Origin of the sequence: Pseudomonas sp. MF6751, from assembly GCF_016613265.1 — a bacterium.
GTDB lineage: Bacteria > Pseudomonadota > Gammaproteobacteria > Pseudomonadales > Pseudomonadaceae > Aquipseudomonas > Aquipseudomonas fluorescens_BV.
The window spans coordinates 1-115,343 of the sequence record NZ_JAENSV010000014.1 but is presented as its reverse complement, the minus strand read 5'-3'; the positions used below and the strand labels follow the sequence as shown (position 1 = coordinate 115,343).

The following is a 115,343-nucleotide window of genomic DNA, read 5'->3' as shown; positions in this document are numbered from 1 at the left end:
CGCTGGCGAGTATTGTGGTCGATCACCACCACCTGGGCCTGGCGCCGCGCATCGCTTTCGCTGAAGGCAATGCCGGCTTCAAGCTTGAGGCCCTTGACCTTGAAGTAGCGGTCACTGACACCATTGACCTGTGCATCCACGTCGATGTTGCCAAAGCGCAGCATCAGGTTGCGGCCCACCACCGGCGTGGCGCTGTCGACGTAATACAGCTGGTTCAGCGCGTCCACATCCGAGGGCATCAGCGTCTGGATCGCCGAGGCTCGACTGTCGCCAAAGCTGGTGCCGGAAAAGATATCGATGGTGTTGCTGCCGATCGCCTGGATGTCCTTGAGCACATAGCGCTTGGCGCCTTCGCCGATGGCCGAAATCGACACCACCGAGGTGATGCCGATGACAATCCCGAGCATGGTCAGCAAGGTGCGCATGCGGTGGGAGATCAGCGCCACCCACGCCATGTTGAACGCTTCCTTGAACAGCCCCAGGCTCGCCACCAGGCGCCGCGCCCCGCTGCGTCGGGGCTCGACCGGCGCCTCGACGGGCAATTCCAGGCCAACGCTGTCGTTGGCCTTGTCGCTGATGATCTCGCCATCACACACCTCGACAATGCGCTGGGCGTTCGCCGCGACCTTGGGGTCGTGGGTGACGATAATCACCGTGTGCCCCGCCGCGTGCAGTTCGGCGAGGATGCGCATCACCTCCTTGCCGCTGTGGGTGTCGAGGGCGCCGGTGGGTTCGTCGGCCAGGATCACTTCACCGCCATTCATCAAGGCCCGCGCAATACTCACCCGCTGCTGTTGCCCGCCAGACAGTTGGCTGGGCCGATGGCTGGTGTGGCCCGACAGGCCCAGGCGTGCCAGCAATTCCCCGGCGCGGCTATGGCGCTGGCTTTGCGGGGTGCCGGCGTAGATCGCCGGCATCTCCACGTTGTGCAAAGCGCTCAGGTGCGCGAGCAAATGGTAACGCTGGAAGATAAACCCGAAGTAATCGCGCCGCAGCTCTGCCAGTTGCTCATCGCCCAGGGAGCGGGTTTCGATGCCATTGATCTTGTAGCTGCCGGCGGTAGCGTAATCCAGGCCACCGAGGATGTTCATCAGGGTCGATTTACCCGAACCGGAGGCGCCGATAATCGCCAGCATTTCCCCGGCATGGATGGTCAGGTCGATGCCCTTGAGCGCGATGAATTCACGCTCGCCGGCCATGAAGCTGCGGGTGATGCCCTTGAGTTCCAACAGAGGCTGGGTCATGACTCAACTCCCCGCCACGGCAGGTGTAGCATCGCCGATCACCACGGTGTCGCCCTCGGCCAGGCCGTCAAGGATCTGCACCTTGACGTTGTTATTGATACCGGTCTTCACCGTGCGGGCGACCGCCTTGCCCTTGGCATCCAGCACCCGCACTTCGTAGCGGCCATCGGCATTGCGCACGCCCAGCGCCGCCACGGGCACCATCAGCGCGGCCTGGGCGGTGTCGAGCACGATGCGCACCTGGGCGGTCATGGCGATGCGCAGGCGGTGCTCTGGGTTGGGCACGTCGAACAAAGCGTTGTAAAACACCGCGGTGTTTTGCTTCGGCGTACCGGCGGTCTGGGTTTCCAGGAAATTCTGCGGCGCCGGCTCGGTGCCGCGCAGCTTGGCGTAATAGCGCTTGTCCGCCTCGCCGAGGATGGTGAAGTACACCTGCTGGCCGGGGCTGATATGAATCACATCCGCTTCCGACACTTGGGCCTTGACGGTCATGGTGTCCAGGTCTGCCAGCTTGAGCAGCACGGGCGCCAACTGGCTGGCAATCACGGTCTGGCCTTCCTGGGTGACGATGCCCACCACGTCGCCGTCGATGGGAGCGTTGATGCGGGTATAGGCCAGGTTGACCTTGGCGGTGTCGATCTGGATGTGCGCGCTTTTGATCTGCGCGTCCAGGGACAGCAGGTTGGCCTGCTGCACCTGGTAGGTCGATTCGGCGTCTTCGAAATCCTGGCGTGACACCGACTCATCGGCCTGCAAGCCTTTGTAGCGCTCATATACAGACCTGGCCTGCTTGAGCTGCGCGGCTGTCGCCCGGCGTTGGGCCTGGAGGTTTTCTTCATCGACCTGGGCTTTGCGCAGGGTGTTCTGCAGGATCAAGGGGTCGATTTCGGCCAGCCATTGGCCCTTCTTTACCTTGTCGCCAACTTTGACTTTCAGCGACTTGAGCTGGCCAGAGACCTGGGCACCGACGTCGACTTGTTTGACGCCTTCGAGCAGGCCGGTGGCCAATACCGCGTTTTCGATATCGCCGCGTTCGGCGGTCGCGGTGAGGTATTGGGGGGCGTCGGCGGGGGCGTTTACGGTGTAGATGGCCAGGCCGATTGCGACGGCCACTGAAGCCAGAATGCCGATTTTGCGGAGTTTAGACGTTTGCATGGTTGGCTTCTTGATTGAGTACAAATATGGTTGCGCGCTGACGCTGGCCTGGGTAAAGACCTGACAGCCGACCCCTGTCTACCTGACATCCCTCGGTCCAAATGTGGGAGCTGGCTTGCCTGCGATGGCGGCCTTCTGGTCGACCATTTAGTTGGGTTGGAATGCGTACATATCCATTCCTGCGGTAACGGCCACCTAGGGTTCCGCTCTGACAGCGGCTCACTTTTGAAAAGCGCAAAAGTAAGCAAAACGCTCTTGCCCGACCACTCGGCACCTCGCCTAGGCTCGGTGTGCCCGTAATCCGCCAGTGATTTGGGGGGCCGCCGCCCCGCGCCATCCATGGCGCGGGGCGGCTAAACCGGCATCCCTGCCGGTTTACCCCCCAAATCCCTGTCGAATTCCGGCCAGCGTGGTTTAACGGGGCGCCTAAGATCAAAAGCAGATCAAGAGCAAGATCAAAAGCCGCTCGCTTCGCATCGTGGTTACCGGGGGCAGGCTTACCCCCAAATGTCTCACTGAGCTCCCCCTCAAAAACCGGTCGGCTATAAGGCCGCCGCGCTCTGCTTTTGATCTGAAATCGCCCCGTTAAACCACGCTGGCCGAACGCAGGTTTTGCAGCGTGGGTAACCCGGCAGGACGCCGGGTTAGCCGCACTGGGCCAGGGATGGCCCATTGCGGCGGCCCACGCTGCAAAACCTGCGTTCGGGCACACCGAGCCTAGGCGAGGTGCCGAGTGGTGGGGCGAAGGCCTTTTGGTTACTTTTGGGCCTTTCCAAAAGTGACCCGCTGTCAGAGCGGAACCATAGGTGGCCGTTACCGCAGGAACGGATATGTACACAGACACCCCCCTATTGCCCCCACATTTGGATCGGTGCCCCCCGCTCAAGACACCACCTCCCCAACCCCAACAACTTCCAACCACCACCTGGCCAACCCCAAAACATTCGGCGCCTTGAGCAAGGTAAAGTGATTCCCCCCGCCATACCAAACCTCCAACCCACCGCCCTGCCCTCGCCACCCCTCGATCATCACCCCCTGCTCACGCTGGTTCCCCGCCGAATCCAACGCCGGGTCCTGCGCCAACACCAGGCGCACCACCCCGTCATACCGCCCTTGCGGCTGATACACCGTGCGCAACGCCGCCGCGTAAGTGCGCGCCGGTCCATCCATCGCCTCCAGCGCCGCACGCGCCGGCAACAACCCCACACTCACCATTCCCCCATGCAACGCTTGTCGCTGCGCCACCTCATCGCGCCCGGCAAAGTCCACAGGATCAATCCCCAGTGACTTCCCAGCCGCCAACTGCATCGCCTCGATCAACCGCAACAACGCCGCCGTCGAGGTATATGCCTTGCCCGCACGCCCCGGCGACTCGCTGTCGATCACCGTCAACGACCCCACCTCACGCCCCATTGCCTGCAAGCGCAGCGCCATTTCCAGTGCCACCCAGCCGCCGAACGAATGCCCCACCAGATGCACCGGCCCTTCGGGGCATTCCTGTTCCAGCGCCGCCAGGTAACACTGGGCCGCCGCTTCCACCTGGCTATGGGGCACCGCCTCGCCATCCAGCCCCCGCGGCTGCAAGCCATACAGCGGCCAGTCACGTCCCAGCGCTTCGCTCAAACCCACAAAGCCGGTGACGCTGTCTCCCGCGCCTGGTACGCAGAACACCGGCGCATAACCGGCGCGCCCGCTCTGGATACGCAGCAAGGGTGAGTGCGCCGCGCAGCTCGCCGGAGTACTCGCCGCCAGCGCTCGGCTCATGGCCTGGCCAAGGCTCTGGATATGCGGCGCCTGCATCATGCTCTGGTGATCCCCCGGGACCTGCACCTGGCGCAGTTGCCCAGGCGCCAGGGCGGTGTCCCAACCCAGCGCGGCACTGCGCCGCGACAGTTCGGTAGGCCGCTGCTCGGCGCTGAACAGGTGCACCGGAATCGGCAGCGGGAACAGGCTGTAGTGGGCCAGGGCATGCCCATGGCCGACTTCCCGCTGCAAAAAGCTCAGCAGGTCGGCGTCCGTCGCCGCTGCCATTTGCGCGTATAGCAAACCTTGATCGCGACAGCGTTGCAGCAGAGCCGCAAAGTCCAGCTGTCCAAGGCCCGCCTCCAGTTGTTCCAGGTTCGCCAGCTCATCCACACCTCCCTGTGCCTTCCAATAGGCCGTGCACTGCAACAACAAATGCCGCTTGAGGGCATCCGGCCCGCTCCAGCGTGACTTGCCCTGGTCGGTCATGCGCGGCACGTAGCTGTCGATCAAGCCGAGAAACGCCACGGCCTCATCCTGCCCCAGCAACTGCATGGCAACTTCATAGGCCAGCACCCCCCCAAAGGACCACCCCGCCAGCCGGTAAGGACCGTGGGGCTGGATCTGGCGAATCAGCCCGACCATGCGCGCGGCCAGGCCTTCCATGCTGTCCAGATGCGCCTCGCCCAGGGCCAGGCCCGGCAGGCCATATATCGGGTAATCGCCAGGCAGGTGCTGGCCCAGCGCCGGGAAGTACACGTCCATGCCACTGAACTCGTGCACCAGGAATAACGGTGCCTGCGCCCCGCGGCTACGCACTGTGATCACTGCCGCCTCAGGCAGCACATCGTCACCGCGCAGGCGCAGCAGCGCCGCGACCGAGGCCACGCTGGCATGCTCGAACAGCTCGGCCAGCGACACTGGCAACCCGGCCTCGTCCAGCCGATTGACCAGGCGAATCGCCAACAAGGAATGCCCGCCCAGTTCGAAGAAACTGTCATGGCGCCCCACCTGCTCAAGCTTCAATACCTCGGCCCACAGCTGGGCCAAGGTCTGTTCCAGTGCATCGATCGGTGCTTCAAATGTGCCGCTGGCCGAAGCCTCCCACGTCGGTACCGGCAAGGCTTTGCGATCGACCTTGCCATTGGCCGTCAACGGCAGTTGCTCAAGGATCACAAAGGCCGACGGCACCATGTAGGCCGGCAAGTGCGCCTGCAGATAAGCCCGCACCGGCTCGATGCCGACCGGCTCGCCCGCCCAGGTGAAATAGGCCACCAGGCGTTTGTCCCCCGGCACGTCCTCGCGGGCCAGCAGCACCCCCTCGCGGATTCCGGAGAATGTCGCCAAGCGTGCTTCGATCTCACCCAGCTCAATGCGAAAGCCACGGATCTTCACTTGGTCGTCATTGCGCCCGATGCACTCCAGCAGTCCGTCTGCGGTCCAGCGTCCGAGGTCGCCGGTGCGGTACAGCAAGGCGCCTGGATTGAACGGGTTCTGCACGAACTTTTCCGCCGTCAACTCAGGGCGGTTCAGGTAGCCCTGGGCGACACCGTCGCCGCCGATGCAGATTTCGCCGGTCACCCCCAGGGGCAGCAGGTGCAACTGCGCATCCAGCACGTAGACCTGCGTGTTGGAAATGGGTCGCCCTACCGGCACGCTGTCGGCTTCAGCGGCAATGGCGCGCACTTCAAAAGTGGTGGCGTAGGTGGTGGTTTCGGTCGGCCCGTAGCAATGCACCAGACGCAGCCCCGGAGCCAGCCCCAGCAGGTTGCGGAACGCCGCCGGGTCGGCACGCTCGCCGCCGCACAGCAAAATACGCAAGCCGGCCAGGGCCTGGGGAATCAGTTGCACATACTGGTTGAACAGCGCCGTGGTAACGAACAGCACCGTCGCGCCCTTGAGTGCCGCGCCGAACGCCAGCGGGTCGAGCAAGGTGGCGTGGTCGATCACCTGCACCTGACCGCCGTTGAGCAACGGCCCCCAGACGTCCATGGTGCTGGCATCGAAGGCCGGGTTCGAGGCGAAGGCCACGCGGTCATTGGGATTGAAATCGGCGTAGCCGTTGTTGAGCACCAGACGTGTGATGCCACGGTGAGGCACCAATACGCCTTTGGGCATGCCAGTGGAGCCGGAGGTGTACATGATGTACGCCACACTCCGCGAGGATTGCGGCAGGCCCGGGTTGTGGTCGGGGTGCGAGTCAAGGCCCAGGGTGTCCAGGTCCAGACGCTGCGCCGCGCTCTCCACGCTGCAGTCGCTACCGGTCAACAGCCAGGCCGCGCCGCTGTCTTGCAGCATGAAGCTCTGGCGTTCGGCCGGCGCGCTGATGTCCAGCGGCACATAGGCGGCGGCGCATTTGAGAATCGCCAGTTGGCTGACCAGCAACGCCACCGAGCGTGGCAGCAGGATCGCCACGTTATCGCCGGGGCACACACCCAGGCCGAGCAGGTGATGGGCCAGGCGGTTGGCGCGGCGGTTGAGTTCGCCATAGCTTATCCGTTGTTCGCCGTGCAGCACCGCCACCGCGTCGGGGCGCGCCTGCGCCTGGGCTTCGAACACCTGCTGCACGCTGTGTTCACGGGGGAACGCACGAGCCGTAGCGTTGAAGCCCTCAAGCAGTTGCTGGCGTTCAGCCAGGGGCAGGATCGGCAAGCAACTGAGGGCGATGTCGCTGCGCTCTTCCAGTGCCTGCACCACCTGCACCAAGGCGTTATGCAGGTAGTCGCCCAAGCGTCGGGCCCCCTGCCCCATGGCCGTGAGGCTGAAACCTTCACCCAGGTCATCCACGCTCACCGACACGCCGTAGTGGGTGTGTTCCTCGGTCTTGAGCACCTCGATCCCCTGCCACGCCTCGGCCACGCCCCCGGCCTGGGGCGCACTGTGGCGGTAGTTGAACAGCACGCTGAACAACGGCGTGGCCATGGGTACGCCGCTGCAACGCTGGGCCAGCGCCAAAGGCGCGTGTTCATGGCTGAGCAGTTGGGTCAGGCGCCCATGGGTGGCACGCAGCGCGGTCAGTACCGGGTGTTCACCCAGATCGACTCGCAGCGGCAAGGTATTGATAAACACCCCCATGGCGCGCTCGGCACCTTCGCCGCCTTGCAGGCGACCGAGCATCACCGTGCCGAACACCACCTGTTCACGAGCGCAGACCGTGCCCAGCACATGGGCCCAGGCCAGGTGCATGAGGCTGGCGGCGCTGACTCCCGCTTGACGCGCCTGGTGGCGCAGGCGCCGACTCAACCCCAGGTCGAGACTCACCTTCACGCGCTCATCGGCACCCAGGTGCGGTACGTCGGTGGGTTCGTCGACCTCAGCGAGCATTTCGCGGAAAAACGGCTCGTGGTCCTCAGCGCCCAGACGAGTCTGGGCCACGTAGTTGCGGTACGGCACGGGTGCGGCCAAGGTGTCTTGCGTGCCCAACAGGAAGGCCTGCATTTCGTGTTGCAGGATGTCCAACGCGATGTGGTCCATCACCAGATGGTGGAACAGCAACGTCGCCACCACCCGCTGCGACTCCTCGGCATACACCAGGCGCATCAAGGGTGCCTGGGCGAGGTCCAGGCGTGGCGGCACCGAGCCGTTTTCAACAGGTAATAAGGCGGTGCGCCATACCACCTGCACCGGCTCCTCCAGCCCGTCCCAGTGGAAGGACGAACGCAGGATGTCATGGCGCTCGATCACCGCCTGCAAGGCATGGGCAAAGGCGTCCAGGCGCAGGCGGCTGTCGAAAGCAAACTGCGCCTGCAGCACATAGGCATCGTCACCTTGCACGGCGCGATGCTGATACAGGATGCCGGCCTGCAAGGGTGCCAGCGGGTAAATATCCTGCACATTCGCCGCACCGCCGGGGATGCTGGCGACGATGCGCTCGATGGCAGCGGGGTCCAGGGTGATCAGCGCAAGCATGTCCGGCGTAATCCGGGTGCAGTCGGCCGCAATGCGATTGGCCGGCACCGCCACTTCACGCCCACCGCCCAAGGCCGCAGCCAGGGCAGACAAGGTCGGTTGGCCAAACAGCACTTTCACATCCGCCGAAAAGCCCAGGCGGCGCATGCGCCCGATCAGGCTGACTGCCAGCAATGAGTGGCCACCCAATTCAAAGAAGTTGTCATGCCGACCCACGCGCTCCACGTTGAGCAATTCGGCCCACAGTGCCGCCAGGGTGATTTCTGTATCACCCACGGGCGCTTCATAGTCGCGCACGCTCGACGCGTCCAGGCCCGCCGTCGGTAGTGCCTTGCGGTCGAGCTTGCCGTTGGGGCTCAGCGGCAGCGCCTCCAAGTGCACAAAGCTTGTCGGCAGCATGAATTCCGGCAGGTATTGCAGCAGGTGGGCGCGCAGGCTTTCGACGTCGCTCGGCACGCCGGTGTAATAGGCGATCAGGCGTTGCTCGCGGGCAATCACGGCAGCTTCCTGCACCGCTGGATGCTCGGTCAGGCGCGCCTGGATTTCCCCCAGTTCGATGCGCAAGCCACGAATCTTCACCTGGTCATCATTGCGCCCCAGGTACTCGAGAGTGCCGTCGGGCAAGTAGCGACCCACGTCACCGGTGCGGTACATACGCCCCGGGGTAAACGGGTCGTCGAGGAAGCGTTCGGCGGTCAGCTCGGGACGGTTGAGGTAACCCCGCGCCACCTGCACGCCGGCGATGAACAATTCACCGACCACCCCCAACGGCACCGGCTGCAACTGCTCGTCCAGTACATACAGGCGCGTATTGGCAATCGGCTTGCCGATGGGGGTGTTATCCGGCACCACAGCGCCTGCGCAGTCCCACGCGGTGACATCCACCGCCGCTTCGGTGGGGCCATACAGGTTGTACAAGCCAACCCCCGGCAATTGCTGTTTGAAGCGCCGTACCAGGCTGCCCGGCAGGGCTTCGCCACTGCACATCACCCGCACCAGCCCGGCGGCCTGGCTGACATCGCCGTGGGCCAGGAACACGTCAAGCATCGACGGCACAAAATGCAGCGTCGTGACCCCCTCGGCCTCGATCACCTGGCACAGGTAGTCAGGGTCTTTATGCCCACCAGGACGAGCCATGACCAGGCGTGCGCCGGTGAACAGCGGCCAGAAGAACTCCCACACCGACACGTCGAAGCTGAACGGGGTTTTCTGCAAGACCGTATCGCTGGCGGTCAACGCGTATTCGTCTTGCATCCACAGCAGGCGGTTGACCACCCCAGGGTGTTCGTTGATCACACCCTTGGGCTGGCCGGTGGAACCGGAGGTGTAGATCACGTAGGCCGCCACGCTGGCCGCCTGCGGGTTATGGGTGGGCTGGTGCTGCCAGGTGGGCGAATCCAGGTTGACTACCGGCACCTCGCCCAGCAACCCAAGGGTGCTGGACTGGCCCAGCACTACCGTCGGCGCGCTGTCATGCAACATGTAGGCGATGCGCTCCAGCGGGTAGGCCGGGTCCAGCGGCACATAGGCGGCGCCGGCCTTGAGGATCGCGTACAGGCCGATGACCATGTCCAGGCCACGCTCCACGCAGATCGCCACCCGCGCCTGGGGCTGCACACCCAGGGCTTGCAGGTGATGGGCCAGCTGGTTGGCGCGCGCGTTCAGTTCGGCATAGCTCAGTTGCTGCGCGCCCGCCTTCAGGGCAATGGCATGGGGTGTACGCAGTACCTGGGCTTCAAACAGGCCGTGCAGGGTCTGGTCGAGGTTGTACTCAACGGCGGTGGCGTTGAAATCCACCAGCAGTTGCCGACGCTCGCGCGCATCCACCAGCGGCACCTGCGCCAGCACCGCCTGGTCGTTATCGACCATGGCCTGCAACACGCGGGTGAAATAGCCGACGTAACGCTGCATCGTCGATTCGTCAAACAGGGCCACGGCGTATTCCAGCGCACCGAGGATGCTGCCCTGCACTTCCCCCAGGTTCAACGACAGGTCGAACTTGGCGAAATGACTGTTCTCGACAATGCTCTCCAGGGCCAGGTCGCCCAGGGCCAGGGTCGGCGCGCTGCTGTCCTGCCAGCTCAGCAGGGTCTGAAACAGCGGGCTGTGGGCCAGGCTGCGCGGCGGCCGGGTGATTTCCACAACCTGCTCGAAGGGCAAGTCCTGATGGGCCTGGGCTTGCAGCGTCAGCGCCTTGACCCGCGCCATCAACGCCTCGGTGCTCAGCTCGCCCGAGGTGTCGATACGCAGCGCCAGGGTGTTGACGAACAGGCCAATCAGCCCTTCGACTTCGGTGCGCATGCGGTTGGCCACCGGCGTGCCGATCACCAACTCGGGCTGCCCGGACAAGCGCGCCAACAGTGAAGCCCAAGCGCTCATCAAGGTCATGTACAAGGTGGTGCCATGGCGTTGGCTCAAGGCCTTGAGCCCGGCGGTGAGGCGTTCATCCAGGCGCACTTCGACGCTGCTGCCAGCGTAGTCCTGCTGCGCCGGGCGCGGGCGGTCGGTGGGCAAGGTCAGCAATGCCGGCGCACCGGCCAACGCCTGTTGCCAGTAGCTGCTTTGGCGCTGCAGCACCTCGCCGCTCAGCCACAGGCGTTGCCACACGGCAAAGTCGGCGTACTGGATCGGCAAGGGCGGCAGCGGGTCGGCGTGGCCGTGGCTGAAAGCCTGGTACAGCGCCATCAGCTCGCGGGTCAGCACGCCCATGGACCAGCCGTCAGAGACGATATGGTGCAGGGTCAGCAACAGCACATGGTGATCATCGGCCATCACCACCAGGCGCCCGCGCAGCAACGGGCCGCGCTCAAGGTCGAACGGCGCCGAGGCTTCGCCGTGGATCAGCGCGTCCAGGGCCTGTTGCGGCTGCGGATGGCGACGCAGGTCCTGCACTTGCAGCGCCAACACCTCTTCGGCCGGCACGACCAGCACCTGGGCCTGTTCACCCTGTTGGGCGAAGCGGCTGCGCAGGGTTTCATGCCGCGCCACAATGCGCGCCAGGGCCCGTTGCAACGCTTGCACATGCAACTGCCCGCGCAACCGCAAACCGATGGGAATGTTGTAGGCGGTGTTGGCCCCTTCCATCAAGGCCAGGAACCACAGGCGTTGCTGAGCGAAGGATAGCGGCACGTCCTCATCACGGTTAGCCGGCAGGATATCCGGCAAGGTGCTGCGGCCGGCCTGGGCCAGCACCTCGGCGACCGCCGCCAGCTCGGCGTTGGCAAACAGGTCGCCCAACGCCAATTCGACGCCCAGCCGCTGGCGCACCTGGGACACCATGCGCATGGCCAGCAGCGAATGCCCTCCCAGCTCAAAGAAATGGTCATAGCGCCCCACGCGCTGCACCAGCAACACCTCGGCCCAGATCTGCGCCAGCACAGTTTCGATTTCGCCCAGGGGCGCGGCGTACTCGCGGGTAAAGACTGCGGCCATGTCCGGCGTCGGCAGGGCCTTGCGGTCAAGCTTGCCATTGGCCGTCAGTGGCAGTGCGTCGAGCTTCATGAACGCGACGGGCACCATGTAGTCCGGCAGATGCGCCACCAGGTGGGCGCGAATCTGGGCCACCGTCAGCGGGTCCAGTTGTGGGTTTTCGATGAAGTAGGCCACCAGCCGTTCTTCACTCACCACGGCCACTGCTTCGAGGATGCCGGGCAGTTGGTTGAGCTGGGTTTCGATTTCGCCCAGCTCGATGCGCACGCCACGGATTTTCACCTGGTCATCGTTGCGCCCCAGGTAATCGAGTGTGCCGTCCGGCAGCCAGCGCACCAGGTCGCCGGTGCGGTACATGCGTCCTTCGTTGAACGGGTCGCGCACGAAACGCTCGGCGGTGAGTTCCGGGCGGTTGAGGTAACCGCGTGCCACGCCCTTGCCGCCCACGTACAACTCCCCCGCCACTCCCAGCGGGACTGGGCGCAGGTGTTGGTCGAGCACGTAGACCTTGGCATTGGCCATGGGCTTGCCGATATGCAACGGCTGGCCCGCCTCGACCTTGCCGGAAGTGGCCACCACCGTGGCTTCGGTGGGCCCGTAGTTGTTGACCAGCTCAAAGCGCTGCGCCCGCCCGAACTGGCGCAGGCGGTCGCCACCGACCAGCAAGGTGCGCAAGGTCGGGTGCTCGATGTTCTGACTGAAGGCGTATTCCGCCACCGGCGTCGGCAGAAAGCTCACGTCCAGTGGCTGCGCGCACCACCAGGCCAGCAGTGCGTCGATATCTTCGCCGCCCTCATGGGCCGGAGGCAGGTGCAAGGTGGCGCCCACACACAGCGCCGGCCACACTTCCCAGGCCATCGCGTCAAAGCCGAAGCCGGCAACACTGGCGGTATGCCGCCCGGCGCGCAGGTCGAAGGCGCTGCAATGCCAGTCCACCAGGTTGGCGACGCTGTGGTGTTCCACCATCACCCCCTTGGGCAAGCCAGTGGAGCCGGAGGTGTAGATCACATAGGCGAGATTCGTCGGGCCGACGGCGATTGTGGGGTTGCTCGCCGAATGGTGCTGCCAGGTGAAGCGGTCCAGGTTGATCACCGGCACTTCCAGCACCGGCAGGCGCGTCAGCAACGCATGCTGGGTGAGTACCGCCACCGGCGCGCTGTCGCTTAGCAAATAGTGGAGACGCTCGGCCGGGTGGGACGGGTCCACCGGCACATAACCGGCGCCGGCCTTGAGAATCGCCAGCAACCCGGCCAGGGTGTCGAGGCCGCGCCGCGCGACAATGGCCACGCGGTCGTCGGGCTTGACCCCCAGTGCCAACAGATGATGCGCCAGCAGGTTGGCTTGCTGGTTCAATTCGGCGTAAGTCAGTTGCCGGCCCTGATGCACAGCGGCAATCGCGTCCGGCGTGAGCCTAGCCTGGGCTTCGACGCGGCCATGCAGGGTGGTGCCTTGGGGGAAAACGGTCTGGGTGGTGTTGAACTGTTCCAGCAGCAAGCGCTGTTCGGCAGCGGGCACCACCGAGAGTTGATCAAGCGCGGTATGGGGGGCCTGCTCCAGTGCGCTCACCAGGTTTTCCAGCGCGGTGTGCAGGTAGGCGCAGACGCGCTGAGGGTCAACCAGGGTGCTGGCCAGCAAACTCAGGCCGAAGCCCTCACCCAGGTCGTCCACGCTCAGGGTCAGCGGGTAGTTGGTGCGCTCCTCGGCGCGCAGTGCGGTGATGCCGTGCCAGGCCGACACCGCCTCGGCACTGGCGGCGGGCGCGCTGTGGCGATAGTTGAGCAGCGCGCTGAACAGCGGCGTCGGCGCGAGCACGCCACTGCAACGCTGGGCCAGGGCCAACGCCGCGTGCTCATGGCGCAGCAAGGTGGTCAGGCGTGCGTGGGTGGCCTTGACTGCGGTGCGTACGTCCTGGGCCTCTACGTCCACGCGAAACGGCAAGGTATTGATGAAAATGCCCAGGGCGCGGTCGGTGTCATGGCCGCCCTGCATGCGCCCCATCAATACGGTGCCGAACACCACCTGGGCTTTGCCGGCCAACACCCCCAGCACCTGGGCCCAACCCAGGTGAAACAGACTGGCGGCGCTCACGCCCAGTTGGCGCGCCTGCCCGCGCAAGCGCTGGGCCAGTGCCGGCGCCAATGGCAGGCTGACTTCAGCGATACCCCGCGCATCACCTTGCACGTCCTGCAAACCGAACGGCAAGGTGGGCTCGCTGATATCGCCGAGCATCTGCCGGAAGAAACTTTCGTGCTCCTGCTCACTGATCCCCAACCGCGCCTGCGCCACATAGTTGCGAAACGGTACGGCCTGGCCCAGGGCCGCGCCGTGGCCCAACAGGCACGCCTGCATTTCGTGGCACACCACGTCCAGGGCGCTGTGGTCGAGCGCCATGTGATGGAACAACAGGGTGGCGACGATGCGCTGGTTGGCCGGGTCTTCAGCGCGCACCAGGCGCAGCAACGGCGCCTGGGTGACGTCGAGGCGATAGTGGCGGGCATCAAACAGGTCATGCAGTTGCGCGGCGATATCGCCATCGGCCGGGTCCAGCATCAAGGCTTGCACCGGCAGGCGTGCCTGGCGCCACACCACTTGCGAGGGTTGCGTCAGGCCATCCCAGACCACCCCGGTACGCAGGATGTCGTGACGGTCCATCACCCGTTGCAGCGCCTGGGCAAACGCATCGAAACGCGCAAGGTTGTCAAAGGCGAACTGCGACTGCATCACATAGGGGTCACCCTGCTCGGCACTGACATGGTGGAACAGGATGCCTTCCTGTAACGGCGCCAGCGGGTAAATGTCCTGGATATTCGCCACGCCACCCTGCACCGTGGCGACAACGCGCTCGATCTCGTCCTGGCTCAGGGTCGACAGGGTCAGCATCTGGGGAGTGATACGCTCGGCGTTGGCCGGGATGCCATTGGCCGGTACCTGCACCTCACCGGCCTTGGTCGCGGTGTATTCACCGGTCTTGATCAGTTCGATCAGCGCCGGCTTGTGTTCACGCAAGGCGGCCAATATCTCCGGGTCGCTCAAGGCTTGCTTGTTGCCGTTCACCGACAACTGCTCGCCCTTGAGCGCCAGTTGCACATCCTTGGTTTTCAGGGTTGCCAGCAGCTCGAGGATGTTCACAGGACGATCTCCATTCGTTCGGTCATTGCGGCGTAGCCGGCCAGGGTCGGTTGTTCGAACAAGCCCCGCACATCGGCTTCCATGCCTTCCTGGCGCAGGCGCCCGATCAAGCTCACGGCCAGCAGCGAGTGCCCGCCCAGTTCAAAGAAGTTGTCGTGGCGCCCTACCCGCTCCACCTTGAGCAGCTCGGCCCAGAGTTGTGCCAGGAGGATCTCGGTGTCGCCTTCGGGCGCCGCGTACTCACGTACCTGCAACGCGTCCATCCCCGGTGCAGGCAAGGCCTTGCGGTCGAGCTTGCCGTTGGGGCTCAGGGGCAAGGCGTCCAGGTGCATGAACAGCGCCGGCACCATAAAGTCAGGCAGGTGCTGCAACAGTTGGGCGCGCAGGCTTTCGATATCGGTGGGCGCGCCGGTGTAATACGCGACCAGGCGCTGGTCACGGGCGACGACCACGGCGTCCTTGACCGCCGGATGCTCGATCAGGCGCGCCTGGATTTCTCCCAGTTCGATGCGCAGGCCACGGATCTTCACCTGATCGTCGTTGCGCCCCAGGTACTCGAGCGTGCCGTCGGGCAAGTAGCGGCCCAGGTCACCGGTGCGGTACATGCGCCCAGGGGTGAACGGGTCGTCGAGGAAGCGCTCGGCGGTCAGCTCAGGGCGGTTCAGGTAACCCCGCGCCACTTGCACGCCGGCGATGAACAGCTCACCGACCACGCCCAACGGCACCGGCTGTAACTGCCCATCGAGTACATACAGGCGGGTGTTGGCAATCGGCTTGCCGATCGGGGTGTTGTCCGGCACCTCAGGCCGTGCGCAGTTCCAGGCCGTCACGTCCACTGCCGCTTCAGTGGGGCCATACAGGTTGTACAAACCAATCCCCGGCAACTGCTGCTTGAAGCGCCGCACCAGGCCGCCCGGCAAGGCCTCGCCGCTGCACATTACCCGCACCAACCCCGCCGCCTGGCTGACATCGCCGTGGGCCAGGAATACATCGAGCATCGACGGCACAAAGTGCAGGGTCGTGATCTGCTCCGCCGCGATCACCTCGCACAGGTACGCCGGGTCCTTGTGCCCTTCAGGGCGCGCCATCACCAGACGCGCGCCGGTGAACAGCGGCCAGAAGAACTCCCACACCGACACGTCGAAGCTGAACGGGGTTTTCTGCAACACCGCATCGTGGGCCTTGAGGCTATAGGCGTCCTGCATCCACAACAGGCGGTTGACCACCCCGGCATGTTCGTTGATCACGCCCTTGGGTTGGCCGGTGGAACCGGAGGTGTAGATCACATAGGCCGCGTGTTGGGCAAGGAGGCCCGGTACTTGCGGGTTGGTGGCGGGTTGGTGTTGCCAGGTGCTGTGGTCGAGGTCGACTACCGCCACGTCCCCCAGCAGGGTGCGGGTGGCGCTTTGGGCCAGCACCACCACCGGCGCGCTGTCGTGCAGCATGTAGGCGATGCGCTCTGGCGGGTAGGCCGGGTCCAGCGGCACGTAGGCACCGCCGGCCTTGAGGATGGCGAACAGGCCGACGACCATGTCCAGGCCGCGCTCGACGCAGATGCCCACCCGTGCATCCGGGCGCACACCGCTGTCACGCAAGTGATGGGCCAGGCGGTTGGCGCGTTCATTGAGTTGCTGGTAGCTCAAGGTGTGCTCGCCGGCCTTCACCGCCACGGCCTGCGGGGTACGTACAACCTGGGCTTCAAACAACCCGTGCAGGGTCTGGTCGAGGTTGTAGTTCACCTCGGTGGCGTTGAACTGCACCAGCAGTTGTTGCCGCTCTTGCAGCCCCAGCACCGGCAGGCGGTTCAGCGCCTGGTGCGGCGCCTGCTCAAGAGCCTCGACCAGGCCGCTCAACGCGTTATGCATATACCCGCACACCCGTTGTGCATCCACCTGGGCCAGGGCGGTGAACGCGTAGCCGTCGCCCAGGTCGTCCACGTTCAAGGTCAGCGGGTAATTGGTGCGCCCGTCATTGACCAAGGTCTGCATGCCTTCCCATGCCAATTGCGCATCCGCCGAACGGGTGGCGGCGCCGCGATGGCGATAGTTGAGCATCGAGCTGAACAAGGGCGCCGGGGCCGCTACGCCACTGCAACGCTGGGCCAAGGCCAGGGAGGCGTGTTCATGGCCGAGCAATTCGGTCAGCCGCGCATGGGTGGCCCGCACGGCGGCGCGGGCGCCCTGGTCGTCGATATCCAGGCGCAGCGGCAAGGTGTTGATAAACACACCCAGGGCGCGGTCGGCGCCCTCGCCACCTTGCAAACGGCCTACCAGCACCGTTCCGAACACCACCGTGTGGCGCGCCGATACCGCGGCCAACACCTGCGCCCAGGCCAGATGGAACAGGCTGGCAGCACTGACCCCCAGCAGCCGTGCCTGGCTGCGCAGGCGGCGGTTGAGCTGGCTGTCCAGTTGCAGGGTGTGTTCGTCGATGGCATTGCCGTCGCCGCGCACGTCCTGCCAGCCGAACGGCAACGTCGGTTCGTCAACATCGCCCAACATCTGGCGGAAGAACTGTTCATGCTCCTGTTCGCTGACACCCAAACGGGCCTGGGCCACATAGTTGCGATACGGCATTGGCGCGGCGGTAGGCGCTGCGTGGCCCAACAGGTGGCCCTGCATTTCGCGCAACACCACGTCGAAGGCGGTGTGGTCCAACACGATATGGTGATAGAGCAGCACCGCCACCACACGCTGGTTGGCCGGGTCCTGGGCGTACATCAAGCGGATCAGCGGCGCCTGGCTGATCTCCAGGCGATACCGCCGCGCATCAAACCGCTCGTGCAGGCCGGCGAGTACGTCGCCTTGCAGATTGAGTTCCTGTACGCACAACTGCGCCTGGCGCCACACCACTTGCAGCGGTTGCGCCAGGCCCTCCCACACCACCCCGGTGCGCAGGATGTCGTGGCGGTCGATCACCTGTTGCAGTGCGCGCATAAAGGCCTGCAGGCGCTCGACACCGTCAAACGCCAGGTGTGATTGCAGCAGGTAAGGATCGCCCTGCGCCGCCGTGAGGTAGTGATAGAAAATCCCTTCCTGCAACGGCGCCAGCGGGTAAATGTCCTGTATGTTGGCGGCGCCGCCGGGCACCTGGGCCACCACCTGGTCGATCGCCGACTGATCGAGGCTCACCAAGGCGAGCATGTCCGGGGTGATGCGCTGGCAACCGGCACTGATGCGATTGGCCGGCACCTGCACTTCGCGGCCACTGCCGACAGCGGCGGCCAGCGCGGCCAGGGTTGGCTGGCTGAATAGCACGCGCACATCAGCGCTGAGGCCGGCCTGGCGCATGCGCTCGATGAGGCTGACGGCCAGCAATGAATGGCCGCCCAGTTCGAAGAAGTGGTCATGGCGACCCACGTGCTCCACCTGCAACACCTCGGCCCACAGCCGCGCCAGGGTGGTTTCGACGTCACCCTGAGGGGCTTGGTATTCACGGCTGAGCAAGGCGCACTGGTCTGGCTCTGGCAATGCCTTGCGGTCCAGTTTGCCGTTGGCGGTCAGGGGCAACTGATCAAGCCGCATGTAGGCGACCGGCACCAGCGCCTCGGGAAGTTGGGCTTGCAGGTGCGCACGCAAGGTCTCGATCTGCAGCGGGCGCTGTTCGGTGAACCAGGCCAACAGGCGGCCTTCGCGCACCAGCACCACGGCCTCGCGGATGCCGTCCAGTGCCGCCAGGCGGCTTTCGATTTCACCCAGTTCAACCCGCACGCCGCGCAGTTTTACCTGGTCGTCGTTACGGCCCAGGTATTCAAGGTTGCCATCGGGCAGCCAACGCACCAGGTCACCGGTGCGGTACATGCGCCCTGGGTTGAACGGGTCTTGCAGGAAGCGTTCGGCCGTCAGCTCGGGACGGTTCAGGTAACCCCGCGCCACGCCGCTGCCGCCCACATAGAGTTCACCGGCCACGCCCACCGGTACCGGGCGCAGGTGCGCATCCAGCACGTAGCTGGTGGTATTGGCGATGGGCCGGCCGATATGCAACACCTGCCCGGCCCGCACGCGGCCGGAGGTGGCAACCACCGTGGCTTCGGTGGGGCCGTAGTTGTTGACCACCGCAAAGCGCCGCTCCTGGGTGAACTGACGCAGGCGGTCACCGCCGATCAGCAGGATGCGCAAGGTGGGGTGCTGCTGGGGCAGGCTGAACGCGTACTCGGCCACCGGGGTGGGCAGGAAACTCACGTCCAACGGCTGTGCCAGCCACCAGGCCAGCAGTTCATCGATGTTTTCGTTGCCGATGTCGGCGGGTGGCAGGTGCAGGGTCGCGCCGACGCACAGGGCCGGCCAGACTTCCCAGGCCATGGCATCAAACCCCATGCCGGCCAGGCTGCTGGTGTGGCTTACCGCTGTCAGACCAAAGGCCTCACAGTGCCAATGCACCAGGTTTTCCACGGTGCGGTGTTCCACCATCACGCCCTTGGGCTGGCCGGTGGAACCGGAGGTGTAGATCACATACGCCAGGTGCGCGGGCGTCAGGGCGGGCAGTTGCGGATTGCTGACGGCGTGGCGCTGCCAACCGGGGTCCTGCAGATCGACCACGGCGACGGGCCCCAGCAGCTCCCGGGTGCTGGTCTCGGCCAGCACCGCCACGGGCGCGCTGTCTTGCAACAAGTAGGCGATACGCTCGGCGGGGTACGCCGGGTCGATCGGCACATAGCCCGCGCCAGCCTTGAGAATGCCCAACAGCCCCACCAGCATCTGCGGGCCGCGACGGCAACACAGTGCCACGCGGTCATCGGCTTGCACGCCGAGTTCCAGCAAGTGATGAGCCAACTGGTTGGCCCGTTGATTGAGCTGCTGATACGTCAGCGCCTCGCTGCCTTGCTGCACGGCAATGCGATGGGGTTGGCGCTCGGCCTGTACCTCAAACGCACCGTGCACCGTCTGGCCATGGGGGAAGTCGTGGGCAGTGGCGTTGAACTCGCGCAGCACCGTGTCGCGCTCTGCGGCGGGCAGAATCGGTAACTGGCGCAGCGCGCGGTGGGGTGCCGTCTCAAGGGTGGCAACCAATTGCTCCACGGCGCTGAGCATGTAGTCGCACAGGCGTTGCGCGCCGATTTGCGGCACGGCCAGCACGCTCAGGCCAAAGCCTGCGCCCAGGTCATCCACGCTCAGGGTCAGCGGGTAGTTGCTGCGTTCTTCACCGCCCAGCAGTTGCACGCCTTCCCAGATGCCGTGGCCGTCGCGGGCCATTTCGCCTGGGTTGCTGTGGCGGTAATTGAGCAAGGCGCTGAACAGCGGCGTGCTGGTCGGCACGCCGCTGCAACGCTGGGCCAGGGCCAGTGACGCATGCTCATGCCCGAGCAAGGCGCTCAAGCGTGCATGGGTGGCTTTGACCGCCTGCGCTGCGCCGGCTGCAATATCGACCCGCAGCGGCAAGGTGTTGATAAACATCCCCAGCGCACGGTCTGCGCCCTCGCCGGCTTGCATACGGCCCATCAGCACCGTGCCGAATACCACCTCGTCGCGGCCCGAGACCAGGCCCAACACCTGGGCCCAGGCCAGGTGCATCAGGCTGGCGGCGCTGACGCCCAGTTGGCGCGCCTGCTGGCGTACGCGCTGGGCCAGGCCCGCTTCCAGGTGCACCTCGGCTTCTTCGATTGCACGACCATCGCCCTGCACATCCTGCAGGCCAAACGGCAAGGTGGGCTCGTCGACCTCGGCGAGCATGTCGCGGAAAAACTGCTCATGCTGCGCCACACTGACGCCCAGTCGCGCCTGGGCCACATAGTTGCGAAACGGCGCGGCGGCGGGCAAATCCTGGGCCTGGTTGAACATAAAGGCACGCATTTCCTGGCCGACCACTTCCATGGCGGTGTGGTCCAGCGCCAGGTGATGGAACAGCAGGATCGCCGCGACCCGGTTGTGCGCCGGGTCCTGGGCATAGACCATGCGCAGCAAGGGCGCCTGGGTAATATCCAGGCGGTAGTGACGCGCATCGAAACGCTCATGCAGTTGCGCCATCACGTCGCCGTGTGCCGGGTCGAGCATCACCTCGTGCACCCCCAACTGGGCGGTGCGCCACACCACTTGCACCGGGCTTTCGAGCCCTTCCCACACCACAGCGGTACGCAGAATGTCGTGGCGCGCCACCACTTGTTGCAGCGTGCCCATAAAGCCGTGCAGACGCTCGGCAGTGTCAAAGGCCATGCGCGATTGCAGCAGGTACGGGTCGCCCTGCTCGGCGCTGATGTGGTGGTAGAGAATGCCTTCCTGTAGCGGCGCCAGCGGGTAGATATCCTGGATATTCGCTGCACCACCCGGCACGCTGGCGACAATGTGCGCGATGGCCTGCGGGGTGAGTTGCACCAGGCTCAGCATCGACGGTGTGATCTTTATGCAGCCGGCGGGGATGCCATTGGCGGGCACCACGATTTCTCTGCCGCTGCCCACGGCTGCCGCCAGCGCGGCCAGGCTTGGCTGGCTGAACAACACGCGCACATCGGCGCTCAGGCCCACCTGGCGCATGCGTTCGATCAGGCTGACCGCCAGCAACGAATGCCCGCCCAATTCGAAGAAGTGATTATGGCGCCCCACGCGTTCAAGCTTGAGCACGTCCTGCCAGATCTGCGCCAGCAGGCTTTCCACCTCGCCTTGTGGGGCTTCGTAGCCACGGCTGATCAAGGCGGCCTGGTCGGGTACCGGCAATGCCTTGCGGTCGAGCTTGCCGTTGGCGGTGAGCGGCAACTGCGCCAGCCACACATAAGCCGAAGGCACCATGTAATCGGGCAACCGGCCTTGCACATGAGCTCGCAGGGTTGCGATATCCAACGTTGCGTCGGCGGTGTAATAGGCCACTAACCGTTTGTGGCCAGGCTCGTCTTCGCGAACCGATACCACAACGTCCCTGATCCCAGCACAGGCACACAGGCACGCTTCGATTTCACCGGGTTCGATACGAAAGCCACGAATCTTCACCTGCAGGTCATTGCGCCCCAGATACATCAAATTGCCGTCGGCTCGCCAGCAGGCCAGATCACCGCTGCGGTAGAGTTGGCCATCGCCGAATGGGTTCGGGACAAATTTTTCCGCGCTCAGTTGAGGCAGGTTCAAGTAGCCTTTCGCAACGCCCGCACCGCCGATATAGAGCTCGCCGGTCACACCCACGGGCAGCGGTTGCTGGCGCGCGTCCAGTACATAGGCCTGAGCGTTGGCAATCGGTCGACCAATCGGAATAGCGCCCTCGCCAAGCGTGGTGATCTCAAACGTGGTGGAGAACGTGGTGGCTTCGGTCGGGCCATACCCATTCAGCAGGTGCTGGGGTTTGCCGAGCTTGAGTACCCGGCCAATCACCTGAGGGTCAAGCACGTCGCCGCCGACGATCAGGTAGCGCAATTGGCGGAACACCGGCATCAACGCATCGGCGTACTGATGAAATAGCCCGGCGGTCATCCATAACACGCTGACCGTCTGTTCCCGCAACAGCTCGGCGAACGCGGCTTGGGATAACAACTGCACCTGCTCGACCACCACCACACAACCGCCATTGAGCAACGGTGCCCACACTTCGAGGGTGCTGGCGTCAAATGCCGGGTTAGAAGCAAAGGCCACCCGGTCGTGGGCATTGAATTCGGCAAAACCGTTGTTCAGCACCAGCCGCGAGATGGCGAGATGGGGCACTTGCACGCCCTTGGGTGTCCCGGTGGAACCGGAGGTGTAGAGGATGTAGGCAACGCTCTGCGCGGATTGGGCCAGGTCGGGATTAGCGGGCGACTGCGTCTCCAGATCCAACTGCGCCAGGTCGTCCAGCACATGGCGTGCGCCGCTGTCTTTGACGATGAAAGCCTGGCGTTCGACAGGCGCGTTGACGTCCAGCGGCACATACACCGCAGCGCACTTGAGGATCGCCAGTTGGCAGACCAGCAGATCCAGGCAACGCGGCAAGGCAATTGCCACGCTTTCGCCCGGCTGCACCCCCTGGCTGATCAGATGATGGGCCAGGCGGTTGGCACGGCGATTGAGGTCACGGTAGCTCAGTGACAGCTCGCCCTGCACCGCCGCCGACGCTTCAGGGCGAGCCAGCGCCTGGGCTTCAAACAGTTGCGAGACAGTAAGTTGCGAGGGGTATTGCCGGGCGGTGGCGTTGAAACCCACCAGCACTTGATGACGCTCGGAAGGCGGCAGGATCGACACCGCCTGCAGCGGCGTGGTCGGCGCATGTTGCAGCGCCTTCACCACATGGCGCAACGCGGTGAGCATGTACTCACCCACGCGTTGCACATCCAGGTGCGCGACGCCTTGCACCGTCAGGGCAAAGCCACTCCCCAGGTCATCAACGTTGAGCACCAGCGGATAGTTGCTACGTTCTTCGGAGCTGAGAATCTCGATACCGGAAGCGGCAAAGGGGTTGTCCCCCGGCGCTTCATCGGCTGCGCTGTGCCGGTAGTTGAGCAAGGTGCTGAACAGCGGCAACGAGCCCGGCACGCCACTGCAACGCTGGGCCAGGGACAACGAGGCATGTTCGTGCCCGAGCAGTTGCGCCAGGCGCGCATGGGTGGCGCGCACGCCGGCCTGCACGCCGACGCTGCCAACGCTGACCCGCAGCGGCAAGGTATTGATAAACATCCCCAGCGCCCGGTCCGCGCCCTCACCGCCCTGCATACGGCCCAGCAACACGGTGCCGAATACCACCTCCTGCTGGCCAGACACCTGGCCCAGCACCTGGGCCCAGGCCAGGTGTACCAGGCTCGCGGTGCTCACGCCCAGTTGCCGCGCCTGTTCGCGCAAGCCCAGGTTGAGCGCAGGCTCCAGCGGCAGGCGCGCTTCATGGATGCCGCTGCCGTCACCATTCACGTCCTGCAAACCGAAGGCCAGGGTCGGCTCGTCGATGTCGCCCAGCATCTGGCTGAAGAAGGCTTCATGCTGGGCCTGGGTGACACCGAGGCGGGCCTGGGCCACGTAGTTGCGATACTGCACCGCGTCAGGCAGTTGCGCGCTGTGGCCATGCAGGCTGGCACTCATCTCTTTGACCAGCACGTGCAGGGCCGTGTGGTCGAGGAGGATATGGTGCAGCAGCAAAATGCCGACCAAGCCGTGGCTGTCCTGCGCATACGCCAGGCGCATCAGCGAGGCGCGTGACAGGTCCAGGCGATAGTGGCGTGGGTCGAAACGCTGTTGCAGATGCTCCAGTGCATCACTGCCCAGCGCATCCAGGCGTTCGATCACCAAGGGTGCCTGGCGTAACACCACTTGCACCGGCTCTTCCAGGCCCTCCCAGAGGATGGCGGTGCGCAGGATATCGTTGCGCTCGATCACCGTGTGCAGCGCGTTGACAAACCCGTCGACGGCGCCCTGGTCGTGAAACCGCAACTGCACCTGCAACACGTAGGGGTCGCCCTCGGTGGCCGCCAGGTGATGGTAGAGAATGCCGGCCTGCAACGGCGCCAGGCCATAAATGTCCTGCACGTTGGCAACGCCACCGGGCACGGCCTCAAGGATATGGTCGATAGCGGCCTGATCCAGCTCGACCAGGGGCAGCATGTCCGGGGTGATGGCCTGGGTGTCTGCTTGAATAGGGTTGGCCGGCACCTGCACGGTCTGCTGGCCGCCCACCGCCGCAGCGAGCGCCGTCAAGGTCGGTTGGCCGAACAGCACGCGCACATCGGCGCTGAGGTCGACCTGGCGCATGCGTTCGATCAGTTTGACCGCCAGCAGCGAATGGCCGCCGAGTTCGAAGAAATTGTCCTCACGACCGACACGGTCGACGTTGAGCAGGTCTTGCCAGAGCATGGCGAGGGTGGTTTCCACCGCCCCCTGGGGCGCCGCATACTCGCGCCGGGCCACTGCGTCGGCATCGGGTGCGGGCAAGGCCCTGCGGTCGAGTTTGCCGTTGGTGGTCAGCGGCAGCGTGTCCAGGCGCACGAAGGCGCTGGGCACCATGTGTTCGGCCAGGCTCAGCAGCAGATGGTCACGCAGGGCGGCCACGTTGAGTTCGCCATCGCTGATCACATAGGCCACCAGGCGTTTATCGCCCGGCTGATCTTCACGGGCGATCACCACCGCATCGCGCACGCCGCTGGCAGTGGCCAGGTGCGCCTGGATTTCACCCAGTTCGATACGGAAACCACGGATCTTGACCTGGTCATCGTTACGCCCCAGGTACTCGACACTGCCGTCGGCCAGCAGGCGGCCGAGGTCGCCGGTCTTGTACATGCGCAAGCCGGTGGCCGGGTCGGCAAGGAAGCGTTCGGCATTCAGCGCCTGGCGGTTCAGGTAACCCCGCGCCACCCCGGCACCGCCCACGTACAACTCGCCCACCACACCCAGGGGCAAGGGCTCATGGCGCTCATCCAGCACATACAACTGCAAATCGGGAATACGCACGCCAATCGGGCTCACGCCGACCAAGTGCGCGTCGGCCGCTTCCAGCGCACGGTAGGTCACATGCACGGTGGTTTCAGTGATGCCGTACATGTTCACCAGTTGCGTACCGGCATTCACTGCCCGTGCGTACCACGGCTTGAGCATGCCCGGTTCCAGGGCTTCGCCGCCGAAAATCACTTGGCGCAAGGAATGGGACTGGGCACTGTTGCCCTGGGCCGCGATCAACTGACGGAACGCGCTCGGCGTCTGGTTGAGGATGCTCACCTGGGCGTCGCACAACAGCGCGTAGCACTCATCCGGCGAGCGGCTGACCAGTTGCGGCACGATCAGCAACTGGCCGCCGTGCATCAGCGCGCCCCAGATTTCCCACACGGAAAAGTCGAACGCAAAGGAATGGAACAGCGCCCACACATCGTGCGGGTTGAACCCGAACCAGTGGTGGGTGGCGCTGAACAGGCGTGCGACCTGGCGATGCTCGATCATCACGCCCTTGGGCTGGCCAGTGGAGCCGGAGGTGTAGATGACGTAGGCCAGGTTGGCCGGGCTCAGGTGCAGCCCAGGGTTGGTGATGGGCAACGGGCCCAGGTGGTCCAGGTCGATCCGGGCCAGTGCGCCGACCTGCTGCGCCGTGTTGGCCTGCACCAGTACTGCCACCGGCTGGCTGTCGGCCAGGGTGTAGGCGATGCGCTCCTGGGGATAGGCCGGGTCGATGGGCACATAGCCCGCACCGGCCTTGAGAATGCCAAGCAGGCCGATGATCATCTGCGGGCCACGCTCCACGCAAATCGCCACACGCGCGTCGGGGCACACGCCGTGGGCCAGGAGCGCGTGGGCGACCTGGTTGGCGCGTTCGTTGAGTTGGCGGTAGGTCAGGACGTGGTGCTCGAAGCGCAACGCAATGGCATCGGGCTGGGCAGCGGCGTGGGTTTCGACTTGCTGGTGGATCAGTTGGGTGTCGGCGTAATGCGTGGGGCAATGATTCAAGGTGTGCAGCAAATGGTGGCGTTCAGCGTCAGGCAGGATGTTCAGGCCGCAGAGCGGCATATCCGGTCGTTGTTCAAGGGCGTCGGCCAGGCTTTGCAAGGCCGTATGCAGATAACCCGCAACCCGCTGCGCGCCAATGGACGCATCGACCATCACGGTCAGGGCGAAGTCTTCACCCAGGTCATCGACGTTCAGCGTCAGCGGGTAATTGGTGCGCTCCTCGGCGCCCAACACCCGGATGCCGTCGGCGACTTCGATCACCGCCGCCATGTCGGTGGCGGCGCTGTGACGGTAGTTGAGTATCGCGCTGAACAGCGGCGTAGGCGCCGCCACGCCGCTGCACCGTTGTGCCAGCGCCAGGGACGCATGTTCGTGATCGAGCAAGCGCGTGAGGCGCTCATGGGTGATCTTGACCGCAGCGCGCACGCCCTGCTCACCCACATCCACCCGCAGTGGCAAGGTGTTGATGAACATGCCCAAGGCCCGCTCACCGCCCTCACCTGCGCCCATGCGCCCGAGCATCACAGTGCCAAATACCACCGCCTCCTGACCGGAGACTGCACCCAGCACTCGCGCCAAAGCCAGGTGCATCAGGCTCGCCACACTCACCCCCAGCGGGCGCGCCATGCTGCGCAGGCGGCGACTCAGAGCGCTGTCGACGGGAATGCGCACTTCGTCGATCCCCTGGCCGCCGCCCTGCACATCTTGCAGACCGAACGGCAGCGTCGGTTCATCGATATCCGCCAGCATGTCGCGGAAGAACGCCTCATGGGCCTGCTCGCTGACGCCATGGCGCACTTGGGCGATATAGCTGCGAAACGCTATCGGTGCACGGGCCTGGGCTTGCTGCCCGGCCAGGTACAGCTGGATTTCATGCCGAACGCCATCCAGGGCCGTGTGATCAAGGATGGTGTGGTGGAACAGCAGCATCGCCACCACCCGCTGGTTGGCCGGGTCGTCAGCGAATACCAGGCGCAGCAGCGGCGCCTGGCCCAGGTCCATGCGATAAGCGCGGGCATCATAGCGAGCGAGCAATTGAGCGAGGCGGTCAGCACCGTCCAGAGGCACCTCTTCGCAGGCCAGCACAGCCTTGCGCCACACCACTTGCAGCGGCTCGTCCAGGCGCTCCCAGACCATCGAGGTACGCAGGATGTCGTGACGGTCGATGACCCATTGCAACGCCTCGGCAAAGGCCTCAAGGCGTGCGCGGCTGTCGAACACGAACTGCGCGTGCAGCACGTAAGGGTCACCCTTCTGCGCCGAAAGATGGTGATAAAGCATGCCTTCCTGGAGCGGCGCCAGGGGGTAGATATCCTGCACATTCGCCGCCCCGCCTGGGACCGCCGCGACGATGCGGTCGATGGCCGGCTGGTCGAGGTTGACCAGGGCCAGCATGTCCGGTGTGATGCGGTAGGCCGGGCTCAGCCAGTCACCGCCATGTTCGGCGACCAACTGCAACAGTTGGGGTTTGTGCGCGATCAATTGATCCCAGAGCGCGTCGTCCAACGCTTCGTCATCGCCCAGGACGATCAGGTCGCCCTCTTCGGTCTGCAGACGGATCGCATGGGTGGAGATCGCTGCCAGTAAGTCGCTGAACTGCATGGGTAACCTGCCTGATAATTCACGGTTGACGAGAATGTCCGTATTCAGTTTTGCCGCTTGGATCGGCAGTGCCGGGCGCCCAGGAAAAAATAGCGGGCGCAGCCGAGGGCCTGGAGTGGCTTCCGGCAGGCTTGGAAAATTAAGGTATCTGTGGGCTGGGGGGTGACATGGGAAGCGGGGACAAGTGCCCGGCTGAAGGGTTCCGCCGGACTCTGGCGGTTACCCCTCTCTGTGGATGCCAGGGCGGCCCGGACCTGACAGCCTCAGGGTAAACAAGGTGCGCGGGACATGGTAAAACAGCGCCGTGCCCTTTTCCGGAGAACGCGGCGATGACGTCCAAACTTGAACAACTCAAGCCATTCACCACTGTGGTCTGCGACACCGGCAATCTGGAAGCCATCAGCCGCCTGCGGCCCGTGGGCGCCACCACCAACCCGTCGCTGCTGCTCAAGGCCTGCGCCATCCCGGAATACGCCGAGCGATTGCGTGCCGAAGGGATCCGACAGTTTGCGCGGGATCAGGAAAAACTGGAAAAGCTGCTGGCCTGCGCATGACTGCACTCTCTGCTTTGGCCCAACCACGCACGTTGGTGTTCCTGACCTACCCGCACATGGGCTTGCTCGACCTGACTGGCGCCCAGACGGTGTTCTGGGCCGCGACCAAGGCCATGGCCGAGCGCGGTTTGCAAGGTTATGTGTTGCACAACGCCAGCCTGGCGGGCGGGCTGATGCCGACCGCCGAGGGCTTGAGCGTCGACACCGTCGCCTTGGCACAGTTTGACCCCGCTGCCATCGACACCCTGGTGGTACCCGGCGCGCCGGCCATTGAGCAAGCCATGCTGGAAAATACCGCGCTGGTGGACTGGTTGCGCAACGCCTCCGGCCAGGCGCGACGGACCGCCTCGGTGTGCAGCGGCACGTTTTTGCTGGCGCTGGCGGGCTTGCTGGAGGGGCGCCGCGCGGCAACGCATTGGGCCATGTGCGAGCTGCTCAAGCAACGTTTCCCGAGCATCGAGGTGGACGTGGACGCGATCTTCGTGCAGCAAGGCCAGGTGTGGACCTCGGCGGGCGTCAGCGCCGGGATCGACCTGGCGCTCGCGCTGGTGGAGGCTGACTGCGGGCGCGAAGTGGCGCTGCAAGTGGCACGCGAATTGGTGGTGTTCCTCAAGCGCCCCGGTGGCCAGGCGCAGTTCAGCCAGGTGCTGCAAGCGCAAACCGCCGACAGCGCCAGCTTTGATGCGCTGCATGCCTGGATCAGCGACAACCTGCGCGACAGCGACCTCAGTGTCGAGCGCCTGGCCGCGCAGAGCCATATGAGCCCACGCAACTTTGCCCGGGTCTATAAGCAAAAAACCGGTCGCACCCCGGCCAAGGCCATCGAACTGTTTCGCATGGAAGCGGCGCGCCGCATGCTCGAAGACTCCCAGCGCAGCATCGACCAGATCGCCGGGCTTTGCGGGTTTGGCGATGAGGAACGCATGCGCTGCACCTTCCACCGCCACCTGGCCATCTCACCCCGGGACTACCGCGAGCGCTTTTCCCGCTAGGCCGGCAGAGGTGGCAGTCATCCAGGGTTATATGTCCTTTCGGACAGGCCCTGCTGCTTTTACAGTGATCCGGCAATGCCTTGCGGCTTATCTGGTCTCTGGAGCAACCCCATGAAACAACACATTCTGATCATTGGCGCCGGGTTCGGTGGCGTGTGGAGCGCCTTGAGCGCGGCTCGGCTACTGGATAAACACGACCGCAACGATGTGCGCATCAGCCTGCTCGCCCCCCAAGCGGAGCTGCGTATCCGCCCGCGGTTCTACGAGCCCGATGTGCATACCATGCTGGCCCCGCTTGATGCGCTGTTCGACGCTGTGGGCGTGACCTTTGTGCAAGGCGCCGCCGACAGCATCGACGCCACTAATAAGCAAGTGACCTACCGCAACGCGGCCGGCATCCCGGCCACCCTCGCCTACGATCGCCTGGTAGTGGCCGCCGGTAGCCGCCTGAACCGCCCCGGCATGGACGGCATCGAGCATGTGTTCGATGTGGATCAGATCGAAGACGCGGCGCGCCTTGAGGCCCATATCAACGCCCTCAAAAATCTGCCAGACACCCCGGCCCGCAATACCGTGGTGGTGGCCGGCGGCGGCTTCACCGGTATCGAGACCGCCACCGAAATGCCGGCGCGCCTGCGTGCGGCACTGGGTGAAACGGCCAACATCCGTGTGATCGTGGTCGACCGCGGGCCGCAGATTGCCGCGTCCATGGGCGATGGCATACGCCCATCGATCATCGAAGCCAGCCAGGCACTGGGGCTTGAATGGGTACTGAACACCTCGGTCGCCTCGGTGGATGCCGCTGGCGTGACCCTGGCGGATGGACAGCGGATTGAATCGAGCACCGTGATCTGGACCATCGGCTTTCGCGCCAACCCGCTGACCGAACAGATTGAGGGCACCCGCGATCCCCAGGGCCGCCTGCACGTGGACGCCCACCTCAAGGTCAAGGGCCAGGCTGCCATCTTCGCCGCTGGCGACGTGGCCTACGCCGCCACAGACGCGCTGGGCAACTTCGCTGCCATGTCCTGCCAGCACGCCATCGCCCTGGGCCGCTACGCCGGCAACAACGTTGCCGCCGATCTGATCGGCGTGGCCCCCATGGCCTACAGCCAACCCAAATACGTGACCTGCCTCGACCTCGGCGCCTGGGGCGCGGTGTACACCGAAGGCTGGGACCGTCAGCTCAAGCTGGTGGGCCAGGAAGCCAAGGAACTCAAAGAGCAGATCAATAGCGTGTGGATCTACCCACCGATGGCGGATAGAGCAGTGGCACTGGCAGCGGCCGATCCGTTGATTCCGGTGGCGTAGGACAGTCAGTCAAGCGAACGCATTGCTCAAGGCAGTGAAGATCAAATGTGGGAGCTGGCTTGCCTGCAAAAGCGGTCGTGCAGCAACAGATGCAGTGGCTGACACACCGCCATCGCAGGCAAGCCAGCTCCCACACTTAGTCTGCAGTTATCCGGTGGATACGCGGCGATCAGCTTGGCATCGGGGCACCACCCTGCCCAAACCGCCGAATCGCCAGGCAATACCCCACCAACGCCAGCCCAGCCAGCAAACCGCCCGCCGCGCCGATCCAGGCGAAGCCGAAGTGGCTGCCCACCCAACTGCCCATCAACGCGCCGCCGCCGATGCCAATGTTGTAGATCCCGGAAAACATCGCCATGGCCACATCCGTGGCATCCGGTGCCAGCACCAGCACCTTGGACTGCATGGCCAGGCCAAACCCCATGATCGCCATGCCCCAGAAAATACTCAGCCCCACCAGATAAGACTCGGCACCGCTCAACGGCAGCATCAGCGCCAGGCACGCGGCGAGGATAGACACTGCGCCGATCACGAACAGGTGGGGGTTGAAGCGATGCACCAGGCTGAACAACAACGAGCCGATGATGCCAGCACCACCGAACACCAGCAGGATCAAGGTCACGGCACTGCCGCCCAGGCCGGCGACGCCTTCGACGAAGGGTTCGATGTAGCTGTAGGCGGTGAATTGCGCGGTGACGGTCATTGCGGTCAGCACGTAGAGCGCCACCAGCGCCGGGCGCTTGAACAGCAACGGCAGGCTGCGCAGGGAGCCGGAGTTCTGGCTGGGCAGCAGCGGCAAGGTGCGCCCCAGCCAGAACACCAGGGCGGCGGCGAAGGCGGCGATCACCAGAAAGGTGGTACGCCAGCCCATGGCCTCGCCCAACAGACGGCCCAACGGAATGCCCAACACCATCGCCAGGGACGTGCCGGTGGCCAGCAAACCAAGGGCCTGCACCTGCTTGCCCTCTGGCGCCAGGCGCACAGCCAGTGAAGCCGTGATCGACCAGAACAACGCATGGGCCAGGGCGATGCCGACCCGACTGACCATCAGCAAGCCGAAGCTGGTGGCCACGCTGGAGAGGATATGGCTGGCGATAAACAGACCGAACAGCACGATCAGCAGCTTGCGCCGTTCGACGTTGCGGGTCAGCAGCATCACCGGCAGCGAGGTCAGCGACACGATCCACGCGTAAATGGTGAGCATCAGGCCGACGCTGGCTACGGGCATGTCAAAGCTGGCACCAATGGCGCTGAGCAGCCCGACGGGGACGAATTCGGTGGTATTGAACACAAACGCGGCCAGCGCGAGGGCGATGACCGGTTGCCAATTGGCTTGGGGGGTTGCGGCTGAAAGGCTCATTGACGGGCGCGGTACTCTGACGATGATCAAACGGCCCGCGGAACACGCGAAGCCGTTGAGCATTCTATAGGTTTCTCGCTGCGCTGTTTGCGTCGATCAGGCCCAGTTATCGCCCGACGGTTCAGGGCGAGGTCAGGGTAATCACATAGGCCCCCGATTGGATCGGTTTGCCCAGGTTATCGATGAGCACATACTGCTGGTCGTAATAGCGCCCGTTGCGGACCTGCGACACCAGACGTGCGCTGGCTGCATCGACACCCGCCGCCGTGGCGACGTTGCGCACGTGGATGGATGTGTCGCGTGCGGCGGTCGTACATCCGGTCAAGGCCATCGCCGAACTACTGCGCGCATTTGTCGCACAGGGTGCCTCAACAATGCTGCCGGTGAACTGGATCACACCCTGGGATGCCGCCATGCACGCCCCCGTCCAAAGCGCAACGAATCCTGTAACCAGTGATAAACGTTTTACGTTCATGTCGACGCTCCTTCTGGGTTAGTTAGAAGGAAATCGTCATCTGCACTGGGAACTTGAGATATTTCTGCGCTCTTTTAAGAAACTTCTGATAGGCGCGACTGATTAAACATGCTAAGCAATGCTCTGGCCGGCCCGCCTTCAGGCCACTGCAATGGGCTGCAAACGATGCGCCCCCAAGTCTCGGCACGCCACATCGCCAGGCGACACGCAGGCACGTCATAGATCAATACGTGCACACTTGAGGGAAGGTGCTGCAAAAAGTTGCGCGCATCGAAAGACGCCTCAATCAACAACCGAGCGTTGATCAACAGCAGATCGAAGCCACGCTCGCCATACCTGATCAGGTCCAGCGTCTGTTCCAGGCTCGGTACTGGCGCAATGGCGTAATAACCTTGATGATTGAAATCCCGCTCCAGACGCAGCCGGCGAATATGCTGGGCGTCGGCGATCATGATGCGCAGCGCTTTATTGATCACAGGTGGTCACCATTGGACTGCCCCCAAGGTGCGCCGCGCTGCAGCCAGTGCAGTAAATCAGCCCCTTTCATCGGTCGCGCATACCAATAACCCTGGCCTTGGCTGCATCCCAAGTCCAGCAGCGCCCGGTATTGCTCATGCGTTTCGATACCTTCAACCACCACGGACATGCCCAACGTCTTTCCCAGGGCCAGGGTGCTGCCGATGACCGCGCGGCAGCGCGGCTCGTGCAGCAAGCCACGGACAAATTCGCCGTCAAGCTTGATCTCGTTGAAAGGCAGTTGGCACAGGCGCTGCAACGATGAGAATCCAGCACCGAAGTCATCAATGGACAGACGACATCCCATCATGCGCAGACGCACCAGGTTTTCCAGAGACACGGCAGGCACCTCCAGCAAGCCGCTTTCAGTGAGTTCGAAAGTAATGCCAAAACCCAAAGCCTGATAAGCCGACAAGATATCTTTGATCAGAACGGTTAAACCCGCATCGGCTAATTGGCCCGCTTGCAGGTTGAACGCCAGGTCCAGACTCACCCCCATCCCTTTGACCTGCCGCTGCAGTGTCAACGCCTGCTGCATCAGGGCCAGCAGTAACGCGTCCATCAGGCCGGCACGCTCGATCGCCGGCAGAAATAACCCAGGCGATAGAACCCCTTTGAAGGGATGGTTCCACCGCGCAAGCACTTCCACGCCTTGAAGAGCGCCGGTTTGCAAGTCGAATTTGGGCTGGTAATACGCCTCCATTTGCTGGTCAGTGATGGCGCTGCGCATCTGTCGTTCGGTGGCGATATCCTGGCCCGTCGCGGGTTCGCCTGGCACTGGGCCCTCTCTCAAGGCGAGCTCAAGCAACGGTTGCAGCGTTTGCTTGAGCAGCGGTTTACCGACGTCTCCCAGCATGTTTACGCCCAGCAACTCCCCCATCTGTCGTACCGCGAGGCGCACATCGCCAGGCAAGCCACTGCTGATGATGATCGCACCCACCTGCCCGGCGGCACTGATGCGCTGGATGAACGCCAACCCGTCCATGCCCTCCATCTGCAGATCGCATACCACGACGTCCATGTAACCCACACGCTGAAGGACGGCCAGGGCCTCGCTTCCATTGGAAGCTTCCAGCACCTCCCGACACCCCAACTGCTTGAGCAGGCTGACGGCCATGGAGCGTTGAAAAAGGTGATCTTCAAGCACCAGTACCCGAAGCGGCAAAACGGTCATGGCAGGTTCTCAGTAATAATCAATGGTGAACGTGGCCGTGGCGTTTGCCGGGCCGGCGCTGACGCTGTCTTCGGTCTGGATATAACGCGCCTTGAGCGGGATGGCATAACTGGCGCCCTCCTCGGGTCGAGGGCTAATGCCGCTGGCGCGCAGGGTGGCCAATGGCAAAGGGGTGCCATGACTGTCGGCAATTTGGACACCCACGCCGGTCGCAGACGGTGCATCGCCCACTGCACTGGCATTGAGTTTGAAAATGCCCTGCGCTGGATTGATGGCCGCCACGGTCGGGTCTACGCGCACGCGCAAAGTGTTGTTCCTGCGCGACTCCAGGTTGTTCGAAGTCCCGTCACTCAGCCAGCGCGGCCCAGTGCCCTGGTAATAGCCGTTGAAAGCCGGGCAGTTATTCAGAGCGATGGAAAAATCCTTCCAGGGCGTAAAGGTGTTCTTGCCGCTGAACGCGCTCGTCAGATGCGTTCCCATGGGCACAGTGACGTCCGGCGTCGAACAGGTGCGCGACACAATGTTGATGTTGCCGGAATAATTGACCTGCTGAAATTCAACGGTGTTGGTGGTAATGAAGCTCTGCACCATGGTCGGTAATAAAGCGCCCTGGATCGTGCCCGCACTCACCTCGCCGATCTTGATGAATGAAAGGTCAAACACCAATGTGCTTTGAAGGGTCCATCTACAGGGGTTAGTCCCATTGCCACAGTTGGTTCCGAAGCCTGAAAACGGCAGGGTATTGCCGGCATACCAGAGCGCAACGCCAATGCCCTTGACGCCGGTCTCATAGACCTTCCCGCCATAGGGGTTGCCGGTCCAATTGGCCAGGGGCAACGGCGTGGACGACAGCGAGCGCTTGGTCTCAATGGTGTAATTGCCTCCCGAGCACAACACTTCCAGCCCACTGACAGGGGTGAAGGTCTGCCGATAGATCTCCGCCCCCAATGGTACATCGCGCCCCACGGTCAGATTGCCGCCCAACAACGGTTGGGTACGCACCATTTTCATCGAGCCGGTATTGATATTGCAGTCAGCAAACGCTGCCCCCGCCGCCAGCCATAACCCGGCTACCAGCGCACCTGTTTTCAACCGTTGCATGGTTTTCATCACAATGTCTCCTGTGCGCTGTTCACAGAAGCAACGCGTTTATCGAATGGAACCTTCGAGCACACCACATCCACCTGTCGCAGCTGTTTGCCGTCGCTTTTGCCAGGCGGTAACGCTAATGCACATTGCTGCCCAACCTGGGTACCCCAACTGATCAACAGCCGACGTGCGTCGTCTTTGACCCGCGCATAGAGCTGGCCGCCCTGCCCGACCACTCCTACCGATACGCCACGATCATCATCGACCGTGGCCCCGAACGGCAGTGCACCGCCGTCGGCCAGGGTCACGTTGAGCAACACGGCCTGGCCGTTACTGGTGCCGTACTTGAGCGCCACCACTGCCCCGGCGCGTGGTGCGACTTGCTGGCTGGTTTCAGTCAGTTCGACATCCAGCGAAGTGCCCAGTGGATCGATCGCCACCTCGTTCAACTCATAAGGGCGCAAATAAGGCACGACAGCATTACCGCGACCGTCGAGTTTGAGGCCAGGAAAGCCGACCACCTTGGCTCCCTCGGCACCCGGCGCACTGACGACCGCCAGGGTTTCGCCGCGATAAGGCGTAAAGGTCACGCCCGCCGGATGGGCAACCACGCTGCCGCTGGCATTCACAGACAGGCTGTCATAGCCTTCTCCGCGACTGAGCGTGGCGCCGACGACGGCCTTGGGCCCGATGTACTGGCCATTGACCGAGCTGCTGTTGGACCCACTGGCGCCCTCATGGCCACCGGTCAGGCTGTATTGATACTGACGGTCTTCGCCGGCGGTACCGCTGAGAGTGGCTTGCTGGCTGTATTGCCCTTGGGTATCGCGCATGACACGCGCCGACAACTGTGGCTGGTTGGACGATTTACCGAACGCCAGCGGCATACTCACCGTGAACAACAAGCTGTTGTCCATTTCGCCCAGGCCTACGCGACTGCGATTGGCACTGATGCCGTAACTGACCTGGCGCACTTGTTTGTTGTAGCTGAACTGGTACTGCACATCCCGCCCGGGTTGGTTCCAGTAGTTTTGGGTAAAGCCGCTGAACGCCACCTGCCCCCAATCGCCAAGGCTCTGGTTGGCAGTCAGCGACAGGCGACTGCGCGGGCGTGCATACAACGCGGTGTCGAGCCCGCTGCGTTCGGCATCGAGCAGTTGCATGGCATTGCTGAAATCAAGGTAGTCCTGGGTGGAAAAGCGAGTGGCAGCCACGGCAAAGTTGCTGCCGGTGCTGAGGATGTTTTTGCTGTAGGTGACCCGAGCACTCTGACCGTTGGCCTGGCCACTCTTGAGCTGGGTCTGGGCTTGAGTCAGGTCAACGGCTACCGCACCCAAAGGGGTGCTGAAAGCCAGGCCACCGAGCAAAGCACGGTAATCGTCGCTGCCCTGGACACCGCCGTAACCGGTAAAAATATTGGTCAGGCCCAACTGGTAGGTGCCTTGCACAAGCCTGGCCTGACGGTCGAGGTAGTTATTGCGGGTTTCGCCCGCCGTCACGCTGAAACGCGAAGTCCCCGGTCGCAAGAGTTGCGCGGTGGCCGCGTAAGGCACGATAAAGCGCTGCTCACTGCCGTCTGCTTCGTACACGGTGATCTCAAGGTCACCGCCATAACCGGTGGAATACAAGTCGTCGATCACAAAAGCGCCCGGCGCCACCGTGGTTTCATACAACAAATTACCGGCCTGGCGCACCGCAACCCTGGCCCCGGTTCGGGCGATGCCGCGGATCACCGGCGCGTAACCACGCTGGGATTGCGGCAACATGCGGTCGTCGGTACCCAGTTGCACACCCCGGTAGGCCAAGGTGTCAAAGATTTCGCCACTGGTGTTCGCTTCGCCCACGGTCAGCTGACTTTTCAGGCTGGTCACATCGCGCTGGGCATAGGTATTGAGCGTTTGGTAAGCCTGGCCCGTGTCTTTCTGCCAGTTCAGCGAACCGTTATGGCGCAAGCGCCAGTCGCCCAGGTTCAAGCCGGCGTTGAGGCCCAGGTAGGCCGAGTCGTAATTGCCGAAATCGGTTTTGTTGTGGTTGGCATTGAAGGTGTAGCTCAGCGTTGCGGCAGTCACGCCTCGGTCCCACAGCTCGGGGCTGACATAGCCCCTGGCATCACGACGCAAGGCGATCTGCGGGAGGCTGATGTCCAGCTGTTGGTTGGCCGGAGAAAATGTCGCCGTAGCCCCTTCGATCAGTTGGTCAAGCGACAGGCAGGTAGCGTCGTTTTCCAATGCCGACGTGGCTTGAGCCTTGAGTTTGTGCATGTCCACACCGACCAACTCAAGCAAGCCACGGGTGATACACACCACAGGATGGCTGCCGTCCGACTCGGCGTTGATGCGAATGTCCTGACGACTGACCAGCGTGCCATTGACCGCCACGTCCGCACGATATTGGCCCGGCAATACCGGGTTGCCCTTCTCGTATTGGGTCAGATCAAGGCTGCGCGAGCCCTCTGGCAGGAAGGCGTCGTTAAACTGCACGTCTTCAGCCCATGCCGAGGGCCCCGTCAATACAACAGGCAGCAAAGTCAGAGCCTTTAGCATCAGCGCCGTTACAGAATTCAAGGCAAAGCGAGGGCTAGCCTGGCAGCCGTGGCCCAGGATGTGGAAAGTCGTCATAGGTTACTCGTGCGCAGGCGCGTTCGCGTGAAGGTCAGGGCTTGAGCGGTTGCTTGATAGGCATCAAAGCGCCGTAATCATTGATGGCGTTGAACTCCACCTGGGCAGAAGCGGACGGCGGCGACTGAAGTGTCGGCAGAGCAAACACTTTGGTTTCACCCGGGCCGACCATGCCGTTTTCACTGTCGTAACGCTGGTTGCCGCTCGCCAGTGCCAGCTCAACCTGGGAAACGTGGTAGGCCGTCGGGTTGAACGCTTGCAACGCGTAGCCCTGGCCTTGCTTGATCACCGTCCACTGCACCAGGGCCGGGGCGTCAATCGGCGCACCGGGCAAGCCGTCGGCGCGGTAAAAAATCTTGATGCGCGAGCGAAATGCCATCTGCAACACATTAAGGTCCGACGCGCCTTCGGCCTTGGGCGGGATTTCCAGCACGTTGAGCCAGTACACCGATTCTTTGTTACCCGGCAGCGGCGCCCCGGTAAACATCAGACGCAGGCTCTGCCCCTTGCTCGGGTCGATCCGCGACACCGGCGGCGAAAGCACAAAAGGCGCTTTGGAGCTGGTCGGGCTGGATTTCAGGTCACCGGTATCGACCCAGGCTTGTACGAGTGCGGGCTTCATGCCGTTGTTATTGAGCTTGACGGTGATTTCTTTCTGGCTCGCCGGGTACACCAAACGGGTGCCGGTAATTACCACCCCGGCCATTGCCTGGGAACAAGCCAATGCAGCAAGCCCCAGGCAGACACCGCGACGAAGGTTTTTCAAACGAAACATAATTCACCTCATCAGCCGAATATCGGCGCGCCTGAACGCGGCGCGCAGATAGGCGAACGGCTTACTGATAGTCGACGTTGTAGGTCACGGAACTGACCACGGTGCCTGGCGTGGTAGCGCCCGTGGCCAGGTACTGCACGGCATACGGCATGTTGGCTGCGCCCGTACCGTCAATGGTGTTGCGGGTAGTCTGGGTACGCTGGTTGGTGTTGCCGGCCTGAATCACCGCGCCGCCCTGTGCATCGACCAATTGCAACTGCACGTTGGTGGCGGTGCCGGTCATGTTGTTCAGGTTGCCGGTCACTGGGTCTACGGTGGCGCCGGAGTTGAAGAACGCGGCGGCGGTGGCGGCGGTGCCCACGCAGTTGCTCAGTTGGATATTGAAGCCCGTGCGGCCTTCAGCCTGGCCCGCCGCGGTCAGCAGACCGGTAGAGATAGTCGGCAGTGTCACGGTGGCCACGGCCGGGGTAACCACGCCGTCCACAGCGATGGTGCAGGTCTGGTTGACCAGTTCACCGTTGAAGTTGATGGTGCCGTCGGCGGCGCTGGCAAACTGGGCAGCGGTTGCGCTGAACAGGGCGATGAGGGTGAGTGCTTGAACTTTCATGGTGCTGCTCCAAAGGATAGGTGATGAACACTGTCGCCAAGCCTCGTTGGACTGCCAGACGCCGCAGCGCCTGTGCAACAAACTCAACGGTTGTCTTGTTCGACAGGACGCATCTTCCGCCTATCAGCACGCCTAACCTGTAGTACCCATCCCTCCAAAATGTAGGAAATTTCCCACGAAAATTTCGTGCTCGGCGCCTGCCGCCCCATAAAAAAACCGCATCGTAGATGCGGTTTTTTCGTCCGTGCCAGTGCTATCAGCCGAGGTAGTTATCCAGGCGTTGTTCCAACTGCTCCATGGCCTGCTGCAAGGCATCCACCGCCTCCGTCAGCACGGCAGAATTCAAGCCCTTGCACGCCACCTCCAGTTCCTCGCAGCAGTCGACCAACCATTGCGCCTGGATAATCCTTGCGCCCCCCTTGACCCGATGGGCCAAGTCGCTCAGGCCGGTCACGTCATGCTGAGTGAACATCTGAAGCAATCGCGCCATATCCTGAGCGTTACTGGTTGCCAGATCCTGAAGCAGGCTGCGCACGGCGCCAGCGTCGCCACGGCTCAGTTGTTCGAGGCTGGTCAAGTCAACGCCCTCGATAACCGTGGAAAAATCCTGCTCTACCGGCCCCCCCGCGACAGGCACCAGCGACATTAATCGTGCGTTAAGGTCATCCAGGCTGATCGGTTTGAACAGGCAATCATCCATGCCGGCGGCCAGGCAGCGATCCTTTTCTTCAGGTTGAGCGTTGGCGGTCAACCCGAGAATCATCGCCGGGGCAATCCCCCTGCTACGCTCCTCATCACGAATCGCGCGGGCCAGTTCATAGCCATTCATGATCGGCATGCTGCAATCGGTAATCACCACATCAAAATGCTGGTGACGCCAGGCTCTGAGGCCATGAGCACCGTCCTGCGCATCGCTGACGCGATGCCCCAGGTAGTTCAACTGCTGGGACAGCAGCAACCGATTAGCGGGGTAATCATCAATCACCAATACGTTCAACACCTGGGTGGCCTGGGATAACAACGCGACGGGGGATGCAGGCTCTTGCAGGGGCTCCAGGGTCGGCAGACCGACACGCATCTCAACTTGGGTACCTTGGGTCAGCTCACTGTTCAAGGTCAGGCTGCCGCCCATCATCTCGCAAAGTGTACGGCTGATCACCAGGCCCAGGCCCGAGCCACTGCGGGCTGACTGTCCCTGGTTCGAGGCCTGGCTGAACGGATTGAACAAGCGCTGCTGGTCTTCAATGGAAATGCCGCTGCCAGTGTCCTCCACCCGCAAGCACAACGAGACACGCTCAGCATTGGGCCCAGGTTCGGCACTGACCTGTAAACGCACATACCCCTGTGCAGTAAACTTGATCGCGTTGCTCAACAGGTTCGAGACGATTTGCTTGAACCGCAGCGGGTCTATCAGTACCTGACGGTTAAGTGTGGCGTCCAGATCGAGGATCAGGCGCAGTTGCTTTTGCCGCGCCAACCCCTCAAAGATGCGTGCTACCGACTCCACCAGCTCCAGCAGGTTGGCGCGCTCCGGGGCCAGCGACAGGCGCCCTGACTCGATACGGGCAATGTCGAGGATATCGCCGATCAGGTCCAGCAACCCACGCGCGGCGCCGGAGGCGACATCGATGGAGACACGGTCCATATAGCCTTGATCGGCTTTTTTCTGTGCCAGTTCCAACATACCGATGATAGCGTTCATCGGCGTGCGGATCTCATGGCTCATGGTCGCAAGGAACGTCGTCTTGGCGCGGCTTGCATCGTCCGCGTGTTCCTTGGCTTCGCGCAGGGCCTGCAGCAACTGCTGGCGCTCGCTGATATCGATCCAGCCACCGATCATGCCGCTGACCGCGCCATCGCTGCCGCGGTAGGGCAGCATCCAATGGTAGATAGTCAGCACTTGATCGGTGCCCATGGTCAGGCTTCGGTCCTGTACCCGGGGCGTGCCCTCTTCCATCACCTGCAAGTACTCTGCCTGGTAAGCCGCCGCTTCATTGGGGTCGCTGAGGACGCCTTCTTCTACGGTCTTGCCGATGACAGCCTCGCGTTCTACATCAAACGCACTCAGATAGCCGCTGTTACACGCTATCAACCGTCCCTGGCGATCACGCACATAAATAGCATGGGGGGTGCCGTCAATCAGCACGCGCATGAATTCCATCTGGTCATTGAGCGCTATCTCAGCCTGCCTGCGCTTGCGCATCAGCCAGCGTAGATAAACGATCCAACCCACCGCCGCCAGCAACAACAGAGTGGCCACCGCAAATGCCTGCAATATCACGGTGCGGTTACGCAGCCAATAACTGTCATCTACGGCGATTTCACTGCGCCATCGGTTGGTAATCTCATCCATCTCTTCAGGCGGGATACTGAGCATGGCCTTCTCCAGTATCGAGTAAAGCTCCAGCGCATCGCGAGGGGTGGCGAACGCGGTACGTGCCAGTTGCGTACCCACGGTACTGGTGATGCGCAGTTGATCGCGATATTGGCGGGAAATCATGTAGCGGGAGATGATCAGCGAGTTGACCGCAGCCTCGGCTTTTCCTTCGGCCACCAGTGCCATTGCATCCTGGGCATTGCGCGCCTCCACCAGCACCACCTTGGGGTATTGCTCGATGAGCATGTCGCGAACAGGGTTGCCGTGGATCACCGCCAGCCGTTTGCCCGCCATGTCATCCAGGGTGCCGGGGCTTGAGGGGTTATCGGCACTGACCAGCACGTAAGGTGTATTCAGATACGGTCGGGTAAAACGCAGCAGGCCCTCACGCTCGGTACTCGGGGTCAGGGTGATCAGCAGGTCCGCGTCACGCTCACGGATGCTGTTGAGCATGTTCTCCACCGAATACGCCCGTTGTACTTCAAACTTCAAACCCGTGCGCAGCGAGACCTTGGCCAGTACATCTGCACTGATTCCGCGAAACTCGCCCTCTTCATTGAAAAACGACAGCGGTAAATAGCTGTCGTCCACCACCACGCGCAACACCGGGTGCGCGCCCATCCAACGTTGCTCGCTGGCACTGAAATGCAGTGCCGTACGCCCTGGCATACTGGCGCCACCGGCGCTCCAGCGGCGCAGAATATTCATGCGTTCACTGACCGGAATCGCCGCCAGTGCGCGATTGAGGATGTGCAGCAAGCGTGTACCTTCCTGGGGCACGGCAAACGCAAAGTTGCTGGCCTCTATCTGGGAAAAGTCCGCCAACTGCACATTGTTGAGATAGTTCTTGTTGATCAGGAAATCAGCACTGATGGCGTCGCCCAGATACACATCGGCGTTTCCGAAGGCCACTGCACCAATGGCGCTCAAGGTGGAAGGAAACAACTGCAAAGTAGCCTTGGGGTAAAACGCTTTGACCGCCGCGGGCGACAGGTAGTGATAGAACATGGCGATCTTCTTGCCCGCAAGGTCTGGGGCCAGTGTGCTGCTGTCGCCCAGGCGCGTGACCAACGCCGGCATATCCTCGGCATAGGCGGTCGACAACAACAGCCCGGCATCGGCGGCTTCATAACCGTTGGCCACCCCCAGGAAATCCACTTCGCCACGCTTGAGCGCATCGATCACCTCAACGCGCGAGGCAAACCGGCGCACCTGCACCCGAACGCGCAACAGTTCGCTCAACAACTGCGCGTAGTCGGCCGTCATGCCTTCATAATCGCGATCATTGTTGGCCATGCCCAGAGGCGCATAGTCGGGCGCGGAGTCACCCAGCACCAGCACATCCTTGCTGCGCAGCCAACTCCACTCAGCTTCGGTAAGCACGGCGCTATAACCATCGACATGGGAGCGCCCCAATACCTGGAAAGTAGTTGCTTGCGAGTCCGCCAGCGCACTACCGTTGAGGGTCATGCCAAAGGCCAGTGCCGTGATCCATGTACGCAAGTCAGTGCTCATCAAACCAAATTATTACGTTTGGCAAAATCAGCGAGGTACACCACCGATTTCACGTTGAGCTTTTCGATCAAGCGTGTTTTGTAAGTGCTGACAGTCTTGTTACTGAGCAGCATCGAATCGCCGATTTCCTTGTTGCTCAAACCCTGGGACAGGCGCTGCAGAATGGTCAGCTCGCGGTCAGAGAGGCTTTGGATCAGCTCCAGATCAGTGGCTTCGACGTCACTGCGCCGCACTGAGCTACCTGCCAGGTTCGGAAAGAATGTGTACCCGCCCATCACTGCCTTGATCGCTTTGATCAATTCATCCAGGTCGTTGGTCTTGGAGATGTATCCAGCGGCGCCAGCTTTCATACACCGCATCGAGTAGAACAGCGGCGACTGTGAGGTCAACACCAGGATTTTGCACTTGAGCCCCAGCGCGCAGAGCCGGGTGATGACTTCCAACCCATCCAGCTTGGGCATGGCAATATCCAGCACAATCAGATCCGGCTCAAACTCACGCGCCATCTGTACCGCATCCGCCCCATTGTCCGCCTCTGCTACGACGTCGAAATGTTCCTGCTTCAGCAACATTTTGACCGATGAGCGAATGAACGGATGATCGTCCACAACTAACGCTTTAAACATATCCACCTCTGGAAGACACACCGGCGAAGCCGATGACTCATATGTCAGTCGCGTAAGACTGTGGGGACACAGTTCGGGAATACGCTGCTCAAAATACACGAGCGTGACACAAGTGTAGGAAGTATCTGCGGAATATCAGGACAATTCGTGGCTATTTTTCTGCCCGGCGAAATGTGCTTCAAGCCACGGTATCAGCCGATACCCTGCCATCGGTCGTGCCAGGTAAAACCCTTGCCCGATCTCGCACCCTAACGCCAGCACCCCTTCATGGCTGCGCTGAGTGCCGATACCCTCGATCACCAGGCTCATGCCCAGTGAACGAGCGAGCGCCAAGGTGCTGGCAACCATGGCCTGATTCTGCGGGTCGTCGACATGGCGTACGAACGCTCCGTCAAGCTTGAGCTGGTTGAAAGGCAGCTGACACAGCAATTTGAGTGATGAAAAACCCGTACCAAAATCGTCGATGGACAAACCGCAGCCCAACAAGCGCAAACGCAGCAAGTTCTCCTGTATGCGCGGTGAGAGATCCAGCAAGCCGTTTTCCGCCAGTTCGAACAACAATGTGGTGCCGGGTAACCCATGGCGCAGCAAGGCTTGCTGAATATGTAACAGTAATTCGTCGTCGAGCAATTGCGATGCATGCAGGTTGAACGCCAATTCGAGCTGGATGTGCTGACGCCGTAACATGCCGAGAAGATTAAGGCCTTGCTCCAAGAGCTGCTTGAATATCGGGTCAATCAGATCGTACGCCAGTACCGCAGCCAGAAACTGCGCCGGTAACAGCACGCCCCTTGTAGGATGTTCCCAGCGCACCAATGCTTCCACGCCGGCCAAGCGCCCGGTGCCTAACATGAATTTGGGTTGGTACCAGGCACGAAACTCCCCCAATGCCAGGCCCTGATGAATCTCGTGCTCATGGGGCAAGGCTGCCGGCGCTGGGGCCCGTGCCGACGGCAGGCGTCGCCGCCAATAACTGTGCAGTAAATGCCGCAGGGCACGCAATTGCAGGGGTTGGCTCAACACACCGAGCATTTGCAGCCCAGAGAGCGAGCGCATCTGAGCCAACGCCCTTCGTAATTCAGGGCGCAGTTCGCTGCACAGGGCGACCGCCTGCACGAGCCCAGCCTGGCTGGCACCTCGCAGGAACTCCAGGCAGTCCAGACTCCTGTCGGCCAGGTCACAGAGCACAATGTCCACACCCCCGCAGGCATGCAGTTGCGCCATGGCTTGTTTGGTGCTACTGGCCTGGCGTACTTCCTGCAATCCCAGCCGATCAAGCATCTTGATCAATACGCTGCGTTGAAACCGTTGGTTTTCCAGAACCAGCACGCGGGGATGAGCCATTTTTAATCAACCACCTGGCAGAAGCGAAGGTGGTCATAGTCGCGTTGAACTGTCTGAATCAGTAATGGAAGCGTCCTTGCGATTTGTAGGAAATTTCCTAGCGAAATACTTAGCGCTGACTCAAGGATCCACCTGCCCCATCAATTCAGGAATGCTCTCCGGCCGCTGGGCATAGCGTTGGGCCAACGCCGCGCAGACCATCAACTGGATCTGGTGAAACAACATCAACGGCAAAATCAACACGCCCATGCTCGCCCCGGCAAACAGCACCTGCGCCATCGGCACGCCGGTCGCCAGGCTTTTCTTCGAGCCGCAGAACAGGATGGTGATGCGGTCTTCCTGGTTAAAACCAAACGCCTTGCCCAGCAGCGTAGACGCCACCAACACCAGGGCCAGCAGCACGCAGCAGGCCACCACCAAGCCGCCCAATTCCCACAGCGGGATCTGGTGCCAGATGCCTTCGTTGACCGCCTCGCTGAAAGCCCCGTAGACCACCAACAGAATCGAGCCCTGGTCGACGAATTTCAGCCAGGCTTTGTTACGCCCGACCCAGCCCCCAATCCAGCGGCTGGCGACTTGCCCGGCAATGAACGGCAGCAACAACTGCACGCTGATTTTGACAATCGCATCGACTGTGGAGCCGCCATCCCCATGCACGTTGAGCAGCAGCGCTACCAGCAGCGGCGTCAGGAAGATGCCGAACAGGCTGGACGCCGCCGCGCTGCAGATGGCCGCCGGGATATTGCCGCGGGCCAGGGAGGTAAAGGCAATCGCCGATTGCACAGTGGCCGGCAAGGCGCAGAGGTAGAGCATGCCCATGTACAGCTCGTTGCCGATCAACGGCGACAGCACTGGCTTGAGCGCCAGGCCCAGCAACGGAAACAGTACGAAGGTCAGGCTGAACACCAGCAAATGCAAACGCCAGTGGCCGGCACCGGCGACGATGGCCTTGCGCGACAGCTTGGCGCCGTGCATGAAAAACAGCAGCGCGATGGCCAGGTTGGTGACCCAGCCGAACGCCACGGCGGTCTGGCCGCTGGCGGGCAGCAGTGAGGCGAGGATCACGGTGCCGATCAGGGTGAGGGTGAAGTTGTCGGGGAGAAACCGGGGCCGGGTCATAAGCAATTCTTCCAGGGGTTGCCAAGAGCGTCACGACGACTCTAACGTAACCGCCCGTTACCGACTAACGCCAATGAGCCAGTAAATGCCGCCTAAAGGACATGAAAAAGCCGTTCGCCGCAGTGTACCTGGGCTTTCCAGCCTGCCGAGGCCGGTGTACGGGCGTACTGAATCCTTGCCCAACCGTGCGCTGACGCGACGCCACAGCCACCCGTGGGTGCAGTTGTCCTACGCGATTTCCGGGGTGCTGGAGATCCAGACCACAGTCGGTCGTTTTGTCGCACCACCGCAGCGCGCCGTATGGATTCCGGCCGGCATGCCCCATCGTGTGTTCAGTTCGCCCCATACGGAAATGCGCAGCTTGTACCTCGATTGCAGCGTCACCGCCTGGGCCGCCGAGCGTTGCCAGGTGCTGGAGGTGAGCAGTTTGCTACGCGAGCTGATCCGCAACTTCAGCCAATTGCCGGTGGAATATACCGAGGACGGGCCGGACGGGCGCCTGGCTCAGGTACTGCTCGATCAGCTCGCCGCCGCGCCCCAGGTGGATTTGATGTTGCCGCTGCCTCACGACCCACGGCTGCGGCAGATCTACCGCAGCCTCAACCTGCATCCCGAGCAGCAGACCACCTTGGGCGACTGGAGCCGCAAACTGGGGGTCAGCGAAAAGACCCTCAGTCGGGTGTTCCTGAGTGACACCGGGCTGACATTCCGCGCGTGGCGCCAGCGCCTGCGCCTGTTGAGCGCCCTGCCCGCCCTGGAACAAGGCGAGCGGGTGACGGATGTGGCATTGGGGTGTGGCTATGAATCGACCTCAGCGTTTATCAATGCATTTCGTCAGCAGTTCGATTCCACCCCCGGTGAATTCTTCCGCTGACCCTCCCACGACGCAAATAATCCCCAAACCCACGCTCGGCTGGTATTGTGCCGCGCTTTGAAACACAGCAACCGACTGCGAGGAAATGGACGTTGAACACTGACGAAAAAATGACCGGGGACCTGTTCGAGGTTGATAAGCGCCTGTCACTCAAGCCCGTGGTGGACTTCAACGCCTACCTGCGCAGCGCCTTCGGCGACGGCCCTTGCACCTGCGTGCGCTGCACGGCCAACGGCGGCGATGAAAGCGGTTATGAGTTCCAACACACCTTCGCCTTCGAGGGTAAGCCGGTGCACCGTCGCTTTGCTTCGACGGCGGGCAGTGATGTGTTGATGGTGTTGAAGAAGGCATGGTTGTCGTACACCAAGGCCGAGCTGCCGCTCAGTGGTGCGTTGGCGCTGGATACAGTGAAGGAGTTTGTCGAGCCACAGTTGCACAAACGCCTGGCGCCGCTGTTTGTCGCCAGTGGGTTGGTCAAGGATGTCGAAGGTGAATTGCGCATCCAGCCGCAAGCCGCAGCCTGACACCGGCCAATGTGGGAAACACCACTGTCGAAGCAAAGAAGATCCATGTGGGAGCGGGCTTGCCTGCGAAAGCAGTAGCGCAGTCACAGATGCAGTGACTGACACGCCGCCTTCGCAGGCAAGCCAGCTCCCACATTGGTCATGCATCGCCCACAAAATCAGCGTCCGGCACAGATCCCCTGTGGGAGCGGGCTTGCCTGCGAAGGCGGCGTGTCAGTCATTGAATATTCAACTGAACCACCGCTATAGCAGGCAAACCAGCTCACACATTTTTCCGGTTATTGGCCTAGAAACCGGGAACGCCTTGTACGCGCAACTCAGGGGTCAGTTCGTCCAGCGGCTCGGTCAGCGGCCGGTCGCTCCCACCCGGCAGCAGGATCACCTTGCGGCATTCCTCTTCGGCTTTATCAAACAGCTCATACCCCCGCGCCGCCTGCTCCAGGGGCAGCCTGTGAGTGATGATCGCCTCCGGATGCAGATGCCCCAGCTCGATATGCTCCAACAACTCCGGTAAGAACCGCTGCACATGGGTCTGGCCCATCTTGAAGGTCAGGCCTTTGTCGAAGGCATCGCCAAACATGAAGCCATGGATAAACCCGGCATACACCCCGGCGACGCTGACCACACCACCGCGACGTACGGCGGCGATGCATTGGCGCAGCGCCTTGCCGCTGCTGCCCTCGATCTTGAGCGCGGTGAGCAGGGTTTCCGTGGTGCTGCCCTTGGCCTCAAAACCCACCGCGTCCACCACACCATCGACGCCGCGCATACCGGCGGTCTGGCGGATAATGGTGTCCGCCGGGTCTTCGTCTTCTTCGAAGTTGATCGGGATCACGCCGTAGGTTTTCTGCGCGTAGGCCAAACGATACGGATGGTCGTCGACCATGAAGATCTGCTCGGCGCCCAGCATTTGCGCGCATGCCGCACTGAGCAGGCCCACGGGCCCGGCACCATAAATCGCCACGCTGGAGCCTTTGCCGATGCCGGCGTTGGTCACTGCCTGCCAAGCAGTGGGCAGGATATCGGAGAGGAACAGCACCTTCTCATCCGCCAGGGTGCCGGGCACCTTGAACGGCCCGGTATTGGCCTTGGGCACCCGCACCCACTCCGCCTGACCGCCGGGAATACCACCATACAGGCGGCTGTAGCCAAACAGCGCGGCACCCGGTGGGATAGCTTTTTTATTCAGGATCGCGCCGCGCCCATCGTTGGTGGTTTCGCAGGCGGCGAATTGCTGGAGCTGGCAGAAAAAGCAATTGCCACAGGCAATCACGAACGGAATCACCACACGGTCGCCGCGTTGCACGGCGGTGACGGCCGGGCCGGTTTCTTCGACGATGCCCATGAACTCATGGCCGAAGATATCACCGTGCTCCACGGTCGGGATCTTGCCTCGGTACAGGTGCAGGTCCGAGCCACAGATCGCGGTGGCGGTGACCCGCAGAATGATGTCGTCGGGTTGTTCAATGATCGGATCGGGCACGGTATCCACCTGCACCTTGTGTGCGCCCTGGTAAGTCATCGCTCGCATGCTCTGCGCTCCTGCCGTTGAGGGGTTACTGATTAAGGGCGGAGCAACACCATCAGTGTTCCATCAACCTTGATCAAGACCCGATCAATGGTCGCCGCGAGTCTGGGCCAACAGCAGGTCGACTACCTGGCGCAAGCTGGCAAGCGCATCGGCGCCGCTCGCCTGGGCCTGGGCCTGCCAGCGCAACTGCTCGGCCGCGCTGTTGCCGCGTCGCAGCAGCGCCTGCAGGGTATCGAACAGCAGCGGCTCGCCCATCGCTTCTGCAGTGGCGGCAAAGGTCTGCCGGGCGCATTGCAGCCATTGCTCAGCGCTGCCCAGGGTGCCTGCGTCGTCCAACGCGAAGGTGCCAGCGGCACCATAACGTTTGGCCTGCCAGCGATTTTCCTTGAGCAGCCAGCGCGCCTCGGCACTGAACCCGGCGCCAGGGCGCTGCATCGCGCAGGCATGGGCGACCATCACCTGAAACAGCGTGGCGAGGGCCAAGGCGTCCGTCAGCCGTGGACAGGCGTCGGTCATGCGCAGTTCCAGGGTGGGATAACGTGCCGCTGGGCGAATTCCCCACCAGCCATTGCCATCGGCCTTGATCGCGCCGATTCGCTGTAACAGGGCCAGGTAGCGCTGGTACTCGGCCCAATCGCTGAAATGTTCCGGCACGCCCATGCGGGGCCACTCGTCGCACGCGGCCTGGCGGTAGCTCATGAAGCCGCTGGGCGCGCCGTCCCAGAAGGGGGACGAGCAACTGAGCAGCAGCAACAACGGCAACCATGGCGACACCTGGTTCATCACCGCGATACGGTCCAGCGTTTGCGGCACCTGCACATGCACATGCAGCCCGCACAACACACTGCGCCGCGCTACATATTGAATATCGTCGAACAGTTGCCGGAAATGCGCCTGATCGGTTGGCCGCTGCCCACGCCAATCGGCCAGGGGGTGGCTGCCGGCGCACACCACACCGAGGCCGAACTCAGCCAGGGATTGCGCCAGGTTGCCGCGCACTGCCCGGAAGTAGTCCGCTGCTTCGGCGCTGGAGGTGAACACCGGAGAGGCCGCCTCGATCTGGCCCTGGAACATCTCAAACGAGAAGCCCGCGCCAATCGCTTCGCGACAGGCCGCCAGCACTGCCGCCGTGGGCTCGCCGACCATCTGGCGGCTGTGCAGGTCGGTGATGAAGTATTCCTCTTCAATGCCAAAGGTGAGCATCGGGTATTCAGCGCAATCGGGTGACAGTCAGTGCGACCACGGCGATGCGCTCCACCTGCTCATAGCCTGGCTTTTCCAGTTCTTCACCGAAAACGTCCGGGTCCAGTTCGCGGTAGGTCCAGCCGTAGGCGTCGCTGCCCAGCAGCGGCTTGACTGCCTCCAGGAAGGGGTCGCTGCCGGCCACCATCGCCACCCCGGTATACAGCAACAGGCTACCGCCCAGGGCCAGGCGCCCGATGGACTCACTGACGATGCGCAGCGACAACTGCTCCCCCAAGGCGCCGCCGCCATGGCGATAGGCGCGCTGGCGGTCATCTTTCATGTACGGCGGGTTGGCGACGATCAGGTCGAATTCGCCCTCCACACTGGCCAGCACGTCACTGTGGTACACGCTGACGTTATTCAGCGCGGCCAGCTCGGCATTCACCGCGGTCATGCGCAGGGCACGCGGGTTGATATCCACCGCCAGCACCTGGGCGTCATGCCGGGCTTTAGCAATCACCAGCGCGCCGACACCGGCGCCACAGCCAATGTCCACAGCGCGCTTGAGCGGCTCGAAACGCTGTTGCAGATAGGCTTCGATCACGTGGGCAAAGCGGTAGCTGTCGGGGCCGAAAAACACCGCGTCCGCCTGGTCGGTGGGATAAGGAGAATGGGCGAACAGCAGCTCGTCGAGGCTCGACCATCGCACTGAGCTGCGCCATAACGCGCCGTGCTTTTCGATCACATCCGCTTGCTGCAATTCTTCACGCAGGGCCTCGGGCAACAGGCCTTGATCGAACGGCATCGACCAACCGAACACATCGCGCAGCGTCATTGCCAGGGGCGTCGCCAGCCGCCGATAGACACGCTCATGGGTCAAGGGCGTTGGCGTGATAAAGCGATAACCACCCTCCTTCAACCCGCGGCCCAAATTCAACAAGGCACGATCAGCCAGCTGTTGCGCAGACATAGGCACATTCCTTAGCGCAGGCGCGCGCGCAGTTGGATAAAGCGGCGAGTGGCATACAGCCCGGCAGGCGTGCAGTGACGGCGTGCCGACAGCCACGGGATCAGTGCATTGAGCTGTTGCACATCGGGCAAGTTGCACAACGATTCCGCCAGGGCCTGGGTATCAGGATCCGCGGGACGATGCTGCTCGCGGGAAAACCGGCTGCCGCGTCCCGGCCGCACGGGCGGCACGCGTTCGCTGGCAACCCATTCACCCGCAATCCAGTCATGGATCAGTTGTTTTTCATAACCGCTGAACACCCCGAACATCGCGGCTCCAGCGCCCTCGACCAATTGCCAGAAGCGGCTGTTGGCGGGGTCCTGGTTGTGTTTGATCCAGCCTTTGTCTTCGAGGGCCTTGAGGAACGCGCCGATCTGCCCAGGCTGAGCCAGCCATTGGTTGACGGTCTGCCCTTCGAAGCGGCAATAGTCCGAATGCATGTGCTGGCCGAAGGCGCGCTTGCGTTCGAGCATCGCCACCACCTCGTCCTGCAGGTTGAACTGTTTGATCACAGCCGTAGTACCCGGCCCCAGATCGTTCAGGCGGTAGCCTGCGGCCACGCGACGATAAAAATCCGCCCTGCCCTCGCCTAGCGGCAACAGGTTCAGCACCGATTGCGCCGCCTTGCTCGCGTGGCCGCTGCTGGCGTTGTCGATGGTGACATGCAGCGTGAAGTAATAAGGGTCGATACCCAGCTCACTGAGTTCATAGGCGGTGATCAACAGGTGCAGCGGCAGTTGCTCGTAACCCAGGTTGAAGCCAATAACCTCCGGCAGGAACTCGTCGGCGCACACGCCAAGCGCCAGTTGCAGCGCGCCTTGCAGGTAATGGTCATCCTCCAGGCCGGCTTCGCTATCGGCATCGTGCTCGCTGAGCAACTTGCGGTAGATCACCACATGGTTCTGCGCGGCTTCACCATCGCCCAATTCTTCCAGGTAAGTGGTGAGCAGGCCGTCGAAGCGCTGGTCTTGCCAATAGCGCAGCAAGCCATAGAGCCAGGCGCCGTCGACCTGTTTGGTGGGTGCAACACGCTGCAGAAAGTACAACGCATGGGCCTTGTTCTGAAAATACCGACGTGGCCCCCCTTGCCGGCGCTGCTCAAGGTAGTCGGCATAGGCCTGGGCCACCTCGGCGCAGCGTTGCTCGACCCAGGCCATCAGCTGTTCGGGGGCCTCAGGCAAATCGCCGTCGGTTGCCTCCACCAGGGCCAATTGATCCTGCAGGTATTCACGTGCCAGCTCAGCTGCGTCCCGGGCTTCGCCATGCAGCTGTTGGTACACCCGTTGATGGCGACCCTGGGCCGAGTCGATGAGAGAGGCCGGCTGGCCTGACAGCGCTGTGAGGAGTGTCATGATGGCAGTTTCCGCAAAGTCCGTTACAACGGGCCTCCCACAAGGTGGCCCTGCAAGAGCGCTTGAAAACATGCGCTTCTAAGATGCAGAACCTTGAGATGTGCGGAAAATTCAGATTGGATTGTTAACGTGGGGACAAGCGGTCGCAGTGCTATTGAGATGGGGACATTGGGTCACTAAATCGTGCCCCACGCGATATGAGGAGAAAATCAGGGATACTCTTGCCGAGCGTGCAACACGCTGACTATCTCGATGCGCTCTGCTGTTACTCGATACACCAGGACGTAATTGGGGTGAACGACGACCTCCCGCGTACCGGGCACACGGCCGTTCGGATACAGGTAAGGATGCTCGGTCAGTGGCAGAGGCGCACCTTCAAGACGTGTCTTGATACGTCGCGCCGCCCCAGGATTCTCTTCTGCAATGAAAGTAACGATGTCAATCAGGTCGCTGATAGCCTCATCAAGCCAAACAACGCTTAACATCAGGCTTTGGCCCTCTGCTTACGTTCTGCTTCAAGGATAATCGCCTCGACCCTCGCCATGACTTCGTCATGGGGTACACCGGGTCCGGGATTGGCCAAGCTTTTTTCGACTTTGGCGCGAAACCAAAGATCATGACTATTTGCCTGCTCCTCGGTTTCAAATTCGGAAACAATTGGGGAAAGTGGAACACCCATAAGATGACCTCCTGTATGAATGCTCAGCAGTTTAGTCCCAAGCTAGCAAGCTGTCTCGGAGCACCAGATGAAATGCAGGTAGCTCACCCACAAAAAAACAACGGCACGCAAGCGTGCCGTTGTGTTCAGCTCATTCAGCGAAATTACTTACGCGCCGCCTCCCACTGCTTGAGCAGGTCGTTGTAGTTCACGGTTTCGCCCTTGGGCTTTTCGTTGGCCAGTTTCGGCTTCGGTGCACCCGGCTGGTCGAACCAGTATTGCGCGTCACGCTCGGGGTTCATTTTCGGGCCGCACACCGGTTGCACCTTGGAGCGTTCCAGGCGCGTCATGATCGCATCCTGCTCCTTGGCCAGGTTGTCCAGCGCCTGTTGCGGGGTCTTCTCGCCGCTGGCCGCTGCGGCGATATTGCTCCACCACAGTTGCGCCAGGCGCGGGTAGTCCGGCACGTTGGTGCCCGTCGGGGACCACTCGGTGCGGGCCGGGCTGCGGTAGAACTCCACCAGCCCCCCGAGTTTGGGCGCCATGTCGGTCATGGCCTGGGAGTTGATATCGGACTCACGAATCGGCGTCAGGCCAACGATGGTTTTCTTCAGCGACACCGTTTTTGAGGTCACGAATTGCGCGTAGAGCCAGGCCGCGAGTTTCTGCTTTTCGGGCGTGGACTTGAGGAAGGTCCAGGAACCTACGTCCTGATAGCCCTTCTTCATGCCCTTTTCCCAATACGGCCCGACTGGGGACGGTGCCATGCGCCATTTTGGCGTACCGTCGGCATTTACCACCGGCAGGCCCGGCTTGACCATGTCGGCGGTAAACGCGGTGTACCAGAAGATCTGCTGGGCGATGTTGCCCTGGGACGGCACCGGGCCGGATTCGGAGAAGGTCATGCCCGCCGCTTCCGGTGGCGCGTAGGCTTTCATCCAGTCCACGTACTTCTGCGTGGCGAACACCGCCGCCGGGCCGTTGGTGTCGCCGCCACGGGTGACGCTGGAGCCCACCGGGTGGCAGTCCTCTACACGGATGCCCCACTCGTCCACCGGCAAGCCGTTGGGCAAGCCTTTGTCGCCGCCGCCGGCCATGGAGAACCAGGCATCGGTGAAACGCCAGCCCAGGGACGGGTCTTTCTTGCCGTAGTCCATATGCCCATAAATGCGCTTGCCGTCGATTTCCTTGACGTCTTCGCTGAAGAACTTGGCGATGTCTTCATAAGCCGACCAGTTCACCGGCACGCCCAGGTCGTAGCCGTATTTCTCCTTGAACTTGGCCTTCAGCTCCGGCCGCTCGAACCAGTCGGCGCGGAACCAATAGAGGTTGGCGAACTGCTGGTCGGGCAACTGGTAGATCTTGCCGTCCGGCGCGGTGGTGAAAGACAGGCCGATAAAGTCCTTGAGGTCCAGGGTGGGCGAGGTGAAGTCCTTGCCTTCGTTGGCCATCAGGTCGGTGATGGATTCGGTCTTGCCGTAGCGAAAGTGCGTACCGATCAAGTCGGAATCGTTGACCCAGCCGTCATAGATATTCTTGTCGGACTGCATCTGAGTTTGCAGCTTCTCCACCACATCGCCTTCCTGCAGCAGGTCGTGGGTCAGCTTGATGCCGGTGATTTCACTGAAGGCCTTGGCCAGCACCTTGGATTCGTACTCGTGGGTGGTGAGGGTTTCCGACACCACGTTGATCTTCATCCCACGGAACGGCTCCGACGCCTTGATAAACCACTTCAACTCTTCAAGCTGTTGGGCTTCGGTAAGGGTCGAGGGTTTGAACTCGCTGCCGATCCATTTTTTCGCGGCATCTTCATACGCATCGGCCCAGGCCGAAGCGCTCAAACCACTGAGGGCCAGTACGGCGGCCAATGAAATGCTATGTCGCAGCTTATTGTTTTTATTCAACATAGAGACCTCCAGGTTAATTTCAAACGGGGGCTTGCAGGAGCGAGCTTGCTAGCCCCAACGCATCACACTCAACAGCCAAACAAGGGAGAGCGCGGACGCCACCCAGATGCTCCAGTCGGTAACGCCAATGACCAGCAAATGCAGGTAGGCGCTGCCGAGAAGACCGATAAACAAGCGATCGCCACGGGTGGTACTGATCGGCAGCAAACCGCGCCGCGGGATACTCGGCGAACGCAATTCCCAAGTGGTCATGCCCGCCAGAATCAGGGCAATGCCGCCAAAGAACAGCGCAGTGGGGGTGGTCCAGGCCATCCATTCCATCATCGACTCCTCTAGACCCGGCCCAGGGCAAAGCCCTTGGCCACGTGGTTGCGAACAAACCAGATCACCAGCATGCCCGGCAGGATGGTCAACACCCCCGCCGCTGCCAGCACGCCCCAATCAATGCCGGAAGCCGACACCGTACGGGTCATCACCGCTGCGATGGGTTTGGCGTTGACCGAGGTGAGCGTGCGCGCCAGCAGCAGTTCTACCCAGGAAAACATGAAACAGAAAAACGCCGTAACACCGATACCGGAGCCGATCAGCGGGATAAAAATCTTCACGAAGAACTTGGGAAAACTATAGCCGTCGATGTAGGCGGTTTCGTCGATTTCCTTGGGTACGCCGGACATGAAGCCTTCCAGGATCCATACCGCCAATGGCACGTTGAACAGGCAGTGAGCCAGGGCTACGGCGATGTGCGTATCGAACAGGCCGATGGAGGAATACAGCTGGAAGAATGGCAGCAGAAACACCGCCGGCGGCGCCATGCGGTTGGTCAGCAGCCAGAAGAACAGGTGCTTGTCACCCAGGAAGCGGTAGCGCGAGAACGCATACGCCGCTGGTAGCGCCACGCTCAGGGAGATCACCGTGTTCAGGCTCACGTAGTACAGCGAGTTGAGGTAGCCGGTGTACCAGCTCGGGTCGGTGAAGATCACCTTGTAGTTGGCCAGGGTGAAATCCTGCGGAAACAGGGTCAGGCCGCCGAGGATTTCGGTGTTGCTCTTGAAGGACATGTTCAACAGCCAGTAGATCGGCACCAGCAGGAACAGGATGTAGATCAGTAATGGAACCAGCTTGCGTTTGCTCATGTTGGCGGCCTCAGCGGTTGGCGTCGGAATGGGTCATGGCGGTGTAGAACAGCCAGGACACCAACAGGATGATCAGGAAGTACACCAGGGAAAACGCCGCCGCCGGGCCCAGGTCGAATTGGCCGACGGCCATTTGAGTAAGCGTCTGACTCAGGAAGGTGGTGGCATTACCCGGCCCGCCGCCGGTGAGCACGAAAGGTTCGGTATAGATCATGAAGCTGTCCATGAAGCGCAGCATCACCGCGATCAGCAGCACGCTTTTCATCTTCGGCAACTGGATATGTCGGAACACCGCCCAAGCCGATGCACGATCAATCCGCGCGGCCTGGTAGTACACATCGGGAATAGCGCGCAAGCCGGAGTAGCACAGCAGCGCCACCAATGAGGTCCAGTGCCATACGTCCATCACCAGCACGGTGACCCAGGCGTCCATGGTGTTGGCCGCATAGTTGTAGCTGATGCCCATGGCATTGAGGGTCGAGCCCAGCAGGCCGATGTCGGCGCGACCAAAAATCTGCCAGATAGTGCCGACCACGTTCCACGGAATCAGCAAGGGAATGGCGAGGATGATCAGCACCAGCGAGGACCAGCGGCCCTTGGTGGGCATGGTCAGGGCGATGGCGATGCCCAGCGGGATCTCGATCAACAGCACGCAGGCCGAGTAGATGAACTGGCGCAGCAGCGAGTCGTGCAGGCGCGGGTCGAGCAGCACCTGCTTGTACCAGTCGGCCCCGACGAAATAGCGGCTGGATTGGTCGAAAATGTCCTGCACCGAATAGTTGACCACGGTCATCATCGGGATCACCGCACTGAACGCCACCAGCAGGAACACCGGCAGCACCAGCCACCAGGCCTTGTTGTTCTGCACCTTGTTCATGGCGCCACCTCCAGCAGGTAATCGTCGGCGTAGAGCATCAGCCATTGCGCGGGGAAGCTGATGGAGGCCTTCCCTTCCGGCACCGGCTTGTCCTCGGCCAGGCGCACCTTGAGGGTGGCGCCATCGAGGTTGAGGGTCATGATCTTGTAGGTGCCGAGGTCTTCCACATGTACAACATCGGCTTGCAGGGCGTCAGGGTTGTACTCGTCCCACACGTGGATAAATTCCGGACGAATGCCGACCTGGAGCTTTTTGTAGTCGGTGGTGTCGAGACGTTGCTGCACCGCTTCGGACAGCGGCAACAGGGTATTGGCGAACCCTACACCGCCAGCCTTGGCCTGCACCTCGATCAGATTCATCCCAGGGCTGCCGATGAAGTAACCGACAAAGGTGTGGCTGGGCCGCTCGAACAATTCACGCGGCGTACCGAACTGCACAATCTGCCCGCCGTACATCACCGCGATCTTGTCGGCGAAGGTGGAGGCTTCCAGTTGATCGTGGGTAACGTAGACCATGGTGATATTGAACTGCTCGTGAATCTGCTTGAGCTTGCGCCGCAGTTTCCACTTCAGGTGCGGGTCGATCACCGTCAGCGGCTCATCGAACAGAATGGCCGACACGTCATCGCGCACCAGGCCACGGCCCATGGAGACTTTCTGTTTTTCGTCGGCCGTGAGGTTGCGGGCTTTTTTGCTCAGCAGGTTTTGCAGGTCGAGGACTTCGGCAATTTCCTGCACCTTGCTGTGAATTTTCGCTTCGGCCATGCCCTGGTTGCGCAGCGGAAACGCCAGGTTGTCGAACACCGTCATGGTGTCGTACACCACCGGGAACTGGAACACCTGGGCGATATTGCGTTTTTCCGGGGTGAGCTCGTTGACCACCTGAGTATCAAACAGCACCTGGCCTTCGGACGGGCTGAGCAGGCCGGAAATGATATTGAGCAGCGTGGACTTGCCGCAGCCTGACGGCCCGAGCAAGGCGTAGGCACCGCCCTGCTCCCACACATGGTTCATTTCCCGAATGGCGTAGTCTTCTGGCCCTGTAGGCGTAGGGCTGTAGCTATGGGCCAGGTTGCGCAAATGGATCTCGGCCATCAGGCAACCCTCGCGACACGGCGTCCGGGGGCCTGGACCAAGCGGCCCTGACCATCGAACACAAACAGTTTATGGGTGGGGATATACACGCGGATCGGCGCGTCGACATCGTATTCATGCACCCCCGGCAGGTGCAGCACCAGCAGGAAATGCTCACTGCGCACATGCAGGAAGGTTTCCGAGCCGCTGATTTCGGCGACTTCCACGGTCACCGCCAGCTCCAGGTCATCATCGTTGCTGGGCACCAGGCTGATATGGCTGGGGCGCACGCCAAAGCGGAATTCGCCTTCGCCGATAGGACGCAGGTCAACATTGAGTGGGAAATGCACGAAATTGGCGAAGCTCACTTCGTTGCCGCTGATGCGCCCTGGCATCAGGTTGATCGGCGGCTCGGAGAACAGCTCAGCGGCGAGGACCGTTTGCGGCTGGTGGTAGACCTCGGCGGCCTTGCCGCTCTGAATCACTCGCCCCTCGTGAAGAATGGTGGTGGTGCCACCCAAGGCCAGGGCCTCGTTGGGCTCGGTGGTGGCGTAAATGGCGATGGTGTGGCGCGCCTTGAACAGTTCGCGCATTTCCTGACGCAGCTCTTCGCGCAGTTTGTAGTCCAGGTTGACCAGCGGCTCATCGAACAGAATCAGTTCGGCGTCTTTCACCAGGGCGCGGGCCATGGCGGTGCGTTGCTGCTGGCCACCGGACAATTCCAGGGGGTGGCGCTGCAGGAATTTCTCGATGCGCAGCATCTTGGCGGTTTCCAGCACCTTGCTCTGGATCACCTCCTGGGACACACCGGCCTGACGCAACGGCGAGGCGATGTTCTCGAACACGGTCATGGTCGGATAGTTGATGAACTGCTGGTAGACCATCGACACATTGCGCAGGCGCACCGGCTTTTGCGTGACATCCACGCCGTTCATCAGGATGCAGCCGCTGTCGGGCTTGTCCAGGCCGGCCATCAGGCGCATCAGGCTGGTCTTGCCCGACAGGGTGCGACCGAGCAGGACGTTGAAAGAACCGGCTTCGAACCGCAGGTTGGCGTCGTCGATCCAGGTTTGGCCGTCGACAACGCGGGAGACATGTTCCAGGGTCAATGACATGACACGACCTTTTTTATTATTGGAATGAATCTGGTCCGTTGTCAGAGCGAGTTTCGTGCCAAAACCGCAAGCGCTTGATGTGTAAGGAGATGGGTGAATCATGATGTTCAGGCGTGAACAATCCGGCTGAACAACTGAACACTGCCGGGGTTGACAATGAACAGTTGTGAACAACACTTTATGCGCGACGAAGATCAAATGTGGGAGCGGGCTTGCCCGCGATGGCGGTGCATCAGTTTGTAGATGCTGTGCCTGACCCTCTGCCATCGCGGGCAAGCCCGCTCCCACATTGTTCGATGTCCGACGTTAGATGGCGCAAGACCCGACAACAATAATAAAGAAGGTCGCACGATGGCCGAACCCTTGACCCACGACACCCTTATCCAGGAATCCTGGCGCCGTTGCCGCGCCTACGGCCTGGACCACCAGAGCGCCCCCAGCTTTGACCAACTGCCCGCCGAAGGCATTCGCCAGCTCCTGGAAAGCCAGCATTCCCTGGTGCAGACCACCCACCAGGAAGTATTGCCCTACTACGAGAACATCCTCAGCAATTCCAATTGCCTGATCATGCTGGCCGACAATCAGGGCCAGGTGCTGACCTCGTGGGGCACCCAGCGGTTTATCGAACCCACGCTGGCCCGTGGCTTCAGCCCCGGCGCCAGTTGGATGGAACGCGCCAGTGGCACCAATGCCATCGGCACCGCACTGGCCTGCGCCCAGGCCGTGCATATTGAGCACGATGAACACTTCCTCAAGGCCAACCGCTTCATGACCGGTTCCGCGGCACCGATTTTCGACGCCCAGCGCGAAATCATCGCGGTGCTGGACGTGTCCAGCGACAGTTACCTGCCGCCCTCCCACACCCTGGGCATGGTCAAGATGATGAGCCAGACCGTGGAAAACCGGCTGATCCTCAACCTGTTTCGCGGCGAACATTTCCAACTGACCTTCAACACCGGCCTGAGCAACCTCGACAGCCAATGGGCCGGCCTGCTGATCTTTGATGAAAGCGGCCAGGTGCTCTCGGCCAATCGGCGTGCGGATAACTTGCTGGGCATCAGCCTGTCGCGGGTGATGATCGACAGTCTATTCAAGGTGTCGCTGCTGGAGTTGCTCAACCAGCCGGAAGGGCTGCCCTTTGCGTTGCAAGCGGCGGGACGCAATCGGTTCCAGTGCCTATTGAAGCGGCCCAAGCAGATGCCCGTGCAGGCGCGGGTGTTCAGCCAACCACCGCCGCCAACACCGACGTCGATCAACCTCCAGACCCTGCATTTTGGCGATGCGCGCGTGGAAAAAGCCGTGCGCCAGGCCGAGCGCCTGCTGGAAAAAGACATTCCGTTGTTGATTCACGGCGAGACCGGCGTGGGCAAAGAGGTGTTCGTCAAAGCCTTGCACCAGGCCAGTTCCCGCAGCCGGCAGGCGTTAATCGCAGTGAACTGTGCGGCGATTCCCGCAGAACTGGTGGAATCGGAACTGTTCGGCTACGAAAAAGGCGCCTTCACCGGTGCCAACCAAAAAGGCAGCATCGGCCTGATCCGCAAGGCGGACAAGGGCACGCTGTTTCTCGACGAAATCGGCGATATGCCGCTGCCCACCCAGGCCCGCCTGTTACGGGTATTGCAGGAGCGCTGTGTTCAGCCGGTGGGCAGTAGCGAGGTGTTCCCGGTGGACTTGCGCATCATCTCGGCGACCAACCGCGCACTGCGCGAGCTGGTGCAGGCCGGGCGCTTTCGCGAGGACTTGTACTACCGCATCGGCGGCCTGACCCTGGAATTGCCGCCGTTGCGCGAGCGTACCGACAAGCAGGCGCTGTTCCAGCAACTGTGGCAGCAACACCGCGAGCCGACGCAATGGGCCGGGCTGAGCGCCGAGGTGCTAAGGCTATTCGAGCAACACCCGTGGCCGGGAAATTTACGCCAGGTGAGCAGCGTGTTGCAGGTGGCGCTGGCAATGGCCGAGGAGCAGCCGATCCGCGCAGAGCACCTGCCCGATGATTTTTTTGTGGATATGCAAGCGACAGTGCCGCTGCCTAAACCTGAACACCTGGATGAAAGTCTCGACCTGAGCCAACGCCTGGAAGCCGTGGGCGGGAATATTTCCCACCTGGCGCGAGAGCTGGGGGTGAGTCGCAACACCCTGTACAAGCGCCTGCGCCAACACGAAGGTTGATTTAACGCCAGCTCCAGGAAACGCCGGTGTAGATACCCCGCCCGTCAGCGGGGGTGGAGCGTGCAGCGTCCATGCCTTTGTCGTCGTAGCCCGGCGTGACGGTGTTGGCGTAACGGCGGTTGGTGAGGTTGCGCAGGTCGACCCAGGCTTGCCAGTCCTGCTTGGGCGCGTCGTAGCCGAAAGTGGCGCCGAGGGTGGTGTAGGCCGCCGCGTAGTAGGAATTGGCGTAGTCCACCGCTACCCGTGATGCATGCTCGGTATTGAGGCTGGTGTAGAAACCCGTCGGGTGGCTGTAGCGCAGTTGCGCCTGGTAATAGTGCTTGGGAATGCCGGGCAAGGTGTTGTCGCCGAAACGCTCGTCGTCGCGGTAGTGGAAGTCGCTGAAGGTGTAGGCCTGGCGCAGCTCGAGCTTACCGCTGCCGCCGCCGTCCCACAGCGGGCTGAGCAGGCTCAGTTCCACGCCCTGGTGCACGGTGGGGCTGGCGTTGGATTCGGCGATGATAGCGTTGCTGGTGGCAGTCTGGGCCTGGGTCTCCACGGAAAGCAGCTCGTGGCGAACTTCCGAGCGATAGAGTGCCAGGTCCCATTGGCCGAGCCAGGCTTCACCGCGCCCGCCAATTTCCAGGGTGGTAGCGGTCTGATTGCGCAGTTTCACGCCTTCGCGCTGCAATCCCGTAGCTGCCCCACTGCCCGGGCCAAAGTATTTGTTCGAACCCCAGATCATCGACCACGCGTGCGGGGGCTCTACCGAGCGGCTCAGGTTGCCGTAAATCTGCAGCTGCGGGGTGAAGTCGTAACGCAGGCCAATGCGCGGCGCGTAGTCCCAATCATGCTGACTGAGCGGTGCCTGGCCGTCGGGGTAAGTGACCTGGGTTTCGCGGCGCGTATAGATGGCGGCAAGGCCGGTGGTCAGCCACAGATCCTCCACCAGTTCCAGCTCGTTGCCTACATGCAGCACAGTATCGGAGCCCAGGTAGCTGTAGTCGCGGGTCTTGGTGCCGGGGGCATAAATGGCAGTATTGCCCGCAGGGATGCGCACGTATTCCGACGCGCCATTGTTCGGCATCGCCTGGGTAGTACGCAGGCCGAGAGTGGTGGTGCTGGCATGGCCGAACAGGCTGTCCTGGCGGATGTAATTCAGGGTGCCGCTGATATCGGTGTAGGCAACTTTGAGGCGGTTGGTGCCTTCGCGCAGGTCCATGGGGTAATCGTGATAGGCCAGCCCGACCTCGACCCGAGCGTTATCGTCCAACCGCAAGGTGGTCTTGTTGGCAATCCAGGTAGAGCCCGGTTGCAGGCGCTTTGAATCGCGGGCGGCGTTGAGGCTGTTGGCGGCACGCGGATCATGGCTGATCTGGTCACGCGTGAGCCTGCCGGGAGAATCGTTGGTGGTTTCGCGATAACGCAAGTAGAAGCGCGTTTCCAGGTCCGGGTTAAAGCGGTAGCCGAAGTTGGCGGCGATGCCCTTGCCGGTACCAGCGCTTTGGTGCTGATAACCGTCGGACTCCGAATCGGTGAGGCTGATGTAATAGTCGGCGTCCCCCAGCACTTGCCCGGAACTGACTTCACGCTGGGCATAGCCGCGACTGCCGACCTCATAGCGCACCTGTAGCTTGGGCGCGTCCAAGCCGGTGCGGGTGACGTAGTTGACCGCACCGCCCAAGGCCAACGCACCCTGATCGAACCCGTTGGCGCCACGCAGCACCTCTACCCGGCTTTGCCACAGCGGGTCCTTGAGCTCATAGGGCGTGCCGCCTGGGCCGGTAAGCGGCAGGCCGTCGAACATTTCATACAGACCGGAGGCATGGGCACCGGGGGCGCGGTTCAGGCCCGAGCCACGAATGGACACCTTCACCCCCTCGTTATTGGCCGCCTTGGCGTAAACACCGGCCTGGTACTTGAAGACATCCTCGTTGGTGCTGACCCGTCCCTGTTGCACGCTGTCCATATCGATGTAATTAGTGCCACCGGGCACGCTTTTGAGTTGTGCCTGGGCGATTTCTGCGGCGCTGGCCTCAGCCGTGGTGACTTCAACCGGCGCCAATTGCAGGCTTTCAGCCTGTACCAGCGAACTGAGGGTCAAGGCGGCGAAAATAAACGGGGGGTGGCGCAGCAGCATTGGGGCAGGTCCTTGGAATCCGGGAACGTGCCGGGCCAAACCCACCACGCGAACAGTGATGGGAAGGCAGGCATGCCCGTCAGGTCACTCCTTGATGACGGACAGGGGCGTTTTAAAAACAGGATGGATCAGGTTTGCCCGTCAGGCGTTGCCAATGCCCGCATCAGGTCATCGGCATCCGACCCCGGCGGAAAGCGGAAGCCATACATTTCGTCAGTGGCGAGAATCTCCCCCAAGGTGTCGCGCAACTGGACTTCCGTGGGCGAGTCACGCAATAACTTATGCGCCGGCAGCAATAACTCGGCAGACACGCCCTGGGCGGTCGCGGCGTCAATCACCGCATAGAGGATAAACCGCAAGCGTATTTCGCGATCCGTGGGCCAAACCGTTTTTCGTTTACCCAAGGGAGGGCCTCGTGTTTAAGAAAAATCCGAGGCTATTGCCCGCAGGCAGGCGTTTCAAGCAGCGCGAGGCAAGATAGGCCGCTTCCTACAACGGAAAGGGAAACACCGCACCGATTGGTCCATGCAATGGCCTCACTGCACCGGCAGGAAGTTCATCAGCAACAGGCTTTGTGCGTAATTGAGGCCAATGCGCCGGTAACGCTCATCAAGGATTTGGGTAAGCAGGTCCAAACGCGCGACGATCTTGCCGAACTCAACGGCAAAACTGAGGTTACTGCCCTCCTCTGATATCTCGTTGGAAAACAACAGCAGCACGCCATTGGCATCCTGACGCTGACTGAGCAGCCAGGTGGCCTTTTCGATATTGCGCGCGGCATTGCTGACAAACTGCGGGTTGATCGAGTCGGTCACATAAAACTGCGTACGCCCGCCGTGAGCGGTCACGAGCATGCTGCCAATCGCGTAGGTGAACGCGCCGACGCGGTCGCCCCGAAAGTCAGGGCTCAAGGAATAACTCAGTGCAGCCAGGTCACTACGATCTCCCAGTGCGGGCAAGGGTTGGCGATTTTCGATGGCCTGGCGGATTTGCCGGGCGGCGGTCACCGCATCCGGATAGCCCGATTGACGCCACTGGTTGGGGTTGCGCAGGTAGAGCTTGCTCATCAGCAAGTAGAGGCTTTGCAGGTTGTCACGCATCCCCAGGGTGGCCATGCGATCGACGCTGGTCTGGAAGAATTCATCGGGCTTGCCATCGCTGAACTGCCTGGCGATATCGCGGCCCTGCTGCTGGCTGCAGCCCACTGCGCACAGCGCGAACATCGCAGCCAGCAACAGCGGCCATCGGGTGGTAAAAACCGTTAACGTTCGATCCATCGGCACCGGGTCTGATTCTGTGGGCCACGCGCGGGAGTCGGGTGGCCGGGACAGGGGTAGATCAGCAAAATGGAAAAAAGTGCAGCGGTGCGGGTCAGATCAGCATAGGACTACAGCAACAGGGAGGTGAACGAGACCACGGTGACCAGCAGACAAAGCCCGGCACGGGGCCGGGCTCGTTTGCCTGAACGCCTTCAGGTCTTGGGATGTTCAGTAGCTACTGAGTCGGCCGCGTCCACATCCGACATATCTTCTTCAAGAGGCGCCTCGTCGTCCGGCGGCAGCGGGATATTGTCCTCATCACGCCGCGGGTCGTGCCCTGTTTCGTTATCGGTGCCCCGGGTAACCGCTTGCTGGGAAATATTGCCTGGGGCTTTTTCGTTGATTTCCATGCTGGCACTCCGTTCATAGGCTCGGGATATCCGTGCTTAAGATTCAGAGGCTGCAACGGGATTGAGAGTGCCGGGCGTTAGACGAATGGTGGTACAACCGTCAGTCACCAGCTCAACCTTGTACTCGATCCGGCGCCCATTGGTGTTACAGCGTGACGTCGCGCTCGAGGAACAGCGTACGAAGCCAAGGACATTCAGAGTAACTTGGTGGATTACACTTACATTAACTAGAGCTAATACTGTCAATGAAACTCTGAATCAAAGGAGATGCTTGATTTTTCCGCCAGACGAAGTGGATATCACTTGAGTCCAAACTAGCAACGGCTTCGGCATGAACCTTTTTCTTCGTAAGAGAAACCTGCGCGACGACGCTTTCTGGCACGCAGGCGAAACCTAGCCCCGCCTCGATACAGGCAAAGATGCTTGGGTACGACTCCATCTCCAATGTCACTTGCGGCTCTATACCACTCATCTCCAGCCAGTGATCTATTTGACGACGGTAATGGCACGTATGGCCGAATACATATAGCTCGAGCCTGGCCAAATCATCAATGGTTGGAGTCGTCAGGTTGATAGGCGTAACCCTCACTAAGCGCTCACGAAAGGCCAGACGACTAACCAACAGCGGATGCACAATTGGGCCGTCAGTGAGTATCAGGTCCAACTCACCCTCCATGAGTAGACGCTCTAACATTAAGGAGTGCTCAGGGCGAATGTGCAACTCCACCAATGGCGCCTCACCGCGATAGCGTGCAAGTCTTTGAGGCAGGTGGTTATCCAGCGCTACGTCTAGCGCGCCCACACGGAGCACGCCTCTCACATCATCGTCGGTAAAGAGCGAACGCGTTTTATCTGCCAGTGCCAAAAGCTGCTTGGCATTGCGGTACAGCAGACGCCCTTCCGGCGTCACTAGTAGACGGTTTTTTTCGCGATTAAACAAAGCCACGCCTAGCTGGTCCTCCAGCTCACGCAGACGAGTAGTAACGTTCGACGGTACGCAGTGCAATTGAGCTGCCGCGGCTGCGACGGTGCCACGCTCTACTACTGCACAGAAAAAGCCTAATTGAGAGAGTTTCAACGCATTCTCTTTTTGTGAGCGACCATTTGACTATTAGTCACTTTTAATGACTGTACGCTCAGCCTACCATCCTCGACGCAATCGCTTCCAGCGATTCTTAATGAGGAAAATAGCTATGACTTATCACGTACTGGTCCAATTTGACGTTCCTTCTGACAAGCGCGAAGCGTTTGCCAGCGCGGGTCTGTTCGATGCAAATGGCTCCTTGGAAAACGAGCCAGGCACGCTTCGCTTTGAGGTAATTCGCGATGAGAACAACCGTAATCGCTTCTACCTGGACGAGGTATACACCGACGAGGCGGCGTTCCTTCAACACTGCAAAAACGAAACGATCGCCCGGTTCTACGAGCTAATCGACAACTATGCCTTTGGCCCGGTGTTCTTATTTAAGGGCTACCGCATCGAAGGTTAACCTTCTTGGTCCGGCGCAATGTTGCCGGACCCTTAACGGAGAGGTTCCATGCGAATTTTGCACTCCATGCTACGTGTAGCCGATCTCGAGATCGCGCTTGGCTTCTATACACAAGTTTTAGGTATGCGCCTGCAACGACGTAAGGACTACCCGGAGGGACGATTCACATTGGCGTTCGTCGGTTACGGTAGTGAACAGGATTCCCCGGTACTGGAGTTGACTCACAACTGGGATCGAAATGCATATACCTTGGGTGACGGCTTTGGCCATATTGCAATAGAGGTGGCGGACGTGGCTGCAACTTGTGCCCAAGCAAAAAAATGGGCTACCTCGTAACCCGCGAAGCTGGGGTGATGAAGCACGGGCGCACGTTGATCGCGTTTCTTGAGGACCCCGACGGATTCAAAATCGAGCTGATTCAGAAAGGAACCCAATTCGATTGAAAGTCACGCCGAAATCCAGACGGACCTTTCACGAGTGACGATTCTTCGCTTGGTAAAGTAGCTGCGCCAACAAGGCTGGAACGCCTGATCATGATCGTCCGTGCGATGGTCGTTGGCCGCAAAAAAACTGACCGAAGCCTACCTCCCCCTAGAACCATACGCTAACAACTTGTTGTCGCGCCCTCTCGTTTGTAATCAGGGGTGGTAAAGCTTGAATCGAGAGGTTTTGTTTCCCGGACATCTGTGGCGGATCAGCTAATCTGCAAATCCCAAGAAGAGCTGAGTCCCACAGACTGTCTTGCACCATCATAAAAAAGTCCGGCGGTCTCATCGAGCAACCGCACTGTTTCCTCACTCACTAGCGGCCCATCAAGTGACGATGACTGTAAACGCCATTGATTGCAAAAGATGAGCAAAGTCACACATCAACTGCGTTCCGGCATAAATACTCAGACGGTAGCGAGAATAAAGATGCGTTTGAACGGAAACAACGTTCGCCCATCCCCCTCAGGCGGGTAATACTCATGAACCAGCTTCAGGAAGTGATCTAGGAAACACTGCCGCTCGAACTCATCCAGCGCCAAGAGCACCGGCCGTAGCGCCGAAACCTTGACCCAATCGAAAATCGGCGACTGACCTTCCACCACCTGTAGGTGTTCAGTCTCCCAGATATCCAAATCCTTGGTCAGTGGTGCCAGCAAACGGTAATAACGATCCAGCGATAGCACCGGGCGCTCAGCCATGAACCGACGTAACTCCACTGTACCCAATGGACCGCCGTCGAGTCCTGCGTGATCAAGAGTTTCTAGCATCAATTGATACCACAGCGCGTCACGCCAATTCGGCATGTGTGCTGCTAGACAACCTCCAGGGTTGAGTTGCCGCAGCAGGCGTGGCAGCAACACGTCGTGATCACTGATGAAATGCAGTACTGCAGCAGCAAACAGTAGGTCAGCAGGTTGCTCTGCCTGCCAACTCTGTAAGTCGCTTTTATGCCAAAGGGCCTTGATCGGCAGATAGCTGGCCTCACCAAGCATCTCTGCCGAGCTATCGACTCCCGTCAGATCGGCATGCGGCCAGCGCTTGGCCAGGAGGTGCGTGGCAATGCCAGTACCGCATCCCAAGTCATAGATTCGTTCTGGGTTTTCCAAGCAAATATGGTCCAGTAACTCGACCACCGGACGCTCCCGTAGTCGAGCAAATTTCAGATAGGCCTGAGGGTCCCATTGAGTATTACTAGGCCTTGCCGTGGACGGCTGAGGCTTAATGTCCATACGTGATTCCTTCCGATCAGAGTTGTCGTCCAATGACATTCAAAGTTCTGAGGAGCAGTGCAACGCCACGGCGGGTGTCCGTTTCGCGCAGGAGCGACAGCAACCCATAGAGGTTGGGAGGCGCCGCCTCTGCGGCAGTCTCAGCCGTGGCCATGCGTAGCGCATTTCCAAGACTCCAGGTGACGGCGGAGGTGCTCTCGAACAACCGGGCGAGTTTTTCCACAGTGGCGAGGTCAAGCAGGTCTACGGTGTCGGATATCAGTGACAGCAGGTCGACCAGATTGTCCAGACGCCCACCATCCAGAAGCGGTTTCAGCTTGTCCAGTAATGCCTCTATCCCCGCATTCTGGTCTAGCGAGTCGGTATTACTATCTGCACTCTTTGCGAGTGACTCATTGAAGACATCCATGTGAATTTACTCCTCCCTGTGCGTGGTTAAAGCATTCCGCGAGCCACAGCCCAATAAAGGCCGCGATTGAATCCATTGCGCAGAAGGCCACCCAGTTTACTTGGCGGGGTCGGCATCACATCGTGGGCATAGTCGTACCAAAGTGGCATCCCAGCATTTAGGCCCATCTGCGCCACAGCTTGGACACGCCCGTCATACACTGCATTGGGGCTACCCAAGCGGATTTCAGCGGCGATATTGTTGGCAATCACCGGCGCCTGGTTGTGGCAAGCCCCACCCGCCTTACTGACTGGTAGATCGACCGTGTCACCGATCACATAAACGCCTTCAAGCCCATAGACCTGTAGCGTCTCATGATGAGTTGGCAGCCAGCCTTCATTGTTCTGAGCCTGTGAAACACCGGACTCAAGCACCACATCAACTGCACGAATCGGCGGGGTCGCCATCAGAATGTCGAACGGCTGTGCATCTCCCTCTTCCGAGTAAGCTATTCGTTGTTCCGGGTCGACTCTGCTCAGTGTGAAACCCTGTTGAAAGCGAATATTCTTCTGTTCGAAAATCCCCGGCAAAATCTCCCCGGTGGGTCGTTGTAGGAATAAGCAATTGCGCAACAACTGGGCAGTAGTGGGATAGGTGTAAATGATATCTACCTTGTCCCTGACGCCGCGACGCCGAAGGAAGTCATCAAGCATCAACGTCGTTTCGATGGGAGCAATGCCGCACTGATGCGGTACATTGGGGGTCTGGGGAAAGGAGACCGTGACAAAAACTCGACCTTTTTCAATAGTACTTAGACGTTGAGCCAGTTGTCGCGCTGGCTCGTATTGGTAGAAGTGGTCGCCGGCCTCCTTGAGGCCTTCGATACGTTCCGGAGCAGGTACGCAACCGGTGGCGATCACCAGAAAATCATAGCCATGACGCTTTCCACTAAGGGTTCTCAGCTCTTGTCTGGCGAAGTCAAAACGAATTACCTCGTCGACTTGAAAATCTATTTCCGGACGTAACAATGAGCGCTCTGGACGTTTGAGCTCTTCCTGAAAAAAAAGATTGAATGCAACGTACATGAAGGCGGGCTTGTAGAAGTGGTCCTCAGAGTTAGAGAGCAGAACTATCTTCAGCTCCCCCCGCAGAATTTCAGGATAGAGCTTGGTGACTAGTTGATTAGCAAGCATCGTGCCGCCCAGGCCACCGCCCACAATAATTATCCGCTTCTGCATAATCCGCCCTCCATGGCGTATGCAATACCCATTCGACATGAATGGTAGCCGAGAACGGACGGGGGCAAGGATGAAGTCGCGATAAGAAAAAACGCACTAATCGCCAAGTGAATATGTTCTTTACAAAGCGCCGTAAATCGTCATTGTTTTTTAAATAATAAGCGATCGCTTCGGCCGATTGCTGCCTTCTGCGAAACACAGCTTTGTGTCGGAAGCGGGCGTACAACATGCTATCGTCCTGGCCAGGCATCCAGTGTGGATGTGGTGCTATTTACAGGGGTACTCAGCTTTGAGTGCGAGCAATACTGTTAGCGTAGGTCTTTTCGTTGAGAGATCAGAGCGACCTTCAGAGTGCTTGACGATTGCCTGTACGCCCATTTGATCAACGTAGTTTTCAGGTAAGCAAATACCGGGGAACTTGTTTACAGCTCCCCCGGTAAGATATTGAAGAGTTTCACGAACCCCAGCAACCACACCCACGCAGTAACCCATATCAACTTGATTGTCGTCCGCAGCCATATGTTTCGTTTCAAAAAAGCGTAAGGCAACCTTGCATCCGCTTAAAAATCTTGTTCCGGCATTATTTTCAGCGAATACCGCATTGCTTGCCAGCAATCCAATTATCGTTACAGCCGCCATCAAAACCCGCATGTCGATCCCTCTTTGGTTTGGCGAGAACACTAGCATGTACAAAAGAACGACGCGAAAAACCCATGCTGATGCAGCCCGGCGATTCGTTGCCAGAAACGCCGGTATGACACACAAACCTCGCTGACTATTTCTTCTGCAATCCCAATAGCCATCATTACAACAGATCAGGCATATACCAAGCTCATAAAAAAACCGGCTCTTGGGCGGACTTGGGGTTTCGTGTGCGGTTCGCGTTACTTGTGCACTATCGGGCAAGTACATCAACAACCCAACGTAACAACACCTTTATACCTGCAGGTATTCTTTTTCTGAATTAACGACCTGCCAAACAGGCATCTACACGCGAATATCCATGTCCTCAATGGCATCGAGCAGGTAAATTCCACGCCTGTTCCCAGTCCCGACCCCACACCTTGCGCTCTATGTGGGCGCCGTAGAGCTTGAGCATCACCGCTGCCGGGGCGTACGAACCCCCTACCTGATAATTACCGAAGACGGCAGGCAGGTAACTAAGCACATGCTCCGCCTACGCTTCGATGACGCTCGTGACACAGCAATCGCCATCGCCAGAGAGGCAGGCGATGGTGTTCTTGCATCCAGTGTTCGACAGTTTCGATTCCGAGACATCCGCTCAAAAGCTGCCAGTGAGATCCTGGACCTGGGCGATGCCAGCCGCCTGCTGGGGCATACGGACAAGCGAATAACCGAGACGGTTTACCGACGTATCGGGGAGATTGCGAAGCCAACGCGCTGACCGCGATGAGCAAGATGTACGGAAACTGCCGGAAATGATGCGAAAACGATCAGTCTGTAGAGATTTTTCTGAGACAAACCCCAGAAACGCAAAAGCCCCGCTTTCGCGGGGCTTTCGTGTAAATCTTGGCGGGAAACCAGGGATTCGAACCCTGGAGACGCTATTAACGTCCGCCGGTTTTCAAGACCGGTGCATTCAACCACTCTGCCAATTTCCCTTGTGCATCACGGGATTATAGTAGCCCATCCCGTGTCAGCGGGCGCCATAATACCCGAATGAAACACACTGTCAAACTCTCTGCATCGCTTGTTACAAGGCGTCTGTTATGATCTTTGCGACTGAACGTTTCAAAACTGAAGGAGTGTCGCCATGCGCGAACAGAATTACGCAGTGAATGGCAACGCGCAGGCTGAGCAGCTTGAAGTCAGCCGCGTGTTGCGCAACACCTACGGCTTGCTCGCCCTTACCCTCGCATTCAGCGGCGTGATGGCTTACGTGGCCCAGCAGATGCGCGTCGGCTACCCGAATATCTTTGTCGTGTTGATCGGCTTCTATGGTCTGTTTTTCCTGACCAACAAGCTGCGTGACTCGGCCTGGGGCCTGGTGTCGGCGTTTGCCTTGACCGGTTTCATGGGCTTTATCCTCGGCCCGATCCTCAACCGTTACCTGGGCATGGCCGGCGGTGCGGAAGTGGTCAGTTCGGCGTTTGCCATGACGGCCCTGGTGTTTGGTGGTCTGTCGGCCTACGTGCTTATCAGCCGTAAGGACATGAGCTTCCTGGGTGGCTTCATCACCGCAGGTTTCTTCGTGTTGCTGGCGGCGGTGGTGGCCAGCATGTTCTTCCAGATCAGCGGCCTGCAACTGGCGATCAGCGCGGGTTTTGTGCTGTTTTCCTCGGTGTGCATCCTGTTCCAGACCAGCGCCATCATCCACGGAGGTGAGCGTAACTACATCATGGCGACCATCAGCCTGTATGTGTCGATCTACAACCTGTTCATCAGCCTGTTGCAGATCTTCGGCATCATGAGCCGCGATGACTGATCAGCAAGCGCTATAAAAAATGCCCCGTATCGCAAGATACGGGGCATTTTCATTTTCAGACCCGATAAAGCTCAGTACTGATTAGGCTCCATTTCCAACTCGACCTTGAAGCGCTTGAAGATATCTTGCTGGATGCGTAGCGCCAGCTGGGCGATCTCCTGCCCGGTGGCGGAGCCGTAGTTGACCAGCACCAGCGCTTGCAGCTTGTGCACGCCTGCATCGCCCTCCCGGAAACCCTTCCAACCTGCCTTCTCGATCAGCCAGCCGGCGGCGAGTTTCATTTGGCCGTCGGCCTGAGGGTAGGCTACCAGATCCGGATACTGGCTTTGCAGTTCAACCGCCAGGGCCTGGGACACCAGTGGGTTCTTGAAGAAGCTGCCCGCATTGCCCAGCTCTGCCGGGTCTGGCAGTTTCTCGCGGCGAATGCTGCAGATCGCACGGCTCACATCGCTTGGCGTGGCGTGGGCGATGCCCTGCGCGACCAGGCGCTGTTGCACCGGACCGTAGTCGAGTTTCAGGTGAGTGGCACGGCTGAGGGAAAAGCGTACCCGCAGGATCAGCCAACGCCCGACTTCGTGCTTGAACAGGCTGTCACGGTAGGCGAACTTGCATTCATCGAGGCTGAATTCCCGCAGTTCGCCCGTCTGGCGATCCAGGGCAGTGAGGCCGGCGAAGACATCCTTGATCTCTACGCCATAGGCACCGATGTTCTGCATCGGCGCGGCACCGACAGTGCCGGGGATCAGGCTGAGGTTTTCCAGGCCGCAAAAGCCGTGTTCAAGCGTCCACAACACGAACGGATGCCAGGCTTCTCCCGCTTCGGCTTCGACCACCACGTGCGTGCCATCATCGCTCAGCACACGAATGCCTTGGGTCACCATACGCAACACCAGCGCCGGAACGTCCTGGGTCAACAGCAAATTGCTTCCGCCACCGATCACCAGCAACGGCACCGCATGTGCGGCGGCATAGGCGATGGCCTCGCGCACGTCAGCATCACTGTGGGCCTCGGCAAATAATTGCGCGCTCACATCAATGCCAAAGCTGTTGAATGGCTTGAGCGATACCTGCGCACGCACTTGCAAGGTCATAACCGCCCCTTCAATTCGATCACCAATAAGTCACAGGCGCGTTCGATCAGGTCAAGGACCCGTTCGAAACCTTGCTCACCTTCATAGTAAGGGTCTGGCACCTCGTCCACTTCGCCATCAAAGCGACGCAGGAACAAATCCAGCTCCGCCTTGCCCTGCCCTGGCTGCATGGCTTTGAGGTTGCGCAGGTTACTGTTGTCCATGGCCAGGATCAGGTCATAACGGGCAAAATCAGCACGGGAAACCTGCTGGGCACGCTGGCCCGACAAGTCATAGCCGCGCGCCAGCGCCGCACGCTGGCTGCGCTGGTCCGGCGGGTTGCCGATATGCCATTCTCCGGTGCCAGCAGACGCCACCTCAACCTGGCCAGCCAAGCCTGCTTCACGCAACTTATGGCGCAAGATGCCTTCGGCGGTTGGCGAGCGGCAGATATTGCCCAGGCATACAAACAGAACTTCCATCAGGCGCCCAGCAGGCGACGGACGCGTTCGAGGTCTTCCTGGGTATCGACACCCGCTGGCGGTGCTTCCAACGCATCGCCCACGTGGATACGCACGCCGTGCCAGAGGGCACGCAGTTGTTCCAGGGACTCGGTATTCTCGAGCCAGCAAGGGCCCCAATTGACGAAGTCGTGCAGGAAACCGGCGCGGTAGGCATAGATGCCGATATGGCGGCGATATGGCACGCCCTCCGGCAACACGTCGCGATTCTTGGCAAAGGCATCCCGCGCCCACGGCAAGGTGGAGCGACTGAACGTCAGTGCCAGGCCGTTGATGTCGCTGACCACTTTCACCACGTTCGGGTTGAACAGCGTCTCGATGTCTTCGATCGGTTCGGCCAGGGTCGCCATACGCGCCTCGCCATGGGCCGCGAGGTTGGCAGCGACCTGATCGATGACACCCGGCGGTATCAATGGCTCGTCACCCTGCACGTTCACTACGATCGCGTCGGGTGCCAGACCCAGCTGAGTGGCGACTTCGGCCAGGCGATCAGTGCCGGAGTTATGGTCTTCGCGGGTCAGGACAGCTTCGGCACCAAAGCCTTTGCACGCCTCGATGATACGCGGGTCATCGGTGGCCACCACCACCCGTTCGGCGCTGCTCTTGCACGCTTGCTCCCACACCAGCTGGATCATCGGCTTGGTGCCGATCATTTGCAGCGGCTTGCCCGGCAGGCGGGTCGAGGCATAGCGCGAGGGAATGACAACGGTAAAGGCGGTGGTCATTTATCCAGGCGCTCATCGGTGGTCAGGGTGCGGGCTTCGCTTTCGAGCATGACCGGGATGCCATCGCGGATAGGGTAAGCCAGGCCGGCACCTTTGCTGATCAGCTCGGTTTTGTCGGCGCTGAGCTTGAGCGGGCCTTTGCAGATCGGGCAAGCAAGGATATCGAGCAGTTTGGTGTCCATGAGTGTGTCCTGGAAAAAAGCGTTTTAAGGCAAAAGACGGTTGGGCAACAGACGCATCAGCTGCGTGTCGAACCAGGCGACGAACGCCGGCGACGGTACCGCATCCACCGCAAGGTACCACCAGTCGGGCTGGGCAAAGGCGCGGCACTTCACCGCGTCCTTTTCGGTCATGACCAGCGGCAATGACGGGGTAAAATTCAAGACCTCGGCGCTGTAGGGCGCGTGATCGGCAAAAGCATGGGGTAGCGCCTGCCAGTGTAGCGTTTCAAGGGTATTGAAGAAACGTTGCGGATTGCCTATGCCGGCCACCGCATGCACCTGCTGCCCCTTCGGAAAATAGGTGACCGGCTGGCGCTCGCCGCTGTGCAGGTTGACCAGCGCTGTGGGCTGCAGGCGGAAGGCAAAGCCATCTTCACGGTCTGAAAGGGCACCGTTATAAAGCACCCCGTCCACACTCTGCAGGCGCTCCACCGGTTCGCGCAACGGCCCGGCAGGCAGGCACCGGCGGTTACCGAGGCCACGGGCGGCATCGATCAGCACCAGTTCAAGATCGCGGGCCAGACGATAATGCTGCAGGCCGTCATCGGATAGGATCAGGTCCAGGGGCTCGCAGGCCAGCAGGGCCTTTACCGCACGACTGCGATCAGGATCGATCATCAGCGGTACACCGCTGCGCTGCACGATCAGCAAGGGTTCATCACCGGCCACCTCGGCACTGTGGCCGGCCTCGACCCGCCACGGCAACTGCGGCGGCTTGGCGCCGTAGCCTCGACTGACCACTCCTACGCGCAAGCCGCTGCGTCGGCAGTGCTCGATCAACCACAGGATCAAAGGCGTCTTGCCGGTGCCTCCCACTGTAATATTGCCAACCACGATCACTGGCACAGACGACTGATAAATCTCGCCCTCGCCCGCCACGAAGCGCGCACGCTTACGTTGAACCACGCAGCGATACAGCGACTCCAGCGGTCGCAGCAACATTAGTGCTGGATGACCTTCGTACCATGCCTTGAGTAAACGGTCGGAGATGGCCATCAGGGCGGGCTCGCCGCCTCGACGGTGGTCATGCGCAAATGGCTGAAACCGAGCTTGCCGGCAGCGTCCATGGCGGTGATCACGGCCTGGTGCGGGGTTTTGCCATCAGCGCTGATGGACAGCGGCAACTGGGTGTCGCCACCAGACTCCTTCTGCAACGCCTCCATCAGGCTGGCAAGGTCATTTTTCTCCAGCAACTGGTTATTCACTGAAAACACCCCTTCGGCGCTGATAGCGATGTCCAGTTGCTTGACTTGCTGGTCTTCGGCAGGCGAGCCACTCACCGCTTCAGGCAGGTCGACACGCAACTGGGTTTCCCGAGTGAAGGTAGTGGTCACGACAAAAAACAGCAGCAGGATGAACACCACATCGATCAACGACGCGAGGTTGATATCAACATTTTCCCGTTGCTTGCGGCGAAATTTCACGCTTTGCCCTCGACCAGGTCTACATCACGGTCGCCCTGCACCACCTCCACCAGCTTGATGGCTTCCTGCTCCATGCCGACCACCAGCTCATCAATGCGACGCAGCAGGAAACGGTGGAAGAACACCGAAGGGATACCTACCATCAGGCCGGCTGCGGTGGTGATCAACGCCTTGGAGATCCCCCCGGCCAGGACCGCTGCGTTGGTGGTCATGCCCGAGCCTGTGAACGAGCTGAAGATATCGATCATGCCGAGTACTGTGCCGAGCAAACCAAGCAGCGGCGCCATGGCGGCGATGGTGCCAAGGGCGTTGATGTAGCGTTCCAGTTCATGGATGACCCGGGCGGCCGCCTCTTCGATGCACTCCTTCATGATCTCGCGACCATGCTTGGAATTGGCCAGACCGGCGGCTAGGATTTCACCCAGCGGCGAATTGGCGCGCAGCTCCTTGAGTTTTTGCTTGTCGAGCTGCTTGTTCTTGATCCAGCCCCAGACCTGCCCCAGCAGATGCTCGGGGGTGACGCGACTGGCGCGCAGGGTCCACAGGCGTTCGGCAACGATGCCGAGTGCAGCGATGGAACTCAGAATGATCGGCAACATCATCCAGCCGCCGGATTTGACCAATTCCCACACAGTGAATGCCCCCTCGAAAAAGTGCGCCACTTTATCATATAGGTTCGACAGCGGGGTTCGTCGGCTACACACCCGCCTGTTGCGGCTCGGGTCTTTGGTAACACGCGATTACGGTAACGGTTCGCGCCAAAAACGGCGTTGACTGCGCGCAACCATCGGTGGCAGAAACGCCCCCAGGCGCAAGCGTACGGCACCCTGCTCGGCGCTGTCGTAAACCCGGCTGCCCAGCACGTGGTAGCGCTCCAGGACCTGCGGATGGGGATGACCGAACGTATTGCTGCGCCCGCGGGAAATCAACACCGATGTGGGCGCCAACCGTTGCAGGAACGGCCAGGATGAAGAACTGCGGCTGCCATGGTGCGGGGCTTGCAGCCAGTCGGTCTGAACCGCCAGCGAAGAGGCCAGAAAAGCCTGTTCGGCGGCGCGATCAATGTCACCGGTGAGCAGCAGGCGTTCTCCACTGGCCTCAACCTGCAACACACAAGATCTAGGATTGCCATCAAGTCCATCAGCCCACTGCCACAATTGAAATGACACACCCTCCCATTCCCATCGTTCGCCGCTGGTACAGGGTTGGGTGGCAAGAAAGTCTGGCAAACCTTCGGTTTCACCGCCCACCACACGCTTGACGGGCAACCCCCGAGCCACCGCCGCCGCACCCCCCGCGTGATCAGCATCGGCATGGCTGAGCAGCATCATGTCCAACTGGGCTACCCCGAGCTTTTTCAACGACGGCAACACGACGCGCGCGCCCAGGTCGACAGGCCCCGAGCGCGGCCCGGCATCGTAGAGCAACGTATGATGACGGGTGCGCAGGATCAGTGCCTGCCCCTGGCCGACGTCCAGTTGCACCACATCTACCTGCCCGTGGGGCACCCACTCCCTGGGCGCAAATACAGCCATCAACAGCATGGGCCAGCCCAGCACCCGGAACGGCAACCCCTTGGGCAGCAACAAAATCACCGCGCCAGCCAGGCTAACCAACCAATACCCCAAAGGTACCTCGGCGGGTACCCAGGCCGGCAATTGCGCGGCCAGCAACCCCAGGCCTTTAAACAATCCGTCCAGCGCACCGCCGGCCAGCCACAGCAGCCCCTCCCCAGCCAGCGGCACCCACAGCAACGCCGTGCCCAGCAGCGCCAAAGGCAGCACTACCAGGCTGATCCAAGGCACGGCAAGGAGATTGGCCACAGGTGCGCTGAGGCTGATGGGCAACCCCAGCACCAGCAACACTGGAAACAAACCAATGGCAATCATCCACTGGGGCCGGGTCCACACCTGCCAGGCGCTCCACGGCCCCAGGCGCCCGCTGAACGCCAACAGCAACACCGCGACCGCCGCAAACGACAACCAGAACCCTACCTGCAGGCTGGCCAAGGGCTCCAGCACCAGCACGCCGTTCAGTGCCAGCAGCAACGGCCACCACACGCCCAAATGGCGCAAACGCAGACGCCACAGCAGCACCAGGCCGACCATCATGCAGGCCCGTTGCACCGGCACGCCGAACCCGGCCAGCAGCCCATAACCCAACGCCGCGCCAAATGCCAGACCGCACGCCCACGGCAGCCACGGCCAGGTTCGGGGCCAGCAACCATAACGCGCCAGCATCGCGACCAAGCCGTAGATCAACCCCGCCAGCAAGCCGATGTGCTGCCCGGAAATCACCAGCAGATGTACCGTGCCCGTGTCCTGCAACACCTGCCAATCCTCAGGCGCCAGGCCGGAACCGTCGCCCAATACCAGCGCCGCCAAGCCCGCCTCGCGGCCTTGGGCATCCACCGCCATCAGACGCTGGCGCACAGCATCGCGCCAGGCATTGCGGGCCGGTGCGAGACGCTCACCGTCTTTTACCGTTGCAGTGGCACCGATACGCTGGGCCAGCAGCCAGGCTTCATGGTCGACCCCATGGAAATTGAGCAGGCCCGCAGGCCGCTTGAGTGTCAACGCCAGACGCCAGCGTTCACCGCTGTTCACCACTGGCCCGCCGTGCCAGGACACGCGGATACGTTTGGGCAGCCGAACCTTGCGCGACCGGCCGTCGGCCAGTTCAAAGCGCACGCCCGTACCCGTCTGCTGAGTCAAGCCCACCACACGCCCCTCCACCCAGCGAGTCTGCCCGTCCAGGGCCGGCTGCAGCCGATCATCCAGCGCCCGCTGCGCGCTGAGACAGGCCCAACTCAAGCCCACCAGAAAGAACGCCACGGGATAGGACCGAAAAGGCAACAGCATCAAGGCCAGCACCAGCATGGCCAACAACCCGGCGCCAGGCGGCAACACCGGTAACCAACGCAACGCCAGCAACCCCAGCGCCAACGTCAACATCCCTGTCTTCATGGATCATCCTTTTCCAGTGATCCACTCAGTCTTAGCCGGCTGAACGACAGCGCCTATGATGTTTTGTCACAAAGTCTGAATTTTCTGTTTATAGAATCCGGGCATACTTGCCCCTCGAATTGACCTGGACCCCTTATGCCCCGGCGCTTATTCAAACGGTACATGCCCGATCCCAGCAGTATCAGGGAACACAAGTCATTACAGTTTCTTGGCACGCTGCTGCATGACCCCAACCTCTGGCACCTGAACCGGCACTCAGTGGCTCGCGCCATGGCGGTGGGTTTATTTGCGGCGTTTATCCCGATTCCATTGCAGATGTTGCTTGCCGCGGTCCTGGCGATTTCAGTGCGCGGCAATATGCCTATCGCCATCAGCCTGGTGTGGTTGACCAACCCCATCACCATGCCGGTGGTGTTCATCTGCACCTATATGACCGGCGCCTGGCTGATGAACGTGCCGCCACGCAGCTTGCCCGATAACCTTACGTGGGAATGGATCAGCGGCCAGTTGAGCACTCTTTGGCAGCCATTCCTGCTGGGTTCGGTGGTATTGGGGGTGGTATTGGGCGCCTTGGCTTATTGCCTGACCATGGCGTACTGGCGCTGGTGGGTGGCGCACCAGTGGAAAAAACGCAAACTGCGCCGGCGCTGAGCGCTAACGGGCCAGCAAACGCAAATGCACCCGCAGACCCCGGCCGGTATTTTCCGCCCATAAGCGACCGCCCTGGCGCTGCACGGCGTTGCGGGCAATGCTCAGGCCCAGGCCGAAACCGCCATCGCCGGGGCGCGAGCCGTCCAGGCGGGTAAAGGGCGCGAAGATGCGCTCCAGATCATCCTCAGCAATCCCAGCCCCCTGGTCCTGCAGCCAGATATGCCAATACTCCCCCTCACGACATCCGTCGAGTTGCACGCAGCCCTCGTGGGGCGAGTGGCGTATGGCGTTGCGCAGGATATTTTCCAAGGCCTGGGCCAGTGCATTGAGGTTGCCACGCACCCAACTGTCCGCGGGTAACAGGCACGGCAAGCGCGATGCGGACCAACCGCTTTCAAAACAGGCATTCTCGCGCAATATGTCCCACAAGGCCTGGAACTGAATATCTTCCTGGGGCAACGGTGTAGTTTCGCTGTCGAGCCAGGCCAGTTGCAGGCTGTCTTCCACCAGGCGCTGCATGGCGTCGATTTCCCGACCCAGGCGCTCGCGCAGCTTGGCCAGGTCTTGCTCGCTGTCGCAGGCTACCCGCAGGCGGCTCAAGGGTGTGCGCAGTTCATGGGACATATCGCGCAGCAACTGCTGCTGCAAACGCACCGTGCCCTGCAAGCGTTCGGACATATGGTCAAAGGCGCGGCCCAGCTCGCCCAGTTCATCCTGGCGGCTGGTGGCATCCAGGGACATCCGCGTATTGAGTTGGTCCGCACGCCAGGCATTGGCCTGCTCGCGCAATTGATTGAGGGGCATGATCAACAGCCGGTAAAGGCCGATGCACAGCAACAGGGTAAACAGACCTGGAATCACACCATTGGTGACCACCCGCCAGAACAGTTGATAGCGCCCAGGCATAAAGCGCTGCGGCAGCTCGATCACCAGCGACCCCGCGCCAGGGTCGACCGGAAACGGTACTTTCATCCAGGGCAAACCAATGACATGCCGGCTGACCGGCCAATCCAATCCACGCAAAAACGTCAGGCGCTGGCTTTCCTTGTCACTCAAGGGCGTGCTGCCCAGGGACTGCAGGTCGTTACCGATCACCCCTACCCAAGTGCTTTCGCGCTCTGCCATCCGCTGCAGCCAGGCATCTACGCCCGCGCTGCCTTGCGTGCTCCACGCCAGTTCGGCACCCGCGGCATAGCCATTGAGAATCTCCCGCGACTTGTCGGACAGGTAAGCGCTCTGCTGTTCCATGTAACGGCCCCACGACCAACTGAGCCAAATCATCAGCAAACAGAAGGCGATCAACAGGCAGGCCAGCTTCCAGAACAACGAGTGCTTGCCGGGCAGTCGCTCAAAGCCCTTCATCGTGACCGCTCAGCACGTAGCCCTTGCCCCATACGGTGCGTACTTCACGCTCGATGTAACCGATGGCCTTGAGCTTGCGGCGGATCTGGCTGACATGCATGTCGAGGCTGCGGTCATGGGGCGCATAACCGCGCTGCAACACCTGCTGATACAGGAAGGCTTTGCTGAGGACTTCTTCGGCGTTGCGGTGCAGGGTTTCCAGCAGGCGGTATTCGCTGCGCGTGAGCGCGGCCCACTGGTCCTGGCAGGACACATCGCAGCGTTCATCATCAAAGTGCAGCACCCGGGCATCTTCAAGTGCCGGGGCGCGCGTCGGCTCGGGCCGGCGATCCAGGGCAACGCGGCGCAGGATCGCTTCAATACGCACGCACAGTTCAACCATGCTGAACGGCTTGGGCAAATAGTCGTCCGCGCCCAGGCGAAAACCGCTGATACGGTCGGCTTCAGCGCCCAGGGCTGACATCAGGATCACGGGCATGGCGTGGCTCTGGCGCAAATGAGTGAGGATCGACAAACCGTCCAGCCCCGGCAGCAGAATATCCATCAGCACCAGGTCGAAGGTCTGGGCGCGGGCCAGTTGCAGGCCCTGCTGGCCGTTCTGGCACCAGGTCACCTGGAAACCACTGCGGCCCAGTTGCTCGTGCACGTAGGCGCCCAACACAGGGTCATCTTCGATGGTCAGGATACTGGGTAGGCCAACTGCTGCGGGAGTCATTAGCGTCTGCAAGTCATTCTCAATCACTGATTATTCAAGATTAACCGTTCACAGGCAATCGCCACCCGGCGCCGAATGGCCCGAAGATTGCCGCATGTCATTAATTTGCAAGATTCCAGGCCGCGCAAATGGCTACACTGCGCAGGTGGCGCTGGCCGGATGCCGGCGTGGATGATTGATAACAACGTGGTAGCAGGAGAGTGGCGTGCTTAGAAGAATGGGGATAAAACGCCGCGTACTGTTGCTGACCTTATTACCGACCAGCCTGATGGCGCTGTTGTTGGGCGGCTATTTCACCTGGATGCAGCTGTCGGAGTTGCAGACCCAGCTACTGCAACGCGGCGAAATGATCGCCGAGCAATTGGCACCGCTGGTGGCCCCAGCCATGGGCCACAAGGACACCGACCTGCTGGAGCGTATCGCCACCCAGTCCCTGGAACAGCCGGATGTGCGCGCCGTGTCGTTCCTGGCGCCAGACCGCTCGTCCCTGGCCCACGCCGGCCCGACCATGCTTAACCAGCCACCCACCGGCAACAGCTCGCAACTGTTACAGCGTTCCGGCAACGACGCCACCCGCTATCTACTGCCGGTGTTTGGCCGCCATCGCAACCTGGCGGGCGAGTTGATTCCCGATGAGGCCGACCGTCTGCTAGGTTGGGTGGAAGTCGAGCTGTCCCACAATGGCATGCTGTTGCGCGGCTATCGCAGCCTGTTCGCCAGCCTTCTGCTGATCGCCATCGGCCTGATGTGCACCGCCGCCCTCGCCCTGCGTATCAGCCGTACCATCAATTCGCCGATTGGCCAGATCAAGCAAGCGGTGGCGCAGCTCAAGGACGGCAACCTGGAAACACGCTTGCCACCCTTGGGCAGCCAGGAATTGGACCAACTCGCGTCTGGCATCAACCGCATGGCCGAAACCCTGCAAAATGCCCAGGAAGAGCTGCAACACAGCATCGACCAGGCCACCGAAGACGTGCGCCAGAACCTGGAAACCATTGAGATCCAGAACATCGAGCTGGACCTGGCACGCAAGGAAGCCCTGGAAGCCAGCCGTATCAAGTCGGAGTTCCTGGCCAACATGAGCCATGAGATCCGCACACCGCTCAACGGCATCCTCGGTTTTACTCACTTGCTGCAAAAAAGCGAATTGTCGCCGCGCCAGCTGGATTACCTGGGCACTATCGAAAAATCTGCGGATAACCTGCTGGGCATCATCAACGAAATCCTCGATTTCTCGAAGATTGAAGCCGGCAAACTGGTGCTCGACAGCGTGCCTTTCAATCTGCGCGACTTGCTGCAAGACACCTTGACCATCCTCGCCCCCGCCGCCCATGCCAAGCAGCTCGAACTGGTGAGCCTGGTATACCGCGACACGCCCCTGGCATTGGTGGGCGACCCGCTGCGGCTCAAGCAGATCCTGACCAACCTGATCAGCAATGCGATCAAGTTCACCCGCGAAGGCACCATTGTGGCCCGGGCAATGATCGAGGACGAGCAGGAAGACAGCGTGCAATTGCGCATCAGTGTGCAAGACACCGGCATTGGCCTGTCCAACCAGGATGTGCGCGCCCTGTTCCAGGCATTCAGCCAGGCTGACAACTCGCTGTCGCGCCAGCCCGGCGGCACCGGTTTGGGCCTGGTGATTTCCAAGCGGTTGATCGAGCAGATGGGCGGCGAAATCGGCGTCGACAGCACGCCCGGGGAAGGTTCGGAATTCTGGATCAGCCTGAACCTGCCCAAAACCCGTGACGACGTCGAAGACCTGCCCGCCGCGCCGCTATTGGGGCGTCGTGTGGCCGTGCTGGAAAACCACGAACTGGCGCGCCAGGCCCTGCAACATCAATTGGAAGACTGCGGCCTGGAAGTCACGCCGTTCAATACCCTGGAAAGCCTGACCAACGGCATCACCAGTGCGCACCAGACCGAACAGGCCATCAGCCTGGCGGTGCTCGGCGTCACCGCCAACGACATTCCGCCCGAACGCCTCAATCAACACCTGTGGGACCTGGAACACCTGGGCTGCAAGGTGCTGGTGCTGTGCCCGACCACCGAACAGATGCTGTTCAACCAATCGGTGCCCAACCCCAACAGCCAATTGCAGGCCAAGCCTGCCTGTACCCGCAAGCTGCGCCGCTCCCTGGCCGACCTGATCAGCCCGCGCCCTTCACGCAGCGAACCCGGTGAGCCGTTGTCCAGCCGTGCGCCTCGAGTACTGTGCGTGGACGACAACCCGGCCAACCTGTTGCTGGTGCAAACCCTGTTGGAAGACATGGGCGCCAAGGTGCAGGCGGTGGAGAGCGGTTACGCGGCCGTCGACGCCGTGAAGCAGGAAACTTTCGATTTGGTGTTGATGGACGTGCAAATGCCCGGCATGGATGGCCGCCAGAGCACCGAGGCGATCCGCCAGTGGGAAAGCGAGCGCCACGGCACGCCGCTGCCGGTGGTGGCCCTCACGGCCCACGCCATGGCCAACGAAAAACGCGCTCTGCTGCAAAGCGGCATGGACGACTACTTGACCAAACCCATCAGCGAACGGCAGTTGGCCCAGGTGGTATTGAAATGGACCGGCCTGGCGCTGCGTAACCAAGGCCCGGAGCGTACCCACGAAGGCGCGTCCCAGGGCGTGCAACTCTTGGTACTCGATCACGAAGAAGGCCTGCGCCTGGCCGCCAACAAGGCCGACTTGGCCGCTGATATGCTCGCCATGCTACTGGCCTCCCTGGAGGCTGATCGCCTGGCAATTACCCACGCCCGCGAAGCCAATGACAACCACGCCTTGATCGAGCGCGTGCACCGTTTGCACGGCGCCACCCGCTACTGTGGTGTTCCGCAATTACGAGCAGCCTGCCAACGCGCCGAAACCCTGCTCAAGCAGGATGACGCCAAGGCCACGGCCGCGCTGGACGAACTGGACATGGCGATTGCACGGCTAGCCAGTGAAGCCAGAGTGAGTGCCTGACCCTTTTTTCATGGGCAACGAATCAACAATGTGGGAGGGGGCAAGCCCCCTCCCACATTCAGTCAGCATTCCAATGTGTAAATTGCAGGGAGCCTTCTTAATGCGCGTCATTCTCTTCAGCAGCCAAACCTACGACCGCGAGAGTTTCCTCGGCGAACCGCTGCCGGCTGGCCTGGAACTGCAATTCCAACCCGCCCGCCTCAACCTCGATACCGTGGCCCTGGCCGAACACCACGAGGTGGTCTGCGCCTTTATCAACGACGACCTCAGCGCCCCCGTGCTGGAGCAACTGGCCAAGGGCGGCACACGCCTGATTGCCCTGCGCTCGGCGGGCTACAACCATGTCGACTTACCCGCCGCCCAGCGCCTGGGCCTGACTATCGTGCGCGTGCCCGCCTATTCGCCCCACGCGGTGGCCGAGCATGCCGTCGCCCTGATCCTGGCCCTCAACCGTCGCCTGCACCGGGCCTACAATCGTACCCGCGACGGTGATTTCAGCCTGCACGGGCTGACCGGTTTTGATCTGGTCGGCAAAACGGTCGGCGTGGTCGGCACCGGTCAGATCGGCGCGACCTTCGCCAAGATCATGGCCGGCTTCGGCTGCCAGTTGCTGGCCTACGATCCCTTCCCCAACCCACAGGTGCAGGACCTCGGGGCACGCTACGTGAGCCTGCCTGAACTGTTGGCCGAGGCGCAAATCATCAGCCTGCACTGCCCGCTGACCGCCGACAGCAAACACCTGATCAATGCCCGCTCGCTCGCGCAGATGCAAACCGGTGCGATGCTGATCAACACCGGACGTGGTGGCCTGGTCGATACGCCGGCACTGATCGAAGCGCTCAAGCTGGGCCAGTTGGGCTATCTGGGGTTGGACGTCTACGAAGAAGAAGCCCAATTGTTTTTCGAGGACCGCTCGGACCTGCCCCTGCAGGATGACGTGCTTGCCCGCCTGCTGACCTTCCCCAACGTGATCATCACCGCGCACCAGGCCTTCCTTACCCGTGAAGCCCTGGCGGCGATTGCCGGCACCACATTGGCCAACATTGCCGCGTGGGCCGATGGCCGCGCACAGAACCTGGTCGAGGGATGATCAGCGGTCACATACCAGGCTCATGATAGGCCGGCACCCGTGATAGGATGCCGCGCCTATTTGGAGGATCCATGGCCGAACACGATTTCCGCTTCAGCTTGCTGAGCCCGCAACACACCCTGATCGAATGCCGTGCCCTGGTGCCGGGCCGTTACCAGGTCACCGGCAACGGTGGTTCGATCAAACATGGCGACGTCCTGATCGTCAGCCTGCGCGGCAGTAAAACCCTGTCGATGCGACTCACCGTCGAAGGTGACGCACGCTACTCCATCCGCCCGGCGGGCCAGTGGGTCGCCATGGCCCAAGGGCCGAAGTTCGGCGAACTGGAGATTCATACCTGGAAGGTCAATTGCGACAGCTGCGACGCCGTGCTGGAGTTTGAATTCGCGGTGGAAACCAAGCTGACCAAAGCGCCGCTGCAACCGGCTGCCAACGCACGTATCAAAGAACTGGGCTGGGCCAGCGAAGGCGATAAGCACCGCTGCCCGAAATGCCAGCAGGCCGCGCAATGAAAGGCCGGCTGCTGCTCGCCGCAATCGGCCTGGGCCTGGCAGGCTGCGCCGCCGATGGCGCCAAGCTCGAGCGCGACCACAGCTACGTCGTGGAATGGATCGGTGAGCGGCCGCTGATGGACTACGCGCACCTTACCGTCACCCTAGGCACCGATGGCCGCGCCTATGGCAATGGCGGCTGCAACCACTGGTTTGCACCGTACACGGTCGAAGGCGACAAGCTCAGCTTCGGCCCGGTCGGCAGCACCCGAAAAATGTGCGCCGAGGCCCTGATGGAGCAGGAGCATCGCTTCTTCCAGGCCCTACAAGGCGTGCAGCGCTGGGACATCTCGCCGATCGAGCAGACGCGGTTCTGGCCGGCCGAAGGCAAGCCGATCCGTTTGTGGCTCGAAGAAGGCTGACCTAGGCGCACTCTCCTGTATTAACGCGGTGTCCTCTGGCTCTGTGGGAGCTGGCTTGCCTGCGATGCGGACGACGCGGTGTATCAGGTACACCGCAGCGATGCCATCGCAGCATAGGTATCTACACAACTTTGTGGGTTGTAACAGCAGACGGTAACCACGATGCGAAGCGAGTCGCTCTTGATCTTGATCTCAGGCGCCCCGTCAAACCACGCTGGCCGGAATTCGACAGGGATTTGGGGGGTAAACCGGCAGGGATGCCGGTTTAGCCGCCCCGCGCCATGGATGGCGCGTGGCGGCGGCCCCCAAATCACTGGCGGATTACGGGCACACCGAGCCTAAGCGAGGTGCCGAGTGGTGGGGCAAGAGCGTTTTGCTTACTTTTGCGCTTTTTTCAAAAGTGAGCCGCTGTCAGAGCGGAACCATCGGTGGCCGTTACCTAAATAATGGATATGTACTCGGTCAAATCCAATATCCCGGTCGGCTGGCAGGCCGCCTTCGCAGGCAAGCCAGCTCCCACATTTGGATCACCGTGCCTCAGTTAGATCAGCGTCGGCTGTCAAGCCGTCACGGGAGCAAGCTCCCTCGCCACAGGTCCAGCGTCACTCCAAAATTGTGTAGATACCCATTGCCATCGCAGACAAGCCAGCTCCCACAGTTTTAGCCTTTCAGGGCCTTGAGCTTGGCCAACACCCCTTCCGCTGTCTGCTCACCCATCAACTGCTCACGCACCTTGCCCTTGTCGTCGATGATGTAGGTCACCGGCAATGCCTCGCTGCGCGGAATCTCGAAGATTCCGTCCGGGTTCTGGGCCAGTACCGTGAACTTGATCCCCAGCTTGTCGCTGGCGGCCTTCAGTTCCTCACCCTGCACATTGTCGAAGTTGACGCCGAACACCCCGACATTCTGGCCTTTCAACTGTTCTGCCAGGGCATTGAGCTCGGGGATTTCCGTGCGGCACGGGCCACACCATTCGGCCCAGTAGTTGACCACCAGCCACTGTTTGTCCAGGCGTTCGGCCGCCACTTTCTGGCCATATTGGTCAACGCCGTAATCGTTACCGCAGCCGCTGAGCAGCAGGGTTGTGATGATCGCCAATGCACCGATCAGCCGCCTTGTCATGGGGTATTCCTTCGCAAAAATGAACGTTGGCTGCGGCCTATCGCCTCTTACGGTTTAAGGACAGGCGCCAGCGCAGGTAGAATACCCGCCACCTTACGCAAGATGCGACCCGCACATGACCGATCTGACGCTTTATCACAACCCGCGCTGCTCGAAATCCCGCGGTGCGCTGGAACTGCTGGAAGCCCGCGGCCTCAACCCGACCGTCGTGCGCTACCTGGAAACCCCGCTGGATGCCGCGCAAATCGAGGCCCTGCTGAAAAAACTGGGGATCAGCGCACGCCAACTGCTGCGCACCGGCGAAGACGAATACAAAACCCTGAACCTGGCCGACGCCAGCCTCAGCGATACCCAACTGATCGCCGCCATCGCAGCCCATCCCAAGCTGATGGAACGCCCGATCCTGGAAACCGCCGACAAAGCCATCATTGGCCGCCCGCCCGAGAACGTGCTGGAGATCCTGCCGTGACTACGCCCTATGTGCTGGTGTTGTACTACAGCCGCAACGGCTCGGTGAGCGAGATGGCCCGACAGATTGCCCGCGGTATCGAGCAAGGCGGCATGGAAGCGCGGTTGCGCACCGTGCCGGCGATTTCCACCGAGTGCGAAGCGGTGGCGCCGAGCATTCCCGACGAAGGCGCGCTGTATGCCAGCCTGGACGACCTGAAGCACTGCTCGGGCCTGGCCCTGGGCAGCCCGACCCGGTTCGGCAACATGGCCGCGCCGCTCAAGTACTTCCTCGATGGCACCAGCAACCTGTGGCTCACCGGCGCTCTGGTCGGCAAGCCGGCCGGCGTGTTCACCTCCACCGCCAGCCTGCATGGCGGCCAGGAAACCACGCTGATGTCGATGCTGCTGCCGCTGCTGCACCACGGCATGCTGATCACCGGCCTGCCCTACAGCGAGCAGGCGCTGCTCGACACCCAGGGCGGCGGTACGCCGTATGGCGCCAGCCACCATTCCGGGCCAGACGGCAAGCGTATGCTCGATCAACATGAAATCACCTTGTGCCGGGCCTTGGGCCTGCGCCTGGCCAAGACCGCCACGCTGTTGGAGAACGGCCGTGGCCAGGAAGCCTAAGGTCCTGCCGCCACGGGAGTGGCTGGAGCCGCGGGTCAAGGTGGCACGCGCGCTGAGCCTGCTGGCGTTTTTGGGCCTGGTGGGCTTGTTGTGCGCGTACTACCTGTTTGTCGCCGACCTGCATGGGGCGCGCCCGTGGGTCATCCTGCTGATCGAACTGGTGCCGCTGCTGATACTTGCGCCAGGCATGCTGATGGGCAGCGCACGCGGGCATTCGTGGATGTGCTTTGCGGTGAACCTGTATTTCATCAAGGGCGCGCTGGCGGCGTATGACCCGAACCGCCAGTGGTTTGGTGTGCTGGAGATGCTGGCGAGCCTGGCGGTGTTTTGCACGGCGTTGCTGTACGTGCGTTGGCGGCATCAATTTAACCGGCGCCTGGCTGCTGATTTAAACCAGACTTGAAGTCCGTTATCGCAGGCAAGCCAGCTCCCACATTTGATAAGCGACGCGGTCTAAAGGTGGGAGCTGGCTTGCCTGCGATGGCATCACCGCGGTCTCAATGATTCACCGTGTAGGCCAACATCATCGACAGCTGACACATCGGCCGCCCACTCTCGGCATGCCACTGGTTGAAGGCACCCTGCACCGTCGCCAAATCGCGCAGGCTGGTCGGGGCCTTGTCGACGATCTTCTGCGCATTCAACGCTGCCACCACGTCATCGCTCGGTACAAAGGTGTCCTTGCCGACCATGCGCAGGAAGCGAGGCGCCGACAGGCCGCCCAACTGGTGGCCGTGCTTGCTCAGGTACTTCCAGAGCCCGACGATATCGGTCACCGGCCAATCAGCGATAAACGCGCCGAAGCTGCCTTTCTCCTGCTCGATATCCAGGATCATCTGCGCGTTGCGCGGCACACTCTTGAGCTTGCCCAGGTGGCGGATGATGCGGGTGTCCTGCATCAGTCGTTCCAGGTGCTCGGCACCCATCAGCACGACTTTTTCCGGGTCGAAGCCAAAGAACACCTGCTCGAACGCCGGCCATTTGGCATCGACCACGCTGTGCTTCAAACCGGCGCGGAACACTCGCAGCGCCAAGGTCGACAGGTAACGGTCATCCGTTATCTTGCGCAATTGCGCCGGGGTCTTGGGCACCGGCAGATGGGCTTCCAGCTTGGCCGCCGAACCGAAGCGGTTCAGACAATATTCGTGCAGCCACTTGTAATCGCGCATGCCCTCTCCTGTCAGTCGAATTGAAAACGGCGCCCGCAAGCGCCGTGTACTAGAGCCTCGAGAAGACTCAGAGGTTCACTACATTGACGAAACGCGATGCGGCGGTCTCATCGATTTTCAAGCTGGTGAAGTCGAACAGGTTGCGGTCGGCCAATTGCGACGGGATCACGTTTTGCAGGCTGCGGAAGATACTTTCGGTACGCCCAGGGGTCTTGCGCTCCCAGTCCACCAGCATCTCCTTGACCACCTGGCGCTGCAGGTTTTCCTGGGAGCCGCACAGGTTGCACGGGATGATCGGGAATTGCTTGAAATCGGAGTAAGCCTGGATGTCCTTCTCGTTGCAATACGCCAGCGGGCGGATCACTACGTTGCGCCCATCATCGGCACGCAGCTTGGGCGGCATGGCCTTGAGCGAGCCGTTGAAGAACATATTGAGGAAGAAGGTTTCGACGATGTCATCGCGGTGATGACCCAGGGCCATCTTGGTCGCGCCGATCTCATCGGCAAAGGTATAGAGCGTGCCACGGCGCAGGCGCGAGCACAGCGAGCAGGTGGTCTTGCCTTCCGGGATCAATTCCTTGACCACCGAGTAGGTGTCTTTCTCGACAATGTGGTACTCGACGCCCAGTTCTTTCAGATAGGCCGGCAGCACATGCTCAGGGAAACCGGGTTGCTTCTGGTCCATGTTGACCGCCACGATCTCGAACTTGATCGGCGCGACCTTTTGCAGGTGCAGCAACACGTCGAGCATGGTGTAGCTGTCTTTGCCGCCGGAGAGGCAGACCATGACCTTGTCGCCGTCCTCGATCATGTTGAAATCGGCGACCGCTTCACCGGCCAGGCGACGCAGGCGTTTTTGCAGTTTGTTCTGGTTGACTGTAAGAGTGCCCATGGCGCTTGGATCCGCAAAGGTGTGTGACGAAAAGCGCAGCATTTTACCGGCAAGACTGGCCGAGTTCCAATGTGGGAGTTGGATGGCATGAGTCCAGACAGACCACAGCGCGATTAGCACCCCTGTTTACAGCGCAATTTGCTCTAAAGGCCCTACGGTTATTCCGGTCATCCCTTTCTATACTGCAACTTGAGGTCGCACATCTATCCAGACCTTTCAGGCCATATGGCCCGTGGGCGCTCCGATGGGGGGCGATGGTAATAACGACAGGAGTGACTGGCATGATCCATCACGTCGTGGGGCTGTTTACCCATCCCGACCAGGAATGGCGGGAAATTCGTGGCGATAAAGAAGAAAGCATCAGCCACATGTACCTCACTCATACCCTGATTCTCGCGGCGATCCCCGCCATTTCCGCCTTTATTGGCACCACTCAAGTCGGCTGGGTCATCGGCAACCGTGCCCCGGTGATGCTGACCCAGGAAAGCGCGCTGTGGATGACTCTCATGTCCTACGCGGCCATGCTGTGCGGCGTGGCGGTGATGGGCGCGTTCATTCACTGGATGGCCCGCACCTACGACGCCAGCCCAAGCATGGCCCGCTGCGTGGCGTTTGCCACTTATACCGCCACACCCTTGTTTATCGGCGGGCTGGCGGCGCTCTACCCGCATATGTGGCTGGGCATGGTCGTGGGCACGGCGGCGATCTGCTACACGGTGTACCTGCTGTATGTGGGGCTGCCGACCTTCATGAGTATCGACCCGGATGAAGGCTTCCTGTTTTCCAGCTCGGTATTGGCCGTCGGCCTGGTGGTGCTGGTAGCGATCATGGCCTTTACCGTGATCGTCTGGGGCCTGGGCGTCGGGCCGATCTACACCAGTTGAACGAAAAACCCCGCAGGCAAGGCCACCGCAAGGTGGCTTTGTGCGTTATGCATGACCATTCGGCGCCTGACAGATTCGGAAACACCCAGCTTTGCGGCATACTGGGCGTCTCTGGAGATATGTACAGCATGCCCGAGCAACTCAATACCCGCGTCGAAGATTGTTTCCTGCAAGCCGAATCCTTTTTCAAACGAAGCTTCAAACGCCCCCAGGTCAGCCTCAAGCTGCGGGGCCAGAAAGCCGGTGTCGCGCATTTGCACGAGAACCTGCTGCGCTTCAACCCTCAGTTGTACCGTGAAAACAGCCAACACTTTCTCAAGCAAACCGTGGCGCACGAAGTGGCACACCTGATTGCCCACCAGTTGTTTGGCGAGCGTATCCAGCCCCATGGCGAGGAATGGCAGTTGATCATGCGCGGGGTTTACGAGCTGCCGCCCGACCGTTGCCATACCTACGAGGTCAAGCGCCGGCAAGTGACTCGCTATATTTACCACTGCCCGTGTGCGGACAGTGATTTTCCGTTTTCACCGCAGCGCCATGGGCTGGTGAACCAGGGGCGGCGGTATTTGTGTCGGCGGTGTCGGCAGACGCTGGTGTTCACCGGGGAAACTCGGGTGGAATGAGGGCCTCTTCGCAGGCCAGCCAGCTCCCACATTTGGATCTGTGAACACAATCCGAAATGTGGGAGCTGGCTTGCCTGCGAAAGCGTCGGCTCAGTCAACCTACAACCTTGGCCTGCCGCAATTGCTCTATCCGCTCAATACCGAACCCCAACTCCGCCAGCACCTCATCACTGTGCGCCCCCACCGCCACTCCAATATGCCTGGGCGCCGGCAACCCCTCGGAGAATTTCAGCGGGCAGGCCAATTGCGCTTGTGTCGAGCCATCACCCCGGGGCACCTGGCTGACCAGCTCCCGCGCCTTCAACTGGGGATGCTCCACCGCTTCGCTCAGACTCAACACCGGCTCAACACAGGCATCCACCCCGGCAAACAACTCACACAACTGGTCAAAACTGCGCTTCTCGAACTCCACCTGCAACGCCTGCTTGAGCACGCCTTGCCGCTCGGGCGTCACGCTGTGCGCCGCCAGTTCCGAGCGCCCCAAGGCCGCGCACAGCTGCTGCATAAACCCCGGCTCCAAACTGCCCACCGACATCCAGCGCCCATCGCGTGTGCGGTAGTAGTCATAGAAACTCCCGCCATTGAGCACATGGTTCTCCCACCCAGGCTCGACCCCGCAAGCCAGGTAACCGGCCCCAGCCATGGCGTTCAGGCTGAACGAGCAATCGGTCATGCTCACATCCAGGTATTGCCCCACCCCGCTTTGCTGCCTGGCAATCACCGCCGCCAGCAAGCCCACCACGGCATGCAGCGAACCGCCCGCCACATCCGCCAGTTGTACGCCCAGGGGCAACGGGCCGGTGTCCTGGCGCCCGGTATGGCTGGCGACGCCGGCCAACGCCAGGTAGTTGATATCGTGCCCGGCGCGGTCCTTATAGGGGCCGGTCTGGCCGTAGCCGGTGATCGACACATAGATCAGCCGCGGGTTGATCGCCTTCAGCGCCTCATAGCCCAGGCCCAGGCGCTCCATGACACCGGGGCGGAACTGCTCGAGCAGGATGTCATGGCCCTTGACCAACTCACGCACAATCTCCAGCGCCTCGGCCTGCTTGAGGTCCAGGGCCAAACTGCGCTTGTTGCGATTGAGGTAGGCGTGGCTGGCCGAGGTGCCACGATCATGGGGCGGCAACACACGCAACAGGTCCGTCCGCGTGTGCGATTCGATACGCAGCACCTCGGCGCCCATGTCCGCCAGCATCAGGGAGGCAAACGGGCCGGGCAGCAAGGTGGAAAAATCCAACACTTTAAGGGACGCCAAGGGACCTGACATGGGGGCTCCAGTTGGGTTGCGAATACTCACAGACTAGGCAGACGGGCGCCTGCCGGCAATCGTCAGAACGATCAACCACAGTGACCGTTTTGATCACGGCGGGCTTTTTCGCGGCGGCGGCTTTATCATTGGCCGACGTTTGTTGGCAGAGTCTTCCATGAAGTTCGCGATTGCACTGTATAGCGCCGCCCACGCGCCCTCCTCGCGCCGCGCCCTGTTGTTCGCACAGGCGACGCTGGCCGGCGGGCATGAGATCGTGCGGCTGTTTTTCTACCAGGACGGCGTGTACAGCGCGTCCAATAACATCGTCGCGCCCCAGGATGAGCAAGACATTGCGCGCCAATGGCGCGAGTTTGTCAGCCAGCACCAGCTCGACGGCGTGGTGTGCATCGCCGCCGCGCTGCGCCGGGGTGTGCTTAATGCCGAGGAAGCTGCGCGTTACCAACGCAGCGCGATCAACCTGGAAGCACCCTGGGCGTTGTCGGGCCTGGGTCAATTGCATGACGCGATCCAGGACGCCGACCGCCTGATCTGTTTTGGAGGGCCGTGACATGTCCAGATCCTTGTTGGTGATCAGCCGCCAGGCCCCGTGGTCCGGGCCAAGTGCGCGCGAAGCACTGGATATCGTGCTGGCCGGCGGCGCGTTCGATCTGCCCATTGGCCTGCTGTTCCTGGATGACGGTGTGTTCCAACTGGCGCCGAACCAAGCCGCCAAGGCCGTGCAACAGAAAGACCTGAGTGCCAACCTACAGGCCCTGGGCCTATTCGGCATTGATGACGTGTTCGCGTGTAGCCATAGCCTGTCCGCACGCGGGCTGCCGCCGCCCGCCCACGCGCAGGCGCTCGACAGCCAAGCCATTTCCCAGCTGATTGACCGTTACGACCAGGTGATTACCCTCTGATGTCGACTCTACATGTGGTGTCTCATTCCCCGTTTACTGACAGCCGCCTCGACAGCTGCCTGCGCATCTGTGGCGCCGAGGACGCAATCCTTTTGTGTGGTGACGGAGCCTACGGCCTGCACACGCCCGCCCTGCAAACCAAAGGCGTAAAGGTGTTTGTGCTGGCCGAAGACATGCAGGCACGCAACCTGCCGCTGCCCGACTGGGCTGACAGCGTCGATTACCCAGGCTTCGTGCAACTGTCGATCGACTACGACAAGGCCAACACCTGGCTATGAACACCTTGACCGTCGGCGCACGCACCCTGGAACTGGATAAGGACGGCTACCTCGTCGACCTCAACGACTGGTCCGATGAAGTGGCGAATGCCCTGGCCGCTGCCGAAGCCTTGGAACTGACCCCGGCACACTGGGAAATCCTCACCCTGCTGCGCCAGTTCTACACCGAGTTCCAGCTGTCCCCCGCCACGCGCCCGCTGATCAAGTACACCGCCTTGAAGCTGGGCCCGGAAAAGGGCAACAGCCTGCACCTCAACAAACTGTTCAACGGCACTCCCGCCAAACTCGCCGCCAAGCTGGCGGGCCTGCCCAGGCCGACGAATTGCTTATGACCGACTTTGCCCCCCTGACTCTCGTAACACCCCAAGAGCACCCCTTTGCGCAGTTCGTGCGCATCCTCGGCAAAGGCAAGCGTGGCGCGCGCAACCTCACCCGCGAGGAAGCGCGGGAAGCCATGGGCATGCTGCTCGACGAAAAGGTAGAGGACACCCAGCTCGGCGCCTTCCTGATGCTGCTGCGCCACAAGGAAGAAAGCCCGGAAGAACTCGCGGGCTTCACGGAAGCCGTACGTGAGCGCCTGCACGCGCCAGCGCTGAACGTCGATATCGACTGGCCGACCTACGCCGGTAAAAAGCGCCACCTGCCGTGGTTCCTGCTGGCAGCCAAATGCCTGGCACAGAATGGCGTGCGCATCCTGATGCACGGCGGCGGCGCCCACACTGCGGGGCGCTTGTACACCGAGCAATTGCTGGACGGCTTGCAGATCCCGCTGTGCCGCGATTGGCAACAGGTCGAGAGCGCCTTTGCCCACGGCAACCTGGCATTTATCCCGTTGGGTGATTGGGCGCCACAGCTGCAACGCATGATCGATCTGCGCAACACCTTGGGCCTGCGTTCGCCTATCCATTCGCTGGCGCGCCTGCTCAACCCGCTGAATGCGCGCTGTGGCCTGCAAAGCATTTTCCACCCCGGTTACCAGGGCGTGCATCGTGATGCCAGTGGCTTGCTGGGTGACAACGTGATTGTGGTCAAGGGCGACGGCGGCGAGATCGAGATCAACCCCGACACCCTCAGTCACCTGTACGGCACCACCGGCGGCCAGAGCTGGGACGAAGAGTGGCCCGCCCTTTCCGTCCAGCGCCACGTCAAGCCAGCAACGCTTGAGCCCGAGCACCTAAAAGCACTGTGGCGCGGCGACGTTGAGGACAGCTACCCGCAACTGGCGTTGATCGCCACCATGGCGTTGGCCCTGCGCGGCCTTGGTCACCCGCGGCAGCAGGCGTTCGAGTTGGCCCAGCAGTACTGGGACGCACGGAATAAATCGATTTAATCGATCATTCACGCCGGTTCTTTGCGCTTTTAGTTCGAACTCATCCCTTTAGACTGGGCTCCAACGCTTATCAGCCAAGGAGCCAGTCATGGGTTTATTGATCGAAGGACAGTGGAAAGACCAGTGGTACGAAAGTAGCGCCGATGGCGCTTTCCAACGGGAACAGGCACAACGCCGCAACTGGGTGACCGCCGATGGCGCGCCAGGCCCGAGTGGTGACGGCGGCTTCAAGGCCGAGGCCGGTCGCTATCACCTCTATGTATCCCTCGCCTGCCCGTGGGCGCACCGCACCTTGATTCTGCGCAAGCTCAAGGGCCTGGAAAGCCTGATCGACGTCTCGGTGGTCAGTTGGCTGATGCTGGAAAACGGCTGGACCTTCGACAAGGCCCACGGCTCCAGCGGCGACAAACTGGACGGTTTCAACTTCATGCACCAACGCTACACCGCCGATACCGCCGACTATACCGGGCGCGTGACCGTGCCGGTGCTGTGGGACAAAAAGCTCAAGCGCATCGTCAGCAATGAGTCGGCGGAGATCATCCGCATGTTCAACAGTGCGTTCAATGCGCTGACCGGCAACACCCTGGATTTCTACCCCCAAGCCCTGCATTCGACCATCGACAGCCTCAACGAACGCATCTACCCCGCTGTAAACAACGGTGTGTACCGCGCAGGTTTCGCCACCTCACAACAGGCGTATGAAAGTGCGTTTGATGATGTGTTTGCCGAGCTGGATCATTTGGAACAGCACCTGGGCAGCCATCGCTATCTGGCCGGCGAGTACCTGACCGAAGCCGATGTGCGGCTGTTCACCACGCTGATTCGTTTTGATGCGGTGTACTACAGCCACTTCAAATGCAACCTGCGGCGGATTGCCGACTATGGGAATTTGTCGAACTGGCTGCGGGAGATGTATCAGTGGCCAGGCGTGGCCGAGACGGTGGATTTCGAGCATATCAAGGGGCATTACTATGCCAGCCATCGCACGATCAACCCGACGGGGATTGTGCCTAAGGGGCCGTTGCAGGGGTTTGATACGGAGCATGATCGGGTGCGGCTGCCGGGTAAAGGTGTCTTTGGCTGATAACTCTTGTGGCGAGGGAGCTTGCTCCCGCTGGGCTGCGTAGCGGCCCCAAAATCTTGGGAGCGCTTCGCACTCCAACGGGAGCAAGCTCCCTCGCCACAGGAGCCGGTTCAGACTTGGGACTGAGCGCCCTCGAACCACTTGAGCTTCTCACGCAACACCACCACCTCACCCACGATCACCAATGTCGGCGCATGCACTTCATGCTCCGCCACCATGCGCGGCAGGTCGGCCAGGGTGCCGGTGAACACGCGCTGGTTGGACGTGGTGCCCTGCTGGATCAGCGCTGCTGGGGTATCCGACGCGCGCCCGTGCTTGATCAACTGCTCGCAAATGATCGGCAAGCCAATCAAGCCCATGTAGAACACCAGGGTCTGTGAGGGGCCGACCAGGTCTTGCCAAGGCAAGTCCGAGGTACCGTTCTTCAAGTGCCCGGTAATAAACCGTACCGACTGGGCATAGTCGCGGTGAGTCAGCGGAATCCCGGCATAAGCCGCACAACCACTGGCTGCCGTAATACCCGGCACCACCTGGAACGGGATGCCGTGGGCCGCCAACTCTTCGATCTCTTCGCCACCACGACCAAAGATGAACGGGTCCCCCCCCTTGAGGCGCAGCACGCGCTTGCCTTGCTTGGCCAGGTCTACCAGTTGCTGGTTGATCTGGTCCTGGGGCACCGCGTGATCGGCGCGACGCTTGCCGACGTACACGCGCTCGGCATCACGACGGCACAGTTCCAAAATCGCCGGCGCCACCAAACGGTCGTACAGCACCACGTCGGCTTGCTGCATCAGGCGCAATGCGCGAAAGGTCAGCAAATCCGGGTCGCCTGGGCCCGCACCTACCAGGTAAACCTCACCGGGCGCGTAAGGCGGCGCGCCGTTGACCTTTTCGATCAACAGGCGCTCGGCCTCCTCGCCCTGCCCGGCCAACTGGCGGTCGGCAATCGGGCCCTGGAACACTTCTTCCCAGAACGCCCGGCGTTGCTGCACATCCGGGTACAAACCTTTGACCTGAGCCCGAAAACGCGCGGCCAGCCCAGCCAATTGACCGTAGGTCGAGGGAATCCAGGTTTCCAGCTTGGCGCGGATCAGCCGTGCCAGTACCGGCGCGTCACCGCCGCTGGAGACGGCAATCACCAAGGGTGAACGGTCGACAATCGCCGGGAAGATCACGCTGCACAACGCTGGCGCGTCCACCACATTGACCGGCACGCAGCGACGCTTGGCATCACTGGATACTTGCGCATTCAGTGGCTCATCGTCGGTGGCCGCGATAATCAGGGTGCAACCGTCCAGGTCGGCCTCCTGATAACCGCGCAACATCAGTTCCCCGCCACTGCCCAGCACCAGCTCACGCAGCTGGCTTTCGATCTGGGGAGCAACCACCCGCAACACCGCGCCGGCGTCGGCCAGCAGCCGGGATTTGCGCAAGGCAATCTCCCCACCACCGACGACCAACACACGACTGCCGCGCAGGTTATGAAACAGCGGCAGAAATTCCATTTAGCGGATGACCTCAACGCCCGCCATGTACGGCTTGAGCACCTCAGGTACACGGATCGAACCGTCCGCCTGCTGGTAGTTTTCCAGCACGGCCACCAGGGTACGGCCTACGGCCAGGCCCGAACCGTTGAGAGTGTGTACCAGCTCCGGCTTGCCGGTTTCCGGGTTGCGGAAACGCGCCTGCATGCGACGGGCCTGGAAGTCACCGCAGTTGGAGCACGACGAAATCTCGCGGTATTTGTCCTGGCTCGGCACCCACACTTCCAGGTCGTAGGTCTTCACGGCGCTGAAGCCCATGTCGCCCGTGCACAGGGCCAGTACGCGGTAAGGCAGCTCCAGCAACTGCAGCACACGCTCGGCGTTGGCAGTCAGGCCTTCCAGGGCTTCCATGGAGGTCGACGGCTCTACTACCTGGACCATTTCAACCTTGTCGAACTGATGCTGGCGGATCATGCCACGGGTGTCGCGACCCGACGCGCCGGCTTCGCTACGGAAGCACGGGCTGTGAGCAACCAGCTTCAACGGCAGTTGCTTGGCGTCGAGGATTTCGCCGGCGACGATATTGGTCAGCGACACTTCGGCCGTCGGGATCAGGTACAGATCGGCTTCGCCGTCGCGGCTGATCTTGAACAGGTCTTCTTCGAATTTCGGCAGTTGGCTGGTGCCCATCAACGCCGGCGCTTGAACCAGGTACGGGGTGTAGGCTTCTTCGTAACCGTGTTCGCCGGTGTGCAGGTTGATCATGAACTGCGCCAGTGCACGGTGCATGCGCGCAATCGGGCCGCGCAGCAAGGCAAAGCGTGCGCCGGACATTTTTGCCGCGGTTTCAAAATCCAGGCCACCGGTCAATTCGCCCAGGGCGACGTGGTCCTTGATCTCGAAATCGAAGGCTTTGGGCGTGCCCCAGCGGCGCACTTCGACGTTGCCGTCTTCATCTTCGCCGACCGGCACAGATTCGTGGGGCAGGTTCGGAATGCCCAGCAGGATCGAATCCAATTGGGTCTGAATGCCTTCCAGCTCGATTTTGCCGTCGGACAGCTCAGTGCCCATGCGCTCGACATCCGCCATCAACGGCGCGATGTCTTCACCGCGCTGCTTGGCCTGGCCGATGGACTTGGAGCGCGCATTACGTTCAGCCTGCAGTGCTTCGGTGCGGGTCTGGACGGTCTTGCGCTGTTCTTCCAGCGCTTCGATGCGCGCAACATCCAAGGCAAAGCCACGGGATGCCAGGCGGTCCGCTACGTCCTGAAGGTTGCTACGTAACAGTTTGGAATCGAGCATGTCGGTCTCTCGTTATCAAAGTTTGGTCAAGGACAGGCCAGCCCAGGTGGCGAGCAGCCCGCCGAATACGCTAATGGCCGCATAGCCAATCGCCAGCGGCACTTGCCCGCTTTCCAGCAGGCGCACGGTATCCAGTGAAAAGGATGAAAAAGTCGTCAGGCCGCCAAGAAAGCCAACCATCAGGCCGGCACGTACCTCGACAGGCACTTCCGGGCGTAACAAAAACAGGCCGTATAACATGCCGATCAACAGGCAGCCCACGATATTAACGGCGAGCGTCGCCGTATAGAAGTGTTTCGGCCAATTGGCGTTGATCCAATTGCCGGTGGCGAAGCGCAGCAGTGTACCGGCGATACCTCCCGCCGAGACGGCGACCACCAAAGGAATCATGTTTTTCTCCGCTGCCTGGGGCTCAGACGGTCAAGGGTGGCCAGGTGGTTGAGCTTCTCACCGATCTTCAGCTCCAGGCCACGGGGCACTGGCTGGTAGAACGGCTGCGGCTCCAACTCATCGGGGAAGTAGTCTTCGCCGGCCGCGTAGGCGTCCGGCTCATCGTGGGCATAACGGTATTCGTCGCCATACCCCAGTTGCTTCATCAGCTTGGTCGGCGCGTTGCGCAGGTGCAGCGGCACTTCGAGGGAACCATGCTCGGCGGCCGCACGCAGGGCCGACTTGAAGCCCATGTACACCGCGTTGCTTTTTGGCGCGCAGGCCAGGTAAGTGATGGCCTGGGCGACCGCCAACTCGCCTTCCGGGCTGCCGAGGCGCTCCTGCACCTCCCAGGCGGCCAGGCACAGGCTCAGGGCCCGCGGGTCGGCATTGCCGATGTCTTCGCTGGCCATGCGCACCACACGACGCGCCAGGTACAGCGGGTCGCAACCGCCATCGATCATGCGCGCAAACCAATACAGCGCGCCATCAGGGTTGGAACCGCGTACGGATTTGTGCAGCGCGGAAATCTGGTCGTAGAAGGCTTCGCCGCCCTTGTCGAAACGACGGCGTGTATCACCGAGCAAGCTTTGCAACAGGTCGACGCCAATCTCGCCGCCGTCTTCGGCCAGGTCGGAAGCATTCTCCAGCAGGTTGAGAAAGCGGCGCCCGTCACCATCGGCGGCGGTCAGCAAAATCTTGAAGCCTTCATCGCTGAGGCTCAGTTGGCGCTTGCCCAGCCCCTTGTCTTCGCTCAAGGCACGGTGCAGCAGCTTTTGCATCGCCGCTTCATCCAGGCTCTTGAGCACATAGACCCGCGCCCGTGACAACAAGGCGTTGTTCAATTCAAAGGAAGGGTTTTCGGTGGTGGCGCCGATAAAGATCAGCGTACCGTCCTCGACATAAGGCAGGAACGCATCCTGCTGCGACTTGTTGAATCGATGTACTTCGTCGACAAACAGGATAGTGCGCTTGCCGTATTGCCCGGCCTGCTGCTTGGCGACTTCCACCGCCTGGCGGATCTCCTTGACCCCGGCGAGCACCGCCGAGACCGTTTCAAAGTGCGCGTCCGAGACTTTCGCCAACAACCGCGCCAAAGTGGTCTTGCCCACGCCCGGCGGGCCCCAGAAAATCATCGAATGCAGCGCACCCTGCTCCAGAGCTTCGCGCAAGGGCTTGCCCCGAGCGAGCAGGTGTTCCTGACCGACGTACTCATCCAGGTTGGTCGAACGCAAGCGCGCGGCCAACGGCTGGGCAATCGGGTCACTTCGAAACAGATCCATGGGCAGCGTTTGAAACCTCTGGGCAGTTTATTCCTGGATCACGTCGGCACCCTTGGGGATGTCGAACTTGAACTTGGACGCGGGCACCGGCTGGTTGGCCTTGACCCCGGAGAACAGGATATCGGTGCGCTGGCCGACGCTGTCGACCAGGCGCATGTTGTTGATCACGCCGTTGCCGAACGACAGGGACAGCGTGTCAAACAACGTGTCCTTGGATTTTGGCTTGAGGGTGAACTCGATGACGTTGCTGGTCTGCTTGGAGGTGATGTCGAAGCTGTCGTTGATTTTCGACACATCACCCGACAGCAGCAGTGCCGGGGTCTGGTTCAGGCGCGGATCGAGCTTCTTGATGGTCGCCTGTTCCAGGTCCGGGTCCCACAGCGTGACTTTCTGGCCGTCGGAAACGATGGTCTGCTCCGCCTTGCCTTCGGTATGCCAGTAGAACAGCCCTGGGCGCTGCACGGCCATTTCACCGGCGGTTTCCTGCAACTGGGTGCCGCCGGCATCCAGGGTCAGCTGGGAGAAGCGCGCGGTGAGGGTCTGGGATTTGTCCAACAGGTTCTTCAGGCTGGCGACGGAAGCCGGGTCAGCGTGAGCCGAAACAGCGGTCAGGGCCAGGGCTGGCAACAACAGCATGCGGATAAAGCGCATGGGAGTCCTCATTGAGTAGTCAGGGCACGCCGCGTGTTGCCACGCGGCGCGGAATCAGTCGCGCATCTGCCCGGGGGCGATGACTTCACGCGAGCCATTGGTGTTCATTGCGGTCACCACGCCAGCCATTTCCATGGCTTCGATCATGCGGGCGGCGCGGTTGTAGCCGATTTTAAGCTTGCGCTGCACCGCCGAAATCGAGGCACGGCGGCTTTCCAGTACGAAGGCCACGGCTTCGTCATACAAAGCGTCGGTCTCGGCATCGTCATCACCGCCACCGCCGCCATTTTCAAAGCCGCTGCCGGCTTCTTCGACGCCGTTGAGGATGTCGTCGTTGTACTCGGGCGCGCCGCGCAGTTTCCAGGCTTCGACCACACGGTGGACTTCGTCATCGGAAACAAAGGCGCCGTGAACGCGGATCGGCAGGCTGGTGCCCGGCGGCATGTAGAGCATGTCACCGTGGCCCAGCAGTTGCTCGGCGCCACCCTGGTCAATGATAGTGCGCGAGTCGATCTTGCTGGAGACCTGGAACGCCATGCGCGTCGGAATGTTGGCCTTGATCAGGCCGGTGATCACGTCCACCGACGGCCGCTGTGTCGCGAGGATCAAGTGGATACCCGCCGCCCGCGCCTTCTGGGCGATACGGGCGATCAGCTCCTCAACCTTCTTGCCGACGATCATCATCATGTCGGCAAATTCATCGACCACCACCACGATGGTCGGCAGCTTGGTCAGCAGTGGTGCTTCATCGTGAATGCTTTCGCGCTTGTACAGCGGGTCGGTCAGCGGTGTGCCGGCGTCCTGGGCTTCCTTGACCTTGGCATTGAAGCCCGACAGGTTCCGCACGCCCATCTTCGCCATCAGCTTGTAGCGGCGCTCCATCTCGGCAACGCTCCAGCGCAGGGCGTTGGCGGCGTCCTTCATGTCGGTGACCACCGGGCACAGCAGGTGCGGGATGCCTTCGTAGATCGACAGTTCCAGCATCTTCGGGTCGATCATGATCAGCTTGGCGTCATCCGGCCCGGACTTGAACAGGATCGACAGGATCATGGCGTTCACACCCACCGACTTACCGGAACCGGTGGTACCGGCTACCAGCAGGTGCGGCATTTTCGCCAGGTCGGTAATCACCGGCTTGCCGCCGATGTCATGGCCGAGCGCCAGGGTGACCGGTGATTTGAAGTTGTCGTATTCCGGCGTCGACAGCACTTCGGAGAAGCGCACGATCTGGCGGTCTTCGTTGGGAATCTCGATACCCACAGTGGTCTTGCCCGGGATCACTTCCACCACACGCACGCTGGTCACGGCCAGGGAACGTGCCAAGTCTTTGGCCAGGTTGGAAATGCGGCTGACTTTTACCCCGGCGGCCGGTTGGATTTCGTAACGGGTAATCACCGGGCCCGGATGGATCGAGTCCACCGACACTTCGACGCCGAACTCCTTGAGCTTGATTTCCAGCAGGTGACCGACGGCCGCCAGGGACTCGGGGGAATAGTTGAGTTGTTTCTTTTCGGCCGGGTCCAGAATCGAGATCGGCGGCAAGGTGCCTTCGACGGCGCTGTCGATGAACAGCGGTGCCTGCTTCTCTTTTTGCACGCGATGGCTGGGCTCCGGCGCCTTGGGCGGTGCCGGGGCGATCACGGGCGGCACCTGCTTTTCACGGTCCGACATGTGCTTGCTCAGGGCCTGCTCGCGCTCGATCAAGCGCTCCTTGACCTTGGCTTGCTCGCGCCGATCCGGCGTGCTTGGGGCCACCACCTCGTTGACACGGGTGTCCACCTCACGCAGCTGCGCAACCATTTGCTTGCGCTCGACACGGGCGGCCCACCAGCGGTTGGCGGCGCCCTGGAACAATTCGAACAGGTCGAGGGTGATCTTGCCGGTCACGTCCATCACCTTGAACCATGACAGGTCGGTGAATACCGTGAGGCCGAACAGGAACAGCGCGATGAACATCAGGGTGCTGCCCTGGATATTCAGGGTCCTGCGCGCCAGGTCGCCAAGGCTTTCACCCAGGGCCCCGCCCGCGCCCGCCGGCAGACCAGTCGGGGCATGGAAGTGGATATGCGCCAGCGCAGCGCCCGACAATACCAGGAACACCAGGCCGATCAGGCGCCAGGAGAACAGCCAGCCGCTCCACTGCCACGGCTCGTGACGCTGGCGGAAGATCTGCCAGGTCTTGATCGCCAGCAACAGCGGGAAAATGTAGGCGAAGTAACCCAGGATCATGAAGAGGATATCGGCGCTGTAGGAACCTACAGGGCCGCCGAAATTCTGCACGTCATCGATCTTGCTGTTATGGCTCCAGCCCGGATCGTCCTTGCCATAGGTCAGCAAGGCCATCATCAGGAACAGGCACAGCGCACCGATGGCAATCAGTGCGCCTTCCTTGAGTCGGTAATGCAGGTGCTGGCGCCAGGCCGGTACGACTGCTGCTTTAGGTGCTGCGGCGGATTTCTTCAAAACGGGTCTATTCCTGCGCCTTTAGCGCGTCCATCTGTTGAATGACTACACACGACTGTTCTATCCGGAACAGTTGAAAAATGAACGAATGTTGCTGAATCTACTTTTAACACCCGGTGACGGATAGGTGAAATGGCGATAACGCCACAATGGCCGCATTGTACGGGTTTGCGTGCGCGATGCCACACACTTGCCCTTCACCTGACTGCACGGACAATTTGAGCATGCATTGCCTTTGCTGACAAAGGCTTATGAGCTGTATTTAGCAATCCAGGCAAGCTTGGCAAATGGCCGGCATGCACCAGACCCGATTACGACCACACCCTGTGTACAGAGTTGCAGAAACACCCGTTCATGCTAATCCTCGTCAATCGCCTATTCGGGCTGGCCCCATGGCGCAGGGTCGTCAATAATCAACGCTTGCGGTGCAGGTGCATGACCTGCCACTCCCCTCCCCTTCCGTAAGCCTGGATGCCATGCTGACCTGGTTACAACGCGACACCCTGACGTTCCCTCCCTTGGCCAAGGCCATGCGCGAACCCAACGGCCTGCTCGCCGCCGGTGGCGACCTGTCGGCAGAACGGCTGGTCCAGGCCTACCGCCATGGCTGCTTCCCCTGGTTCTCCGAAGGCCAGCCTATCCTCTGGTGGTCACCCGACCCGCGCACAGTGATATTCCCCGACGAGTTGCATGTTTCCCGCAGCCTGGGCAAATTATTGCGCCAGCAGCGCTATACCGTGACCTTCGACCAGGATTTCGCCGCCGTCATCCAAGCCTGCGCAGCACCCCGTGCCTACGCCGATGGCACCTGGATCACCGAAGGTATCCAGAAGGCTTATCTGGAGCTGCACCAGCGCGGCTACGCGCATTCCGTCGAGGTCTGGGACCAGGGCGAACTGGTGGGTGGCCTGTATGGCCTGGCGATGGGCCAGTTGTTTTTTGGCGAGTCCATGTTCAGCCGCGCCGACAACGCCTCCAAATTCGGTTTCGCCACATTGACCCGGCAACTGCAAGCCTGGGGATTTGTGCTGATCGATTGCCAGATGCCCAACGATCACTTGCACAGCCTGGGTGCCCGCGGCATACCCCGCAGCGTCTTCGCTGACTTCCTGCATAAACATCTGGACCAACCCAACGCTGGGCCGTGGGTTTCCTAGGCGACTTTCGCGCACGTGGCTTACACTTATTTCAAAGCTTATCCCGAGGGTTGATCATGACCGAGCTGGCGCGCTTGAAGTTCTATGCCACTCAAGCCCACTCATGCAGCTATCTGCCCGACGAGCAGGCCACCACGCTGTTCCTCGATCCCAGCCAGCCCATGGACGTGCATGTGTATGCCGACCTGTCCGAGATGGGCTTCCGGCGCAGCGGCGATCACCTGTATCGCCCCCATTGCCAGAACTGCAACGCGTGCGTGCCTGCGCGTATCCCGGTTGCGCAGTTTTCGCCCGACCGTAATCAGAAACGCATTCTCAAGCGCAACGCCGACCTGACAGTACACGCCACCAAACCCCAATACAGCGAAGAATATTTCGATCTCTACCAACGCTATATCGAGCAGCGTCATGCCGACGGCGATATGTATCCGCCCAGCCGCGACCAGTTTTCCACATTCCTGGTGCGTGACTTGCCTTTTTCGCGTTTCTACGAGTTCCGCCTCGACGGCCGCCTGCTGGCCGTGGCGGTGACCGACCTACTGCCCAACGGCCTCTCGGCTGTGTACACCTTCTATGAACCGACCGAAGAACGCCGCAGCCTCGGGCGCTTCGCCATCCTCTGGCAAATAGGCGAAGCGCTGCGCCTGGAGCTGGAAGCGGTGTACCTCGGATACTGGATCAAGAACTGCAAAAAGATGAACTACAAGACCCAATATCGGCCCATTGAACTGCTGATTAATCAAAGATGGGTCACGCTTAACTAGAACCCCTTGGCTTGAACACCCTTTTTCGGGCACAATGCACGCCGCTTTTGCCTGGCGCAGTTGCACCGGGCCATTCACTGGATACCGAGGGCTTTACTGCATGTCGAAAGAAGACAGCTTCGAAATGGAAGGCACTGTCGTCGACACCCTGCCCAACACCATGTTTCGTGTGGAGTTGGAAAATGGGCACGTCGTAACCGCGCATATCTCCGGCAAGATGCGCAAGAACTACATTCGTATTCTTACCGGTGACAAAGTGCGCGTCGAGCTGACGCCCTATGACTTGAGCAAAGGGCGCATCACTTACCGCGCTCGCTAAGCAAGTCAATACAAAACGCCCGGTTATGCCGGGCGTTTTTGTGTGCGCAGGATTTAACAGTCACCACTTGACTGCGTGGGAGCTGGCTTGCCTGCGATGGCGGCCCTTCAATAGCACATCTATATCTGACCCGCCGCTATCGCAGGCAAGCCAGCTCCCACAGTTGACCGTCATTGTCTCGTAACCGTATTTCAGACAGCAAAAAGGCGCCTTTCGGCGCCTCTTGCAATGTTGCAGCTAACGATCAGGCCATTTCAGCCGTGGTCTCGAACTCGAAGGTCAGCTCGCCGTCCTTCAGGTCGATGTGTACCACGCCACCATGGTCGGAGAGTTCGCCGAACAGGATCTCTTCGGCCAGCGGCCGCTTGATCTTGTCCTGGATCAGACGCGCCATTGGGCGTGCGCCCATTGCCGCATCGTAGCCGCCCTCTGCGATCCAACTGCGAGCCGCTTCCGTCACATCCAGCTGCACGCGCTTGTCTTCCAACTGCGCTTGAAGCTCGGTGAGGAACTTGTCCACCACGCTTTTGATGACCTCATGGCTGAGGCGACCAAACTGGATAATGGTGTCCAGGCGGTTGCGGAACTCCGGCGTGAAGCTCTTCTTGATCACTTCCATGGCATCGGAGGAGTGATCCTGATGCGTAAAGCCGATCGAAGCCCGCGCCGCGGTTTCGGCACCGGCGTTGGTGGTCATGATCACGATCACATTGCGGAAGTCCGCCTTGCGCCCGTTGTTGTCGGTCAGGGTCCCGTGGTCCATGACCTGCAATAGCAGGTTGAAGACTTCCGGGTGAGCCTTTTCGATTTCATCGAGCAGCAATACGCAATGTGGCTGCTTGGTGATCGCCTCGGTCAACAGGCCGCCCTGGTCGAAGCCGACATAGCCCGGAGGCGCACCGATCAAGCGCGACACAGTGTGGCGCTCCATGTACTCGGACATGTCGAAACGGACCAGTTCGATGCCCATGGCCTTGGCCAGCTGGCGAGCCGCCTCGGTCTTGCCGACGCCAGTCGGGCCTGCAAACAGGAACGAACCGACTGGCTTGTCCGGCGACTTGAGGCCAGCACGCGACAACTTGATCGCCGTGGACAGCGAGTCGATGGCCGCATCCTGGCCAAACACAGTGAGCTTGAGGTCGCGCTCCAGGTTACGCAGCAACTCCTTGTCGGAACTGGTGACGTGTTTTGGCGGAATCCGCGCGATCTTGGCCACGATGTCCTCGACTTGAGGCACGTCGATGCGCTTCACGCGCTTCTCGACCGGCTGCAGGCGCTGGTAGGCACCCGCTTCGTCGATCACATCGATGGCCTTGTCAGGCATATGCCGGTCATTGATGTAGCGCGACGCCAGCTCAGCCGCCGCACGCAAGGCCTCATCGGTGTATTCGATGCCATGGTGCGCTTCAAAACGCCCCTTGAGCCCGCGCAGGATACCGATGGTGTCTTCAACCGACGGCTCGGACACGTCGACTTTCTGGAAGCGACGCGCCAGGGCACGGTCTTTTTCGAAGATGCCGCGGAATTCCTGGAACGTGGTCGAACCAATGCAGCGGATATCACCCGAGGACAGCAGTGGCTTGAGCAGGTTGGAAGCATCCATCACCCCACCGGAAGCTGCACCGGCGCCAATGATGGTATGGATCTCGTCGATGAACAGGATGGCCTGCGGACGCTTTTTCAACTCACCGAGCAACGCCTTGAAGCGTTTCTCGAAATCGCCACGGTACTTGGTCCCGGCGAGCAACGCGCCCAGGTCAAGGGAATAGACGACACTGCTGGCCAGCAGGTCTGGCACCTGGTTGTCGACAATGCGCTTGGCCAGGCCTTCGGCAATCGCGGTCTTACCCACGCCCGCCTCGCCCACCAGCAACGGGTTGTTCTTGCGACGACGCGCAAGTATCTGCGCTACACGTTCAACCTCATGCTCACGCCCCACCAGCGGATCGATCCGCCCCTGGCGCGCCATTTCATTGAGGTTGCTGGCATAGGCATCCAGCGGATTGCTTGAAGAAGAAGACTCACCGCCCTCCTCGTCCTGCATATCCTGCTCACCCTCGGAATGATCGCCGTGCCCAGGCACTTTAGAGATACCGTGGGCGATGTAATTGACTACATCAATACGGGCAACGCTCTGCTGCTTGAGCAGGAACACGGCCTGGCTTTCCTGTTCGCTGAAAATTGCCACAAGCACATTCGCGCCCGTGACTTCACGCTTACCGGAGCTCTGTACGTGGAACACAGCACGCTGCAATACCCGCTGGAACCCCAGGGTTGGCTGGGTTTCGCGGTCCTCGTCATGCACGGGGATCAGTGGCGTGGTGGAGTCGATAAACTCCTGCAGGTCATGCTTGAGCTTGTCGAGGTTGGCGCCGCACGCACGCAGAACGGTGGCGGCAGCTTCGTTATCCAAAAGTGCCAGCAGCAGGTGTTCGACGGTCATGAATTCATGACGCTTCGAACGAGCCTCCTTGAAGGCAAGATTGAGGGTGACTTCGAGCTCGCGGTTTAACATAGCTTCACCTCATACCCAAGTGGTCGGCGTTAACCGTCCTTCTCGATTTCACAGAGTAGCGGATGCTGGCTTTCCCTGGCGTACTGGTTGACCTGCATGGCCTTTGTCTCGGCGATGTCGCGGGTAAACACTCCACATACTGCCCGTCCTTCTGTGTGAACGGCCAGCATTACCTTGGTCGCCAACTCGCGGTTCAGGTTAAAAAACACCTCGAGCACTTCGACGACGAAATCCATCGGTGTGTAGTCATCATTGAACAAAACCACCTTGTACATCGGCGGCGCCTGTAAAGCAGGCTTGGCCTCCTGAACAGCAATGCCTGCAGAACCGTCGTCGTCATGTTCCTGATCCGGGCGATCCTGATTGAATGTTAGTCGAATCTGGCTGTTTGCATGCATGGGAAAGAAAGGTTCGTCAGTGGTTCAATTACAGTGGTGGGGGCGACCTGTCAGAATTTCAACTCTGACTCTTGGGTCACCTTGACTATCGGCGAAACGGTGTTACAACAAATAGAGCCCACAGTGGGTAAAAAAGGTCCGCGCAGTCAACCTTATTTATTCGGGTTAGGACGGATAGACAGGATGATACTCCAGTGATGGAGTCTGGTGCAGAGGGATAAGGGAATGGCTAGTGGTAAGGTCAAGTGGTTCAACAATGCCAAGGGTTACGGCTTCATTAATGAAGACGGAAAGAGTGAAGACCTCTTTGCGCATTTCTCAGCGATCAATATGGATGGGTACAAAACGCTGAAAGCGGGCCAAGTGGTCTCCTTTGAGATTACCCAGGGCCCAAAGGGCTTGCATGCGGTGAAGATCGAAGGAATCACTGCTAGTAGCCCTGCCGCAGAAAACGTTGCGGCGCCCGGCCAGAAATCACGACAAGAAAAGCAGAAGGCCTGACCAGTCACAGAACAAAGCACTGAAAGCAAACCGGCCACCCCGAATCACCAGGGCGGCCGGTTTTGTGTGCCTGTTTACATATGCTTGATCAACGCATCACCAAAGCCCGACGAAGACACCAACGTAGCGCCATCCATCAGACGCTCGAAGTCATAGGTCACAGTCTTGGCCGAAATCGCGCCATTAGTCCCCTTGATGATCAAATCCGCTGCCTCGACCCACCCCATATGCCGAAGCATCATTTCCGCCGACAGGATCAATGAACCAGGGTTGACCTGATCCTTGCCCGCATATTTAGGCGCAGTGCCGTGGGTGGCTTCAAACATTGCCACGGTGTCAGACAAGTTGGCCCCCGGCGCAATACCAATACCGCCCACTTCCGCCGCCAGGGCGTCGGACAGGTAATCACCATTGAGGTTGAGCGTGGCGATCACGTCATATTCAGCCGGGCGCAGCAGGATCTGCTGGAGCATGGCGTCGGCAATAGCATCTTTGACCACCACATTCTTGCCGGTCTTGGGGTTCTTGAACTGCATCCACGGCCCGCCATCGAGCAAGGTCGCACCGAACTCTTCAGCCGCCACCTCATAGGCCCACTCCTTGAAGGCACCCTCGGTGAACTTCATGATGTTGCCTTTGTGCACGATGGTCAGCGAGTCGCGGTCGTTATCCACCACATATTGCAGGGCCTTGCGCGCCAGGCGCTTGGTACCCTCTTTGGAGACCGGCTTGACGCCAATCCCGCAATCCTGGTCGAAACGGATCTTGGTAACGCCCATTTCTTCCTTGAGGAACTTGATCACCTTGATCGCTTCCGGCGAACCGGCCTTCCACTCGATGCCCGCGTAAATATCCTCGGAGTTCTCACGGAAAATGGTCATGTCCACGTCGCCTGGTTTTTTCACCGGGCTGGGCACGCCTTCGAACCAGCGCACCGGGCGCAGGCACACATACAGGTCGAGCTGCTGGCGCAGGGCCACGTTCAGCGAACGGATACCGCCACCGACTGGCGTTGTCAGCGGGCCCTTGATGGACACCACGTAATCCTTGACCGCATCCAGGGTTTCCTGGGGCAGCCAGGTGTCCTGGTCGTAGACTTGCGTGGCCTTTTCACCAGCGTACACCTCCATCCAGGAGACTTTGCGCTTGCCGCCGTAAGCCTTTTCAACAGCGGCATCGACCACCTTGATCATCACCGGGCTGATGTCGACGCCAATACCGTCTCCTTCGATGTAGGGGATGATCGGTTGGTCAGGAACATTGAGAGAATGGTCTGCATTGACGGTGATTTTGTCGCCGACTGCCGGAACCTGAATCTTCTTGTATCCCATGCTGAACTCCATCTATGGATTGAACATCTGGCTGCGTTCGAGCCTACTCCAGATAAATGGCGACTGAAACCTCACGCCATGCTCATTTGCATCGAAAACAGCACATTTGGTGGCCTACAAGCCTGAAAGCAAAGGGAAAAGCGCAATCTTGAGCACATCCCACCACCCCACGCACCTGCGACCTTTAGACCAATGGACGAGCCCCCTTTTGTATGAAGGCTCAGCGTAAGCATAGCGACCTATGTATAATGCCGCCGCTGACCAAAGAGTCACGACGGCGGACCGCTCTAGAACGTAGCCTTTCGCCAGAAAGCCGGACTATTACCATAGCCCACCCGCTTGACGCTCGACTGATGCAAACCAACATCACCGCGAAGAAACCTCGACATTTCGCTCATGGATGACTTTGAACGAACGCGCTCTACCCGGCGCATCTCGAGTTTCTGCGCACGCTTTCAGCAAAGAAGAGAGTTAATCCGAATATGCCCACCCGCTCGAAGATCATCTACACCTTCACCGACGAAGCCCCAGCCCTCGCCACCTATTCACTGCTGCCTATCGTAGAGGCCTTCACCGCTTCCGCTGATATTGCCGTGGAAACCCGCGACATCTCCCTCGCCGGGCGCATCCTCGCAAGCTTCCCCGAGCAACTGGGCACCAAGGCCATCCCGGACCACCTCGCCGAACTGGGCGACCTGGCCGTTACGCCTGAAGCCAACATCATCAAGCTTCCCAACATCAGCGCCTCGACCCCGCAACTGCAAGCCGCGATCAAGGAACTGCAGGCCCAGGGCTACGCCCTGCCGGACTACCCTGAAACCGTAACCACCGACGCGGAAAAAGAAACCCGCGCACGTTACGACAAGGTCAAGGGCAGCGCCGTGAACCCGGTACTGCGCGAAGGCAACTCCGACCGTCGCGCACCGCTGTCGGTCAAGAACTATGCACGCAAGCACCCGCACAAGATGGGCGCCTGGGCTGCCGACTCCAAGTCGCACATTGCCCACATGAACAACGGCGACTTCTACGGCAGCGAAAAAGCCGTGCAGATCGAAACCGCTGACGCGGTCAAAATTGCGCTGGTTGCAAAGGACGGCACCACCACCGTCCTGAAGGAAAAAACCAGCGTTCAGGCCGGCGAAATCATCGACACCGCCGTGCTGAGCAAGAAAGCCCTGCGCAGCTTCATTGCCGCTGAAATCGAAGACGCCAAGAAGCAAGGCGTGCTGCTGTCGGTTCACTTGAAAGCCACCATGATGAAGGTCTCCGACCCGATCATGTTCGGCCAGATCGTTGCCGAGTTCTATAAAGACGCCCTGGCCAAGCACGCGGCCGTGCTGGAACAGATCGGCTTCAACCTGAACAACGGCATCGGCGACCTGTACGCCCGCATCAAGGCCCTGCCGGCCGACCAGCAAGCGCAGATCGAAGCCGACATCCAGGCGGTCTACGCTGCTCGCCCTGCCCTGGCGATGGTCAACTCCGACAAAGGCATCACCAACCTGCACGTGCCAAGCGACGTCATCGTCGACGCCTCGATGCCAGCGATGATCCGTGACTCCGGCAAGATGTGGGGCACCGACGGCCAGTTGCACGACACCAAGGCTGTGATCCCGGATCGCTGCTACGCCACCATCTACCAGGCGGTCATCGAAGACTGCAAGGCCAATGGCGCCTTCGACCCAACCACCATGGGCAGCGTGCCAAACGTTGGCCTGATGGCGAAGAAAGCCGAAGAATACGGCTCCCACGACAAGACCTTCCAGATCAAGGCTGACGGCGTTGTCCGCGTCACCGACAGCCAGGGCAACCTGCTGATGGAACAGAACGTCGAAGCTGGCGACATCTTCCGCATGTGCCAGACCAAAGACGCGCCGATCCAGGACTGGGTCAAGCTCGCCGTCAACCGTGCCCGCGCCAGCAACACCCCGGCCATTTTCTGGCTGGACCCCAAGCGCGCCCACGATGGCGTAGTGGTCGAGAAAGTTCAGGCTTACCTGAAAGACCACAACACCGAAGGCCTGGACATCCGCATCATGGCCCCGGTCGATGCGATGAAGTTCACCCTGGAGCGCACCCGCAAGGGCCTGGACACCATCTCGGTGACCGGCAACGTACTGCGCGACTACCTGACCGACCTGTTCCCGATCATGGAACTGGGCACCAGCGCCAAGATGCTGTCGATCGTGCCGCTGATGAATGGCGGTGGCCTGTTCGAAACCGGCGCTGGCGGTTCGGCTCCAAAGCACGTACAGCAACTGCTGGAAGAAAACTTCCTGCGCTGGGATTCCCTGGGCGAGTTCCTGGCCCTGGCCGCGTCCCTTGAGCATTTGGGTGTGACGTACAACAACCCGAAAGCCCTGGTACTGTCCAAGACCCTGGACCAGGCCACCGGCCAGTTCCTGGACAACAACAAGTCGCCATCGCGCAAGGTCGGCAACATCGACAACCGCGGCAGCCACTTCTACCTGGCGCTGTACTGGGCACAAGCCCTGGCCGCCCAGACTGAAGACACTGCACTGCAAGCGCAGTTTGGCGAACTGGCCAAAACCCTGGCTGAGAACGAAGCGACCATCGTTGCCGAACTCAACGCCGTACAGGGCAAGCCAGTGGACATCGGCGGCTACTACGCGCCGAACCCTGAGCTGACCAGCAAAGCCATGCGCCCGAGCAACACCCTCAATGCGGCGATTGCCAAGTTGAAGTAAGGTTGTAAGGATGCAAAGAAGCCCCGGCCAAGTGCCGGGGTTTTTGTCTTCAGCGGATGGCAGTTTAGTCACAGGGAAGCATTGGCGTACTCTGAAATCCATACGGAGCGAATCAACTCAAGCACCTCACTCCTGTAAACAGGATTCCAACCCGCTCGCTCTCTAGGCACCACAGCAAATTGAGGTAGCACGGGCAAACGGGAAACGCCTTCGAGACTCGGCGGTTGCAGAAGCTGAGTGCAACACGGTTATTGATTTGAAGCTGGAGCATGATGCCGCATAGCCATGGCTTCCTGCATCACCTCGCCCATGACTTCGATCGGGCACTTGAAATCGAAGCGTTT

At 61.0% G+C, this 115,343-nt stretch carries 89 protein-coding genes, 1 tRNA gene and 3 pseudogenes (1 of these 93 running past the window's edge); 31 read left to right on the top strand and 62 right to left on the bottom strand.

The window, feature by feature from the left end:
* The 4 genes from JJD66_RS14150 to JJD66_RS14135 form a co-directional block, all read right to left on the bottom strand.
* Window positions 1–1,244: the 5' portion of a MacB family efflux pump subunit gene (locus JJD66_RS14150; protein ID WP_034127385.1), read on the bottom strand. The gene continues 715 nt to the left of window position 1, outside the view; only the first 1,244 of its 1,959 coding nucleotides appear in the window; its start codon is at window positions 1,242–1,244; its stop codon lies off the left edge, out of view.
* 3 nt (window positions 1,245–1,247) lie between these two features.
* Window positions 1,248–2,399 (bottom strand): macrolide transporter subunit MacA, encoded by a 1,152-nt coding sequence (gene macA / locus JJD66_RS14145; protein WP_105227117.1) that lies wholly within the window; start codon window positions 2,397–2,399, stop codon window positions 1,248–1,250.
* An 882-nt stretch (window positions 2,400–3,281) separates the two neighbouring features.
* The gene (locus tag JJD66_RS14140) at window positions 3,282–14,609 is read right to left on the bottom strand and encodes a non-ribosomal peptide synthetase (RefSeq protein ID WP_200648416.1); all 11,328 of its coding nucleotides are present in this window, start codon (window positions 14,607–14,609) and stop codon (window positions 3,282–3,284) included.
* Window positions 14,606–27,517: a non-ribosomal peptide synthetase gene (locus JJD66_RS14135; protein ID WP_200648415.1), complete on the bottom strand. Its 12,912-nt coding sequence runs from the start codon at window positions 27,515–27,517 to the stop codon at window positions 14,606–14,608. The genes JJD66_RS14140 and JJD66_RS14135 overlap by 4 nt, the downstream gene beginning before the upstream one ends.
* A gap of 329 nt (window positions 27,518–27,846) precedes the next feature.
* Here JJD66_RS14135 and JJD66_RS14130 point away from each other — a divergent pair.
* From JJD66_RS14130 to JJD66_RS14120, 3 genes and pseudogenes are all read left to right on the top strand, one after another.
* Window positions 27,847–28,005 (top strand): annotated as a pseudogene (locus tag JJD66_RS14130) (transaldolase family protein); the annotation flags it as partial.
* A gap of 62 nt (window positions 28,006–28,067) precedes the next feature.
* Entirely contained in the window at window positions 28,068–29,063 is a 996-nt protein-coding gene (locus tag JJD66_RS14125) for a GlxA family transcriptional regulator (protein ID WP_034127747.1), read from the top strand.
* A gap of 111 nt (window positions 29,064–29,174) precedes the next feature.
* Window positions 29,175–30,374: an NAD(P)/FAD-dependent oxidoreductase gene (locus tag JJD66_RS14120; RefSeq protein WP_200648414.1), complete on the top strand. Its 1,200-nt coding sequence runs from the start codon at window positions 29,175–29,177 to the stop codon at window positions 30,372–30,374.
* 169 nt (window positions 30,375–30,543) lie between these two features.
* Here JJD66_RS14120 and JJD66_RS14115 read toward each other — a convergent pair whose 3' ends face one another.
* From JJD66_RS14115 to JJD66_RS14060, 12 genes are all read right to left on the bottom strand, one after another.
* Window positions 30,544–31,734 (bottom strand): sugar transporter, encoded by a 1,191-nt coding sequence (locus tag JJD66_RS14115; protein ID WP_020303072.1) that lies wholly within the window; start codon window positions 31,732–31,734, stop codon window positions 30,544–30,546.
* Window positions 31,735–31,855: 121 nt separating this feature from the next.
* Window positions 31,856–32,209, bottom strand: a complete 354-nt coding sequence (locus JJD66_RS14110) for a type 1 fimbrial protein (protein WP_200648413.1) — start codon at window positions 32,207–32,209, stop codon at window positions 31,856–31,858.
* A 74-nt stretch (window positions 32,210–32,283) separates the two neighbouring features.
* On the bottom strand, window positions 32,284–32,661 hold the full coding sequence (locus tag JJD66_RS14105) for a hypothetical protein (protein WP_200648412.1): 378 nt from the start codon (window positions 32,659–32,661) through the stop codon (window positions 32,284–32,286).
* Window positions 32,662–32,681: 20 nt separating this feature from the next.
* Window positions 32,682–33,899: an EAL domain-containing response regulator gene (locus JJD66_RS14100; protein WP_200648411.1), complete on the bottom strand. Its 1,218-nt coding sequence runs from the start codon at window positions 33,897–33,899 to the stop codon at window positions 32,682–32,684.
* Between the two features lie 9 nt (window positions 33,900–33,908).
* Entirely contained in the window at window positions 33,909–35,009 is a 1,101-nt protein-coding gene (locus JJD66_RS14095; RefSeq protein WP_200648410.1) for a fimbrial protein, read from the bottom strand.
* Window positions 35,009–37,606, bottom strand: a complete 2,598-nt coding sequence (locus tag JJD66_RS14090) for a fimbria/pilus outer membrane usher protein (RefSeq protein WP_234452233.1) — start codon at window positions 37,604–37,606, stop codon at window positions 35,009–35,011. The genes JJD66_RS14095 and JJD66_RS14090 overlap by 1 nt, the downstream gene beginning before the upstream one ends.
* 34 nt (window positions 37,607–37,640) lie before the next feature.
* The gene (locus JJD66_RS14085) at window positions 37,641–38,381 is read right to left on the bottom strand and encodes a fimbria/pilus periplasmic chaperone (RefSeq protein WP_200648409.1); all 741 of its coding nucleotides are present in this window, start codon (window positions 38,379–38,381) and stop codon (window positions 37,641–37,643) included.
* A gap of 61 nt (window positions 38,382–38,442) precedes the next feature.
* Entirely contained in the window at window positions 38,443–38,988 is a 546-nt protein-coding gene (locus tag JJD66_RS14080; protein WP_200648408.1) for a fimbrial protein, read from the bottom strand.
* 256 nt (window positions 38,989–39,244) lie between these two features.
* Window positions 39,245–42,880, bottom strand: coding sequence for a transporter substrate-binding domain-containing protein (locus JJD66_RS14075; RefSeq protein ID WP_200648407.1), 3,636 nt, complete (start codon window positions 42,878–42,880; stop codon window positions 39,245–39,247).
* Window positions 42,880–43,506 carry a response regulator transcription factor gene (locus tag JJD66_RS14070; RefSeq protein WP_200648429.1) on the bottom strand — a complete coding sequence of 209 codons (627 nt, stop codon included), beginning with the start codon at window positions 43,504–43,506 and terminating at the stop codon, window positions 42,880–42,882. Before JJD66_RS14070 ends, JJD66_RS14075 begins: the two co-directional genes overlap by 1 nt.
* A gap of 135 nt (window positions 43,507–43,641) precedes the next feature.
* Window positions 43,642–44,850 carry an EAL domain-containing response regulator gene (locus tag JJD66_RS14065; protein ID WP_234452232.1) on the bottom strand — a complete coding sequence of 403 codons (1,209 nt, stop codon included), beginning with the start codon at window positions 44,848–44,850 and terminating at the stop codon, window positions 43,642–43,644.
* Between the two features lie 120 nt (window positions 44,851–44,970).
* A complete protein-coding gene (locus JJD66_RS14060) occupies window positions 44,971–45,969 on the bottom strand; it encodes a bile acid:sodium symporter family protein (protein WP_200648406.1) in 999 nt (332 codons plus the stop codon).
* 85 nt (window positions 45,970–46,054) lie between these two features.
* On the opposite strand from JJD66_RS14060, the gene JJD66_RS14055 reads away from it, so the two are divergent.
* The gene (locus tag JJD66_RS14055; protein WP_200648405.1) at window positions 46,055–46,843 is read left to right on the top strand and encodes an AraC family transcriptional regulator; all 789 of its coding nucleotides are present in this window, start codon (window positions 46,055–46,057) and stop codon (window positions 46,841–46,843) included.
* Between the two features lie 92 nt (window positions 46,844–46,935).
* Window positions 46,936–47,367: a hypothetical protein gene (locus tag JJD66_RS14050; protein WP_105227126.1), complete on the top strand. Its 432-nt coding sequence runs from the start codon at window positions 46,936–46,938 to the stop codon at window positions 47,365–47,367.
* A 286-nt stretch (window positions 47,368–47,653) separates the two neighbouring features.
* On the opposite strand, the gene JJD66_RS14045 is transcribed toward JJD66_RS14050, so the two are convergent.
* The 12 genes from JJD66_RS14045 to JJD66_RS13990 form a co-directional block, all read right to left on the bottom strand.
* A complete protein-coding gene (locus JJD66_RS14045; RefSeq protein ID WP_198716310.1) occupies window positions 47,654–48,898 on the bottom strand; it encodes a zinc-dependent alcohol dehydrogenase in 1,245 nt (414 codons plus the stop codon).
* An 84-nt stretch (window positions 48,899–48,982) separates the two neighbouring features.
* On the bottom strand, window positions 48,983–50,101 hold the full coding sequence (locus JJD66_RS14040; protein WP_200648404.1) for a carboxylate-amine ligase: 1,119 nt from the start codon (window positions 50,099–50,101) through the stop codon (window positions 48,983–48,985).
* 7 nt (window positions 50,102–50,108) lie between these two features.
* Window positions 50,109–51,053, bottom strand: coding sequence for a methyltransferase (locus tag JJD66_RS14035; RefSeq protein ID WP_105227128.1), 945 nt, complete (start codon window positions 51,051–51,053; stop codon window positions 50,109–50,111).
* An 11-nt stretch (window positions 51,054–51,064) separates the two neighbouring features.
* On the bottom strand, window positions 51,065–52,444 hold the full coding sequence (locus tag JJD66_RS14030; RefSeq protein WP_200648403.1) for an iron-containing redox enzyme family protein: 1,380 nt from the start codon (window positions 52,442–52,444) through the stop codon (window positions 51,065–51,067).
* Window positions 52,445–52,653: 209 nt separating this feature from the next.
* A complete protein-coding gene (locus JJD66_RS14025) occupies window positions 52,654–52,929 on the bottom strand; it encodes a type II toxin-antitoxin system RelE/ParE family toxin (RefSeq protein WP_105227130.1) in 276 nt (91 codons plus the stop codon).
* Window positions 52,929–53,123 (bottom strand): type II toxin-antitoxin system RelB family antitoxin, encoded by a 195-nt coding sequence (gene relB / locus JJD66_RS14020; RefSeq protein WP_105227131.1) that lies wholly within the window; start codon window positions 53,121–53,123, stop codon window positions 52,929–52,931. Before relB ends, JJD66_RS14025 begins: the two co-directional genes overlap by 1 nt.
* 143 nt (window positions 53,124–53,266) lie before the next feature.
* Entirely contained in the window at window positions 53,267–55,009 is a 1,743-nt protein-coding gene (locus JJD66_RS14015) for an ABC transporter substrate-binding protein (RefSeq protein WP_003192009.1), read from the bottom strand.
* Window positions 55,010–55,057: 48 nt separating this feature from the next.
* Complete coding sequence (locus JJD66_RS14010) at window positions 55,058–55,330, bottom strand: DUF2160 domain-containing protein (RefSeq protein ID WP_014718862.1); 273 nt, start codon at window positions 55,328–55,330, stop codon at window positions 55,058–55,060.
* Between the two features lie 11 nt (window positions 55,331–55,341).
* The gene (locus JJD66_RS14005; protein ID WP_124387065.1) at window positions 55,342–56,142 is read right to left on the bottom strand and encodes a carbohydrate ABC transporter permease; all 801 of its coding nucleotides are present in this window, start codon (window positions 56,140–56,142) and stop codon (window positions 55,342–55,344) included.
* 10 nt (window positions 56,143–56,152) lie between these two features.
* A complete protein-coding gene (locus JJD66_RS14000) occupies window positions 56,153–57,019 on the bottom strand; it encodes a carbohydrate ABC transporter permease (RefSeq protein WP_005789024.1) in 867 nt (288 codons plus the stop codon).
* Window positions 57,016–58,113, bottom strand: coding sequence for an ABC transporter ATP-binding protein (locus JJD66_RS13995; RefSeq protein ID WP_200648402.1), 1,098 nt, complete (start codon window positions 58,111–58,113; stop codon window positions 57,016–57,018). Before JJD66_RS13995 ends, JJD66_RS14000 begins: the two co-directional genes overlap by 4 nt.
* On the bottom strand, window positions 58,113–59,207 hold the full coding sequence (locus JJD66_RS13990) for an ABC transporter ATP-binding protein (RefSeq protein ID WP_105227134.1): 1,095 nt from the start codon (window positions 59,205–59,207) through the stop codon (window positions 58,113–58,115). The genes JJD66_RS13995 and JJD66_RS13990 overlap by 1 nt, the downstream gene beginning before the upstream one ends.
* Before the next feature lie 351 nt (window positions 59,208–59,558).
* Here JJD66_RS13990 and JJD66_RS13985 point away from each other — a divergent pair, with 351 nt between their 5' ends.
* Complete coding sequence (locus tag JJD66_RS13985) at window positions 59,559–61,376, top strand: sigma-54-dependent Fis family transcriptional regulator (protein WP_200648401.1); 1,818 nt, start codon at window positions 59,559–59,561, stop codon at window positions 61,374–61,376.
* Window position 61,377: 1 nt separating this feature from the next.
* Here JJD66_RS13985 and JJD66_RS13980 read toward each other — a convergent pair whose 3' ends face one another.
* The 5 genes from JJD66_RS13980 to JJD66_RS13960 form a co-directional block, all read right to left on the bottom strand.
* A complete protein-coding gene (locus JJD66_RS13980; RefSeq protein ID WP_200648400.1) occupies window positions 61,378–63,495 on the bottom strand; it encodes a TonB-dependent receptor family protein in 2,118 nt (705 codons plus the stop codon).
* A gap of 128 nt (window positions 63,496–63,623) precedes the next feature.
* A complete protein-coding gene (locus tag JJD66_RS13975; RefSeq protein ID WP_054917154.1) occupies window positions 63,624–63,899 on the bottom strand; it encodes a hypothetical protein in 276 nt (91 codons plus the stop codon).
* Between the two features lie 132 nt (window positions 63,900–64,031).
* The gene (locus tag JJD66_RS13970; protein ID WP_200648399.1) at window positions 64,032–64,772 is read right to left on the bottom strand and encodes a hypothetical protein; all 741 of its coding nucleotides are present in this window, start codon (window positions 64,770–64,772) and stop codon (window positions 64,032–64,034) included.
* 194 nt (window positions 64,773–64,966) lie between these two features.
* A complete protein-coding gene (locus JJD66_RS13965; RefSeq protein ID WP_014718870.1) occupies window positions 64,967–65,164 on the bottom strand; it encodes a hypothetical protein in 198 nt (65 codons plus the stop codon).
* A 223-nt stretch (window positions 65,165–65,387) separates the two neighbouring features.
* Window positions 65,388–66,242 (bottom strand): LysR family transcriptional regulator, encoded by an 855-nt coding sequence (locus JJD66_RS13960; RefSeq protein ID WP_200648398.1) that lies wholly within the window; start codon window positions 66,240–66,242, stop codon window positions 65,388–65,390.
* 115 nt (window positions 66,243–66,357) lie between these two features.
* Here JJD66_RS13960 and JJD66_RS13955 point away from each other — a divergent pair, with 115 nt between their 5' ends.
* Together JJD66_RS13955 and gloA are read left to right on the top strand one after the other, a co-directional pair.
* Window positions 66,358–66,654, top strand: coding sequence for a putative quinol monooxygenase (locus JJD66_RS13955; protein WP_200648397.1), 297 nt, complete (start codon window positions 66,358–66,360; stop codon window positions 66,652–66,654).
* A 48-nt stretch (window positions 66,655–66,702) separates the two neighbouring features.
* Window positions 66,703–67,097: pseudogene (gloA, locus tag JJD66_RS13950) on the top strand (lactoylglutathione lyase).
* A 148-nt stretch (window positions 67,098–67,245) separates the two neighbouring features.
* Here the strand turns inward: gloA and JJD66_RS28485 are convergent.
* The 5 genes from JJD66_RS28485 to JJD66_RS13930 form a co-directional block, all read right to left on the bottom strand.
* Window positions 67,246–67,404: a hypothetical protein gene (locus tag JJD66_RS28485; protein WP_419789556.1), complete on the bottom strand. Its 159-nt coding sequence runs from the start codon at window positions 67,402–67,404 to the stop codon at window positions 67,246–67,248.
* Window positions 67,405–67,546: 142 nt separating this feature from the next.
* The gene (locus tag JJD66_RS13945; protein WP_200648396.1) at window positions 67,547–68,371 is read right to left on the bottom strand and encodes a methyltransferase domain-containing protein; all 825 of its coding nucleotides are present in this window, start codon (window positions 68,369–68,371) and stop codon (window positions 67,547–67,549) included.
* 16 nt (window positions 68,372–68,387) lie between these two features.
* Window positions 68,388–68,780: a hypothetical protein gene (locus JJD66_RS13940; RefSeq protein ID WP_200648395.1), complete on the bottom strand. Its 393-nt coding sequence runs from the start codon at window positions 68,778–68,780 to the stop codon at window positions 68,388–68,390.
* Between the two features lie 26 nt (window positions 68,781–68,806).
* On the bottom strand, window positions 68,807–69,997 hold the full coding sequence (locus JJD66_RS13935) for an NAD(P)/FAD-dependent oxidoreductase (RefSeq protein ID WP_200648394.1): 1,191 nt from the start codon (window positions 69,995–69,997) through the stop codon (window positions 68,807–68,809).
* A gap of 267 nt (window positions 69,998–70,264) precedes the next feature.
* Window positions 70,265–70,648: a Rap1a/Tai family immunity protein gene (locus tag JJD66_RS13930; protein ID WP_200648393.1), complete on the bottom strand. Its 384-nt coding sequence runs from the start codon at window positions 70,646–70,648 to the stop codon at window positions 70,265–70,267.
* Between the two features lie 439 nt (window positions 70,649–71,087).
* Here JJD66_RS13930 and JJD66_RS28065 point away from each other — a divergent pair.
* A pseudogene (locus JJD66_RS28065) lies at window positions 71,088–71,402 on the top strand (integrase); the annotation flags it as partial.
* Window positions 71,403–71,528: 126 nt separating this feature from the next.
* Here the strand turns inward: JJD66_RS28065 and JJD66_RS13925 are convergent.
* Window positions 71,529–71,619, bottom strand: a tRNA-Ser gene (locus tag JJD66_RS13925).
* A 152-nt stretch (window positions 71,620–71,771) separates the two neighbouring features.
* On the opposite strand from JJD66_RS13925, the gene JJD66_RS13920 reads away from it, so the two are divergent.
* Window positions 71,772–72,443: a Bax inhibitor-1/YccA family protein gene (locus JJD66_RS13920; protein ID WP_003192030.1), complete on the top strand. Its 672-nt coding sequence runs from the start codon at window positions 71,772–71,774 to the stop codon at window positions 72,441–72,443.
* Window positions 72,444–72,514: 71 nt separating this feature from the next.
* On the opposite strand, the gene murB is transcribed toward JJD66_RS13920, so the two are convergent.
* The 8 genes from murB to JJD66_RS13880 form a co-directional block, all read right to left on the bottom strand.
* Entirely contained in the window at window positions 72,515–73,534 is a 1,020-nt protein-coding gene (murB, locus tag JJD66_RS13915; protein WP_200648392.1) for a UDP-N-acetylmuramate dehydrogenase, read from the bottom strand.
* Entirely contained in the window at window positions 73,531–73,995 is a 465-nt protein-coding gene (locus tag JJD66_RS13910) for a low molecular weight protein-tyrosine-phosphatase (protein ID WP_054917236.1), read from the bottom strand. The genes murB and JJD66_RS13910 overlap by 4 nt, the downstream gene beginning before the upstream one ends.
* On the bottom strand, window positions 73,995–74,759 hold the full coding sequence (gene kdsB / locus JJD66_RS13905) for a 3-deoxy-manno-octulosonate cytidylyltransferase (RefSeq protein WP_200648391.1): 765 nt from the start codon (window positions 74,757–74,759) through the stop codon (window positions 73,995–73,997). Before kdsB ends, JJD66_RS13910 begins: the two co-directional genes overlap by 1 nt.
* Entirely contained in the window at window positions 74,756–74,941 is a 186-nt protein-coding gene (locus JJD66_RS13900; RefSeq protein ID WP_003174668.1) for a Trm112 family protein, read from the bottom strand. The genes kdsB and JJD66_RS13900 overlap by 4 nt, the downstream gene beginning before the upstream one ends.
* 24 nt (window positions 74,942–74,965) lie before the next feature.
* Window positions 74,966–75,976 (bottom strand): tetraacyldisaccharide 4'-kinase, encoded by a 1,011-nt coding sequence (lpxK, locus tag JJD66_RS13895; RefSeq protein ID WP_105227142.1) that lies wholly within the window; start codon window positions 75,974–75,976, stop codon window positions 74,966–74,968.
* Window positions 75,976–76,404 (bottom strand): ExbD/TolR family protein, encoded by a 429-nt coding sequence (locus JJD66_RS13890; protein ID WP_014718877.1) that lies wholly within the window; start codon window positions 76,402–76,404, stop codon window positions 75,976–75,978. Before JJD66_RS13890 ends, lpxK begins: the two co-directional genes overlap by 1 nt.
* Window positions 76,401–77,036, bottom strand: a complete 636-nt coding sequence (locus tag JJD66_RS13885) for a MotA/TolQ/ExbB proton channel family protein (protein ID WP_034128146.1) — start codon at window positions 77,034–77,036, stop codon at window positions 76,401–76,403. The genes JJD66_RS13890 and JJD66_RS13885 overlap by 4 nt, the downstream gene beginning before the upstream one ends.
* Window positions 77,037–77,144: 108 nt before the next feature.
* Window positions 77,145–79,370 (bottom strand): DNA internalization-related competence protein ComEC/Rec2, encoded by a 2,226-nt coding sequence (locus tag JJD66_RS13880; protein WP_234452231.1) that lies wholly within the window; start codon window positions 79,368–79,370, stop codon window positions 77,145–77,147.
* Window positions 79,371–79,505: 135 nt separating this feature from the next.
* Between JJD66_RS13880 and JJD66_RS13875 the strand changes: the two genes are divergently transcribed.
* Window positions 79,506–80,021, top strand: a complete 516-nt coding sequence (locus JJD66_RS13875) for a DUF2062 domain-containing protein (RefSeq protein WP_003192045.1) — start codon at window positions 79,506–79,508, stop codon at window positions 80,019–80,021.
* Window positions 80,022–80,024: 3 nt separating this feature from the next.
* On the opposite strand, the gene JJD66_RS13870 is transcribed toward JJD66_RS13875, so the two are convergent.
* Entirely contained in the window at window positions 80,025–81,383 is a 1,359-nt protein-coding gene (locus JJD66_RS13870; protein WP_200648390.1) for a sensor histidine kinase, read from the bottom strand.
* The gene (locus tag JJD66_RS13865; RefSeq protein ID WP_198716320.1) at window positions 81,370–82,098 is read right to left on the bottom strand and encodes a response regulator transcription factor; all 729 of its coding nucleotides are present in this window, start codon (window positions 82,096–82,098) and stop codon (window positions 81,370–81,372) included. The genes JJD66_RS13870 and JJD66_RS13865 overlap by 14 nt, the downstream gene beginning before the upstream one ends.
* A 205-nt stretch (window positions 82,099–82,303) precedes the next feature.
* Here JJD66_RS13865 and JJD66_RS13860 point away from each other — a divergent pair, with 205 nt between their 5' ends.
* The 4 genes from JJD66_RS13860 (at window position 82,304) to JJD66_RS13845 (ending at window position 87,060) form a co-directional block, all read left to right on the top strand.
* Window positions 82,304–85,057, top strand: a complete 2,754-nt coding sequence (locus tag JJD66_RS13860) for a response regulator (RefSeq protein WP_200648389.1) — start codon at window positions 82,304–82,306, stop codon at window positions 85,055–85,057.
* A 100-nt stretch (window positions 85,058–85,157) separates the two neighbouring features.
* A complete protein-coding gene (locus JJD66_RS13855; RefSeq protein WP_200648388.1) occupies window positions 85,158–86,147 on the top strand; it encodes a 2-hydroxyacid dehydrogenase in 990 nt (329 codons plus the stop codon).
* 71 nt (window positions 86,148–86,218) lie between these two features.
* The gene (locus tag JJD66_RS13850; RefSeq protein WP_003192054.1) at window positions 86,219–86,659 is read left to right on the top strand and encodes a hypothetical protein; all 441 of its coding nucleotides are present in this window, start codon (window positions 86,219–86,221) and stop codon (window positions 86,657–86,659) included.
* Entirely contained in the window at window positions 86,656–87,060 is a 405-nt protein-coding gene (locus tag JJD66_RS13845) for an META domain-containing protein (RefSeq protein ID WP_105227148.1), read from the top strand. Before JJD66_RS13850 ends, JJD66_RS13845 begins: the two co-directional genes overlap by 4 nt.
* Before the next feature lie 660 nt (window positions 87,061–87,720).
* On the opposite strand, the gene JJD66_RS13840 is transcribed toward JJD66_RS13845, so the two are convergent.
* Window positions 87,721–88,182, bottom strand: a complete 462-nt coding sequence (locus JJD66_RS13840; RefSeq protein ID WP_003192057.1) for a TlpA disulfide reductase family protein — start codon at window positions 88,180–88,182, stop codon at window positions 87,721–87,723.
* A gap of 115 nt (window positions 88,183–88,297) precedes the next feature.
* Here JJD66_RS13840 and arsC point away from each other — a divergent pair, with 115 nt between their 5' ends.
* The 3 genes from arsC to JJD66_RS13825 are packed head-to-tail and all read left to right on the top strand — an operon-like array spanning window position 88,298 to window position 89,665.
* Window positions 88,298–88,651 carry an arsenate reductase (glutaredoxin) gene (gene arsC / locus JJD66_RS13835; RefSeq protein WP_198716323.1) on the top strand — a complete coding sequence of 118 codons (354 nt, stop codon included), beginning with the start codon at window positions 88,298–88,300 and terminating at the stop codon, window positions 88,649–88,651.
* Complete coding sequence (gene wrbA / locus JJD66_RS13830) at window positions 88,648–89,262, top strand: NAD(P)H:quinone oxidoreductase (RefSeq protein ID WP_014718885.1); 615 nt, start codon at window positions 88,648–88,650, stop codon at window positions 89,260–89,262. The genes arsC and wrbA overlap by 4 nt, the downstream gene beginning before the upstream one ends.
* Complete coding sequence (locus JJD66_RS13825) at window positions 89,246–89,665, top strand: DUF2069 domain-containing protein (protein ID WP_200648387.1); 420 nt, start codon at window positions 89,246–89,248, stop codon at window positions 89,663–89,665. The genes wrbA and JJD66_RS13825 overlap by 17 nt, the downstream gene beginning before the upstream one ends.
* Before the next feature lie 94 nt (window positions 89,666–89,759).
* Here JJD66_RS13825 and JJD66_RS13820 read toward each other — a convergent pair whose 3' ends face one another.
* Both JJD66_RS13820 and ttcA read right to left on the bottom strand, forming a co-directional pair.
* Complete coding sequence (locus JJD66_RS13820; RefSeq protein ID WP_034127867.1) at window positions 89,760–90,431, bottom strand: DNA-3-methyladenine glycosylase I; 672 nt, start codon at window positions 90,429–90,431, stop codon at window positions 89,760–89,762.
* A gap of 67 nt (window positions 90,432–90,498) precedes the next feature.
* Window positions 90,499–91,323: a tRNA 2-thiocytidine(32) synthetase TtcA gene (gene ttcA / locus JJD66_RS13815; protein ID WP_014718888.1), complete on the bottom strand. Its 825-nt coding sequence runs from the start codon at window positions 91,321–91,323 to the stop codon at window positions 90,499–90,501.
* A 281-nt stretch (window positions 91,324–91,604) separates the two neighbouring features.
* On the opposite strand from ttcA, the gene JJD66_RS13810 reads away from it, so the two are divergent.
* On the top strand, window positions 91,605–92,207 hold the full coding sequence (locus tag JJD66_RS13810; protein ID WP_014718889.1) for a Yip1 family protein: 603 nt from the start codon (window positions 91,605–91,607) through the stop codon (window positions 92,205–92,207).
* 128 nt (window positions 92,208–92,335) lie between these two features.
* Entirely contained in the window at window positions 92,336–92,830 is a 495-nt protein-coding gene (locus JJD66_RS13805) for a SprT family zinc-dependent metalloprotease (RefSeq protein WP_200648386.1), read from the top strand.
* 94 nt (window positions 92,831–92,924) lie between these two features.
* Here the strand turns inward: JJD66_RS13805 and JJD66_RS13800 are convergent, their stop codons facing one another.
* Window positions 92,925–94,100 carry a CaiB/BaiF CoA transferase family protein gene (locus JJD66_RS13800; RefSeq protein WP_200648385.1) on the bottom strand — a complete coding sequence of 392 codons (1,176 nt, stop codon included), beginning with the start codon at window positions 94,098–94,100 and terminating at the stop codon, window positions 92,925–92,927.
* 157 nt (window positions 94,101–94,257) lie between these two features.
* On the opposite strand from JJD66_RS13800, the gene tusD reads away from it, so the two are divergent.
* The 6 genes from tusD to JJD66_RS13770 all read left to right on the top strand — a co-directional run bounded on the left by tusD (window position 94,258) and on the right by JJD66_RS13770 (window position 97,694).
* Window positions 94,258–94,650: a sulfurtransferase complex subunit TusD gene (tusD, locus tag JJD66_RS13795; protein WP_105227153.1), complete on the top strand. Its 393-nt coding sequence runs from the start codon at window positions 94,258–94,260 to the stop codon at window positions 94,648–94,650.
* A 1-nt stretch (window position 94,651) separates the two neighbouring features.
* Complete coding sequence (gene tusC, locus JJD66_RS13790) at window positions 94,652–95,002, top strand: sulfurtransferase complex subunit TusC (protein ID WP_105227154.1); 351 nt, start codon at window positions 94,652–94,654, stop codon at window positions 95,000–95,002.
* Complete coding sequence (gene tusB, locus JJD66_RS13785) at window positions 95,002–95,280, top strand: sulfurtransferase complex subunit TusB (RefSeq protein ID WP_200648384.1); 279 nt, start codon at window positions 95,002–95,004, stop codon at window positions 95,278–95,280. Before tusC ends, tusB begins: the two co-directional genes overlap by 1 nt.
* Entirely contained in the window at window positions 95,277–95,612 is a 336-nt protein-coding gene (locus tag JJD66_RS13780) for a TusE/DsrC/DsvC family sulfur relay protein (protein ID WP_014718893.1), read from the top strand. The genes tusB and JJD66_RS13780 overlap by 4 nt, the downstream gene beginning before the upstream one ends.
* Entirely contained in the window at window positions 95,609–96,610 is a 1,002-nt protein-coding gene (locus JJD66_RS13775) for a glycosyl transferase family protein (protein WP_200648383.1), read from the top strand. Before JJD66_RS13780 ends, JJD66_RS13775 begins: the two co-directional genes overlap by 4 nt.
* An 88-nt stretch (window positions 96,611–96,698) precedes the next feature.
* Window positions 96,699–97,694, top strand: coding sequence for a glutathione S-transferase family protein (locus tag JJD66_RS13770; protein WP_200648382.1), 996 nt, complete (start codon window positions 96,699–96,701; stop codon window positions 97,692–97,694).
* A 110-nt stretch (window positions 97,695–97,804) separates the two neighbouring features.
* Here the strand turns inward: JJD66_RS13770 and cysG are convergent, their stop codons facing one another.
* The 6 genes from cysG to ftsK are packed head-to-tail and all read right to left on the bottom strand — an operon-like array spanning window position 97,805 to window position 105,306.
* Window positions 97,805–99,199, bottom strand: a complete 1,395-nt coding sequence (gene cysG / locus JJD66_RS13765; RefSeq protein ID WP_054898296.1) for a siroheme synthase CysG — start codon at window positions 99,197–99,199, stop codon at window positions 97,805–97,807.
* Window positions 99,200–100,480 carry a serine--tRNA ligase gene (gene serS / locus JJD66_RS13760; RefSeq protein WP_032896683.1) on the bottom strand — a complete coding sequence of 427 codons (1,281 nt, stop codon included), beginning with the start codon at window positions 100,478–100,480 and terminating at the stop codon, window positions 99,200–99,202.
* 15 nt (window positions 100,481–100,495) lie between these two features.
* Complete coding sequence (crcB, locus tag JJD66_RS13755; RefSeq protein WP_200648381.1) at window positions 100,496–100,870, bottom strand: fluoride efflux transporter CrcB; 375 nt, start codon at window positions 100,868–100,870, stop codon at window positions 100,496–100,498.
* Window positions 100,867–102,192 (bottom strand): replication-associated recombination protein A, encoded by a 1,326-nt coding sequence (locus JJD66_RS13750; RefSeq protein ID WP_105227158.1) that lies wholly within the window; start codon window positions 102,190–102,192, stop codon window positions 100,867–100,869. The genes crcB and JJD66_RS13750 overlap by 4 nt, the downstream gene beginning before the upstream one ends.
* Window positions 102,193–102,219: 27 nt before the next feature.
* Complete coding sequence (lolA, locus tag JJD66_RS13745) at window positions 102,220–102,843, bottom strand: outer membrane lipoprotein chaperone LolA (protein WP_003174700.1); 624 nt, start codon at window positions 102,841–102,843, stop codon at window positions 102,220–102,222.
* Between the two features lie 54 nt (window positions 102,844–102,897).
* On the bottom strand, window positions 102,898–105,306 hold the full coding sequence (gene ftsK / locus JJD66_RS13740; protein WP_032896677.1) for a DNA translocase FtsK: 2,409 nt from the start codon (window positions 105,304–105,306) through the stop codon (window positions 102,898–102,900).
* A 476-nt stretch (window positions 105,307–105,782) separates the two neighbouring features.
* On the opposite strand from ftsK, the gene aat reads away from it, so the two are divergent.
* The 3 genes from aat to infA all read left to right on the top strand — a co-directional run bounded on the left by aat (window position 105,783) and on the right by infA (window position 107,546).
* Window positions 105,783–106,463, top strand: a complete 681-nt coding sequence (gene aat, locus JJD66_RS13735) for a leucyl/phenylalanyl-tRNA--protein transferase (protein ID WP_105227159.1) — start codon at window positions 105,783–105,785, stop codon at window positions 106,461–106,463.
* A 56-nt stretch (window positions 106,464–106,519) separates the two neighbouring features.
* Window positions 106,520–107,227, top strand: coding sequence for an arginyltransferase (locus JJD66_RS13730; protein WP_003192088.1), 708 nt, complete (start codon window positions 106,520–106,522; stop codon window positions 107,225–107,227).
* 100 nt (window positions 107,228–107,327) lie between these two features.
* Window positions 107,328–107,546: a translation initiation factor IF-1 gene (gene infA, locus JJD66_RS13725; protein ID WP_002553999.1), complete on the top strand. Its 219-nt coding sequence runs from the start codon at window positions 107,328–107,330 to the stop codon at window positions 107,544–107,546.
* A 244-nt stretch (window positions 107,547–107,790) separates the two neighbouring features.
* On the opposite strand, the gene clpA is transcribed toward infA, so the two are convergent.
* The gene (clpA, locus tag JJD66_RS13720) at window positions 107,791–110,061 is read right to left on the bottom strand and encodes an ATP-dependent Clp protease ATP-binding subunit ClpA (RefSeq protein WP_003192090.1); all 2,271 of its coding nucleotides are present in this window, start codon (window positions 110,059–110,061) and stop codon (window positions 107,791–107,793) included.
* Window positions 110,062–110,090: 29 nt separating this feature from the next.
* Window positions 110,091–110,459, bottom strand: coding sequence for an ATP-dependent Clp protease adapter ClpS (clpS, locus tag JJD66_RS13715; RefSeq protein WP_005789091.1), 369 nt, complete (start codon window positions 110,457–110,459; stop codon window positions 110,091–110,093).
* Window positions 110,460–110,684: 225 nt separating this feature from the next.
* Here clpS and cspD point away from each other — a divergent pair, with 225 nt between their 5' ends.
* A complete protein-coding gene (gene cspD, locus JJD66_RS28060) occupies window positions 110,685–110,960 on the top strand; it encodes a cold shock domain-containing protein CspD (protein WP_034128147.1) in 276 nt (91 codons plus the stop codon).
* Window positions 110,961–111,034: 74 nt separating this feature from the next.
* Here cspD and icd read toward each other — a convergent pair whose 3' ends face one another.
* Entirely contained in the window at window positions 111,035–112,291 is a 1,257-nt protein-coding gene (icd, locus tag JJD66_RS13705; protein ID WP_200648380.1) for an NADP-dependent isocitrate dehydrogenase, read from the bottom strand.
* A 482-nt stretch (window positions 112,292–112,773) separates the two neighbouring features.
* On the opposite strand from icd, the gene JJD66_RS13700 reads away from it, so the two are divergent.
* Complete coding sequence (locus tag JJD66_RS13700; protein WP_198715757.1) at window positions 112,774–114,999, top strand: NADP-dependent isocitrate dehydrogenase; 2,226 nt, start codon at window positions 112,774–112,776, stop codon at window positions 114,997–114,999.
* The last annotated feature ends 344 nt before the right edge of the window (window positions 115,000–115,343 follow it).

Excerpts from the sequence above, each read along its gene's own strand:
- JJD66_RS13920 (WP_003192030.1), top strand. The coding sequence starts at position 71,772 with ATGCGCGAACAGAATTACGCAGTGAATGGCAACGCGCAGGCTGAGCAG.
- JJD66_RS13810 (WP_014718889.1), top strand. The coding sequence starts at position 91,605 with ATGATCCATCACGTCGTGGGGCTGTTTACCCATCCCGACCAGGAATGG.
- arsC (WP_198716323.1), top strand. The coding sequence starts at position 88,298 with ATGACCGATCTGACGCTTTATCACAACCCGCGCTGCTCGAAATCCCGC.
- JJD66_RS13980 (WP_200648400.1), bottom strand. The coding sequence starts at position 63,495 with ATGCTGCTGCGCCACCCCCCGTTTATTTTCGCCGCCTTGACCCTCAGT.
- JJD66_RS14000 (WP_005789024.1), bottom strand. The coding sequence starts at position 57,019 with ATGAACAAGGTGCAGAACAACAAGGCCTGGTGGCTGGTGCTGCCGGTG.
- JJD66_RS13840 (WP_003192057.1), bottom strand. The coding sequence starts at position 88,182 with ATGACAAGGCGGCTGATCGGTGCATTGGCGATCATCACAACCCTGCTG.
- JJD66_RS14125 (WP_034127747.1), top strand. The coding sequence starts at position 28,068 with ATGACTGCACTCTCTGCTTTGGCCCAACCACGCACGTTGGTGTTCCTG.
- JJD66_RS13970 (WP_200648399.1), bottom strand. The coding sequence starts at position 64,772 with ATGGATCGAACGTTAACGGTTTTTACCACCCGATGGCCGCTGTTGCTG.
- JJD66_RS14040 (WP_200648404.1), bottom strand. The coding sequence starts at position 50,101 with ATGCTCACCTTTGGCATTGAAGAGGAATACTTCATCACCGACCTGCAC.
- JJD66_RS13955 (WP_200648397.1), top strand. The coding sequence starts at position 66,358 with ATGACTTATCACGTACTGGTCCAATTTGACGTTCCTTCTGACAAGCGC.
- JJD66_RS13855 (WP_200648388.1), top strand. The coding sequence starts at position 85,158 with ATGCGCGTCATTCTCTTCAGCAGCCAAACCTACGACCGCGAGAGTTTC.
- clpA (WP_003192090.1), bottom strand. The coding sequence starts at position 110,061 with ATGTTAAACCGCGAGCTCGAAGTCACCCTCAATCTTGCCTTCAAGGAG.
- JJD66_RS14120 (WP_200648414.1), top strand. The coding sequence starts at position 29,175 with ATGAAACAACACATTCTGATCATTGGCGCCGGGTTCGGTGGCGTGTGG.
- JJD66_RS13770 (WP_200648382.1), top strand. The coding sequence starts at position 96,699 with ATGGGTTTATTGATCGAAGGACAGTGGAAAGACCAGTGGTACGAAAGT.
- JJD66_RS13780 (WP_014718893.1), top strand. The coding sequence starts at position 95,277 with ATGAACACCTTGACCGTCGGCGCACGCACCCTGGAACTGGATAAGGAC.
- clpS (WP_005789091.1), bottom strand. The coding sequence starts at position 110,459 with ATGCATGCAAACAGCCAGATTCGACTAACATTCAATCAGGATCGCCCG.
- cspD (WP_034128147.1), top strand. The coding sequence starts at position 110,685 with ATGGCTAGTGGTAAGGTCAAGTGGTTCAACAATGCCAAGGGTTACGGC.
- JJD66_RS13875 (WP_003192045.1), top strand. The coding sequence starts at position 79,506 with ATGCCCCGGCGCTTATTCAAACGGTACATGCCCGATCCCAGCAGTATC.
- JJD66_RS14060 (WP_200648406.1), bottom strand. The coding sequence starts at position 45,969 with ATGACCCGGCCCCGGTTTCTCCCCGACAACTTCACCCTCACCCTGATC.
- ttcA (WP_014718888.1), bottom strand. The coding sequence starts at position 91,323 with ATGGGCACTCTTACAGTCAACCAGAACAAACTGCAAAAACGCCTGCGT.
- JJD66_RS13730 (WP_003192088.1), top strand. The coding sequence starts at position 106,520 with ATGACCGAGCTGGCGCGCTTGAAGTTCTATGCCACTCAAGCCCACTCA.
- JJD66_RS13820 (WP_034127867.1), bottom strand. The coding sequence starts at position 90,431 with ATGCGCGATTACAAGTGGCTGCACGAATATTGTCTGAACCGCTTCGGT.
- JJD66_RS14025 (WP_105227130.1), bottom strand. The coding sequence starts at position 52,929 with ATGTTAAGCGTTGTTTGGCTTGATGAGGCTATCAGCGACCTGATTGAC.
- tusC (WP_105227154.1), top strand. The coding sequence starts at position 94,652 with ATGTCCAGATCCTTGTTGGTGATCAGCCGCCAGGCCCCGTGGTCCGGG.
- lpxK (WP_105227142.1), bottom strand. The coding sequence starts at position 75,976 with ATGGCCATCTCCGACCGTTTACTCAAGGCATGGTACGAAGGTCATCCA.
- JJD66_RS13935 (WP_200648394.1), bottom strand. The coding sequence starts at position 69,997 with ATGCAGAAGCGGATAATTATTGTGGGCGGTGGCCTGGGCGGCACGATG.
- lolA (WP_003174700.1), bottom strand. The coding sequence starts at position 102,843 with ATGCGCTTTATCCGCATGCTGTTGTTGCCAGCCCTGGCCCTGACCGCT.
- infA (WP_002553999.1), top strand. The coding sequence starts at position 107,328 with ATGTCGAAAGAAGACAGCTTCGAAATGGAAGGCACTGTCGTCGACACC.
- JJD66_RS14100 (WP_200648411.1), bottom strand. The coding sequence starts at position 33,899 with ATGACCGTTTTGCCGCTTCGGGTACTGGTGCTTGAAGATCACCTTTTT.
- JJD66_RS13865 (WP_198716320.1), bottom strand. The coding sequence starts at position 82,098 with ATGACTCCCGCAGCAGTTGGCCTACCCAGTATCCTGACCATCGAAGAT.
- JJD66_RS14095 (WP_200648410.1), bottom strand. The coding sequence starts at position 35,009 with ATGAAAACCATGCAACGGTTGAAAACAGGTGCGCTGGTAGCCGGGTTA.
- JJD66_RS13880 (WP_234452231.1), bottom strand. The coding sequence starts at position 79,370 with ATGAAGACAGGGATGTTGACGTTGGCGCTGGGGTTGCTGGCGTTGCGT.
- JJD66_RS13930 (WP_200648393.1), bottom strand. The coding sequence starts at position 70,648 with ATGCGGGTTTTGATGGCGGCTGTAACGATAATTGGATTGCTGGCAAGC.
- JJD66_RS14135 (WP_200648415.1), bottom strand. The coding sequence starts at position 27,517 with ATGCAGTTCAGCGACTTACTGGCAGCGATCTCCACCCATGCGATCCGT.
- JJD66_RS13940 (WP_200648395.1), bottom strand. The coding sequence starts at position 68,780 with ATGGATGTCTTCAATGAGTCACTCGCAAAGAGTGCAGATAGTAATACC.
- JJD66_RS14035 (WP_105227128.1), bottom strand. The coding sequence starts at position 51,053 with ATGTCTGCGCAACAGCTGGCTGATCGTGCCTTGTTGAATTTGGGCCGC.
- JJD66_RS13850 (WP_003192054.1), top strand. The coding sequence starts at position 86,219 with ATGGCCGAACACGATTTCCGCTTCAGCTTGCTGAGCCCGCAACACACC.
- icd (WP_200648380.1), bottom strand. The coding sequence starts at position 112,291 with ATGGGATACAAGAAGATTCAGGTTCCGGCAGTCGGCGACAAAATCACC.
- JJD66_RS14065 (WP_234452232.1), bottom strand. The coding sequence starts at position 44,850 with ATGGCTCATCCCCGCGTGCTGGTTCTGGAAAACCAACGGTTTCAACGC.
- JJD66_RS13945 (WP_200648396.1), bottom strand. The coding sequence starts at position 68,371 with ATGGACATTAAGCCTCAGCCGTCCACGGCAAGGCCTAGTAATACTCAA.
- JJD66_RS14070 (WP_200648429.1), bottom strand. The coding sequence starts at position 43,506 with ATGTTTAAAGCGTTAGTTGTGGACGATCATCCGTTCATTCGCTCATCG.
- tusB (WP_200648384.1), top strand. The coding sequence starts at position 95,002 with ATGTCGACTCTACATGTGGTGTCTCATTCCCCGTTTACTGACAGCCGC.
- macA (WP_105227117.1), bottom strand. The coding sequence starts at position 2,399 with ATGCAAACGTCTAAACTCCGCAAAATCGGCATTCTGGCTTCAGTGGCC.
- JJD66_RS13910 (WP_054917236.1), bottom strand. The coding sequence starts at position 73,995 with ATGGAAGTTCTGTTTGTATGCCTGGGCAATATCTGCCGCTCGCCAACC.
- aat (WP_105227159.1), top strand. The coding sequence starts at position 105,783 with ATGCTGACCTGGTTACAACGCGACACCCTGACGTTCCCTCCCTTGGCC.
- JJD66_RS14085 (WP_200648409.1), bottom strand. The coding sequence starts at position 38,381 with ATGTTTCGTTTGAAAAACCTTCGTCGCGGTGTCTGCCTGGGGCTTGCT.
- tusD (WP_105227153.1), top strand. The coding sequence starts at position 94,258 with ATGAAGTTCGCGATTGCACTGTATAGCGCCGCCCACGCGCCCTCCTCG.
- JJD66_RS14110 (WP_200648413.1), bottom strand. The coding sequence starts at position 32,209 with ATGAACGTAAAACGTTTATCACTGGTTACAGGATTCGTTGCGCTTTGG.
- JJD66_RS13845 (WP_105227148.1), top strand. The coding sequence starts at position 86,656 with ATGAAAGGCCGGCTGCTGCTCGCCGCAATCGGCCTGGGCCTGGCAGGC.
- JJD66_RS13750 (WP_105227158.1), bottom strand. The coding sequence starts at position 102,192 with ATGGATCTGTTTCGAAGTGACCCGATTGCCCAGCCGTTGGCCGCGCGC.
- JJD66_RS14015 (WP_003192009.1), bottom strand. The coding sequence starts at position 55,009 with ATGTTGAATAAAAACAATAAGCTGCGACATAGCATTTCATTGGCCGCC.
- JJD66_RS14075 (WP_200648407.1), bottom strand. The coding sequence starts at position 42,880 with ATGAGCACTGACTTGCGTACATGGATCACGGCACTGGCCTTTGGCATG.
- JJD66_RS14090 (WP_234452233.1), bottom strand. The coding sequence starts at position 37,606 with ATGACGACTTTCCACATCCTGGGCCACGGCTGCCAGGCTAGCCCTCGC.
- serS (WP_032896683.1), bottom strand. The coding sequence starts at position 100,480 with ATGCTCGATTCCAAACTGTTACGTAGCAACCTTCAGGACGTAGCGGAC.
- JJD66_RS13995 (WP_200648402.1), bottom strand. The coding sequence starts at position 58,113 with ATGGCCGAGATCCATTTGCGCAACCTGGCCCATAGCTACAGCCCTACG.
- JJD66_RS13775 (WP_200648383.1), top strand. The coding sequence starts at position 95,609 with ATGACCGACTTTGCCCCCCTGACTCTCGTAACACCCCAAGAGCACCCC.
- JJD66_RS14115 (WP_020303072.1), bottom strand. The coding sequence starts at position 31,734 with ATGAGCCTTTCAGCCGCAACCCCCCAAGCCAATTGGCAACCGGTCATC.
- JJD66_RS14030 (WP_200648403.1), bottom strand. The coding sequence starts at position 52,444 with ATGACACTCCTCACAGCGCTGTCAGGCCAGCCGGCCTCTCTCATCGAC.
- JJD66_RS13985 (WP_200648401.1), top strand. The coding sequence starts at position 59,559 with ATGGCCGAACCCTTGACCCACGACACCCTTATCCAGGAATCCTGGCGC.
- JJD66_RS14105 (WP_200648412.1), bottom strand. The coding sequence starts at position 32,661 with ATGATCGCCGACGCCCAGCATATTCGCCGGCTGCGTCTGGAGCGGGAT.
- cysG (WP_054898296.1), bottom strand. The coding sequence starts at position 99,199 with ATGGAATTTCTGCCGCTGTTTCATAACCTGCGCGGCAGTCGTGTGTTG.
- JJD66_RS14010 (WP_014718862.1), bottom strand. The coding sequence starts at position 55,330 with ATGGAATGGATGGCCTGGACCACCCCCACTGCGCTGTTCTTTGGCGGC.
- JJD66_RS13800 (WP_200648385.1), bottom strand. The coding sequence starts at position 94,100 with ATGTCAGGTCCCTTGGCGTCCCTTAAAGTGTTGGATTTTTCCACCTTG.
- JJD66_RS14080 (WP_200648408.1), bottom strand. The coding sequence starts at position 38,988 with ATGAAAGTTCAAGCACTCACCCTCATCGCCCTGTTCAGCGCAACCGCT.
- kdsB (WP_200648391.1), bottom strand. The coding sequence starts at position 74,759 with ATGACCACCGCCTTTACCGTTGTCATTCCCTCGCGCTATGCCTCGACC.
- murB (WP_200648392.1), bottom strand. The coding sequence starts at position 73,534 with ATGACCTTGCAAGTGCGTGCGCAGGTATCGCTCAAGCCATTCAACAGC.
- JJD66_RS13870 (WP_200648390.1), bottom strand. The coding sequence starts at position 81,383 with ATGAAGGGCTTTGAGCGACTGCCCGGCAAGCACTCGTTGTTCTGGAAG.
- JJD66_RS14045 (WP_198716310.1), bottom strand. The coding sequence starts at position 48,898 with ATGCGAGCGATGACTTACCAGGGCGCACACAAGGTGCAGGTGGATACC.
- JJD66_RS13805 (WP_200648386.1), top strand. The coding sequence starts at position 92,336 with ATGCCCGAGCAACTCAATACCCGCGTCGAAGATTGTTTCCTGCAAGCC.
- JJD66_RS13990 (WP_105227134.1), bottom strand. The coding sequence starts at position 59,207 with ATGTCATTGACCCTGGAACATGTCTCCCGCGTTGTCGACGGCCAAACC.
- JJD66_RS13900 (WP_003174668.1), bottom strand. The coding sequence starts at position 74,941 with ATGGACACCAAACTGCTCGATATCCTTGCTTGCCCGATCTGCAAAGGC.
- JJD66_RS14005 (WP_124387065.1), bottom strand. The coding sequence starts at position 56,142 with ATGAGCAAACGCAAGCTGGTTCCATTACTGATCTACATCCTGTTCCTG.
- JJD66_RS14055 (WP_200648405.1), top strand. The coding sequence starts at position 46,055 with ATGCCGCCTAAAGGACATGAAAAAGCCGTTCGCCGCAGTGTACCTGGG.
- JJD66_RS13700 (WP_198715757.1), top strand. The coding sequence starts at position 112,774 with ATGCCCACCCGCTCGAAGATCATCTACACCTTCACCGACGAAGCCCCA.
- JJD66_RS28485 (WP_419789556.1), bottom strand. The coding sequence starts at position 67,404 with ATGGTGCAAGACAGTCTGTGGGACTCAGCTCTTCTTGGGATTTGCAGA.
- relB (WP_105227131.1), bottom strand. The coding sequence starts at position 53,123 with ATGGGTGTTCCACTTTCCCCAATTGTTTCCGAATTTGAAACCGAGGAG.
- crcB (WP_200648381.1), bottom strand. The coding sequence starts at position 100,870 with ATGATTCCTTTGGTGGTCGCCGTCTCGGCGGGAGGTATCGCCGGTACA.
- JJD66_RS13965 (WP_014718870.1), bottom strand. The coding sequence starts at position 65,164 with ATGGAAATCAACGAAAAAGCCCCAGGCAATATTTCCCAGCAAGCGGTT.